At 68.0% G+C, this 107,897-nt stretch carries 111 protein-coding genes (1 of these 111 cut by a window edge); 45 read left to right on the top strand and 66 right to left on the bottom strand.

Annotated features, from left to right (window positions below; translation table 11 throughout):
* From AU197_RS25825 to AU197_RS25810, 4 genes are all read left to right on the top strand, one after another.
* The coding region (locus AU197_RS25825; RefSeq protein WP_064406751.1) for a DUF1003 domain-containing protein at positions 1-481 on the top strand (481 nt) is incomplete at its 5' end.
* Positions 482-555: 74 nt separating this feature from the next.
* Positions 556-2,049, top strand: a complete 1,494-nt coding sequence (locus tag AU197_RS25820) for a lytic transglycosylase domain-containing protein (protein ID WP_156434572.1) — start codon at positions 556-558, stop codon at positions 2,047-2,049.
* A gap of 34 nt (positions 2,050-2,083) precedes the next feature.
* On the top strand, positions 2,084-3,226 hold the full coding sequence (locus AU197_RS25815; protein ID WP_064406795.1) for an Mrp/NBP35 family ATP-binding protein: 1,143 nt from the start codon (positions 2,084-2,086) through the stop codon (positions 3,224-3,226).
* Positions 3,227-3,301: 75 nt separating this feature from the next.
* On the top strand, positions 3,302-3,925 hold the full coding sequence (locus AU197_RS25810; RefSeq protein ID WP_156434575.1) for a VldE C-terminal domain-containing protein: 624 nt from the start codon (positions 3,302-3,304) through the stop codon (positions 3,923-3,925).
* A gap of 13 nt (positions 3,926-3,938) precedes the next feature.
* On the opposite strand, the gene tatB is transcribed toward AU197_RS25810, so the two are convergent.
* From tatB to sigE, 4 genes are all read right to left on the bottom strand, one after another.
* Entirely contained in the window at positions 3,939-4,343 is a 405-nt protein-coding gene (gene tatB, locus AU197_RS25805; protein WP_064406750.1) for a Sec-independent protein translocase protein TatB, read from the bottom strand.
* A gap of 3 nt (positions 4,344-4,346) precedes the next feature.
* Positions 4,347-5,831, bottom strand: coding sequence for a serine protease HtrA (htrA, locus tag AU197_RS25800; protein ID WP_064406749.1), 1,485 nt, complete (start codon positions 5,829-5,831; stop codon positions 4,347-4,349).
* Between the two features lie 69 nt (positions 5,832-5,900).
* A complete protein-coding gene (gene rseA / locus AU197_RS25795) occupies positions 5,901-6,296 on the bottom strand; it encodes an anti-sigma E factor RseA (RefSeq protein ID WP_064406793.1) in 396 nt (131 codons plus the stop codon).
* Positions 6,297-6,372: 76 nt separating this feature from the next.
* The gene (sigE, locus tag AU197_RS25790; protein ID WP_064406748.1) at positions 6,373-7,161 is read right to left on the bottom strand and encodes an RNA polymerase sigma factor SigE; all 789 of its coding nucleotides are present in this window, start codon (positions 7,159-7,161) and stop codon (positions 6,373-6,375) included.
* A 176-nt stretch (positions 7,162-7,337) separates the two neighbouring features.
* On the opposite strand from sigE, the gene AU197_RS25785 reads away from it, so the two are divergent.
* From AU197_RS25785 to AU197_RS25760, 6 genes are all read left to right on the top strand, one after another.
* Positions 7,338-7,997: an O-methyltransferase gene (locus tag AU197_RS25785; RefSeq protein ID WP_064406747.1), complete on the top strand. Its 660-nt coding sequence runs from the start codon at positions 7,338-7,340 to the stop codon at positions 7,995-7,997.
* Between the two features lie 129 nt (positions 7,998-8,126).
* Positions 8,127-8,822, top strand: a complete 696-nt coding sequence (locus AU197_RS25780; RefSeq protein WP_064406746.1) for a TetR/AcrR family transcriptional regulator — start codon at positions 8,127-8,129, stop codon at positions 8,820-8,822.
* Positions 8,785-9,720, top strand: a complete 936-nt coding sequence (locus AU197_RS25775; RefSeq protein ID WP_064406792.1) for an ABC transporter ATP-binding protein — start codon at positions 8,785-8,787, stop codon at positions 9,718-9,720. Before AU197_RS25780 ends, AU197_RS25775 begins: the two co-directional genes overlap by 38 nt.
* Entirely contained in the window at positions 9,717-11,333 is a 1,617-nt protein-coding gene (locus AU197_RS25770) for an ABC transporter permease (RefSeq protein ID WP_064406745.1), read from the top strand. Before AU197_RS25775 ends, AU197_RS25770 begins: the two co-directional genes overlap by 4 nt.
* Positions 11,334-11,342: 9 nt before the next feature.
* Entirely contained in the window at positions 11,343-12,017 is a 675-nt protein-coding gene (locus tag AU197_RS25765) for a methyltransferase family protein (RefSeq protein ID WP_064406744.1), read from the top strand.
* A gap of 46 nt (positions 12,018-12,063) precedes the next feature.
* On the top strand, positions 12,064-12,651 hold the full coding sequence (locus AU197_RS25760; protein ID WP_064406743.1) for a DUF4126 domain-containing protein: 588 nt from the start codon (positions 12,064-12,066) through the stop codon (positions 12,649-12,651).
* Positions 12,652-12,662: 11 nt separating this feature from the next.
* Here AU197_RS25760 and AU197_RS25755 read toward each other — a convergent pair whose 3' ends face one another.
* Both AU197_RS25755 and glgC read right to left on the bottom strand, forming a co-directional pair.
* Positions 12,663-12,911, bottom strand: coding sequence for a hypothetical protein (locus AU197_RS25755; protein ID WP_064406742.1), 249 nt, complete (start codon positions 12,909-12,911; stop codon positions 12,663-12,665).
* A gap of 148 nt (positions 12,912-13,059) precedes the next feature.
* Positions 13,060-14,274, bottom strand: a complete 1,215-nt coding sequence (gene glgC / locus AU197_RS25750) for a glucose-1-phosphate adenylyltransferase (protein ID WP_064406741.1) — start codon at positions 14,272-14,274, stop codon at positions 13,060-13,062.
* Between the two features lie 133 nt (positions 14,275-14,407).
* Here glgC and glgA point away from each other — a divergent pair, with 133 nt between their 5' ends.
* Complete coding sequence (gene glgA / locus AU197_RS25745) at positions 14,408-15,577, top strand: glycogen synthase (protein ID WP_156434571.1); 1,170 nt, start codon at positions 14,408-14,410, stop codon at positions 15,575-15,577.
* 18 nt (positions 15,578-15,595) lie between these two features.
* Here the strand turns inward: glgA and AU197_RS26155 are convergent, their stop codons facing one another.
* The 7 genes from AU197_RS26155 to log all read right to left on the bottom strand — a co-directional run bounded on the left by AU197_RS26155 (position 15,596) and on the right by log (position 21,344).
* On the bottom strand, positions 15,596-15,763 hold the full coding sequence (locus tag AU197_RS26155; RefSeq protein ID WP_005059648.1) for a DUF3117 domain-containing protein: 168 nt from the start codon (positions 15,761-15,763) through the stop codon (positions 15,596-15,598).
* Between the two features lie 144 nt (positions 15,764-15,907).
* Positions 15,908-16,543, bottom strand: coding sequence for a DNA-3-methyladenine glycosylase I (locus AU197_RS25740; RefSeq protein WP_064406740.1), 636 nt, complete (start codon positions 16,541-16,543; stop codon positions 15,908-15,910).
* Positions 16,540-16,899, bottom strand: a complete 360-nt coding sequence (locus AU197_RS25735) for a DivIVA domain-containing protein (RefSeq protein WP_064406739.1) — start codon at positions 16,897-16,899, stop codon at positions 16,540-16,542. Before AU197_RS25735 ends, AU197_RS25740 begins: the two co-directional genes overlap by 4 nt.
* Positions 16,900-17,022: 123 nt before the next feature.
* Positions 17,023-17,973: a glucosyl-3-phosphoglycerate synthase gene (locus AU197_RS25730; protein ID WP_064406738.1), complete on the bottom strand. Its 951-nt coding sequence runs from the start codon at positions 17,971-17,973 to the stop codon at positions 17,023-17,025.
* Complete coding sequence (folP, locus tag AU197_RS25725; protein ID WP_064406737.1) at positions 17,970-18,794, bottom strand: dihydropteroate synthase; 825 nt, start codon at positions 18,792-18,794, stop codon at positions 17,970-17,972. The genes AU197_RS25730 and folP overlap by 4 nt, the downstream gene beginning before the upstream one ends.
* A gap of 143 nt (positions 18,795-18,937) precedes the next feature.
* Positions 18,938-20,719, bottom strand: coding sequence for a long-chain-acyl-CoA synthetase FadD6 (gene fadD6 / locus AU197_RS25720; protein ID WP_064406736.1), 1,782 nt, complete (start codon positions 20,717-20,719; stop codon positions 18,938-18,940).
* Positions 20,720-20,768: 49 nt separating this feature from the next.
* A complete protein-coding gene (gene log, locus AU197_RS25715) occupies positions 20,769-21,344 on the bottom strand; it encodes a cytokinin riboside 5'-monophosphate phosphoribohydrolase (RefSeq protein ID WP_082696854.1) in 576 nt (191 codons plus the stop codon).
* Positions 21,345-21,428: 84 nt separating this feature from the next.
* Between log and AU197_RS25710 the strand changes: the two genes are divergently transcribed.
* Both AU197_RS25710 and AU197_RS25705 read left to right on the top strand, forming a co-directional pair.
* Positions 21,429-23,522 (top strand): AAA family ATPase, encoded by a 2,094-nt coding sequence (locus AU197_RS25710; RefSeq protein WP_064406735.1) that lies wholly within the window; start codon positions 21,429-21,431, stop codon positions 23,520-23,522.
* Positions 23,523-23,569: 47 nt separating this feature from the next.
* Positions 23,570-24,358, top strand: coding sequence for an ESX-1 secretion-associated protein (locus tag AU197_RS25705; RefSeq protein WP_064406734.1), 789 nt, complete (start codon positions 23,570-23,572; stop codon positions 24,356-24,358).
* Positions 24,359-24,425: 67 nt separating this feature from the next.
* On the opposite strand, the gene AU197_RS25700 is transcribed toward AU197_RS25705, so the two are convergent.
* The 4 genes from AU197_RS25700 to dapE all read right to left on the bottom strand — a co-directional run bounded on the left by AU197_RS25700 (position 24,426) and on the right by dapE (position 29,152).
* Entirely contained in the window at positions 24,426-25,130 is a 705-nt protein-coding gene (locus AU197_RS25700) for a hypothetical protein (RefSeq protein WP_064406733.1), read from the bottom strand.
* 25 nt (positions 25,131-25,155) lie between these two features.
* A complete protein-coding gene (locus tag AU197_RS25695; protein WP_064406732.1) occupies positions 25,156-26,274 on the bottom strand; it encodes a hypothetical protein in 1,119 nt (372 codons plus the stop codon).
* A gap of 94 nt (positions 26,275-26,368) precedes the next feature.
* Positions 26,369-27,985, bottom strand: coding sequence for an ABC-F family ATP-binding cassette domain-containing protein (locus AU197_RS25690; protein ID WP_064406731.1), 1,617 nt, complete (start codon positions 27,983-27,985; stop codon positions 26,369-26,371).
* Positions 27,986-28,087: 102 nt separating this feature from the next.
* Positions 28,088-29,152 carry a succinyl-diaminopimelate desuccinylase gene (gene dapE / locus AU197_RS25685; protein WP_064406730.1) on the bottom strand — a complete coding sequence of 355 codons (1,065 nt, stop codon included), beginning with the start codon at positions 29,150-29,152 and terminating at the stop codon, positions 28,088-28,090.
* 24 nt (positions 29,153-29,176) lie between these two features.
* Between dapE and dapD the strand changes: the two genes are divergently transcribed.
* Positions 29,177-30,121, top strand: a complete 945-nt coding sequence (gene dapD / locus AU197_RS25680; RefSeq protein WP_064406729.1) for a 2,3,4,5-tetrahydropyridine-2,6-dicarboxylate N-succinyltransferase — start codon at positions 29,177-29,179, stop codon at positions 30,119-30,121.
* A 92-nt stretch (positions 30,122-30,213) separates the two neighbouring features.
* Here the strand turns inward: dapD and AU197_RS25675 are convergent, their stop codons facing one another.
* From AU197_RS25675 to AU197_RS25665, 3 genes are all read right to left on the bottom strand, one after another.
* A complete protein-coding gene (locus tag AU197_RS25675; RefSeq protein WP_231745189.1) occupies positions 30,214-30,759 on the bottom strand; it encodes a M15 family metallopeptidase in 546 nt (181 codons plus the stop codon).
* Between the two features lie 101 nt (positions 30,760-30,860).
* The gene (locus tag AU197_RS25670; protein ID WP_064406728.1) at positions 30,861-31,211 is read right to left on the bottom strand and encodes a VOC family protein; all 351 of its coding nucleotides are present in this window, start codon (positions 31,209-31,211) and stop codon (positions 30,861-30,863) included.
* Entirely contained in the window at positions 31,208-32,608 is a 1,401-nt protein-coding gene (locus AU197_RS25665) for an acyl-CoA synthetase (RefSeq protein WP_064406725.1), read from the bottom strand. Before AU197_RS25665 ends, AU197_RS25670 begins: the two co-directional genes overlap by 4 nt.
* A gap of 93 nt (positions 32,609-32,701) precedes the next feature.
* Here AU197_RS25665 and AU197_RS25660 point away from each other — a divergent pair, with 93 nt between their 5' ends.
* Positions 32,702-33,187, top strand: a complete 486-nt coding sequence (locus AU197_RS25660) for an NUDIX hydrolase (protein ID WP_082696852.1) — start codon at positions 32,702-32,704, stop codon at positions 33,185-33,187.
* A 309-nt stretch (positions 33,188-33,496) separates the two neighbouring features.
* Positions 33,497-34,033, top strand: coding sequence for an Rv2253 family sensor-like surface protein (locus AU197_RS25655; RefSeq protein ID WP_197415660.1), 537 nt, complete (start codon positions 33,497-33,499; stop codon positions 34,031-34,033).
* Here the strand turns inward: AU197_RS25655 and AU197_RS25650 are convergent.
* Positions 34,030-34,995: a proline dehydrogenase family protein gene (locus AU197_RS25650; RefSeq protein ID WP_064406719.1), complete on the bottom strand. Its 966-nt coding sequence runs from the start codon at positions 34,993-34,995 to the stop codon at positions 34,030-34,032. The genes AU197_RS25655 and AU197_RS25650 overlap by 4 nt on opposite strands.
* A complete protein-coding gene (gene pruA, locus AU197_RS25645; RefSeq protein ID WP_064406788.1) occupies positions 34,995-36,629 on the bottom strand; it encodes an L-glutamate gamma-semialdehyde dehydrogenase in 1,635 nt (544 codons plus the stop codon). Before pruA ends, AU197_RS25650 begins: the two co-directional genes overlap by 1 nt.
* A gap of 93 nt (positions 36,630-36,722) precedes the next feature.
* Here pruA and AU197_RS25640 point away from each other — a divergent pair, with 93 nt between their 5' ends.
* The gene (locus tag AU197_RS25640; protein ID WP_064406717.1) at positions 36,723-38,303 is read left to right on the top strand and encodes a PucR family transcriptional regulator; all 1,581 of its coding nucleotides are present in this window, start codon (positions 36,723-36,725) and stop codon (positions 38,301-38,303) included.
* Here the strand turns inward: AU197_RS25640 and dapC are convergent.
* Together dapC and fdxA are read right to left on the bottom strand one after the other, a co-directional pair.
* Positions 38,290-39,423: a succinyldiaminopimelate transaminase gene (gene dapC / locus AU197_RS25635; protein WP_064406715.1), complete on the bottom strand. Its 1,134-nt coding sequence runs from the start codon at positions 39,421-39,423 to the stop codon at positions 38,290-38,292. The two genes, AU197_RS25640 and dapC, sit on opposite strands and share 14 nt — an antisense overlap.
* 23 nt (positions 39,424-39,446) lie before the next feature.
* Positions 39,447-39,770, bottom strand: a complete 324-nt coding sequence (gene fdxA, locus AU197_RS25630; RefSeq protein ID WP_064348634.1) for a ferredoxin — start codon at positions 39,768-39,770, stop codon at positions 39,447-39,449.
* Positions 39,771-40,002: 232 nt separating this feature from the next.
* Between fdxA and AU197_RS25625 the strand changes: the two genes are divergently transcribed.
* Positions 40,003-40,692, top strand: coding sequence for a DUF1353 domain-containing protein (locus AU197_RS25625; RefSeq protein ID WP_156434570.1), 690 nt, complete (start codon positions 40,003-40,005; stop codon positions 40,690-40,692).
* A 4-nt stretch (positions 40,693-40,696) separates the two neighbouring features.
* On the opposite strand, the gene AU197_RS25620 is transcribed toward AU197_RS25625, so the two are convergent.
* Both AU197_RS25620 and AU197_RS25615 read right to left on the bottom strand, forming a co-directional pair.
* Positions 40,697-41,245: a YceI family protein gene (locus AU197_RS25620; protein ID WP_064406712.1), complete on the bottom strand. Its 549-nt coding sequence runs from the start codon at positions 41,243-41,245 to the stop codon at positions 40,697-40,699.
* A 170-nt stretch (positions 41,246-41,415) separates the two neighbouring features.
* Positions 41,416-43,995: a bifunctional FO biosynthesis protein CofGH gene (locus AU197_RS25615; RefSeq protein WP_064406710.1), complete on the bottom strand. Its 2,580-nt coding sequence runs from the start codon at positions 43,993-43,995 to the stop codon at positions 41,416-41,418.
* A 242-nt stretch (positions 43,996-44,237) separates the two neighbouring features.
* Between AU197_RS25615 and AU197_RS25610 the strand changes: the two genes are divergently transcribed.
* Complete coding sequence (locus AU197_RS25610) at positions 44,238-45,428, top strand: hypothetical protein (protein ID WP_064406708.1); 1,191 nt, start codon at positions 44,238-44,240, stop codon at positions 45,426-45,428.
* A 2-nt stretch (positions 45,429-45,430) separates the two neighbouring features.
* Here AU197_RS25610 and AU197_RS25605 read toward each other — a convergent pair whose 3' ends face one another.
* Entirely contained in the window at positions 45,431-45,817 is a 387-nt protein-coding gene (locus AU197_RS25605) for a hypothetical protein (protein WP_502687909.1), read from the bottom strand.
* A gap of 160 nt (positions 45,818-45,977) precedes the next feature.
* Positions 45,978-46,871, bottom strand: a complete 894-nt coding sequence (gene mshB / locus AU197_RS25600; protein WP_064406786.1) for an N-acetyl-1-D-myo-inositol-2-amino-2-deoxy-alpha-D-glucopyranoside deacetylase — start codon at positions 46,869-46,871, stop codon at positions 45,978-45,980.
* 39 nt (positions 46,872-46,910) lie between these two features.
* Between mshB and AU197_RS25595 the strand changes: the two genes are divergently transcribed.
* Complete coding sequence (locus AU197_RS25595; protein ID WP_064406785.1) at positions 46,911-48,137, top strand: chloride channel protein; 1,227 nt, start codon at positions 46,911-46,913, stop codon at positions 48,135-48,137.
* Positions 48,138-48,141: 4 nt separating this feature from the next.
* On the opposite strand, the gene AU197_RS25590 is transcribed toward AU197_RS25595, so the two are convergent.
* Together AU197_RS25590 and typA are read right to left on the bottom strand one after the other, a co-directional pair.
* On the bottom strand, positions 48,142-50,004 hold the full coding sequence (locus AU197_RS25590; protein ID WP_197415659.1) for an ABC transporter family substrate-binding protein: 1,863 nt from the start codon (positions 50,002-50,004) through the stop codon (positions 48,142-48,144).
* Positions 50,005-50,054: 50 nt separating this feature from the next.
* Positions 50,055-51,944, bottom strand: a complete 1,890-nt coding sequence (gene typA / locus AU197_RS25585) for a translational GTPase TypA (RefSeq protein WP_156434568.1) — start codon at positions 51,942-51,944, stop codon at positions 50,055-50,057.
* Between the two features lie 55 nt (positions 51,945-51,999).
* Between typA and AU197_RS26385 the strand changes: the two genes are divergently transcribed.
* Entirely contained in the window at positions 52,000-52,170 is a 171-nt protein-coding gene (locus AU197_RS26385; protein WP_156434567.1) for a hypothetical protein, read from the top strand.
* Positions 52,171-52,173: 3 nt separating this feature from the next.
* Here AU197_RS26385 and AU197_RS25580 read toward each other — a convergent pair whose 3' ends face one another.
* Complete coding sequence (locus AU197_RS25580; protein WP_064406782.1) at positions 52,174-53,253, bottom strand: hypothetical protein; 1,080 nt, start codon at positions 53,251-53,253, stop codon at positions 52,174-52,176.
* Positions 53,254-53,310: 57 nt separating this feature from the next.
* Positions 53,311-53,700 (bottom strand): (deoxy)nucleoside triphosphate pyrophosphohydrolase, encoded by a 390-nt coding sequence (locus tag AU197_RS25575; protein ID WP_064406781.1) that lies wholly within the window; start codon positions 53,698-53,700, stop codon positions 53,311-53,313.
* Positions 53,701-53,739: 39 nt separating this feature from the next.
* On the opposite strand from AU197_RS25575, the gene AU197_RS25570 reads away from it, so the two are divergent.
* Entirely contained in the window at positions 53,740-54,024 is a 285-nt protein-coding gene (locus AU197_RS25570; RefSeq protein ID WP_064406707.1) for a 4a-hydroxytetrahydrobiopterin dehydratase, read from the top strand.
* Here the strand turns inward: AU197_RS25570 and AU197_RS25565 are convergent.
* Complete coding sequence (locus AU197_RS25565; RefSeq protein ID WP_082696848.1) at positions 54,002-55,201, bottom strand: mannosyltransferase; 1,200 nt, start codon at positions 55,199-55,201, stop codon at positions 54,002-54,004. The two genes, AU197_RS25570 and AU197_RS25565, sit on opposite strands and share 23 nt — an antisense overlap.
* A 139-nt stretch (positions 55,202-55,340) precedes the next feature.
* On the opposite strand from AU197_RS25565, the gene AU197_RS25560 reads away from it, so the two are divergent.
* Both AU197_RS25560 and AU197_RS25555 read left to right on the top strand, forming a co-directional pair.
* Positions 55,341-55,913 carry a hypothetical protein gene (locus tag AU197_RS25560; RefSeq protein ID WP_064406703.1) on the top strand — a complete coding sequence of 191 codons (573 nt, stop codon included), beginning with the start codon at positions 55,341-55,343 and terminating at the stop codon, positions 55,911-55,913.
* Positions 55,914-55,979: 66 nt separating this feature from the next.
* Positions 55,980-56,972, top strand: coding sequence for an Rv1157c family protein (locus AU197_RS25555; RefSeq protein ID WP_064406701.1), 993 nt, complete (start codon positions 55,980-55,982; stop codon positions 56,970-56,972).
* Positions 56,973-57,054: 82 nt separating this feature from the next.
* Here AU197_RS25555 and AU197_RS26150 read toward each other — a convergent pair whose 3' ends face one another.
* Positions 57,055-57,201: a DUF1059 domain-containing protein gene (locus AU197_RS26150; protein WP_068150949.1), complete on the bottom strand. Its 147-nt coding sequence runs from the start codon at positions 57,199-57,201 to the stop codon at positions 57,055-57,057.
* A gap of 47 nt (positions 57,202-57,248) precedes the next feature.
* Here AU197_RS26150 and AU197_RS25550 point away from each other — a divergent pair, with 47 nt between their 5' ends.
* Positions 57,249-57,908 carry a nitroreductase family protein gene (locus tag AU197_RS25550; protein ID WP_064406700.1) on the top strand — a complete coding sequence of 220 codons (660 nt, stop codon included), beginning with the start codon at positions 57,249-57,251 and terminating at the stop codon, positions 57,906-57,908.
* A 94-nt stretch (positions 57,909-58,002) separates the two neighbouring features.
* The gene (locus AU197_RS25545) at positions 58,003-58,392 is read left to right on the top strand and encodes a recombinase family protein (protein WP_064406698.1); all 390 of its coding nucleotides are present in this window, start codon (positions 58,003-58,005) and stop codon (positions 58,390-58,392) included.
* A 21-nt stretch (positions 58,393-58,413) separates the two neighbouring features.
* Here the strand turns inward: AU197_RS25545 and AU197_RS25540 are convergent, their stop codons facing one another.
* Positions 58,414-58,992 (bottom strand): HhH-GPD-type base excision DNA repair protein, encoded by a 579-nt coding sequence (locus tag AU197_RS25540; protein ID WP_064406696.1) that lies wholly within the window; start codon positions 58,990-58,992, stop codon positions 58,414-58,416.
* A 26-nt stretch (positions 58,993-59,018) separates the two neighbouring features.
* On the opposite strand from AU197_RS25540, the gene AU197_RS25535 reads away from it, so the two are divergent.
* The 8 genes from AU197_RS25535 to AU197_RS25500 all read left to right on the top strand — a co-directional run bounded on the left by AU197_RS25535 (position 59,019) and on the right by AU197_RS25500 (position 67,946).
* A complete protein-coding gene (locus AU197_RS25535; protein ID WP_064406695.1) occupies positions 59,019-60,233 on the top strand; it encodes a sensor histidine kinase in 1,215 nt (404 codons plus the stop codon).
* A complete protein-coding gene (locus AU197_RS25530) occupies positions 60,230-60,991 on the top strand; it encodes a LytR/AlgR family response regulator transcription factor (protein ID WP_064406694.1) in 762 nt (253 codons plus the stop codon). Before AU197_RS25535 ends, AU197_RS25530 begins: the two co-directional genes overlap by 4 nt.
* Positions 60,984-61,358 (top strand): hypothetical protein, encoded by a 375-nt coding sequence (locus tag AU197_RS25525; RefSeq protein ID WP_064406691.1) that lies wholly within the window; start codon positions 60,984-60,986, stop codon positions 61,356-61,358. Before AU197_RS25530 ends, AU197_RS25525 begins: the two co-directional genes overlap by 8 nt.
* Positions 61,355-63,094 (top strand): sodium/solute symporter, encoded by a 1,740-nt coding sequence (locus AU197_RS25520; protein ID WP_064406690.1) that lies wholly within the window; start codon positions 61,355-61,357, stop codon positions 63,092-63,094. Before AU197_RS25525 ends, AU197_RS25520 begins: the two co-directional genes overlap by 4 nt.
* Positions 63,095-63,253: 159 nt before the next feature.
* Positions 63,254-63,604, top strand: a complete 351-nt coding sequence (locus AU197_RS25515; RefSeq protein WP_064406688.1) for a DUF485 domain-containing protein — start codon at positions 63,254-63,256, stop codon at positions 63,602-63,604.
* Positions 63,601-65,232 (top strand): monocarboxylic acid transporter, encoded by a 1,632-nt coding sequence (locus AU197_RS25510; protein ID WP_064406685.1) that lies wholly within the window; start codon positions 63,601-63,603, stop codon positions 65,230-65,232. Before AU197_RS25515 ends, AU197_RS25510 begins: the two co-directional genes overlap by 4 nt.
* A 15-nt stretch (positions 65,233-65,247) precedes the next feature.
* Positions 65,248-66,465, top strand: coding sequence for an MFS transporter (locus AU197_RS25505; RefSeq protein WP_286145572.1), 1,218 nt, complete (start codon positions 65,248-65,250; stop codon positions 66,463-66,465).
* Positions 66,466-66,554: 89 nt separating this feature from the next.
* Positions 66,555-67,946, top strand: coding sequence for an acyltransferase family protein (locus AU197_RS25500; protein WP_064406779.1), 1,392 nt, complete (start codon positions 66,555-66,557; stop codon positions 67,944-67,946).
* On the opposite strand, the gene AU197_RS26380 is transcribed toward AU197_RS25500, so the two are convergent.
* Together AU197_RS26380 and AU197_RS25495 are read right to left on the bottom strand one after the other, a co-directional pair.
* Positions 67,943-68,110 carry a DUF5302 domain-containing protein gene (locus tag AU197_RS26380; RefSeq protein ID WP_156434566.1) on the bottom strand — a complete coding sequence of 56 codons (168 nt, stop codon included), beginning with the start codon at positions 68,108-68,110 and terminating at the stop codon, positions 67,943-67,945. The genes AU197_RS25500 and AU197_RS26380 overlap by 4 nt on opposite strands.
* Before the next feature lie 40 nt (positions 68,111-68,150).
* On the bottom strand, positions 68,151-68,594 hold the full coding sequence (locus tag AU197_RS25495) for a PPOX class F420-dependent oxidoreductase (protein WP_064406683.1): 444 nt from the start codon (positions 68,592-68,594) through the stop codon (positions 68,151-68,153).
* A 31-nt stretch (positions 68,595-68,625) separates the two neighbouring features.
* Here AU197_RS25495 and AU197_RS25490 point away from each other — a divergent pair, with 31 nt between their 5' ends.
* Genes AU197_RS25490 through AU197_RS25480 form a run of 3 tightly spaced genes read left to right on the top strand, consistent with a single transcriptional unit; the run spans position 68,626 to position 70,849 of the window.
* Positions 68,626-69,462, top strand: coding sequence for a class I SAM-dependent methyltransferase (locus tag AU197_RS25490; protein WP_231745188.1), 837 nt, complete (start codon positions 68,626-68,628; stop codon positions 69,460-69,462).
* Positions 69,462-69,983 carry a DUF1697 domain-containing protein gene (locus AU197_RS25485; protein ID WP_064406680.1) on the top strand — a complete coding sequence of 174 codons (522 nt, stop codon included), beginning with the start codon at positions 69,462-69,464 and terminating at the stop codon, positions 69,981-69,983. Before AU197_RS25490 ends, AU197_RS25485 begins: the two co-directional genes overlap by 1 nt.
* 59 nt (positions 69,984-70,042) lie before the next feature.
* Positions 70,043-70,849: a class I SAM-dependent methyltransferase gene (locus AU197_RS25480; protein WP_064406778.1), complete on the top strand. Its 807-nt coding sequence runs from the start codon at positions 70,043-70,045 to the stop codon at positions 70,847-70,849.
* A gap of 24 nt (positions 70,850-70,873) precedes the next feature.
* On the opposite strand, the gene AU197_RS25475 is transcribed toward AU197_RS25480, so the two are convergent.
* Positions 70,874-71,239, bottom strand: a complete 366-nt coding sequence (locus tag AU197_RS25475) for an Rv1152 family transcriptional regulator (RefSeq protein WP_064406777.1) — start codon at positions 71,237-71,239, stop codon at positions 70,874-70,876.
* A gap of 36 nt (positions 71,240-71,275) precedes the next feature.
* On the opposite strand from AU197_RS25475, the gene AU197_RS25470 reads away from it, so the two are divergent.
* On the top strand, positions 71,276-71,989 hold the full coding sequence (locus tag AU197_RS25470) for an NAD-dependent deacylase (protein WP_064406678.1): 714 nt from the start codon (positions 71,276-71,278) through the stop codon (positions 71,987-71,989).
* Here the strand turns inward: AU197_RS25470 and AU197_RS25465 are convergent.
* From AU197_RS25465 to AU197_RS25455, 3 genes are read right to left on the bottom strand one after another with little or no spacing between them, the layout of a single operon-like run.
* Positions 71,986-72,621, bottom strand: coding sequence for a class I SAM-dependent methyltransferase (locus tag AU197_RS25465; RefSeq protein WP_064406676.1), 636 nt, complete (start codon positions 72,619-72,621; stop codon positions 71,986-71,988). The two genes, AU197_RS25470 and AU197_RS25465, sit on opposite strands and share 4 nt — an antisense overlap.
* Positions 72,602-73,282: a TetR/AcrR family transcriptional regulator gene (locus AU197_RS25460; RefSeq protein ID WP_064406675.1), complete on the bottom strand. Its 681-nt coding sequence runs from the start codon at positions 73,280-73,282 to the stop codon at positions 72,602-72,604. The genes AU197_RS25465 and AU197_RS25460 overlap by 20 nt, the downstream gene beginning before the upstream one ends.
* Complete coding sequence (locus tag AU197_RS25455; RefSeq protein WP_064406673.1) at positions 73,279-75,561, bottom strand: MMPL family transporter; 2,283 nt, start codon at positions 75,559-75,561, stop codon at positions 73,279-73,281. The genes AU197_RS25460 and AU197_RS25455 overlap by 4 nt, the downstream gene beginning before the upstream one ends.
* Before the next feature lie 152 nt (positions 75,562-75,713).
* Between AU197_RS25455 and AU197_RS25450 the strand changes: the two genes are divergently transcribed.
* Complete coding sequence (locus AU197_RS25450; RefSeq protein WP_064406671.1) at positions 75,714-76,256, top strand: DoxX family protein; 543 nt, start codon at positions 75,714-75,716, stop codon at positions 76,254-76,256.
* A gap of 118 nt (positions 76,257-76,374) precedes the next feature.
* A complete protein-coding gene (locus AU197_RS26800; RefSeq protein WP_090346444.1) occupies positions 76,375-76,506 on the top strand; it encodes a hypothetical protein in 132 nt (43 codons plus the stop codon).
* 112 nt (positions 76,507-76,618) lie between these two features.
* Here AU197_RS26800 and AU197_RS25445 read toward each other — a convergent pair whose 3' ends face one another.
* The 3 genes from AU197_RS25445 to AU197_RS25435 are packed head-to-tail and all read right to left on the bottom strand — an operon-like array spanning position 76,619 to position 79,518.
* Positions 76,619-77,617, bottom strand: coding sequence for an NAD(P)H-dependent flavin oxidoreductase (locus AU197_RS25445; protein ID WP_064406669.1), 999 nt, complete (start codon positions 77,615-77,617; stop codon positions 76,619-76,621).
* 37 nt (positions 77,618-77,654) lie between these two features.
* Positions 77,655-78,407: a 3-hydroxyacyl-CoA dehydrogenase gene (locus AU197_RS25440; protein WP_064397653.1), complete on the bottom strand. Its 753-nt coding sequence runs from the start codon at positions 78,405-78,407 to the stop codon at positions 77,655-77,657.
* Positions 78,408-78,426: 19 nt separating this feature from the next.
* Positions 78,427-79,518, bottom strand: a complete 1,092-nt coding sequence (locus AU197_RS25435) for a CaiB/BaiF CoA transferase family protein (protein ID WP_064406667.1) — start codon at positions 79,516-79,518, stop codon at positions 78,427-78,429.
* A gap of 87 nt (positions 79,519-79,605) precedes the next feature.
* Between AU197_RS25435 and AU197_RS25430 the strand changes: the two genes are divergently transcribed.
* Positions 79,606-80,424, top strand: coding sequence for an enoyl-CoA hydratase (locus AU197_RS25430; protein ID WP_064406665.1), 819 nt, complete (start codon positions 79,606-79,608; stop codon positions 80,422-80,424).
* Positions 80,425-80,601: 177 nt separating this feature from the next.
* Entirely contained in the window at positions 80,602-81,849 is a 1,248-nt protein-coding gene (gene tet(V) / locus AU197_RS25425) for a tetracycline efflux MFS transporter Tet(V) (RefSeq protein ID WP_197415661.1), read from the top strand.
* A 1-nt stretch (position 81,850) separates the two neighbouring features.
* Here the strand turns inward: tet(V) and AU197_RS25420 are convergent, their stop codons facing one another.
* Genes AU197_RS25420 through AU197_RS25410 form a run of 3 tightly spaced genes read right to left on the bottom strand, consistent with a single transcriptional unit; the run spans position 81,851 to position 84,278 of the window.
* On the bottom strand, positions 81,851-82,543 hold the full coding sequence (locus tag AU197_RS25420) for a CPBP family intramembrane glutamic endopeptidase (RefSeq protein ID WP_502687908.1): 693 nt from the start codon (positions 82,541-82,543) through the stop codon (positions 81,851-81,853).
* Positions 82,544-82,569: 26 nt separating this feature from the next.
* The gene (locus AU197_RS25415; RefSeq protein WP_064406658.1) at positions 82,570-83,718 is read right to left on the bottom strand and encodes an NAD(P)H-binding protein; all 1,149 of its coding nucleotides are present in this window, start codon (positions 83,716-83,718) and stop codon (positions 82,570-82,572) included.
* A gap of 35 nt (positions 83,719-83,753) precedes the next feature.
* Positions 83,754-84,278, bottom strand: a complete 525-nt coding sequence (locus AU197_RS25410; RefSeq protein ID WP_064406656.1) for a gamma carbonic anhydrase family protein — start codon at positions 84,276-84,278, stop codon at positions 83,754-83,756.
* Between the two features lie 172 nt (positions 84,279-84,450).
* On the opposite strand from AU197_RS25410, the gene AU197_RS25405 reads away from it, so the two are divergent.
* Complete coding sequence (locus AU197_RS25405; protein ID WP_064406654.1) at positions 84,451-85,206, top strand: fasciclin domain-containing protein; 756 nt, start codon at positions 84,451-84,453, stop codon at positions 85,204-85,206.
* A gap of 83 nt (positions 85,207-85,289) precedes the next feature.
* On the opposite strand, the gene AU197_RS25400 is transcribed toward AU197_RS25405, so the two are convergent.
* The 3 genes from AU197_RS25400 to AU197_RS25390 are packed head-to-tail and all read right to left on the bottom strand — an operon-like array spanning position 85,290 to position 88,387.
* Positions 85,290-86,432, bottom strand: a complete 1,143-nt coding sequence (locus AU197_RS25400; RefSeq protein ID WP_064346691.1) for an acyl-CoA dehydrogenase family protein — start codon at positions 86,430-86,432, stop codon at positions 85,290-85,292.
* Between the two features lie 4 nt (positions 86,433-86,436).
* The gene (locus tag AU197_RS25395; protein WP_156434565.1) at positions 86,437-87,222 is read right to left on the bottom strand and encodes a crotonase/enoyl-CoA hydratase family protein; all 786 of its coding nucleotides are present in this window, start codon (positions 87,220-87,222) and stop codon (positions 86,437-86,439) included.
* A gap of 19 nt (positions 87,223-87,241) precedes the next feature.
* The gene (locus AU197_RS25390; protein ID WP_064346688.1) at positions 87,242-88,387 is read right to left on the bottom strand and encodes a thiolase family protein; all 1,146 of its coding nucleotides are present in this window, start codon (positions 88,385-88,387) and stop codon (positions 87,242-87,244) included.
* A gap of 314 nt (positions 88,388-88,701) precedes the next feature.
* On the opposite strand from AU197_RS25390, the gene AU197_RS25385 reads away from it, so the two are divergent.
* Positions 88,702-89,493 carry a FadR/GntR family transcriptional regulator gene (locus AU197_RS25385; protein WP_064406650.1) on the top strand — a complete coding sequence of 264 codons (792 nt, stop codon included), beginning with the start codon at positions 88,702-88,704 and terminating at the stop codon, positions 89,491-89,493.
* Here the strand turns inward: AU197_RS25385 and AU197_RS25380 are convergent.
* From AU197_RS25380 to AU197_RS25305, 16 genes are all read right to left on the bottom strand, one after another.
* Positions 89,490-91,232: a DUF3556 domain-containing protein gene (locus AU197_RS25380; protein ID WP_064406647.1), complete on the bottom strand. Its 1,743-nt coding sequence runs from the start codon at positions 91,230-91,232 to the stop codon at positions 89,490-89,492. The genes AU197_RS25385 and AU197_RS25380 overlap by 4 nt on opposite strands.
* Before the next feature lie 135 nt (positions 91,233-91,367).
* Positions 91,368-91,889, bottom strand: a complete 522-nt coding sequence (locus AU197_RS25375) for a DoxX family protein (protein ID WP_064406646.1) — start codon at positions 91,887-91,889, stop codon at positions 91,368-91,370.
* Between the two features lie 116 nt (positions 91,890-92,005).
* Positions 92,006-93,421 (bottom strand): GH1 family beta-glucosidase, encoded by a 1,416-nt coding sequence (locus AU197_RS25370; protein WP_064406645.1) that lies wholly within the window; start codon positions 93,419-93,421, stop codon positions 92,006-92,008.
* Between the two features lie 195 nt (positions 93,422-93,616).
* The gene (locus tag AU197_RS25365) at positions 93,617-94,876 is read right to left on the bottom strand and encodes a WS/DGAT/MGAT family O-acyltransferase (protein WP_064406643.1); all 1,260 of its coding nucleotides are present in this window, start codon (positions 94,874-94,876) and stop codon (positions 93,617-93,619) included.
* A gap of 10 nt (positions 94,877-94,886) precedes the next feature.
* Positions 94,887-95,795: an alpha/beta fold hydrolase gene (locus AU197_RS25360; RefSeq protein ID WP_064406640.1), complete on the bottom strand. Its 909-nt coding sequence runs from the start codon at positions 95,793-95,795 to the stop codon at positions 94,887-94,889.
* A 6-nt stretch (positions 95,796-95,801) separates the two neighbouring features.
* Entirely contained in the window at positions 95,802-96,596 is a 795-nt protein-coding gene (locus AU197_RS25355; RefSeq protein ID WP_082696847.1) for an Rv1363c family protein, read from the bottom strand.
* Positions 96,593-97,285, bottom strand: a complete 693-nt coding sequence (locus AU197_RS25350) for an Rv1363c family protein (protein ID WP_064406639.1) — start codon at positions 97,283-97,285, stop codon at positions 96,593-96,595. The genes AU197_RS25355 and AU197_RS25350 overlap by 4 nt, the downstream gene beginning before the upstream one ends.
* 143 nt (positions 97,286-97,428) lie before the next feature.
* A complete protein-coding gene (locus AU197_RS25345; protein ID WP_064406637.1) occupies positions 97,429-98,928 on the bottom strand; it encodes an MCE family protein in 1,500 nt (499 codons plus the stop codon).
* A 1-nt stretch (position 98,929) separates the two neighbouring features.
* Positions 98,930-100,081 (bottom strand): MCE family protein, encoded by a 1,152-nt coding sequence (locus tag AU197_RS25340; RefSeq protein ID WP_156434574.1) that lies wholly within the window; start codon positions 100,079-100,081, stop codon positions 98,930-98,932.
* The gene (locus AU197_RS25335; protein WP_064406633.1) at positions 100,081-101,403 is read right to left on the bottom strand and encodes a virulence factor Mce family protein; all 1,323 of its coding nucleotides are present in this window, start codon (positions 101,401-101,403) and stop codon (positions 100,081-100,083) included. The genes AU197_RS25340 and AU197_RS25335 overlap by 1 nt, the downstream gene beginning before the upstream one ends.
* Complete coding sequence (locus tag AU197_RS25330) at positions 101,400-102,752, bottom strand: virulence factor Mce family protein (protein ID WP_064406775.1); 1,353 nt, start codon at positions 102,750-102,752, stop codon at positions 101,400-101,402. Before AU197_RS25330 ends, AU197_RS25335 begins: the two co-directional genes overlap by 4 nt.
* Positions 102,749-103,780: a virulence factor Mce family protein gene (locus tag AU197_RS25325; RefSeq protein ID WP_064406774.1), complete on the bottom strand. Its 1,032-nt coding sequence runs from the start codon at positions 103,778-103,780 to the stop codon at positions 102,749-102,751. Before AU197_RS25325 ends, AU197_RS25330 begins: the two co-directional genes overlap by 4 nt.
* 37 nt (positions 103,781-103,817) lie before the next feature.
* A complete protein-coding gene (locus AU197_RS25320) occupies positions 103,818-105,278 on the bottom strand; it encodes an MCE family protein (RefSeq protein ID WP_064406632.1) in 1,461 nt (486 codons plus the stop codon).
* 1 nt (position 105,279) lies between these two features.
* Positions 105,280-106,134 carry an ABC transporter permease gene (locus AU197_RS25315; RefSeq protein WP_064406630.1) on the bottom strand — a complete coding sequence of 285 codons (855 nt, stop codon included), beginning with the start codon at positions 106,132-106,134 and terminating at the stop codon, positions 105,280-105,282.
* Positions 106,131-106,898, bottom strand: a complete 768-nt coding sequence (locus tag AU197_RS25310; protein WP_064406628.1) for an MlaE family ABC transporter permease — start codon at positions 106,896-106,898, stop codon at positions 106,131-106,133. Before AU197_RS25310 ends, AU197_RS25315 begins: the two co-directional genes overlap by 4 nt.
* Positions 106,899-107,105: 207 nt before the next feature.
* The gene (locus AU197_RS25305) at positions 107,106-107,738 is read right to left on the bottom strand and encodes a TetR/AcrR family transcriptional regulator (RefSeq protein WP_231745187.1); all 633 of its coding nucleotides are present in this window, start codon (positions 107,736-107,738) and stop codon (positions 107,106-107,108) included.
* A 99-nt stretch (positions 107,739-107,837) separates the two neighbouring features.
* Between AU197_RS25305 and AU197_RS25300 the strand changes: the two genes are divergently transcribed.
* On the top strand, positions 107,838-107,897 hold the 5' portion of the coding sequence (locus tag AU197_RS25300; RefSeq protein WP_064406772.1) for an alpha/beta fold hydrolase. It continues 798 nt past the right edge of the window; 60 of the gene's 858 nt are visible here — the first part of the coding sequence; it begins with the start codon at positions 107,838-107,840; its stop codon lies off the right edge, out of view.

Below are 107,897 nucleotides of genomic sequence, written 5' to 3'. Positions count from 1 at the left end.
GGCGGTCGGGAACTTCAGCGAGAAGATCGCCCGGTTCCTGGGCACCGGCCGCTACCTGGCGTGGCAGACCATCCTGGTGGTCGTCTGGATCACCCTGAACCTGTTCGCGGTCGGACTGCGCTGGGACCCGTATCCGTTCATCCTGCTCAACCTGGCGTTCTCCACCCAAGCGGCCTACGCGGCGCCGTTGATCCTGCTGGCGCAGAACCGCCAGGAAAACCGGGACCGCGTCTCGCTGGACGAAGACCGCCGCCGCGCCCTGCAGACGAAGGCCGACACCGAATACCTGGCTCGTGAACTGGCCGCGCTGCGGTTGGCGATCGGCGAGGTGGTCACCCGCGACTACCTGCGCAGAGAGCTCGACGAGATGCGCGAAATGCTGGCCGCCCTGCAGCACGCGCCCGCCGAATCGGGCGACGACGAGCCGGGCCGCGGCGACCCGGGTGAGCGCCGGCAGAAGAAGTCGAGTGCAGGCAGCTAACGAATTGCTGTAACGCGGCGGTTATGTAGTAGGTATGGTGACTTGGTTCACAAGCGCAAACATAGGACGGTTGAGTGCACATAAGGGGAGGAGCCGCCGCCCTCAAGGCCGTGCGGCGCCAAACGGGCCGTCTGCGGCGAATCCCGGGCCCTCGAGTGCAGAAGCTGGCATCCGCCAACCGCATGCGCGCCGGCCTCGGCGTGGCCATCATCGCCCCGATCATCCTGGCCGGCAGCGTCGGCGCCTCGGCACCCTCTCCGCGTACGCCGACCTCGGATGCCGCGGTGACGCCGCTGGCCGCGGTCGAACCGTCACCGGGCGCGCGATCGGGCGCATCGGTGGTCGCCGTGACCAAGGAGCCGATGGCCTTCCACATCGCCGCCTCGACGGTATCGGCTCCCCCGCCCGCCGCGGTGGTGAATTCACCTGGGACACTGGGCATTCCGGGGATGGCACTGTCGGCGTACCGTAACGCCGAACGGATCATGGCGTCCGCGTACCCCGGTTGCGGCCTGAGCTGGAACCTGTTGGCCGGTATCGGACGCATCGAGTCGATGCACGCCAACGGAGGCGCGACCGACGCCCGCGGCACAGCGATCCGCCCCATCTTCGGGCCTGCGCTCGACGGCACGCTGCCCGGCAACGAGGTCATCGTGCAGAGCCGCGTGGCCGACCGCGTCACCTACGCCAGGGCCATGGGGCCGATGCAGTTCCTGCCCGGCACCTGGTCGCGGTACGCCTCCGACGGTGACGGCGACGGCAAGGCCGAGGTGCAGAACCTGTTCGACTCGTCGCTGGCCGCCGCCCGCTACCTGTGCAGCGGCAACCTAAACCTGCGCGACCCGAACCACGTGATGTCGGCGATCCTGCGTTACAACAACTCGGTGGCCTACGCGCGCAACGTGCTGGGCTGGGCCGCGGCCTACGCGACGGGCGTCGTCCCGATGGACCTGCCTCCGATCACCGGATCGGTCCCGACGCTGGAAGAAACCGTCGCCAACGTGCACCTCACCGATCTGAAGGAGTACCAGGGTCTCGGGCCGGGGTTGCCCCTCAACGCGCTGGGACTGCCCGCAGGCGATCCGTTGGCGTTGATGCCGCTGCTCGAGCGTGACGCGGTCGCCAGCCAGATGGGCAACATGCCGGGCTTCGCCCCTGGTCAGCGGCTCGGCCCGCTGCCGGGACCGGCGCCGCAGGCACCGGCGACCCCGCAGGCTCCGGTGACTCCGCCGCCATGGACACCGCCGTGGATGCAGCCGCAGCGGCCCGAGTGCGCGGTGTTCTGCATCGAGGACAACCCGGCGCCGCCGCTGCAGCCCGCACTCGGCGGACCTGCCGTCGCCAACCCGATGCTTCCGCCCGCTCCGGCACCGCTGGCGCCGCCCGCTCCGGTGGGAGCTCCGCAACCGGGACCCGCACCGATCGGCGCACCGGCTCCCGTCGGGGCACCGGGCCCGGCTCAAGCACCTGGCCCGGCTCAGGCTCCAGCACCCGTTCCGGCCGCCCAGCCAGGACCCGCGCCCGGACCTGCCGCCCAGCCGGGTCCGCCACCCGGACCCGTCGGTTAAGGACCGCCGTCGAGTCGGCCTAGACTCGACGGTGATGTCTCATTCACCCGCTGACCTGGAATCCGAGATCCGTCGCGCGCTGGCCAAGGTGATCGACCCCGAGCTGCGGCGGCCGATCACCGAGCTCGGCATGGTCAAGAACGTCACCGTCGAACCTGACGGGGCGGTCCACGTCGAGATCTACCTGACCACCGCCGCGTGCCCGAAGAAGACCGAGATCTCCGATCAGGTCAGCCGGGCCGTCGCCGACGTCCCCGGAACCGGCGCCGTCCGGGTCAGCCTCGACGTGATGAACGACGAGCAACGCACCGAACTGCGCAAGCAACTGCGCGGCGATTCGCGTGAGCCCGTCATCCCCTTCGCCCAGCCCGGTTCGCTGACCCGCGTCTACGCGGTGGCCTCCGGTAAGGGCGGCGTCGGCAAGTCCAGCGTCACCGTGAACCTCGCCGCGGCCATGGCCGCGCGCGGCGTATCGGTCGGAGTGCTCGACGCCGACATCTACGGGCACTCCGTTCCCCGCATGATGGGCATCACGGACCGGCCCACCCAGGTGGAGTCGATGATCGTTCCGCCGGTCGCCCACGACGTCCGGGTGATCTCCATCGCGATGTTCACCCAAGGCAACACCCCGGTGGTCTGGCGCGGTCCGATGCTGCACCGCGCGCTGCAGCAGTTCCTCGCCGACGTCTACTGGGGCGACCTCGATGTGCTGCTGCTCGACCTGCCGCCGGGCACCGGCGACGTCGCGATCTCGGTGGCCCAGCTGATCCCCGGCGCGGAGATCCTGGTGGTCACCACGCCCCAACTGGCCGCCGCCGAGGTGGCCGAGCGCGCAGGCGCGATCGCACTGCAGACCCGACAGCGCATCGTCGGCGTGGTGGAGAACATGGCCGGGCTGACGTTGCCGGACGGCACGACCATGCAGATCTTCGGCGAAGGCGGCGGCAAACAGGTCGCCGAGCGGTTGTCGCGTGCGATCGGCGCCGACGTGCCGTTGCTGGGCCAGGTGCCGCTGGACCCCGAGCTCGTGGCGGCAGGCGACTCCGGTGTCCCGCTGGTGCTCTCCGCACCGGACTCGGCGGCCGGTAAGGAATTGCGCAGCGTCGCCGACGCCCTTTCGAGCCGCAAGCGCGGACTGGCGGGCATGTCGCTGGGCCTGGACCCTGCCGGTCGATAACGGTCTCGTGTCCGAGGCCGAACTCCGTCACACCCTGTCCGACAAGGCGTTACAGTGCTGTTCGTGGGCAGGGCAATGTTAGCCAACGGGCGCGGCAAGTTGCTGGCGCTCGTCGCGTCCATCACGCTGTCGGTCGCCCTGTTCTACGCCCAGAGCGCCGAACCGCCCACCCAGCATGTCGACCCGCCACCGGTCGGTCAGCAGGATGTCCCTGCGGCCGCCCCGAAGGTCAAAACACCCACCGAAGCGGAGTTGCTCGCGGCCAGTGCTCCCGTTGCCACGGCGGCAACCCCGTTCGCGTTGCCCGCCGGTATCACGCCCGAAAACGGGTTGCAGGTCAACACGATTCGGGTGGCCCGGGCGATCAGCGTGTTGTTCCCCGAGGTCAAGACGATCGGTGGATACCGCCAAGACCCGCTGAGGTGGCATCCGAACGGTTTGGCGATCGACGTGATGATCCCGAATCACGGCAGCGAAGAGGGCATCGCGCTCGGCAACCAGATCGCCGGGATCGCCTTGGCCAATGCCGAACGTTGGGGTGTGATCCATGTGATCTGGCGGCAGGGGTTCTACCCGGGCGTCGGCGCTCCCAGTTGGACCGCGGACTACGGCAACGAGACCGCCAACCACTTCGACCACGTGCACATCGCCACCAACGGCGGCGGATACCCGACCGGCGACGAGCAATACTTCATCTGAGCCCGCGCGGCTCTCACGTGGCGTCGGTGTCGAACGGTGTCGTCGCGGGCGCCTGCGGTGATGCGGGTGGCGCCGACTGCGTAGGGGGTTCGGGCGAGCTGACCGGTTTGTCGGGCCGCTTGCGGTCGAAGTTTCCGGTGAAGATCGAGTCGTCGCCGTCGAGCAGGTGTTTGGTGAGCGCGGCGCGCGGCGTCATACCGCGCAGCTTGTTGAGCTCGCTCAGCGGCTCGCGCAGGTCGTCGAACTCAGGCCCGAGGTCTTCACGCAGTTGGCTGGTGGCCCCGCTGATGTAGTCGCGGGCCTGACGCAGCGCCCCCGTCGTCCACCGGATCGCACCGGGTAGCCGTTCGGGGCCCAGGATCACCAGACCGGCGATCACCAGGATCAGCATCTCGCCCCAGCCGACGTTGGCGAACATCGGCTACGTGGTGTCGGGACCCGGGTTGACGGTCAGCGTCACCCGCCGCCCGTCGCGCATCACCTCGATCGGTGCGTCCTGGCCGATCTTGAGCTGTCGGACGGCGACGACGAACTCGTCGGCGTCGGCCACGTTCCGGTCGCCGACCTTGACCACCACGTCGTTTTCCAGGATTCCCGCCTTCTCCGCGGGGCTGCCGGCCTTGACGTTGGCCACCTGCGCGCCCGAAGCGATGTCGTTGCTGACCGAGCGGGCGGTCAGGCCCAGCGTAGGATGGGCGATCTTGCCGTCGCGGATGAGCGAGTCGACGACGGTCTTGACCTCGTTGATCGGGATCGCGAACCCGAGCCCGCTGGCGCTGTCGGACAGCGACTTACCGGCGGTGTTGATGCCGATCACGTTGCCGTTCATGTCGATCAGGGGGCCGCCGGAGTTGCCGTGATTGATCGGCGCGTCGGTCTGCAGACCGTCGATGACGGTGTCGGTGTCCGAGCCGTCGCCCGACAGCGGCACCGGGCGGTGCAGCGCGCTGATGATGCCGGCGGTGACGGTGCTGCGCAGACCCAGCGGAGCGCCCGCGGCGATCACCTCGTCGCCGACACGCAACTTGTCCGAGTCGCCCATCTGCGCGACGGTCAGGTTGTCGACGTTGTCGACCTTCAGCACGGCCAGGTCGGTCTTGGGATCGCGGCCCACGAGGTTGGCGGGCACCTCTTTGCCATCGTTGAAGACGATTTTCATCTTGTACTTGCTCGGGTTGTTCGCGGCCTCGGAGATGACGTGATTGTTGGTGACGATGTAACCGCGACCGTCGATGACGACACCGGAGCCCTGCGACCCCTCCTGATCGCTGGTCGCCTCCACCGTGACCACCGAATCAGCAACTGCGGCAGCGACTTTGGCGATATGACCCTCCGGTGGCGGGCCGGCGTCGGTGGTGTTGAGCGTGACCTTCGACGTGGTGAACGCCTCGACCACCTCGGCGGTCTTGCGGCCTACCCACCCGCCTGCGAACCCGATCACCAACGCGATGATGGCCAACATCGCCAGCGCGACGTAGGAGACCCTGCCGCCGAACAGCACGTCGCGCACACCCAACTTGCCGGTCGGGACATTGTCCGGGGATCGCGGCGGCTCGTGGACGGCGGGTGCGCCCAGGGCGACCGGCGCCGAGGGATCCCGCCACGGGTCGGCGGCCAGGTCGGTGTCCTGATCCCGCTCGGCTTCCAGCGCGCCGGCGTCGGCGGGGTGGCGCTGTAGCGAGTCGCCGCCGGGATAGGGCTTGCCGAACGCCTCGGCCAACACCGGATCGGGCGCCTGGTTGGTCGGCGTGAACTCTCCTTGGTCGCGATACTTGTCGAGTCCCACGAACGAACCCTCGACACCGTCGGGCCTGCCGAACGCGCGCTGCGCCGCCGGATCGACGGGCGGCCGCGACACGGGGCGGGGTTCCAGGCGTTCACGCCCGGTCTGGTCGAGATTGGTCACCCGGTCATCACCCTCTGTGAAAGCGCCCGCGAATGCCGGCGCGGATCGCTGCTCGTCTTCGCATTTACCCTACCGGCGCTTGCGCCGAGCGCGCTGGGTGCTGTCAGCAAACTCTGACCGCTGCGTCTCGACGGGCGGCTCCGGCGGAGCATGGTGCGGGATCTCGGACAACAGGCCTAGAAGTGAGCTCGGCATGGCCACCGGGCGGGACTCCCGCAACGCCGCGCGCGCCTGCCGCTGGGCCTCGACCTCGGCCGCGCACTGCGGACACAGCGATAAATGGTGGGCAGCGCGAAGATGTGGGGTCAGCCGCAGTTCGCCGTCGACGAAGGCGGCGATGGCCTCCGTCGAGAGGTGTTCGGTGGAACCGAACTCCCGCGGCCCCACGGGCGCGTCGCTCTGGGAGGCGAACTGAGAGGGCAACCACGAGAAGGCCCGGCGGAACACGTGTCCCCGGTCGAGCATCGCCCAGCTCCTCTCACTGCGTGTCACGGCGTCCATTCGAATGTAGCGCGGAGCGCTGTGATCAAGCCCGCGAACGTCAGGCCGTTTTGGCCGCGTCGCCGGGGCGAGCCGATGTGGCGGTCTCGCTGTGGTTGGCCAGGTAGTCGCGAAGGGCCTGCCTCCCGCGGTGGATGCGGCTGCGAACGGTGCCGAGCTTGACGTCGAGCGTCGCACCGATCTCCTCGTAGGACAGCCCCTCGATGTCGCACAGCACGACGGCGGCGCGGAACTCCGGAGGCAACGAATCGAGTGCCGCCTGCAGATCAGGACCCAGCCGCGAGTCGTGGTAGATCTGCTCGGGGTTCGGATCGTCGGCCGGAACCCGGTCGTAGTCCTCGGGCAACGCCTCCATGCGGATGCGCCCGCGCCTGCGCACCATGTCGAGAAACAGGTTGGTGGTGATGCGGTGCAGCCAGCCCTCGAACGTGCCGGGCTGGTAGTTCTGCAGCGAGCGGAACACCCGGATGAACGTCTCCTGAGTGAGGTCCTCGGCGTCGTGCTGATTGCCCGAAAGCCGGTAGGCCAGCCGGTACACCCGGTCGGCGTGCTGGCGCACCAGCTCATCCCATGAAGGCATGGTGGATTTGTCGCCGGTGGCGTCGAACACCGCGGTGCCGGTCATTTCGTCGGAAGGCTCGACCCATTCGGTGTCCATGACCTGTTCGAGGTGGGACATCGAAGTCGGCGCCATCTTGATGGTGGTCGTCAGATCCTCCTGGTCACAGCCGCCATCACGGTGCGGCGGTTCGCTACTGCCCGCAACGCGCAGATCCGCACAGGTATTCCCTGGTTGGCCCCCTGGATGCCAGCGTCCGCCGTTTTCCATGGGAGATACCGTCTCCGACCGTTCCGTGCCTGGCATATGAGCAAACTGAACATTTCCTGAGAAAGCTTTTCTACCCATTTTTGACCTGCGCGAACCTGCTGAGAATTCGTGCGATCCGGTCGCCGGGAACGGGCGTGTCGCGATGCTGGCCCCCGCGGGTTGGCTACGCTGCGGGCATGGCCGGCACCGACGACGTCATCGGAGGGCGCAGCCGTGCCGAATCCATCGTGTCGCACGCCGAGCAGTCCATCTCCGAGGACGCCATCGTCGCCGCGGCCCGCGAGCGCGCGCTCGACATCGGCGCCGGTGCCGTCACTCCCGCGGTCGGCGCGCTGCTGTGCGTGTTGGCCAAGCTGACCTCCGCCAAAGCCGTCGTGGAGGTCGGCACGGGCGCCGGAGTGAGCGGGCTGTGGTTGCTGTCGGGTATGCGTGAGGACGGCGTGTTGACCACCATCGACGTCGAACCCGAGCACCAGCGCATCGCCAAGCAGGCGTTCAGCGAGGCCGGGATCGGCCCGGGACGGAGCCGGCTGATCAGCGGCCGCGCCCAGGAAGTGCTGACCCGCCTCGCCGACGAGTCCTACGACCTGGTGTTCGTCGACGCCGATCCGCTGGACCAGCCGCAGTTCGTCGCCGAAGGTGTCCGCTTGCTGCGCCCGGGCGGCGCGATCGTCCTGCACCGCGCGGCGCTTGGGGGTCGTGCCGGCGACGCCTCCGCCAACGACGCCGAGGTCGCGGCGGTGCGCGAAGCCGCGCGCCTGATCGCCGAGGACGAACGGCTCACTCCGGTGTTGATCCCCCTGGGCGACGGCCTGCTCGCCGCCGCGCGCGACTGAATTCCTCGCCGGTTCTCGCCGAGCCGGGCCCGAGCCGAAGGCTGGGTGACGCGGCATTTCTCGACGGTGTGACGGTTGGCCGCGGTGAGCTCTTGACCGCTAGCTGAACGCGCGTTTAGTGTATTGAACATGCGTTCAGCGGCGAATGATCTCACGGCCGTGGCGCGAATCCGCGACGCCGCGATCGAGCAGTGGGGCCAGCACGGGTTCAACGTCGGGCTGCGGACCATCGCCGAGGCGGCGGGAGTGTCCGCCGCGCTGGTCATCCACCATTTCGGCTCCAAGGAGGGGCTCCGCAAGGCCTGCGACACGCACGTCGCCGACGTGATCCGCGAAGGCAAGACCGAGTCGCTGCAGACGCACGACCCCGCCAAGTGGCTTGCGCAGATGGCCGAGATCGAGTCATACGCGCCGCTGATGGCCTATCTGGTACGCAGCTTGCAGTCGGGCAGCGAACTGGCCAAGGCGTTCTGGCAGCAGATGATCGACAACGCCGAGCAGTACCTCGAGGAGGGCGTGCGCTCCGGCCTGCTCAAGCCGAGCCGCGACCCCCGGGCCAGGGCCCGCTTCCTGTCGATGGCCAGCGGCGGTGGCTTCCTGCTGTATCTGCAATTGCATCCCTCCGCCGATCTCCGTGTGGCGCTTCACGATTACGGCGAAGACATGGTGTTGCCCGCACTCGAGTTGTACACCGAAGGCCTGATGGCCGACTCGACGATGTACGACGCGTTCCTCGAGCAGCGCAGGAAAGGCGTCCCGTTCAGCACACCCCGACCAGGAGATGGCGATGACGGCTCAGACAGCACAGCATCCGCGGCAGGTTGAGTTCGGCGAACCTGCCGTCGAAATCCACGGACTGACAAAATCATTCGGGCGTACCCGGGCGCTCGACGGGTTGGATCTGACGGTCGCACCCGGCCAGATCACCGGCTTCCTCGGACCGAACGGAGCGGGTAAGTCGACCACCATCCGCGTCCTGCTCGGGCTTTTGCGCGCGGACAACGGCACGGTGCGGCTGCTCGGCGGAGACCCGTGGCAGGACGCGGTGGCGCTGCACCGCCGGATCGCCTACGTACCGGGGGATGTCACGTTGTGGCCCAACCTGACCGGGCTGCAGGCGATCGATTTCTTGGCCCGCCTGCGCGGCAACGGTGTGGACACCGCCCGACGGGATCAGCTGATCGAGCGGTTCGACCTCGACCCGCACAAGAAGGCCCGCACCTACTCCAAGGGCAACAGGCAGAAGGTCGCCATCGTCGCCGCGTTCTCCACCGCCGCCGAGCTCTACATCCTCGACGAGCCGACCTCCGGTCTGGACCCGTTGATGGAGAGGGCGTTTCAACAGTGCGTCGGCGAGGTGGTTCAGCGCGGCGCCGCGGTGCTGTTGTCAAGCCATATCCTGGCCGAGGTCGAAAAGCTGTGTGACAGCGTCACCATCATCCGCGCCGGTCGCACCGTGCGGGCCGGCACCCTGACGGAGTTGCGGCATTTGATGCGCACAACCGTGACCGCGCGCACCCGCAGCGACGGGCGGCGTCTCGAGGATCAGCCCTTCGTCCACGATTTCACGGTCACCGACGGACACTACGTCTTCTCGGTCGACCGCAGCGACCTCGACCGCGCGATGGGCCTGCTGACCGAACTCGGGATCTTGGACCTGACCGTCAGCCCGGCATCGCTGGAAGACATGTTCCTGCGCGAATACCGGGGGGCGGAGCGATGACGACGGTGACGGCGCGTGCGTCCCGCACGCAACGACGCGGCCCGTCGACCGCATGGACAGGCACCGCAGCCCTGCTGCGCCTGGCTGTGCGCCGCGACCGGGTGCGGCTCGGAGTCTGGGTCGCCGTCCTGACGATGCTGATGGCCTACGCACCCGCCGCCCTGGAACTGGCCTACCCCGAAGAGGCACAACGGCTTACCCGAGTCGAACTGCTGAAGACGCCCGCGGGGATGATGATGGGCGGGCCGATGTTCGGCCGCAACGAGACCGACCTCGGCGCGATGATCGCGAACGAGATGATGCTGACGCTGATCGTCGCCGCGTCGATTCTCGCGATCCTCACCGTGATTCGCCATACCCGGGCCGAAGAGGAGAGCGGCGCAGCCGAGTTGGTGCTGTCGTCGGTGGTCGGCCGCTACTCGCGCACCGCCGCGGCACTTGTTCTGGTCGCCGCGGTCAACGCCGTACTCGCCGTGACGATGACGCTGGCGATGGTCGCGAGCGGCTTCGCGCTCACCGACACCGCGGCGATGTGTCTCGGCGTCACCGGGGTGGCAATGCTTTTCGGCTCCGTGGCCGCGGTGACCGCACAGTTGTGGCGCCAGGCGCGCACGGCATCCGGTGCGGCCATGGCGGTGCTCGCGGTCGCCGCGGTGGTCCGTGGAATCGGCGATGTGATCGACAACTCCGGCAGCCCGCTCAGTTGGTTCTCCCCGATCGCATGGGCCCAGCAGATGCGCGCGTTCGTCGACCTGCGGTGGTGGCCGTTCGCGCTGTTGGTCGCGCTCACCGTCGCCCTCATCGCATTGGCCGCGGCGCTGGAGGGCAGGCGCCAGTACGACGACGGTGTCATCCCGTCCTCCGGTGAGCATCCCGACGCCCGGCCCATCAACGGCGTCCTGGGCCTGCACCTGACGCTGCAGCGCGGTCAAACCGTCGGCTGGACCATCGGATTGTTCCTCGGCGGCCTGGCTTTCGGGTCGATGACCAAGTCCCTGCTCGACGCGGCCGAGACCAACGAGGTGATCCGGCTGATGATGGCCCAGCAGGGCGCCGACGGCGTGTACACGACGATGACGCAGTTCCTCGCGGCCGCGGCGAGCGCGTACGTCGTCGCCGCCGTGCTGCGGGTGTACGGCGACGAGGGCAACGGGCTCGGGGAAGCCGTGTTGGCCGGATCGGTGTCGCGGTGGCGATGGCTGACGACGGCCGTGATGTCGGCGGTGCTCGGTTCGGTGGTGCTGATGTTCGCCGCCGGTCTCGGTAACGGCGTGGGCGCGGGCATCTCCGTCGGCGAACCGGCGACCGTCCTGCGTCTGACGGCCGCCGGGCTGGCTTTCGTTCCCGCGCTGGCGGTGATGGCAGGTGTCGCGGCGCTCGCCGTCGCCGTGCAGCGGCCCGTGCTGGGTTGGCTGGCGGTCGCGTTCGTCGTCACCACGCTGTATCTCGGGCCGCTGCTGCGGTTGCCGCAGTGGCTGATCGACCTGTCGCCGATCGGGCGCACCACGGCGCCGATCGACTATCCGGTGACCACGCTCGTCGTCCTTGCCGTCGTCGCCGCCGCCCTGACCTGGGTGGCCGGCCACCTGTACCGCAGGCGCGACGCCCTCTGAGGTGGAGTCGTGAAAATCGCTCTGCAGGCTCTGGCTTCGGCCCTCTTCGGATTCGTTTTCTTCGCCACAGCGCTGTTCTGGCCGGCCGGGACGTTCGACTATTGGCAGGCGTGGGTTTTCATCGGCGTGTTCATCATCGGCACGATGGGGCCCAGCATTTACCTCGTGGTCAAGCGCCCCGACGCCCTGCGCCGCCGGATGAGAGCGGGGCCGTTCGCCGAGACCCGGCCGGTGCAAAGGGTCGTCATCACCGCGACCGTGCTGATGGTGGTCACTGTGCTGGTGATCAGCGCGCTCGACCATCGCTTCGGATGGTCGGCGGTGCCGACGGCGGTGGTGGTGCTCGGCGCCGTGCTCGTGTGGACCGGCCTGACGCTGTCGCAGTTCGTCATCATCCAGAACAGCTATGCCGCGGCCACGATCACCGTCGAGTCCGAACAGCCCCTGGTCTCGACGGGCCTGTACGGCGTGGTCCGCCACCCGATGTACGCCGGAACGCTGGTCATGATGATCGGCACTCCGCTCGCGCTGGGTTCCTACTGGGGGCTGGTCGCGATTCCACCCGCCGTGCTGCTGCTCGCGGTGCGCATCGCCGACGAGGAACAGATGCTGCGGCAGCAACTGGCGGGCTATCGCGAGTACATGCACAAGGTGCGCTTCCGGTTGGTGCCGCGCGTCTGGTGAGGCCGAGTCGCCCACCGACGCCGCGCGCCCAGCCGATAATGCGGATGTGGAACTGCTGACCGGCCTCGGCCTGGCGACCGCGGCGGGGCTCAACGCCTATATCCCGCTGCTGGCGCTCGGCCTGTTGTCGCGGTTCACCGACCTGGTCGCCCTGCCCGCAGGTTGGGCCTGGCTGGAGAACGGCTGGGTGATGGCGATCGTCGCGACGCTTCTGATCGTCGAGATCGTCGCCGACAAGGTGCCGGCGCTCGACAGCGTCAACGACACCATCCAGACGTTCGTCCGGCCGACCGCGGGCGGCATCGTGTTCGGTTCGGGAACCGCGGCACAGACGTCGGCGGTCACCGACCCTGGCGCGTTCGCCCAGTCCGGGCAGTGGATTCCGGTGGTGATCGGTGTCGTCGTCGCGTTGGTGGTGTCGCTGACCAAGTCGACGGTCCGCCCGGCAGCCAACGTCGCCACCGCCGGAGTGGCCGCACCGGTGCTGAGCACGGTCGAGGACGGGGTCAGCGTGGGGCTGGTCTTCGCCGCGATCCTGTTGCCCGTGCTGGTGCTGGTGGCCATCGTCGCCATGGCGTGGCTGGCGTTCCGGATCCTGCTGCGACGCCGCCGCCGCAACGCCGCACCAGGCTGACCCGGGGCGCGTTACGTGAGGGTGGTGACGTAATGCCCGCCGGAGTAGTAGTCGATGTTCAGCTTGCCGCTGGCATCCTTGTAGCCGCAGGTGGACACCGTCCCACTCTTGTTGTACGTCCCCCCGGCGGCCTTGCATTCGCTCTTGATCGTCTGGTCCGACAGCTTCTCCGCGTGTGCGGCCGGGGCGGTCGTGGTAATCAGTGCGCCGACCGCGACGGCGCCCGCGGCGATGGCGGCGGTGATGCTGTTGCGTCTCATCGTGTGCCTCCTGTGGTTGTGGCCTCGTCGGCCGGTGCTGGTTGAACCACCATGAGACACACGGGGTTGCGGCAAAACGGGGCGACCACCCACACCGTTCGAACCGTGGTCGGGACTTCCGGGCGGCCCGCGATTAGGGGATTGGGGGTTAGATCCAGACGCCCTTGCCGACCGCGACCACTCCTCCGGCGCTGATCGCGAACCGTTCGCGGTCCTTGTCGAGGTCGACGCCGACCATCTCACCCGGCCCGACGACCACGTTCTTGTCCAGGATCGCGTGGCGCACCACCGCGCCGCGACCGATACGGGCCCCGGGCATGATCACGCTGCCCTCGACGATCGCCCCGTCGTCGACGACGACGTTGGACGACAACACCGAATTGCGCACGGACGCAGCCGAGATGATGCTGCCGGCCCCGACGACCGACTCCTGCGCCGAGCCGCCGTTGACGAACTTCGCCGGCGCCAGCATCTCCGACTCCCCGCGGATCGGCCAGCGCTTGTTGTAGAGGTTGAACACCGGGTGCACCGACACCAGGTCCATGTGTGCGTCGTAGAACGCGTCGAGCGTTCCCACGTCGCGCCAGTAGCCGTGATCGCGTTCGGTGGCGCCGGGCACTTCGTTGTTGCTGAAGTCGTACACCGCGGCCATGCCGTCGTCGACCAGACGCGGGATGATGTCGCCGCCCATGTCGTGGTCTGAGTGGTCGTCGTCGGCGTCGGCGCGGATCGCGTCGATCAGCACCTTGGTGGTGAAGATGTAGTTGCCCATCGACACGAACGCCTCGTCGGGATTGTCCGGCGTGCCCGGCGGATCGGCGGGCTTCTCGACGAAGCTGCGGATGCGCCCGGACTCGTCGGCGTCGATGACCCCGAACGCGGTGGCCTCCGGGCGCGGCACCCGGATGCCCGCGACCGTCGCGCCTGCGCCGCTCTCGATGTGAAACTGGACCATCTGCTCGGGGTCCATGCGGTAGACGTGGTCGGCGCCGAACACGACGATGTAGTCGGGATCCTCGTCGTAGATGAGGTTCAGCGACTGGTAGATCGCGTCCGCGGAGCCGGTGTACCAGCGTGGGCCGAGCCGCTGCTGGGCCGGGACGGGCGTGATGTATTCGCCTGCCAGCCCCGACAACCGCCAGTTTTGGGAGATGTGGCGGTCAAGCGAGTGCGACTTGTATTGCGTCAGCACGCAAATCCGCAGATACCGCGCATTGACGAGGTTGGACAGCACGAAGTCGATCAGGCGGTAGGCGCCGCCGAAGGGAACGGCGGGCTTGGCTCGATCCGCGGTCAACGGGTAGAGCCGCTTGCCCTCCCCGCCGGCCAGGACGATGCCCAGCACGTGTGGCAGTTCCCTCATGCCTCAAACCTATCGGCCACTTCTGTCCTGGGCTACCCATTCCACTTCGAGTCAACGTCTCTGGCGCGGATCCGGCGATCCCGACGCTGCTCCCCTCCTGCGGCGGCTTGCGCCCGTAACTAGGGTCGAGACCATGCGGGTGGCGATGATGACTCGGGAATATCCACCCGAGGTCTACGGCGGGGCGGGGGTGCACGTCACCGAGTTGGTCGCTCAGCTGCGCCACCTGTGCGAGGTCGACGTGCACTGCATGGGCGCCCCGCGCGCCGACGCGATCGTCGCGCAACCCGACCCGGCGCTGCTGGGCGCCAACCCCGCGCTCTCGATGCTCTCGGCCGACCTCAACATGGTCAACGCCGCAGCACATGCCGAGGTGGTGCACTCGCACACCTGGTACACCGGGCTGGCCGGCCACCTCGCTGCGCTGCTCTACGGGGTGCCGCACGTGCTGACCGCGCACTCGCTGGAGCCGATGCGCCCGTGGAAGGCCGAACAGCTCGGCGGGGGTTACCGGGTGTCGTCGTGGGTGGAGAAGACGGCGGTGGAAGGGGCCGATGCGGTGATCGCGGTCAGCTCCGGTATGCGCGAGGACGTGCTGCGCACCTATCCCGCGTTGGACCCGAACCGGGTGCACGTGGTGCGCAACGGGATCGACACCGAGGTTTGGTATCCGGCAGACCCGGAGCCGGGCGAATCGGTGCTGGCCGAACTCGGCGTCGACTTGTCGCGGCCCATGGTGGCGTTCGTCGGCCGGATCACGCGGCAGAAGGGCGTCGCACATCTGATCGCCGCAGCGCACGACTTCGCCCCCGATGTGCAGGTCGTGCTGTGTGCTGGAGCGCCCGACACCCCCGAGATCGCCGCCGAAGTGACCGCGGCGGTTGAGCATCTGTCGCACGCGCGCGCCGGGGTCTTCTGGGTGCGCGAGATGCTACCCATCGTCAAGATTCGCGAAATACTTTCCGCTGCAACTGTTTTCGTATGTCCATCGGTGTACGAACCGCTGGGAATCGTGAACTTGGAGGCGATGGCGTGTGCGACGGCGGTGGTGGCGTCCGACGTCGGCGGCATTCCGGAGGTCGTGGCCGACGGGCACACCGGGCGGTTGGTGCACTACGACCCGCAGGACGCGGCGGCTTACGAGAGCCGGTTGGCTGCGACGGTCAACGAGCTGATCGCCGATCCCGAGAGGGCCCGCCGATACGGTGAGGCCGGGCGGCAGCGGTGCATTCAGGAGTTCTCCTGGGCCCATATCGCCGAGCAGACCCTGGAGATCTACCAGAAAGTGGGCAATCCGGCGTAGCCGGTCACACCTGAACGGTCAGCTCGTGACGTTCTTCAGTTCGTCCCCGAGCGCGGCGGCCTCATCAGGGGTCAGCTCGACGACGAGTCTCCCGCCGCCTTCCAGTGGTACCCGCATCACGATGCCACGCCCCTCCTTGGTTGCTTCCAGAGGACCGTCGCCGGTCCGGGGCTTCATCGCCGCCATCGAGTGCTCCCTCCAGATGAGCCGGCCCGCCCGCGGGCTCGGTCGGGACCGAGACTGCCCACTCGTTTGACATTCCCGGCACTGAAACTGCTCTGAACGCCTCTATTGTTCCCTATCGGCGCGGTTAGGTGTGCAAAGACCCGGCTAAGCACGCTTCTCGGGGGCCGCGTACGTCGCCGGTACCCAGCAGTCGGCGGTGTGATCGTCGACCATTCCGGTCGCCTGCATCAACGCGTAGGCGGTCGTGGGCCCCACGAAGCGGAAGCCCCGACGTTTCAGTTCCTTGGCCATCGCGGTCGACTCGGCGGTGACGGCCGGAACCTCCGCGAAGCTGGCGGGCCGCGGCCGGGGCGGGGGTGCGAACGACCACAACAGCTCGGCGAGATCGGTCCCCGCATCGCGCAGGTCGGCCACCGCGCGCGCGTTGGCGATGGTGGCCTCGATCTTCGCGCGGTTGCGCACGATTCCGGCATCGCTCATCAACCGCGTGATGTCGCGTTCGGTGTAGCGGGCGACCCGTTCGATGTCGAAACCGTCGAACGCGCGGCGGAAGTTCTCCCGCTTGCGCAGGATCACCAGCCACGACAGCCCGCTCTGGAACGCTTCGAGGCTCACCCGCTCGAACAGAGCGACCGAGTCGCGCAGCGGCCGCCCCCACTCGGTGTCGTGATAGTCGCGGTAGAGAACGAAATCAGCTGGAGCCAAACGGGATTCGTCGATCCAGGCGCACCGGACACGGCCGTCGGGTTCGACGGAAGGTTCCACGGTGGTGGCGGTCATGACTCGTCGCCACCGTCGGACTGCAGCGCGTGCGCACCACCCTCGACGGGCTCGTGGTCCTCGATGCCGTGCGTGGCCCGCAGGGTGGCCAGCTGACCGCGCAGCTGGTCGAGTTCCTGACCCAGCCGGTCGAGCACCCAGTCGACCTCGCTGGTCTTGTAGCCGCGCAGCGTCTGGGTGAACTTGACGGCGTCGACGTCGGCGCTCGTCACGCCGGAGGCGGGTAGGACCGTCGCGGTGGTCTCCCGCGGCAGCGGGGGCAGCGGTTCACCACGGCCGAACACCACGCTGCCCACGGCGAACAGCACCACGGCGATCAGCACCAGAACGACCAGATACAGCAGAATCAGGCTCACGGTTCGATATTGCCCCAGCGCCCCGACAGGTCGCTTCGTAGGTCCCGCCGAACGTGGGTTACCGACACGCCTTCCTCGAAAAAAATGTGCGGGTAACCCACGTTCGGCGTCGGGCGCCGGAAATCAACCGCGCGGGCGAAGCGTCACCATCGGGGGGCGGTCGGCCAGCGACACCGATGACGTCCGAGGCGTGTAGCCCTCGCCGTCGGCGAAGAACTGCGTCAGCCCCACACCGGAGTCCGGCACCCCGCACCGCGACAGCAGCGTCGCGATGACCTGTCGGCTCATGCTGGCCAGCTCGGTCAGCGGCCGGTTGCGGTGGGTGCGGACACCGAGGTTGACCTGAGCGATCCCGTCGAGGCCGAGGCGGTCGTAGGCGTCGATCAGCAGGCCGATCTCGACCCCGTAGCCCGGCGCGAACGGTACCGACGTCAACAGCTCCCGGGTGCCGGCATATTCACCGCCCAGCGGTTGCAGGATGCAACTGAGCTCCGGGCGCAGCGAGGTGAGAAGGGGCCGGGCCACCAGCTCGGTCACCCGCCCGCCACCGTTGGCGTCCTCGCTGCCGCTGACCTTCAGCGGCCTGCGGTAGAAGCCCTTGACCAGGTGGACGCCGTCGGTGGTCAGCAGCGGTCCGACCAGCTTGGGCACGAACATCGGGTCGGGGTCGATCAGGTCCGAGTCGACGAACACCACGACATCGCCGGTCGTGACGGCCAGCGAGCGCCACAGCACCTCACCCTTTCCGGGTTGCGGAGCCACCTCCGGCAGCGCCGCTTCTCGGCTGATCACCCGCGCCCCGGCGGCCAGGGCACGGATCTCGGTGTCGTCGGTCGAACCGGAGTCCAGCACGATCAGCTCGTCGACCAGCCCGCCGAGCAGCGGGGTGATGGTTTCGACGACGCTGCCGACCGTCTCTTCCTCGTTGAGGGCGGGCAACACGACCGAGACGGTGCGGCTGCCTTTGGCGGCCTCGAGTTCGGCGATCGTCCACGTCGGCCGGTTCCAGCTGTGGTCGCTGAGCCACCGCGCGGTGACGACGTCAGTGGCGGGAAGTTCGGGTGTGAGTGTCATGCCAGTCCCCTCACCGTGCGCGTCGGCGGCCGTCCGCCCTGGATCGACGCGACCATCTCCAGTACGCGCCGAGTCGGTCCGACCTCGTGCACCCGGAACATCGCGGCTCCGTCTGCGGCCGCCAAGGCGGTGGCTGCAAGGGTGCCCTCCAGGCGTTCGGTCAAACCCACACCCAGAGTCTCCCCGACGAAATCCTTGTTGCTCAGCGCCATCAGGACGGGCCATCCAGTGTTTACAAGCTCTTTCACATGGCGCAACAAACTAAGACCGTGGTGAGTGTTCTTGCCGAAATCGTGCGTCGGATCGATCAGCACGGCATCGCGCGCCACCCCCGCCGCTACCGCGCGTTCGGCCGCCGCGGTCACCTCGGCGATGACATCGTCGACGACACCGCGTTCGGTGATCCCGTAGTTGACGCGGAACGGCCTGGTCCGCGGTTGCGCGCCGCCGGTGTGCGAGCAGACCAGGCCCGCGCCGAACTCCGCGGCCACCTCCGGCAGCGCCGGATCGTGGCCCGCCCACGTGTCGTTGATCAGGTCGGCTCCCGCCGCGCACGCCTGTTTGGCGACCGCCGAGCGCCAGGTGTCGACGCTGATCAGCTGGTCAGGGTAGGTGGCGCGCAACCATTCGATGAACGGAACGACGCGCGCGATCTCCTCGTCGGTGTCGACGGTGTTGCCAGGGCCCGCCTTGACCCCGCCCACGTCGACGACGTCGGCGCCGTCCTCGATCACCCGGTGCGCGGCCGCCTTGGCGGCCTCGTCGGTGAACGCGGCGCCGCGGTCGTAGAAGGAGTCCGGGGTCCGGTTCACGATCGCCATGATCAGCGCTCGATCAGCGGCGACGGGCCGGCCCAGGAAGCGACCTGAGAAACGGCCCGGCTGCGTTTTCACCCTTCCAGGCTACGGCGGTGCGATTTGTGCGTGATTTCGTTCGGCCGGCGAACGTTTTCACTCACAAGTCGCTAGTTCTTGGGCTTCTTTCCGTCGGCGACCTCTTTGGGGTAGTCGTCGTAGAACTCGACGTAACCCTCATCGCGGCCGGAGAGCACGTAGATCGGATCGTCGATCTCCTCGACGTTGAAGCCCTCCTTGCGCAGGTCGACCTTCTGGCTCTTGAACGTCGACGTGTACGCGAGCTCCTCGACCACCCGCACGAACAACGGCACCGCATAGCCGGGCAACTTGTCGTATGCGGCCTTGGCCAGCGCCTTGCCGTCGAACTTCTCGCCGTCTTTGAGCTGGATCGCGGCCATGCCCGCGCGCCCGCCCGCGCCCTCGACCTCGACGCCGAACACCGTGCACTCCTCGACCTGCGGGTCGGCGGAGATCGCCGCCTCCACCTCGGTGGTGGCGACGTTCTCGCCCTTCCACCGGAAGGTGTCGCCGAGCCGGTCGGTGAACGACGCGTGCCCGAACCCCTGCGAGCGCATCAGGTCGCCGGTGTTGAACCACACGTCGTCGTCGCGGAAAGCGTTGCGCACCAGCTTCTTTTCCGTCTCTTCGCGATCGGTGTAGCCGTCGAACGGCTGGAAGTTGCTGACCTTGGACAGCAGCAGGCCCGGCTCCCCGGTGCGCACCTTCTTGACCCGGCCCTCGTCGTCGCGCAGCGGATCACCGGTCTCGGGGTCGTATTCGACGAACGCGACCGGCGACGGGCAGATGCCGGTGGACTGCGGGATGTTGAAGACGTTGACGAAGGCGGTGTTGCCCTCGCTGGCGCCGTAGAACTCGCACACCCGCTCGATGCCGAACCGCTTGGTGAAGTCGTTCCAGATCGCCGGGCGCAGCCCGTTGCCACAGATGACCCGGACCTTGTGTTTGCGGTCGGTGTCCTTGGCGGGCTGGCTGAGCAGATACGAGCAGATCTCGCCGATGTAGACGAACGCGGTCGCGTCGTAGCGGATCACCTCGTCCCAGAATTTGGACGCCGAGAACTGCTTGCCGATCGCCAGCGTCGCGCCGGAGTTCAGCACCGACGACAGCGCGACCGTCAGCGCGTTGTTGTGGTACAGCGGCAGGCAGCAGTAGAGCGTGTCCTTGCTGGTCAGCCGCATTCCGAGGCCGCCGAACCCGGCGAGTGCCCGCAGCCAGCGGTAGTGGGTCATCACGCTGGCCTTCGGCATGCCGGTGGTGCCGGACGTGAAGATGTAGAAGGCGTCGTCCTTGGCGAGCACGGCCGCGGTGGTCGGAGGGTTGCCGGTGGGCGCCGACGAGGCCAGGCGTTTGAGGTCATCGATGGTGAGCAAGCCGTCGGTGTCGGCGCCGGACTCGGTGATCGGCTCGACGAAATCGGTGTCGGCCACGACGGCCTTGGCCTGCAGCAGCCCGAAGCTGTGCTTGAGGACGTCGCCTCGCTGGTTGTAGTTGAGCATGCCGGCGACCGCGCCGCATTTGACCGAGGCCAGCATCAGCAGCACCGGCTCCGGGGAGTTGCGCAACATGATGCCGACGACATCGCCGTGGCCGACGCCGCGGGCAGCCAGAATCGCCGCGTACCGGTTGACGGTCTCGTTGGCCTCGCGATAGGTGATCTGCTCGTCACCGAACCGGAGGAACACCTTGTCGCCGTAGCGCGCGGCGCGGTCCTGGAACACCTTGCCGATCGAGGTCTTGGCCGAGGGCCGGGCACCGAAACCGGTGACGACGCCGCGCAGGATCGTCGGCAGATCCACGATCAGGCCCGGCGCGCGGGCCGCGATGTCCAATAACCCAACGCTGCGGCGAGTCCCCGACTTCTCGGTCATGCGCCTTCGTCCCTCCCTGTTCGTTTGTCGCACACCCTAGTGACCATGCTCATGGCGGTGGCGCACACGCCCTCATGGCCGACTCGACGTCGATGACGACGACCAGTCGATCCAGCGCCCCCTGCGCGACGTACCCGCTGTCGCGCAAGCCGTGCAGCCAAGCCAACAGCCCGTCGTAGTGCCCGAAGGGGTCGAGCAGCACGACCGGTTTGTCATGCATACCCAAATAGCCCGCTGTCCAGGCTTCGAAGAACTCTTCGAGCGTGCCGATGCCTCCGGGCAGCGCGATGAACGCGTCCGCACGCCCCTCCATCACCTCCTTGCGTTGGCGCATGGTGTCGGTGACGACGAGTTCGTCGGCGTCGACGTCGGCGACCTCGCGATGCACCAGCGCCTTCGGGATGACACCCACGGTGTGGCCCCCGCGTGACCTGGCCGCCGTCGCCAGCGCGCCCATCGCCGAGACGTTTCCGCCGCCGGAGACCAGACTCCAGCCCCGTTCGGCGATCGCGACCCCGACCTGCTCGGCCAGCTCGATGAGTTCGGGGTGCATCGGGCCCGATGCACAGTAGACACACACCGCCCACTGATGACGGGACTCGCGCGCGCTGGGTTCTGCGGACACGAGCACAACCTAGCCGCACGACGAGCAAGCGGCCCCCGGCCGCGTTCAGGAGTGCGGCGATCGTTTTGGCCATAGACTCCGGCGGTGCCGATTGAGTGGGTCACCTCGCCGCCCGGACCGGCACTCGAATCGATCGAAGCCGGTCTGCAGAAGCGGTCCGGCGCCGTCCTGATCGGTCCGGCCGGCGTGGGTAAGACGACGCTGGCGCGAGCGGCTGCCGACCGGCTCGCCGGGACCTACCACCGCGTCGACTGGGTCACCGCCACCGCGCCGATGGCCGCGGTCCCGTTCGCGGCGGTCAGCCGGCTCATCGACGTCGCCGACACCGGTAAGACCGCGGACGTCCTGCGCAGCGCGCGCGAGACTCTGGGCGACGGTCGCCTGCTGGTGGTGGACGACGCTCACCTGCTGGATCCGTTGTCGGCGGCGCTGATCTACCAGCTCGCCGTCAGCGGCGGCGCCGCGCTGATCGTGACGGTGGCGCCGGCCGGGGTGATGGCCGACGGTGTCTCGGCGTTGTGGGACGACGGGCTCGTCGAGCGCATCGACCTCGAGCCGCCGGGTCACGACGACCGCCGGGTGGCCGCTTCGGTCGGCGAATTCCTCGCCGCCCTGCCGGCCGCCGTCTATCGCGTGCTGGAGTACCTGGCCGTCGACGACCCGCTGGCACTCGACGAGCTCGAAGCTCTGGTGGGCGCGGAATCGGTCGAGGCCGCAGCGGCGGCGGGCGCCGTCGTACTCGGCGACGGTTGGGTGCAGCCGGCGCACCCGCTGTTCGCCGACTCGGTGCGCGAGGCGTTGGGAGGCCCGGAGCTGCGCAGGCTGCGCGGTGAACTCGTCGACCGGCTGGCCGGGCGGCCCGGCCGGGGCGCCGTCGACAGGTTGCGCCGCGCGGTGCTGGCGCTGGACAGCGACAGTCCGCAGGGGCCCGCCGAGCTGTCCGCGGCGGCCGCGGAGGCCTTGCGCCTCGGCGACCTGGTGCTCAGCGAACGGCTCGGCCGCGCCGCGCTGCAGGTCGCGCCCGCCGATCTCCCCACGCGGCTGACGCTGGCCTACGCCCTGGCGTGGCAGGGCCGAGGCCGCGACGCTGACGCTGTCCTCGACGGCGTTGACGGCACTGCGCTGTCGGAGACCGAGTTGATGGCGTGGGCGCTGCCGCGGGCGGCCAACCAGTTCTGGATGCTGTCCGAGCCCGAGCGCGCCACGGCGTTCCTGCGGGCGACGCGCAATCGGGTGTCGTCGCCGGCCGCGCGCATCACGCTCGATGCGTTGTCGGCGACGTTCGCGATGAACGCCGGGAGCGTGTCTCGGGCGATGGAGGTGGCCGCCGATGTACTGGCGTCCCCGGAGGCCGACGACACCGCGGTCGGATGGGCGGCGGCGGCCGCGGCGTTGAGTTCGGCGCGAACGGGCCGGTTCGCCGATGTCGATGCGTTGGCCGAGCGGGCGATGGCCGCGGGCCATCCGGGGCTTTTGCGGTTCACCAGCGGGTTCGGTCAGACGACGGCGTTGGTGATGGCGGGCGAACTGGACCGGGCCCAGCAGCTGGCCCAGCGGCTCACCGACTTCGCGCAACTGCAGCAACCGGGACGCGCGATCGGTGAGGTGCTGGTGGCCGATGTGTTGATCGCCAAGGGTGAGCTCGAGGAGGCGGTACGCCTGCTGCGCCGTGCGGCCGCCGCGCTGGCCCCGACCGGCTATTCGTGGGGCCCGTTGGCGTGGATGCTGCTGGCCCAGGCGCTCGGCCAGCTCGGCGCAGGCGTTGAGGCGGGAAAGGCGTTGGCGCGTGCGGAGTCTCGGCACGGGTTGAAGTCGATGCTGTTCGCCCCGGAGTTGGCACTGGCTCGGGCGTGGACGATGTGGGCGCGCCGCGACGAGCACGGTGCGGTCGCCGCGGCCCGTGAGGCGGTGCGGAGTGCGGAGCGCGGTGGACAGACGGCCGTCGCGCTGCGGTCGCTGGTGGACGCGGTGCGGCTCGGCGACATGCGGGCGGTCGACGCGATCGAACGGATGAGCGCCCAATGCGACTGCATGGCAGGGAGATTGGCGATGACTCACGGTCGTGCGCTCACCGCGCGGGATGCCGCCGCGCTGGGAGAGGCATCGCAGGGGTATGCGGCGTGCGGATGGCACGGCGCCGCCGCGGACGCCGCCGCCCAAGGTGAAGCCCACCGCTGAAAATTCGTGTCAGTGCCGGTGCCGCCGCGGCCCTAGGCTCGGGGGGTATGAGCCAATTGTTCGCGCAGACAGACGGGTTGCGGTCATTCGCCTCTATCCATGACCGGATCGCGACGGATCTGTCGCAGGTGCTCGGCGCCGGCGCACCGGAGGCAACGGGGGTGCAGACCAGCCTCGGCCAGATAGCGGCCGGGGTGGGCGCCGCGCTGTCGAGTGCGCTCGAGGCCCGGCTGGGCACCGTGCAGACCACCGTCGACGCGGGCGCGACGATCTCCGAACTGCTGCTCAAGGCCGCGCAGATGTACGAGCAGGGTGACCACGACGGGGCCGAGAAGTTGCGTGCGGCCGCCGAAGCGCTTGACGGCCAACGGGATAACCCGGGGGTCACGGGCGCCCCGGCAGACAGCGCCGGCGTCGGCGGTGCGGTTGGCGGCGCGACGCCGGCGAACGGCGCCGTAGGCCCGCCCGGCGGCGATCAGATGGTCGGCCAGATGCTCGGTCAGGTCGGACAGCAGGTCGGTCAGCTGGTCGGCTCGATGACGGCGCCGCTGCTGGGTCTTGCCCAAGGGCTGCAACAGGTTCCGCAGATGATCGCGCAAGGCGTTCAGCAGGCCGGCCGCCCAGACGAGACCCTTGCACGCGAGGACGGCGGTGACGAGGCCGAACGTACCGGTGAACGAACCGAGAAAGACGCCGAGAAACCGTCCGAGCCGGGTCGTGCCGAACCGAAAGCCCAAGCCGCACAGAGCGGTTCGACGGGCGCAGGTCGCTCTCCCGAGACGCCGACGGGTGCGGAGCCGCCCCGGCCCGCGCAGACACGTCCTCAGGTCGGGTAGCCACCGAGTACTACACCGAGGGTCGCTGGTCGAGCGCGATCACAACTCTGGACGCACTAACCGGAAGCTACAGGTTGCGGGCCACGTCGTCGTCGTGCCGGGACTCCGGCGGCGCGACGGGCACCGGGCCCGCGCCCGATTCGCCGCCCTGCGATCCGGAGGCGCTTTCCCAGGGGCGGTCGTCGGCGCGGTGCAACGGCTTGCGGTCTTCACGGTCGTCGGCCTCGCCGGTCTGGGTCCCGGCATCGTCGCGAGGCTGCGGCGCCGCCGGTGCGGCGGCACCTGCGCTGTGCGCCGCCGGCCCGGCCGTCGCGGCGGCGCCACCGTTCGGTGCCGCACCCCCGCCGCCCGCACCGGTGGCGGACGGGCCGCCCGGCGACTGTGCGCCCTGCATGGCCTGTTGCATGAGCGAGCCGAACATTCCGGTCTGCCCCCCGAGGGCTTGGGCGGGCGCCCCCGCCATCTGCCCCATCTGACCGGCCTGCTGCCCCACCTGCCCGAGCATCCCGACGATCTGGCCGACCGACTGCGAGCCGGCGTCATCGGAGTTCTCATAGGCGGCCTGCGCGGCGCCGACCTTGCCCGAGAACGTGTTCTCCTTGGCCGACAGCGCGGCGACGTTCGCGGTCAGCTGGGCGGCCAAGGTAGGCAGCACCCCCGAAATGGTGGCGCTCATCGCGTCCTGTCCCGCCGGGATCATCGGTATCTCGGGCAGCTTGACCGCCGCCGCGTTCCAGCTGATGCCGTCGGGCTTTCTCAGTGGGCTACTCATGCACGCTCCTCGTCACCAGTCGCCGTCACCAGTCGTCATCGTCGTCATCGTCCAAGTCGTGCTCCAGCGGCGCGGGCACGGCCAACCCCGGTGCGGTGCCCCCGCTGACACCGCGCTGGCCCATCATCGGGGCCATTCCGCCCATGCCGCCGCCCGCGGCCATCGGGGCGGCCCCGCCGACCGCCGCGGCACCCGCGGTCGCGCCTTCCGGCGCGGGTGCGGTGCTGACCGCCCTGCTGCCGACGAGGTTAGCCATCTGCGGCGTCTGCAGTGGCGCACCGCCAGAACCCGGCAGCGACGCCGCCCGGACCATGCCGGCGCCGCCGCCGGCACCCGATCCGCCGGCGAGCGGATGGTTGGAGAACGACGAGAACGGCAGTCCCGCGGCGCCCAGAGCGTCGGCCTTACCGCCCTGCCCGAACATCGACGTCAGCTGCTGCAGCGGCTGCGAGAGCTGCTGGCCCAGCTGCTGGGGCACAGCCATCAGCGACTGGCCGATCTGCATCGGCAGCTGTGCGGCCATGGCTCCCATCTGACCGGCCATCTGCATGGCCTGTTGCGAGCCGTCACCGGCCTGCTTTGCGGCTTCCTCCCCGCTGTCTTGCGCCTCCTTGGCGCCGGGCACGGGTGGGACGCCGAAAAGCGGAATGCTCGGCGGCACGCCGAGGGTGTTGGCGAGTTCGGTGGTGTTGGTCGTGACGTTGGCGATGTTCTGCGACAACCCCATCTTGATCCGGCTCTGCACCAGCTCCTGGGCGTTGGGAAACGGCATCGCCGCGATGCCCTCACACTCGTGCTGGACCTCCTGGGCGATCGTGTTCGCCAGCATCTTGGTCTTCACCACGGTGGCCTCCATCGCGCGCAGCTTGGCCGCGATCGCGGCGGCCTGCGCCGCGTTGGCCTCATGCCCGCCGATGATGGTGGTGGCCTCCCCCGCGGCGGCGACCGCGCCGACGCCCTCCCAGGAATCGGACAGCTGCATCAGCTGGCCCTGCTGTTCAGGAACGACGTTGCCGCTGATCGTGGACGCCAACGCCTCGTATGACGCCGCCGCTGCGGCCAACGTCTCCTCGTCGACGTTCGGCCAGCCCGGGCCGGTCACGGTCTGACCTCCGTACGGGCTGGAATCGGGCGCGATGCCCATGGCGCGACCCCCTTGACGACACGCTACGGGTCCCAAACTTACCGTGCCCCGGACAGCCGCCGATGCGCCAATTTTCGAGCCGCGCGACGCCCGATCAGGGAGTCCCCGCCTGCTCGAGGCCGCCGCCGGACAGCCGAAGGCAGCGCTGCACGCCGATGTCGGCGAGGAAACGCTCGTCGTGGCTGACGACGATGACCGCACCTCGGTACGCGTTCAGCGCGGCCTGAAGCTGCGCGGCGCTGAGCAGGTCGAGGTTGTTGGTGGGTTCGTCGAGCAGCAACAACTCGGGTGCCGGTTCGGCGAAGAGCACGCAGGCCAGCGTCGCGCGTAACCGCTCACCGCCGGACAGCGCACCCACCGGCAGCTGGATCCGGTCGCCCTGGAAGAGAAACTGCGCCAGCAGGTGCATGCGGCGGGTGTGAGTAAGGTCCGGCGCGCACGCGGCGAGGTTCTCGGCGACCGTGCGGTGCGGATCGAGCAGGTCGAGCCGTTGCGACAGATACGCCACGCGGCCGTCACTGCGCCGAACCGTGCCGGCGTCCGGCGCCAGCTCTCCGGCGATGATGCGCAGCAGCGTCGTCTTACCCGCCCCGTTCGGCCCGGTCAGCGCGATACGCTCGGGCCCGCGCACCGACAGGTCGACGTCGGCCAGAAGCAGCCGGTCACCGGACGAGACGCGTAACCCGTTGGCAGTGAGCACATCCCGACCGGCGGGCACGTCGGTGTCGGGCAGGTCGAGTACAAGCGCGTCGTCGTCACGCACCGCCCGCTCCGCGGCGTCCAAGCGGGCTCGGGCAGCCCCGACCCGTGCGGCGTTGACTCCGTCGATTCGGCCCGCGGACTCCTGCGCTCGCCGCTTCCGAGCGCCCGCAACGATTTTCGGCAACCCCGCGTCCTCGAGGTTGCGGGACGCCGTGCCTGCCCGCCGCGCCGCGCGCTCACGGGCCTGCTGCATTTCGCGTTTCTCGCGCTTGAGCAGCTGTTGCGCGGTGCGAACATTGTTCTCGGCGACGCGCTGCTCGAGACTCACGGCCTCGGAGTACATCGTGAAATTGCCACCGTAGGAGCGGATCTCGCCGCGGTGCAGTTCGGCGATCCGGTCCATCCGGTCGAGCAGCAGCCGGTCGTGGCTGACCACCAGCAGGCAGCCCGCGAAGTCGTCGAGCGCATCGTAGAGCCGGTGACGCGCGTCGATGTCGAGGTTGTTCGTCGGCTCGTCGAGCAGCAGTACGTCGGGCCGGTCCAGCAGCTGACCGGCGATGCCGATGCTGACGATCTCCCCACCCGACAGCGTGCCGAGCCGACGGTCGAGCGCGATGTGGCCCAGTCCGAGCCGATCCAGTTGCGCCCGCGTGCGCTCCTCGACGTCCCAGTCGTCGCCGATCGTGGTGAAGACGTCGGCATCGAGGTTGCCGACGGTCAGCGCGTCGAGCGCTTCGATGACCGATGCCACGCCAAGCAGCTCGGCAACTGTGTGATGAGCGACGTACGGCAATGTCTGGGGCAGGTATCCGAGCGTGCCGCCGACGGTGACCGAACCCGACGTCGGCGTCAGCTCACCGGCGATGAGTCTGAGCAGTGCGCTCTTTCCGGCGCCGTTGGGGGCGACCAGACCGGTCCGGCCCTCGCCGACGGTGAAGGACAACTCGTCGAACAGCGGTGTGTCGTCGGGCCACACGAAAGACAACTGGGAACAAACGATGGAGGACATGTGAGTGATCGCCTCGTGTCTCGCACGATAAAAGGGGACGGCCGGATCCGGGCGGTACCCGGAGACGTCGTCAACTCACATGTCTTCAGGGTAGGTGCGCGGTCAAGCGGTTAAATACCGACGCAGCACATCGGTCACGGCCGTGATGTCGGCGACTTCGACGTGCTCGTCGACACGGTGCGCGAGGTTCGGATCACCGGGGCCGTAGTTGACCGCGGGAACGCCGAGAGCGGCGAAGCGCGACACGTCGGTCCATCCGTACTTGGCCCGGACCTGCCCGCCCGCGGCAGCCACCAGCGCGGCCGCGGCGGGCTTGGTCAGCCCCGGCAGCGCGCCGGCCGCTGCATCGGTCAGCTCGATCTCGACGTCGAGGCCGTCGAACACCTGTCGCACGTGGTTCAGCGCCTCGTCCACGCTGCGGTCGGGAGCGAACCGGAAGTTCACCGACACCGAGGCCGCATCGGGGATGACGTTGCCCGCGATACCGCCGTCGATGCGCACGGCGGACAGTCCTTCGCGGTAGGTGCAGCCGTCGATCTCCACGCTGCGGGCCCGATACGACGACAACCGGTCCAGCACCGGTCCGATCTTGTGAATCGCGTTGTCTCCCAACCATGACCGCGCCGAGTGGGCGCGCGTACCGCTCGCGCTGATCACGACGCGCAGCGTGCCCTGGCAGCCGGCCTCGATGTAGCCGCCGGAGGGTTCGCCGAGGATCGCGACGTCGGCTCGCAGCCAGTCGGGCAGTTCGGCTTGGATGCGCTTCAGTCCGTTGGCCGACGCCTCGATCTCCTCGCAGTCGTACATCACCAGCGTGATGTCGTGCGTCGGCTCGGCGACGGTGGCGGCCAGGTGCAGGAATACCGCGTCGCCGGACTTCATGTCCGACGTGCCGCAGCCGTGCAGCACTCCGTCGACGAGCCGGCTCGGCAGGTTGTCGGCGACGGGCACGGTGTCGAGGTGGCCGGCGAGCAGCACCCGGGACGGTAACCCCAGATGGGTGCGGGCCAGCACCGCGTCGGCGTTGCGGATCACCTCGAGGGAGGTCTGCTCACGCAGCGCGGCCTCGACCTCGTCGGCGATGCGCCTCTCGCGGCGCGACTCGCTGGGGATGTCCACCAGCGCGGCGGTCAGCGCGATCGGATCACCGTGCAAATCGAGGCCCACACGGCTGACGTTAGTCTCTAGTACGTGACTTCTGCTGCAGGTATAGGGCTGGCGACGATCGCCGCCGACGGATCCGTCCTCGACACCTGGTTCCCGGCACCCGAACTCGGAGCAGACGGCCCGTCGGGCACGGTGCGGCTGTCGGTGGCGGAGGTGCCCGAGGAGTTGGGCGTGCTGACCGGGCGCGACGACGATCGCGGGGTCGACGTCGTGGCGGTCCGGACGGTGATCTCGTCGCTGGAGGACAAGGCCGCCGATGCCTACGACGGCTATCTACGGTTGCACCTGCTCTCGCACCGGCTCGTCGCGCCGCACGGCCTGAACGCCGACGGCCTCTTCGGCGTGCTGACCAACGTCGTGTGGACCAACCACGGCCCGTGCGCGGTCGCCGGTTTCGAGACGGTGCGGGCGCGTCTGCGCGCACGCGGGCCGGTGGCCGTCTACGGCGTCGACAAGTTCCCGCGGATGGTCGACTACGTGCTGCCGACCGGTGTGCGCATCGCCGACGCCGACCGGGTCCGACTCGGCGCGCACCTGGCCGAGGGCACGACCGTCATGCATGAGGGTTTCGTCAACTTCAACGCCGGCACGCTGGGCAGTTCGATGGTCGAGGGCCGGATCTCGGCGGGCGTGGTCGTCGACGACGGGACGGATCTCGGCGGTGGCGCATCGATCATGGGGACGCTCTCGGGCGGCGGCAAGGAAGTGATCTCGGTGGGCAAGCGGTGTCTGCTGGGCGCCAACGCGGGGATCGGAATCTCACTGGGCGACGACTGTGTGGTCGAGGCGGGTTTGTACGTCACGGCGGGCACCAAGGTGCAGACCGCCGACGGGAAGACCGTTAAGGCACGCGAGCTGTCGGGCGCCGACAATCTTCTGTTCCGGCGCAATTCGCTGTCGGGCGCCGTCGAGGTGGTCAAGCGCGACGGCACCGGCATCACGCTGAACGAGGCGCTGCACCAGAACTGAAGTACTTTTCTCTGGCGCGAGCGTGCGGGTCTGCACAAGACACGCCGCGCAAATACAGCAGTTCGCGCACGCTCGATCGCGCGCGAGCGTGCTCAATCCGCCGCGGCGTTGGGCTTGAGCGGAGGACAACGCCCGTCGACGACGGCCAACTCGAAGTGCCAGATTTCGTTGGCGTAGATCTGGCACAGCCCAAACCTGCGACCGTTGGCGATGAGCCACTTGTCCGCCTCGACGGGCCCGATGTCGACGGCTTCGCCCGTCACGTGCTTCGACTTATCCGGTGACGCGACGAATTCGCGTGCCGCTTGGACACTTCCGTACCGGACGACACCGTCGTCGAAGAGCCGCTCCTGAAAGCCCTTCGATCGCCAGCCGGACGTGATGCGCATCTTTATGCCGTCGTCCTCGGCGCTGCGCGCCGCCTTCTGAACCGCCTCGCGCAGCGCGGGGTCGAGCCACTCCACGATCGGGTGCTCGGTGTCGAACGGGCTGACCGTCCGACCGTCGGGCAGCCAGCCGCCGACGGTGTCCTGTGCGGCCGGTCCGATGCTCAACGGTTCCTGGCCGACGCCGGGCAGCGAGGGTGGCGGCGGCGGCGGTGCGCCACATGCGGCGATTGCGCACACTGAAGCCGCCACGAGGGTGCACAAGATGTTGAGATTTCGCGGCGTGTCGGGTGCAGACGCGCACGCTCGCGCCACAAGAGCGAGAGCGGGGGCGGGGGCGGGGGCGGGGACGGTCAATCTTCTGCGGCCAGGATGCAGAATTCGTTGCCCTCCGGATCGGCCAGCACGACCCAGGTCTCGTCGCCCTGGCCGATGTCGACGTGCCGCGCGCCGAGGCCGACGACGCGCTCCACCTCGGCCTGCTGATCGTCGGGCCGGAAGTCGAAGTGGATGCGGTTCTTGACGACCTTGTCGTCGGGCACCGCGAGGAACAGCCAGTTCGGGCCCGCGCCCGGCGGTGCGTGCAGCACGACGTCGCCGTCGTCGTCGACGTCGTGGGCCCAGCCCAGCACCTGTGACCACCACCGGCCCAGCGCGGAGGCATCGTGGGCGTCGATGCAGATCTCGTCGAACTCGAGTGTCACCGTGCCAACTCCTTCTTGAGCACCTTGCCCATCGCGTTGCGCGGCAGCGCGTCCACCAACCGCACCTCGCGAGGCCGCTTGTGTATCGAAAGCTGTTGGGCCACATACTCGATGAGCTCGTCGGGGGTGGCGTCACCGACGACGAACGCGACGATGCGCTGGCCGAGGTCCTCGTCGGGTACACCGACCACCGCGACTTCCCGCACGCCGGGGTGGCCGAGCAACACCGCCTCGATCTCGCCGGCACCCACCCGGAAACCTCCGGTCTTGATCAGGTCGACCGATTCGCGTCCGACGATGCGATGCATGCCGTCGGCGTCGATCACCGCGACGTCGCCCGTGCGATACCAGCCGTCGGCACCGAGCACCTCGGCGGTCGCATCGGGACGGTTGAGGTAACCGTCGAACAGCGTCTCACCCCGAACATGAAGCTGCCCAATGGTTTCGCCGTCGTGCGGCACCGCGGCGCCGTGCTCGTCGACCAGCCGCGTCTCGATACCGGCCAGCGGCAGGCCCACCCAGCCGGGTCTGCGCTCACCGTCGGCGCGGGTGCTGATCGTGATCAACGACTCCGTCGCGCCGTAGCGTTCGATGGGCCGGTGCCCAGTCCTGTTCTCCAACGCGTCGAACACCGGCACCGGCAGCGGGGCGCTGCCCGACACCAGCAGCCGCGCCGATGCCAGCGCTTCGGCCGATTCCGCGTCGTCGGCCACCCGCGACCACACCGTCGGAACCCCGAAGTACAGCGTCCCGCCGGCCGCCGCGTATGCCTGCGGACGCGGTTTGCCGGTGTGCACGAACCGATTTCCGATGCGCAAGGAACCCAGCAGACCGAGGACCAACCCGTGCACGTGATACAGCGGCAGCCCGTGCACCAGGATGTCATCGGGCGTCCACTGCCAGGCTTCGGCGAGCGCGTCGATGTCGGCGGCGATCGCGCGGCGGCTGACGACGACGCCCTTGGGCGGGCCGGTCGTGCCGGAGGTGTAGATGATCAGCGCCGCCGACTCGGCGGGCGGTTCGGCGTAGCGGTGCCACGAGCGCGCGTGCAGCCGCACCGGAACGTGCGGCAGACCCTCGGCCTCGGCCGGCTTCTCCCCCAACCAGGCCTGTGCGCCAGAGTCCGTCAGGATGTGCCTGCGTTCGGCGGCGCCGACGTCGGCGGGCACCGGGACGACGGGCACACCGGCGATCAGGCAACCCGTCACCGCCAGCACGGTCTGAACGGTCGGGGTGGCCAGCACGGCGACCCGCTGCGCACCGGCGACGCGCTCGGCCACCGACGTCGCCGCGCCCACGAGATCGCTGCGCGACAACTGCGCCCCGTCGATGCGGACGGCGTCCTCGATGTCGGCACCACCGGAGACCGCGGCGGGGTTCAGCGAAGCCAGCAGCATAAGCAGCGAGGTTACCCATATCGGCTCGGCGATACTGAGCGCGTGACTCACATCGAACGGCTGGCCTCGCGCGAGGTCTACCGGAACAACTGGATGGCGCTGCGTGAGGACGACATCCGCCGGCCCGACGGCAGCGACGGCATCTACGCGGTCGTGGACAAGCCGACGTACGCCCTGGTGATCGCGCGCGACGGCGACCGGTTTCGGCTGGTCGAGCAGTTCCGTTATCCGCTGGGTCTACGGCGCTGGGAGTTTCCGCAGGGCACCGCACCGGATCAGACCGAGCTCGCCCCCGCCGACCTCGCAGCGCGCGAACTGCGCGAGGAGACGGGTCTGCGCGCGTCGGAACTGGTGCGCCTGGGCCTGCTGGACGTGGCGCCGGGAATGAGCAGCCAGCGCGGCTGGGTCTTCCTGGCGACCGGCATCACCGAGGGCGAGCACGACCGTGAGCACGAGGAACAGGACATGCACAGCGAATGGTTCACCCGCGCCGAGGTCGAGCAGATGATGCGCGACGGGGTGATCACCGACGCACAGTCGATCGCGGCCTGGGCCCTGCTGGAGCTGTCAGGACGCTAGCGGTTGCGGCGCCAATCGACTTCGAACCTCGAGGCCTCCTGGTTCGTATAACAAGTAGCAGCGATCGGAGGAGGTGACAGGATGACCGCAATCTACGGGATGATGGCGATGATGCCGTTGGTGTTCGGCGGCGCCGGCTACTTCCTCGTGTCCTCCGCCGGGTGCGGCGAGGGTTGGAACCGCCCGCGGCGGTGACCGACGGACAATCGGCGCGACCCGCGCATCGAGACCAATCCGTGACGGTGTCGTAGCCTTCGGCAAACCGTGTCGCGAGGGGTTGGCCGGATTCGGCTCAGTACTGTTCAAGATATGTCAGTCCATGCCCTGAGCAGTACGCTGTTGGGGCTGACATGTGCTGCAGCCGCGAGCCTTTCGATGGTGCCGACGGCCGCTGCAGCGAACCCCGCGTGGAACGGTCGCTACGAGATCGTCACCTACGCGTCGGACAAGATGGGCACCAGCGTCGCCGCCGCGCAACCCGAACCCGACTTCAGCGCGCAGTACGTCCTGGCGACCGACTGCTCGACGGGGTTGTGCGTGGCCACCGTCGTGTCGGGTCCCGCGCCGAGCAATCCCACCATCCCGCAACCGGTCCGCTACACCTGGGACGGAGCGCGGTGGCAGTACGCCTACAACTGGCAGTGGGAGTGCTTCCGCGGCGACGGGGTTCCCAGCGAGTACGCGCCGGCCCGGTCGCGCGTGTTCTACGCTCCGGACATCGACGGACAGCTGTTCGGGACCTGGCAGACCGAGATCCTCGGCGGGGCATGCCGTGGCACGGTCGTGATGCCCGTCGCCGCCCGCCCCGTCAGCTCGCCCGGTATCCCGGTCGGTGTGGCACTCTAAGCGCCGCGACGTTGGGCCAGCGCCCGCACGAAGAACCTCAGGTTGGCGGGCCGTTCGGCGAGCCTGCGCACGAAGTAGCCGTACCACTGGCTGCCGTACGGCACGTACACCCGCACGTGGTTGCCCGCATCGGCCAGCCTGCGCTGCTCGCCATCGCGGATGCCGTACAGCATCTGGTACTCGAAATCGTCTCGGCCGCGGTGGCTCTCGGCGGCCAGCTCAGGTACGGCCGCGATGACCACCGGATCGTGCGAGGCCACCATCGGGTAGCCGTCCCCCGCCATCAGCACCCGAAGGCAGCGCAGGTAGGAGTCCGTGACGTCGTCGCGGTCGCGGTACGCCACGGACGCCGGTTCGTCGTAAGCGCCTTTGCACAGCCGGATTCGCGCCTTCGACGCGGCGAACTCCTGACAGTCGGCGTGGGTGCGTTTGAGATAGGCCTGCAACACCGTTCCAAGCCAGCCGAACTCGGTCCGCAGTTCGCGCACGATCGACAGCGTCGAATCGGTGGTGGTGTGATCCTCGGCATCCACCGTCACCCACACCCCGATTCGCTTCGCCCGCTCGCAGATGGTGTGGGCGTTCTCCAGCGCGATCTTCTCCCCGTCGCGGGGCAGCGCTTGGCCCAACGCCGACAACTTCAGCGAGACCTCGAGCGGTCGCACGATTCCCGTTCCCTCTGCACGCCGCGCCATCCCGTCCAGCAGCGTCAGATAAGCGTCGACGTTCTCGGTCGCGGTGTCGGCATCGGTCACGTCTTCGCCCAGATGGTCGATCGACACGAGACGGCCCGAATCGCGTAACCGCACAACGGCGTCGAGCGCATCGTCCACCGTCTCCCCCGGTACGAACCGGTGCACGACATCCCGAGTCACCGGGAGCCGCTCGGCGGTCCTCCGCAGATGGTCCCGTCGGCCCGCGGCCAGGATCGCCGGCCGCGCAACGCGCTCGAAGATCCCCATCACTGCCCCATGTGCGGGTAGGTGTGGTCCGTCGGCGGCACGAGGGTCTCCTTGATGGACCGCGCCGACGTCCACCGCAGCAGGTTCAGCGCCGATCCGGCCTTGTCGTTTGTGCCCGAGGCTCGCGACCCGCCGAAAGGCTGCTGCCCGACGACGGCGCCGGTCGGCTTGTCGTTGACGTAGAAGTTGCCCGCGGCATGGCGCAGTCGTCGCTGGGCCTGCAGCACCGCCGAACGATCGTCGGCGATGACCGCACCGGTCAGCGCGTACTTGGTCCCGGTGTCGACAACGTCGAGGATGCGGTCGTAGTCGTCGTCGCGGTACACGTGGATCGCCAGGATGGGCCCGAAATACTCACGGCAGAAAGCCTCGTCGGTCGGGTCGTCGGACAGCAGCACGGTCGGGCGGACGAAATAGCCCTCCGTATCGTCGTATTCGCCTCCGACGGCGATGGTCACGTGGGCGGTCTTGGCCCTCTCGATGGCCTTGACGTTCTTGGCGAACGCCCGGTCGTCGATCAGGGCGCCACCGAAGTTCGTCAGGTCGGTCACGTCGCCGTAGCGCAATTCCTCTGTCGCCGAGAGAAAATCGTCGCCCATCCGCTGCCACACCGAGCGCGCGATGAACGCCCGCGACGCCGCCGAGCACTTCTGGCCCTGGTAATCGAACGCGCCGCGGATCAGCGCGGTGCGCAGCACGTCGGGTTGCGCGCTGGCGTGCGCCACGACGAAGTCCTTACCGCCGGTCTCCCCTACCAGGCGCGGATAGCCGTCATAGCGGTCGATGTTGGCGCCCACCTCGCGCCACAGATGCTGGAACGTCGTGGTCGACCCGGTGAAGTGAATGCCCGCGAGCCGCGGATCCGACAGCGCCACCTCCGAAACCGCGACACCGTCGCCGGTGAGCATGTTGATCACGCCGGGCGGCAGGCCGGCCTGTTCCAGCAACTGCATCGTGAGATGGGCCGCAAAGGTCTGGGTGGGCGAGGGCTTCCAGATCACGGTGTTGCCCATCAGCGCGGGGGCCGTCGGCAGGTTGCCCGCGATCGCGGTGAAGTTGAACGGCGTGATCGCGTAGACGAACCCGTCGAGCGGCCGGTAGTCGGTGCGATTCCACACACCGCGCACACTGATCGGTTGTTGCTCGAGGATCTTTCGCGCGAACGAGACGTTGAACCGCCAGAAGTCGATGAGCTCGCAGGCCGCGTCGATCTCGGCCTGATACGCCGTCTTGGACTGACCGAGCATGGTGGCGGCGCAGAGCTTCTCGCGCCATGGTCCCGCGAGCAGGTCGGCCGCCCGCAGGAACACCGCGGCCCGTTCGTCGAACGGGGTCGCTTCCCACTGCGCCTTGGCGGCCATCGCGGCCTCGATGGCCGCCACGGTGTCGGCATGGGTGGCGTTGGTGAGCGTGCCCAGCCGCCCAGAAGGATCGGTGTGACGGTGTGGCTGCACCACGTCGATCCGTTCCCCGTCACCCATGCGATGCCGGCCGCCGATGACGTGCGGCAGGTCGACAGCGTCGGCGGCGACGGTGCTCAGTGCTTCGACGAGTCGGGTGCGTTCACCCGAGCCCGGCGCGTAGTCGTGGACCGGTTCGTTGGCAGGCAGCGGCACATCGCTGATGGCATCCATGACGAAATGATGCTCGGCCACGACACGTGATCCGATGGCCGATCCGACAACACCGTCGGCGATCTATAGTCGGGTCAGACAAAGGGGCATGCGATGGAGCCACGGTCCGGGCTGGGGTTGGGTCAGCTGCTGCTCGCGCTGGACCGCACCATGGTGACGCTGGTCGAGGCGCCGCGCGGCCTGGATATGCCTGTCGCGTCGGTCGCGCTGGTCGACGCCGACGACGTTCGGCTGGGGTTGGCCGTCGGCCCCGGCTCGGCGGATCTGTTCTTCCTGCTCGGCGTCGACGACGTGGAGGCGGTGGGCTGGCTCGAACGTCAGTTCGCGGGCACCGGCCAAGTGCCCGCGGCGATATTCGTCAAGGAACCGTCGCCTGCCGCGGTCGAGCGGGCGGTCGCGCTGGGCACCGCGGTGGTGGCCGTCGAACCCCAGGCCCGCTGGGAGTCCCTGTACAAGTTGGTGAATCACGCCTTCGATCATCACGGCGACCGGGGCGACCCGCACCACGATCCGGGCACCGACTTGTTCGGCCTCGCCCAGTCGATCGCGGACCGCACCCGCGGCATGATCAGCATCGAGGACGAGGACTCCCACGTACTGGCCTATTCGGCCTCCAGTGACGAGGCCGACGAACTGCGCCGGTTGACCATCCTCGGGCGCGCCGGCCCGCCCGAGCACCTGGCCTGGCTGGCGCAGTGGGGCATCTTCGACGCCCTGCGTTCGGGCACCGACGTCGTACGCGTCGCCCAACGACCCGAGCTGGGGCTGCGCCCGCGCCTGGCGGTCGGCATCCACCTCCCCGATGCGAAGGCCGGCCGGTTCGCCGGAACCATTTGGCTGCAACAGGGTTCGGCTCCGCTGACCGACGACGTCGAGGACGTGCTGCGGGGCGGCGCGGTATTGGCGGCCAGGATCATGTCGCGGCTCTCCGCCTCGCCGTCCACACACACCCGACAAATACAAGAACTGCTCGGCCTGTCGGGGGACGCCGCCGATGTCGCCACCCTCGCACGGGAGCTCGGCATCCCGGCCGACGGTCGGGGTGCCCTCATCGGGTTCCTCGACCCGGAGGGCACCACCGCGACCAGCGTGATCGCGTTGAGCGCCAGCGCGTTTCGTCCCGATGCCCAGATCACATCGAGCAGTGGGCGGGTCTATGTCCTGCTGCCGAAGATCGGTGGGCCCTCAGCGGTGATGTCCTGGGTGCGCGGTGTGGTCGCGACGCTCGACCGCGAACTGGGGCTGTCGCTGCGGGCGGTCGTCGCCGCCCCGCTCGCCGGGCTGTCGGCCGCGGCGAACGCGCGCGCCGAGGTGGACCGGGTCTTCGACAGCGCGCAGCGTCATCCCGGAGCGATCGGACGTGTCGCGTCGCTCGACGACGCGCGCACCACCGTGCTCCTCGACGAGATCGTCTCGCGGGTCGGACAGCGACTCGTCGACCCCCGGATACGTCAACTGCGCGAACAGGATCCGGTGCTCGCCGAAACACTCGGGGCCTACCTCGACGCGTTCGGCGACATCGCCGCGGTCGCCCAGCAAATGCACGTGCATCCGAACACGGTGCGCTACCGCATCCGCCGCATCGAGAAGCTGGTGGCGACGTCGCTGAACGATCCCGACGATCGATTGGTGCTCGCGCTCGGCTTGCGCGCGACAGAACCTAGCCGGCTGTGAGGCGTTGTGCCGCAGCCGAGATACGTTCGTCGGTCGCGGTCAGCGCGATCCGCACGTGTTTGGTCCCGCGGGCGCCGTAGAACTCCCCGGGGGCGACGAGGATGCCGCGCTGCGCGAGCCAGGCGGCGGTGTCACGGCACGGTTCGCCCCGCGTCGCCCACAGATACAACCCGGCCTCGGAGTCTTCGACGGTCAACCCGGCCGAACGCACGGCGGGAAGCAGGATCTCGCGCCGTTTTTCGTAGCGGGCCCGCTGCTCGCGTTCGTGTTCGTCGTCGTCGAGCGCGGCGACCATCGCGCCCTGCACCGGCGTGGGCACCATCATTCCGGCGTGCTTGCGAACGGCCAGCAGCTCCGAGACGACCCCCGGGTCTCCGGCGACGAAGCCGGCCCGATACCCGGCCAGCGACGAAGTCTTCGACAGCGAATGCACGGCCAGCAGCCCGGTGTGGTCTCCGTCGCAGACCGACGGATGCAGCACCGACACCGGTTGGGCATCCCAGCCCAACCCGAGGTAGCACTCGTCGGAGGCGACCAGGACCCCGCGTTCGCGCGCCCAGCCGACCACCTTGCGCAGGTGGTCGACGCCGAGCACCTTGCCCGTCGGGTTGCTCGGCGAATTCAGGTACACCAGAGCGGGGGTCTGCGGGCCGAGCTGTGTCAGGGAATCGGCCCGCACGATCCGCGCACCCGCCAGCCGCGCGCCCACGTCGTACGTCGGGTACGCCAGCTCGGGCGCGACGACGGCGTCGTCGGGACCCAGCCCCAACAACGTCGGCAACCACGCGATGAGCTCTTTGCTTCCGATCACCGGCAGCACGGCATCGGGCGCAAGGCCCGTAATGCCGTATCGCCGAGCCAGCGCGTTCGTGGCCGCTTCGCGCAGGGCGGGGGTGCCTGCGGTGGTCGGATAGCCGGGCGAGGCGCTCGCCGCCGTCAGCGCTTCGCGGATGACCGGCGCCACCGGGTCCACCGGGGTGCCGACGGACAGGTCGACGATGCCGTCAGGGTGCGCGCGGGCCAACGCGGTCACCTCGGCCAGGGTGTCCCAGGGGAACGCCGGCAGCGACGCGCTACGGGGCTGTCGCGGCTCTCGGCCGCGCTGCGCGGTCGGGTGCACACTGTGCCCTGCGTGAGCCGTTATCAGTCCTCACCTTGCGGCGGCATGCTCTTGACCGGCTCCGGGTCGTTGTCGGTCTGACCCACCTTCGACGCGCCGCCGGGCGAACCCAGTTCGTTGAAGAAGTCGGCGTTGATCTGTGTGTAGCTGCTCCACTGATCGGGCACGTCGTCTTCGTAGTAGATGGCCTCGACGGGGCAAACCGGCTCGCAGGCACCGCAGTCCACGCACTCATCCGGGTGGATGTAGAGCATCCGAGCGCCCTCGTAGATGCAGTCGACTGGGCATTCCTCGATACACGCCTTGTCTTTGACGTCGACACAGGGTTCGGCAATGACGTACGTCACCGTGTTCTCCTCAAGGTCTCCTCGATCTCCTGTCCGGTGGGCTGCCGTACGGGATGGGCATCCAAGCTCAGCCGCAAGTATCCGTGGTCGATACTTGGACGGTCGTCTCAGTGTGCCCTAACTTTCACGCCGCCCCTTGTTAGGGGTTGCGCGTGGTTACTGATACTAAACGTCGCACATACAGCTGCCTAGCAGACACCCCTTACTGCCCACCCACCTGTGACGACGGTGCGTGTTTGTTGCCGACACGCCGCCGTTCAGCAGCCTTTTGCGCACGCTCGCTGCGGCTCGAACTTGCTATACCTGCGAGATGGAACGTTGTGTCCCGCCGGCCGACAAGACGGCCGTCCTCCATGTCCGACAACTGACGGCGCCGGAACTCGACGCTGTACGCGCCGCCAAGCGGGTCTTCAAGGAGAGTGCGTGGGACGAATGGCGCACCACGCAGCCGCTCGGCTTCGAGGGGCCGAACCAGCAGTTCGAGGTCCACGCCGATTTCGCGACCGATCTGGTGTCGGTGCCGGGCGTGGTCGCCTGGTTCGTGCCCCGCGCCGGGCGGTATGCCCGTGCGGCCGTCCTGCACGACTATCTGTGGCGCTTTCCCGAACGCACGGGGTGCGACCGCCGAACCGCCGACTATCGCTTTCGCCTGCAGATGCAGCGCGACGGCGTGAGCCTACTGAGGCGCTGGATCATCTGGGCGGCGGTGCGGCTGTCCGCGATCCTGCAGGGCAAAGGAGGCGCCGGATGGTGGCAGGACGTGCCGGGCGCAGTACTTCTGGTGCTGCTCGTCGCGGCGCCGATCGTCGTTCTGCCCGCTCTCGCGATCCTGGTCTCGACGGTGGTGTTCTGGCTTCTCGAATCGGCCATCGCGGCGGTGGTACCCGACGAGGCACCACCTCCGCTACAGCTCAAGACCTGACGGGTCAGGCCTGCTTGACGGCCTCGATTTCGAGGGTGATGGTGACCTTGTCGCCGACGACGGCACCGCCGGTCTCGAGGGGCATGTCGATGTCGATGCCGAAGTCTCTGCGGTTCAGCACAACTGAGGCTTCGAAGCCCGCGACCTCGCCCTGTCCCATGCCGGGGTTGACGCCGCTGAACTCGACTTCCAGGGTGATCGGTTTGGTGACGCCCTTGAGTGTGAAGTCGCCATCGACGAGATAGGTGTCGCCGTTGGGCCGCACACCGGTCGAGGTAAAGGTGGCGATCGGATGCTTCGCGGTGTCGAAGAAGTCGCCCGACTTGAGGTGGCCGTCGCGTTGCTCGTTGCGGGTGTTGACGGAGTCGACCTTGATTTCGGCGGTGACCGAGGGGGTGCCGTCCTCGGCGACGGTGATCGCGCCGTTGACGTCGTCGAACGTGCCGCGCACCTTGCTCACCATCATGTGGCGTACGGAGAACCCGACGGTCGAGTGCACGGGGTCGATGGCCCAGGTGCCGACGGAAAGAGGGCTCTTGACGGCTGTGGTCATATTCGTTGCTCCTTCGTTTTGATTGGCCTACACGAGTAGAAGCGGACTACAGTCCGGTCTTATTCCCCGAGGCCCCTCACCGGCCGCGAGCGACCGCCAAATGCCACGGAAACGCGGCGTGTCCGTGTGCAAACGCGGTCGCTCGCGGCCTGGAAAGGTGAGGGAGGAGGCTAGGCGGCGAGGGGGGCGTACGTCGTGGAACGCTGGCGCGCCGGGCGCCCGATGCCCTCGGCGATCGCGACGAGTTCCTCGACGGTCTTGTAGGAGCCGAACTCCGAACCGGCCATCCGCGAGATGGTCTCCTCCATCAGCGTGCCGCCGAGGTCGTTGGCCCCGCCGGTGAGCATCACCTGGGTGCGCTCGACGCCGAGTTTGACCCAGCTGGTCTGGATGTTGGAGATCCGGCCGTGCAGCATGATGCGCGCGAGCGCGTGCACAGCGCGGTTGTCGCGATGTGTCGGCCCCGGCCGCGCACCACCGGCCAAATACAGGGGCGAGCTCTGATGCACGAACGGCAGCGGCACGAACTCGGTGAAACCGCCCGTGCGGTCCTGGATCTCGCGCAACACCCGTAGGTGGCCGACCCAGTGTCGCGGCTGGTCGACGTGGCCGTACATCATCGTCGAACTGGACCGCAGCCCGACCTCGTGGGCGGTCGTCACGACCTCGATCCACATCGACGTCGGCAGCTTGCCCTTCGTCAGCACCCAGCGCACTTCGTCGTCGAGGATCTCGGCCGCGGTGCCCGGGATGCTGCCCAATCCCGCCTCGCGCAACGAGGTCAGCCATTCCCGAATCGACAGGCCGCTGCGGGTGACGCCGTTGGCGATCTCCATCGGCGAGAACGCGTGTACGTGCATCGACGGCACCCGCTTGCGCACCGCGCGCACCAGATCGGCGTAGCCGGTGACGGGCAGTTCGGGGTCGATACCGCCCTGCATGCACACCTCGGTCGCACCCGCGACGTGCGCCTCCCACGCCCGGTCGGCGACCTCGTCGACCGACAGCGAGTACGCGTCGGCGTCGCCTTTACGCTGCGCGAAGGCACAGAACCGGCAGCCGGTGTAGCAGATGTTGGTGAAGTTGATGTTGCGGTTGACGACGAACGTGACGTCCTCACCGACCGCGTCACGACGCAGCGAATCGGCAAGCGCGGCAACGGCGTCCAGAGCGGGACCGTCGGCGCACGCCAACGCCAGGTACTCGTCGTCAGACAACCCGGCCGGATCGCGTTCGGCGGCGCGCAACGCCGCCAGCACATCGGTGTCGATGCGTTCGGGCGCCCTGGCCGCGAGCTCGGAGATCTTCTCGCGGATCGACTCCCAGTCACCGAACGCGCTGTCGAGGTCGCTGCGGGTCTCGGTGAGCCGGCCCGCGGCGTCGATAGCCGAGTGAAGGTCGGTGCGGCCCAACGACTCCGACGCCTCGTCGGGCTCCTGCCACGGCCGGCCGGTCGGGTTGACGTCCAGCGCCAAACCGGTGTCGGGGTCGGCCAGCGCGTCGACGTGTCCGCGCACCCGCGGGTCGATCCACGCCGCACCCGCCTGCACGTACTGCGGCTGCGCGGTGAGCCGTTGCACCAGGTCGTAGCCGGCGTCGGCGGTCACGGCGGCCAGCTCGTCGAGCGCCGGCCACGGACGTTCGGGGTTGACGTGGTCGGGGGTCAGCGGCGAGACGCCACCCCAGTCGTCGACCCCGGCGCCGACGAGGGCCAGACACTCGTTGCGCGACACCAGGTTCGGCGGCGCCTGGACCCGCATCTTGGGTCCCAGCACCAGCCGGGTCACCGCGATCGTCGCCAGGAAATCCTCGAATTCCGCATCGGGTGACGAGGCCATCGCGGTGTGGTCCTTGGCCCGGAAGTTCTGCACGATCACTTCCTGAACGTGCCCGAACTCCTTGTGCGACCGGCGAATCGCATGAATGGTCTCGGCCCGCTCGACAAGCGTCTCCCCGATCCCGACCAGCAGGCCCGTGGTGAACGGAATCGACAGCCGGCCGGCGTCGGCCAGCGTCCGCAGCCGGACCTCCGGGTCCTTGTCCGGGCTCCCGTAATGGGCGGCACCACGCGTCTCATACAGCCGCCGCGACGTGGTCTCGAGCATCATGCCCATCGACGGCGCTACCGGTTTGAGCCGCGACAGCTCCGACCAACTCATCACGCCCGGATTCAGGTGCGGCAGCAGCCCGGTCTCCTCGAGGACGCGGATCGCCATCGCGCGCACATAGTCCAGCGTCGAGTCGTACCCCCGCTCGTCGAGCCATTGACGGGCCTCGTCCCACCGCGCCTCGGGGCGGTCGCCGAGCGTGAACAACGCTTCCTTACAACCCAATTGCGCACCGCGCCGCGCGACGTCGAGGATCTCGTCGGGCTCCATGTACATGCCTTTGCCCTGTGCACGCAGCAGGCCCGGGACGGTGACGAACGTGCAGTAGTGGCAGGTGTCGCGGCACAGATGCGTGACGGGGATGAACACTTTGCGCGAGTAGCTGACCGGAAGGCGCCCCGAGGGCCCGCGCCGGCCGGCCGCTTCGAGTCCCGCGTCGCGCACCCGGGACGCGCTGGTGCACAGATCGGCGAGGTCATCCCCGCGGGCGGTCATCGCGATCGCGGCTTCGTCGACGTTGAGGGCCACCCCGTCGCGCGCGCGGCGCAGCACCCGCCGGAGAGCCGCCGGACTGGGCTGATCGGGTTTCGGTGGTATCACCGGGTCGGGCAGATCGGCGCCGTGCTGGGGGTTCAGAGCCACTCCCGTATAACCCCGCGCTCGTTGAGGATCATCCGCGCGTCTCACTTCCTGAAACATCGGCGCCTGACATATCGGCAACAGTAGTCCGGACGGTGGCGTCGGCGGCACGCTGCCATCGGATCGGTGAACCGCAGCAAACTCGCGCCGTCATTCGGTTACGCGCGAGCAAATATCGGCGTAGTTTGCTGAGGGTCGGGGCTTTGGAGGACTACGTGAAGCGCTCTGCATACTCAATCTTGACGATGGCAGTGATCATCCTGGCGGTGAGCGCTGTGGTGATCGCCCCGGTACGCCCTGCCCCGCCGCCGGAACCAACTCCCACCGTCCGACTGGTGGCGTTGGCGCAAACCACGACCTCGACGGTGCGAACCGGGCCCTCAGTTCCCGATCTCGAGCTGCCCGAGTTGCTGGTCTGGTGGCTCGAGAGAATCGTCGTCCCGCCGAGCGCCCGCGCCCCGTTCCCTTCCCCGAACTTCCCGAACGTCGTCGGCGGCAATTCGATCGACAGCGCGATCAAGAACGTCTACAACGCGATCGAACCGTGGGTGGAATGGGGCTTCGACGTGGCCGCATACGCCGTCGGCTGGATCCCCTACGTCGGCTGGCTCGCCCCGCAGATCGAGATCTTCTACAACTTCGGCGAACGCATCGTGCAAAGCATCACGTTCAACATCGCCGACTGGCTCGGCGGGAACATCAGCTTCTGGGACGGGCTGGTCCGCGTCGCCGTCGACACCATCAATTCGTTCATCTTCCTCGCCAACGACCAGCTTGCTTTCTGGCTCCCGCCGCTGCCGCCGATCCCGCCCATCGGCCCGTTCGCGGCCGAGGCCGCCGAAGCCGGGATCCAGCTCTCCGCGCTCGACGAAACGAACCTCCCCGAAGCCAAGGTGGACCAGGAAGACGAACTGGACGACGGTGTCAAGGACTTCGACGAGACGCTCACCCAGCGTCAGGGGATCGTCCAACAGGGCGTCAGCGAATTCGAGGGTGAGGTCGGCGGCGAACTCTCCGATGTCGACGGGGCGCAGCTCGAACAGGTGCCGGGGACCGAAAAGCTCGAGGGCGAGCCCAACGCCGACGGACTCACCGAGGGCGCCGAACCCGAACTCAATGGCGGGCCCGAACTCGAACTCGACGGTGAGAAGGAGTTGACGACCACCACCACGACGGACACCAGGGCCACCACGACAACCGTTCAGGCACAAGGTGAGATCCGCGCGTCGGCGATCGCCACACCGATCGGCACGACGAATCCGCAGACGACCGACGGCTCAGTTGCCCTGGATGCGAAGGATGACCTCGAGGCCGCCGCACCCCAGCCGCCATCGGCACAGGCGCCGTCGCCGAACGCGGCCGGGGACCTGGACCCGCAGGACGGTACGGACCAGAACTCCGCCGAGGCCACCGGGTCGGCGGCCGGGACGACGTAACGTCAGGTCTGCTTCACCGCCGCCCGCAGGACCGCCGCGGGCGGCAGCGTGCCGAGCACGAGGAGCAGCAAGGCCGCGTACTCCATGACGCCGGCCCCGCCGAAGATCAGGTCGTCTCCCGGACCGCCCAGCGTCATCAGCGCGACCGTCAACAGCCAGGTCCACAGCGGAACGGCCGCGACCCGCGGCGACGACGTCCAGTGCAACGCGGCCCACACCAGCGCGGCGTTGACCAGGCCGGCGATCAGCGCGCTGATCGGAAATGGAATGGATCCGAGGCGGAGCGGAAGGAACATGGCCGAAGCGATGGCGCACAGCACCCCATCGATGGCCAGCAGCGTCAGGACCGCCACGCGTCGAGGCGCGGCGGCGAAGGTGCGTGAGTTCAGGTCGGGATGCTGTCCAGCATGCCGGTGAGGGAACCGATCACCCACTGCAGGCTGTCGAACCGGTCCTGCCAGTGCTGCAGGTTGGGATCGAGGTCTGGATCCATGTGCCGTCCCTTCTCGCGCCGCCGACTGCGGGCGAGCTTACTCCCTCTTTGTGCCGCTATTGAAGGTCCAGTCCGGCCAGGAGGTCGGTTTCCCAGCCTCGGCTGTCGCGTTCACCGGCCGTTCCGGCGGCCAGGATGTAGTGCTCGGCGGCGCCGATCGGCAGCGCGATGTTGTTGGACAGCGCGAACGAGCGACCGTTCGGGGCGACGCTGATCTGCGTGGCGTGCGCGCGCATCGCCGCCACCTTGGCGCTCAACTGCCCGGGATCGTCGATCACCGCGTCGATCTCGTCGTCGGGGTAGCCGAACGGGACCTCGTCCACGGTCACCCGGGTCCACTGTGCGGGTGCGTCGTCGATCGCGGCCAGCGCTTCGGCGATCGCGGTCGTGGAGATCACCGCCCAGTAGACCTTCGGCACGGTCCACGGCTGGTCTGCGAACTCCGTCCCTCCCGCGGCCGCCACGGCGGCCATCGTCACCTCGTGCGTGTGGATGTGGTCGGGATGGCCGTAGCCGCCCCGGGGGTCGTAGGTGACGACGACGTGGGGGCGCAGGTCGCGGATGATCTCGACCAGCGCACCGACCGACTCGGCGGGATCGGCGTCGATGAACCTCTGGTGGTGACGCCGCGGTGTGCCCGCCATCCCCGAGTCGCGCCAGCGCCCGGCCCCGCCGAGGTACTCCGGTTCGTCGATGCCCAGAGCGTTGAGGGCGGTGGTCAGCTCGCCGATGCGATACCCGCCGAGCTGATCGGCCTCGTCCACGGCCAGGTGCGCCCACCGCTCGCCGATCACCTCACCCTCTTCGCCGAGCGTGCACGTCACGACGCGCACCTGCGCTCCGCGGGCGACGTAGTGGGCGATCGTGGCGCCGGTGGTCAGCGTCTCGTCGTCGGGATGGGCGTGGACGAACAACAGCCGCCCGCGGGGGCCAACAGCATCGCGTTCCATTCGCACCAGCTTGCCTGCCGGCTGGCATACATTCACGTGGTGTCCCGGCGCACCGTGGAGTTCGGTTGCGCGATCGTCATCATCGGCCTGCTCGCCGGCGTCGCGGGTGCGGCCACGACGCTGCTGCTGCACGGCGTCGAACACCTCACGTACCACTACTCGTTCGGCACCCTGCTCACCGGTGTCGGCGGGAGCAGTCCCATCCGGCGCGCCGCAGGCCCGATGGTCGGCGGGGCGCTGGCCGGTTGCGGGTGGTGGCTGCTGCGGCGGCGCACCGAGATCCCGTCGCTGTCCTCGGCGATCAGCGAGCCTCGGCGACTGCCCCGCGTGCCGTTGTGCATAGACGCGGCACTTCAGGTGTTGCTCGTCGGGTCGGGCGCATCGCTGGGGCGCGAGAGTGCTCCGCGTCAGATCGCCGCTGCGCTCGGCGATTTCGGGACGACGCGGCTGGCCCTGACCGCCCGTGATCGCGAGATCCTGCTCGCCTGCGCCGCGGGCGCAGGGCTGGGCGCGGTGTACAGCGTGCCGGTGGGCGGCGCCCTGTTCACGGCGAGCATCCTGCTCAGAACCTGGCATCCGCGCGCGGTCGGCGCGGCGTTGATCACGTCGAGCCTGGCGGTCGCGGTGGCAGCGCCGGTCACGCACCTCGAGCACGCGTTGACGTGGCCCGATTTCGAGTTGTCGCCGCTGTTCGTGTTTCTGGCGGTGGCGATCTCGCCGCTGGCCGCCGCCGTCGGCTTGGCGTTCGACCGCGCGATGACCGCTGCCCGTCCGCGGATCCAGGTGCGCTCATGGGTGCTCATCCCCGCCGTGGCCGCGGCCGGCTTGCTGACCGGCGTGTGTTCGATCTGGTGGCCCGAACTGCCGGGCAACGGCAGGAGCATCCTCACGGTCAGCGTCAACAGTGGGCTCACCCTCGGTGCGGCCGCCATGATCCTGTTGCTGAAGCCGCTGCTGACGGCGGTGTTCCTGCGCGCAGGCGCGGTCGGCGGCCTGATCACTCCCGCGTTGGCGACGGGTGCGGCCGCCGGGTCGCTCGTCGCGCTCGCGCTGAACCAGTGGGCGGGCACGGACATCCCCGTCTCGGCGTTGTCGCTGACGTGCGCGGCAGGTGTCCTGGCCATCACCCAGCGGGCGCCGGCGTTCGCCGCGTTGTTCGTATGGGAGCTGGCGCATCCGCCCTATTGGCTGCTGGTGGTGTTCGCGATCGCGGCGTTCGCGGCGCACGGCCTGCGCGGGCTGCGCGACAAGCGGCTCGCTGGTTGAGCCGCTACTGCTTGGTCTTCACCCATTGGCCGGCGTCGCCGACGATGCCGACGGGCACCGCGCCGGACAGGCTGACGTTCTGCACGCTGGGCCCGGACGCCACGATCGTGGTGTCCTGCAGGATCGGCAGCACCGTCGCCATGTTCCACAGGCGCGGTTCGACGGCCGTGATGACGTCGGCGATGTCTTCGCTGCCGTCCAGCGCGGCGTCGATCTTCGGCTGAATGCTGCGATCACAGATCCCGGTGATGTTGCTCGGCGCCTGGACCAGTTCGTCGGGTTCGGGGTCGGGCTCAGGGCTCGGTGTGGTCGCGGTGGGTGTGGGCCGCGTCGTGCTCGGGGTCGGGGTGGCGGGCGCGGTCGCCCGGGGCCCGGGCTGGACGGTCGCCACCGGCGTCGCCTCCAGCGCCCGGCAGCCGTAGCGCGACGCGAGCGCCGTGCTCAGATCGCCGCCCGCCTGATTCCAGCCGACCACCGCGTCGACCCGGTTGTTGGGCAGGGCTTCGTCGTACAGCGCCACGGGGTCGAGCGCGGACACCGATGCCGCGATGCCGACATTGCGCAGTTGGTCGGCCGCGGTGTTGGCCACGGCCACCGACGTCGGATCGTTGGCGGCCACCCCGATCACCAACGTCAACGGCTCACCGTCCTTGGCGATGCGGCCGCGGTCGCCGTCCGGCGGCGGGTTTCCGGGTGTGGGCGGCGCACTGGTCAGGACCGGTTCCACCTCGTACCCCGCGTCGGCCAGCAATCCGAGGGCGTCCTCCTTGGCCATCGCGGGCGGCGCGGTGGGGGTGTAACCCGGATCCGATGGTGAGCGCACCTGAGCCTGCGCCAACGTCACCGTGTTGTCGTCGCCCGCGCCCACAGCGGCGAGCAGGTCGACGTCGAGCAACCCGAGGATCGCCTTGCGCACTTGTGAGTCGCGCAACGCGGGCTGCTGGGCCCGCAGACTCAACCGCATCACGCGCGGCGTGACGATCCGCGCCGTGCGCACGTCGGGGATCGCCGAGAGTTGGGCGAACACGGCCGATCCGCCGTGCACCTGGGCGACCTGCGTGTCGCCGTTGCGGATCGAATCGGCCAGCGCCGCCGAGTCACCGCCCCGCCGGAACAACACCTGATCGGGCTTCGCCGGAGGGCCCCAGTAGCGGTCGTTGCGGGCCAGCAGGATCTCGTCGCGCTGGGGGTCGATGTTCTCGACGCGGAACTGACCGCCCGTGACCGGTAGGGCCCGCGCCAGGCCCGCGGCGAATCCGCCCGGGACGTCCTTGACGATGTGGGCCGGCAGGATGTCGTTGAACAACTCGCGCCACGCCGGATACGGCTGCGAGAACGTCACGACCGCGGTCTTGCCGCCTTCGACCGACTGCACGCCGGTGATCAGGTCGTAGCCCGCGGGGTCCACGACCCCGGGTTGGCTGACCATCTGCTGCCACAGGTACCAGTAGTCGTCGGCGGCGATCGGCGCGTTGTCGGTCCACGACGCCTCGGGGCGGATCTTGTAGGTGACGGTGAACGGGTCTTGGCTCGTCACCTCTGCCGAGTCCAACAGCGTGGTGTCGAGTTCCCAGCGCGACCCGGTCGGGGTTTTCGGATCGGCGATGGGCCGAAAGGAACTGGGCAGCACCAGCGAGCTGATCGCCGCGTTGACGGGCGACTGGTCGGACACCAGATGCGGATTGAAACCCGGGCCGATCCAGTCGATCGCCATGATGATCTGCGTCGCCTTCAACGGAGGAGGCGGCGGCTGCTGCATTGTGTCGGTGCTCTGCGGCGCGGGCGGTGGGCTGACGGTGCAGGCGGCCAGCAGTGTCACCATCGCGGACAACGTGGCGATGACGCGTCGGGGGCCGGGCACGACCAACAGGGTATCGGGCGGTTTTGCCTCGCCCGCCCGATCGGCGGGCGTCGCTTTCAGCCCCGGGCCTTCGCGCGGGCCTTGGCCCTGGCGCGCAAGCTCGCGTTCAGCTCCACCTTGCGCACGCGGACGACCTCGGGCGTGACCTCGACGCATTCGTCCTCGGCGCAGAACTCCATGGCCTGTTCCAGGGTCAGTTCCAGCGGCCGGGCCAGGGTCTCGATGACGTCGGCCGTCGAGCTGCGCATGTTGGTGAGCTTCTTTTCCCGGGTGACGTTGACGTCGAGATCCTCCGCGCGCGGGTTGATGCCGACGACCTGGCCTTCGTAGGTGTCCTGGCCGGGCTCGACGAAGAACTGGCCCCGGTCGGCGAGCTGGATCATCGCGAACGGCGTGATCTGACCGCTGCGGTCCGACACCAACGAGCCGCTGTGCCGGGCGCGGATCTCCCCCGCCCACGGTCGGTAGCCGTCGAAGACCGCGTTGGCGATGCCGGTGCCGCGGGTGATCGTCAGGAAGTCGGTGCGGAAACCGATGAGTCCGCGGCTCGGCACGACGAAGTCCATCCGCACCCAGCCCGCGGCGTGATTGGTCATGTCTTCCATGCGGCCCTTGCGAGCCGCCATCAGCTGTGTGATCGCGCCGACGAACTCCTCGGGACAGTCGATGGTCATCGCCTCGTACGGCTCGTGCAGTTTCCCGTCGATGGTGCGGGTGACCACCTGCGGCTTGCCGACCGTCAGCTCGAAACCCTCGCGGCGCATCTGCTCGACGAGCACGGCCAGCGCCAGCTCGCCGCGGCCCTGCACCTCCCACGCGTCCGGCCTGCCGATGTCGACGACTTTGATCGACACGTTGCCGACCAGTTCGGAGTCCAGCCGGTTGCGCACCATCCGCGCGGTGAGCTTGTGGCCCGACACCTTGCCCGCCAGAGGCGACGTGTTGGTGCCGATGGTGACGGAGATGGCCGGCTCGTCGACCGTGATGCGCGGCAGCGCGTGCGCGTGGTCCGGATCGGCGAGGGTGTCGCCGATCATGATCTCGGGCATGCCCGCGACGGCGACGATGTCGCCGGCGATGGCCTGGTCGGTGGGGTTGCGTTCGACGCCGACGGTCGCCAGCAGTTCGGTGATCTTGGCGTTGGTGACCACCGGTACGCCGTCGACCTCGCGCATCCAGGCGACCTGCTGGCCTTTGCGCAGCTTGCCGTTGTAGATGCGGACGAGCGCCAGACGCCCCAGGAACGCCGAGGCGTCGAGGTTGGTGACCAGGGCCTGCAGCGGGGCTTCGGGGTCGCCGGTGGGCGGCGGGATGTGCTCCATGAGGACGTCGAACAGCGGGTCGAGGTTGGTGCCGTCCGGGTTCTCGCCGTTGGCGGGTTCGGTGGTGCTGGCGATGCCGGCCCGGCCGGACGCGTACAGCGTCGGCAGACCGAGCGCCTCCTCGGCGGCCTTCTGCGCCTCCTCGTCGAGGTCGGACGCCACGTCGAGCAGCAGGTCGTGGCTGTCGGAGACGACCTCGCTGATCCGGGCGTCCGGCCGGTCGGTCTTGTTGACGACGAGGATGACCGGCAGGTGGGCGGCCAGCGCTTTGCGCAGGACGAAGCGGGTCTGTGGGAGCGGCCCCTCGGACGCGTCGACCAGCAGCAACACACCGTCGACCATGGACAGCCCGCGTTCGACCTCGCCGCCGAAGTCGGCGTGTCCGGGGGTGTCGATCACATTGATGACGGTCACGCTGCCGTCGCCGTGATGGCGGTGCACGGCGGTGTTCTTGGCGAGGATCGTGATGCCTTTTTCCCGCTCCAGGTCACCGGAGTCCATGATGCGCTCGGTGGCGTCGTCTCCGCGGTGGGTGAGCGCGCCCGACTGCCGCAGCATGGCGTCGACCAGGGTGGTCTTCCCATGGTCGACGTGTGCCACGATGGCGACGTTTCTAAAATCCACTTCGAGATTGTCGCAGCGCAGTCGGCCAATCACGAAAACGAGAGATGCCCGTCACGTGAAGCCCAATAAGCTCGCCGACCTCAAACCGAAGAAGAAGTGCTGCCGCAGCCAGCCGCGCTGCAAGCGTTGCCCGGTCGTCGTTCACCAGGTGCGCAAGGCAGAGCGCAACGGCATTCGAGGCAAGGATCTGGTGAAGGTCCACAAGCGCGCCCGCCGACGGAAATAGCGTCTACGGGTACGACAGCAGCACCATCACCCGGCCGCCGGGTGGCGGGACGGGGAAATCGCTTTCGTCGAAGCCGTAGTACTCGCGCTGCGTTTCGGTGATCTCGTCGGTCACCCGGCCCTGGGTGTGAATAGCGTTGTCCCGCATGCCCTTCATGACACCGACGAAGTCGGGCACCGACAGCGACTCGGCCAGCAGCAGCGCTTCCCCGCCGGACGAAAGTTCAACCAGCACACCGGCTCCCGCGAAGTTGTTGCCGCCGCGGCCGGTCCCTCGCGGCGCCCAGTAGACCGGTTCACCGGTCACGTCGCCTGCCACCCGCCGGTACTGCCCGATCGCGTCGGCGCTGTCCGCCGCGGTCACCACGGGCAACTTGTCGATGGTGCGCAGTTCATCCCACCACATGTACGCGAGCGGAATCGCGACGATCGCATACACCATCACGATCAGCATGAGCAGCGGTTTCCACGCCATCTCCCAACCGAGCTTGCGCTCCGAGACCCCCTGCGCCGCAGCATGTTCGGTGACTTCGGCCCGACCGAAGCGGAAGACGTACCAACTGAGCACTCTCGCCAGCGCCATCAGCGCCAACACGATGAGCCCGACGATGCCCGCGACGCGCCAGTAGAAGGTGCTGTCGCCGTGGTTGATCGTCATGAGAACCATGACGGCCGGGATGGGCGCGGTCAGAAGAAGCAAGAGTGAATACGACGGATGACTTGTCAGGTACTGGTATTCGACGCGCCACGCGCGGTTGCCGCCGAACACGGTGACGTCGCCGACGTCGGCGCGCACCATCGGTGTCCACGACCCCTGCTTCACCCGGGGTTTGACGAGGCTGCGAAAGAAGAAGAACCCACAGACCATCGACACCACCAGCGCACCCCAGAACACGCCCGGCATCGCCTCGCCGGTGCCCGGTACGCCGAACGCACCGCGGATGTCGATGATCTTGGCGATGAAGAAGGTCAGCGGGAGAGCGAAGAAGAATTCGACGAGCCACATCTGCACGAGTTGCGGGATGCGCGAACCGATCCGGTCAAAGGCGAGCACTCCTCGCCAGATGAACCGCAGTACGGGCATGAACGGCAAGACTATGTGGACAGGGGCCGTCGGGCGGCCGATCTCGGGAGATCCGGGCTAAGCGCCGAGCGCCCCTTTCAGGGCGGGCAGCCATGCTCGGTCGGCGGGCACCCACGCCAGCGCCTCGAGTTCGCCGACGCCGATCCAGCGCAGCGCGCGGTGGTCGTTGGGGTGCAGGGCGCCGCCGGTGTGCGTGACGCGGTAGGCGCGCAGGATCATGGTCGGGCCGAGTGCGACGTCCTCGCCCAGGCGCTCTCCCACGTCCACCACGACGCCCAGTTCCTCGTGCAATTCGCGAGCCAGCGCGGCTTCCTCCGTCTCACCGGCGGACACCTTGCCGCCGGGCAGTTCCCACAGGCCCGCCAGTTCGGGTGGCCGGTCGCGCTGCGCGACAAGCAGCGAGGCCTCTGTGATCAGAGCACCGGCGACGACGATCTGGTTCGACATCTGGTTCGACACTGCGGCTGACGGTATACGGTCGAAGCCATGGCTGTGTTAACGGACGAACAAGTGGACGCCGCACTGCCCGAGCTGCCCGGCTGGGAGCGAGCCGACGGCGCCCTGCGACGCTCCATCAAGTTCCCCGCGTTTCTCGACGGCATCGACGCGGTGCGCCGGGTCGGCGAGCACGCGGAGTCCAAGGATCATCATCCCGATATCGACATCCGCTGGCGGACAGTGACTTTCGTGTTGGTGACGCATTCCGAGGGTGGTATCACCGACAAGGACCTCGAAATGGCTAAGGACATCAACGGCATCGTCGGCCAGTAGAGGCGATCCAGGCCAACGTCGCCAGCGTGGCGACGATGTAGATCAAGCCCGCCCACGCCAGATACCACGGTCGCGGGATCACCCAGATCGTCGGCTGGGCGAAGCTCAGCAACCACGGCACCCCGATCGCCGTCAACGCGAGCCAGCCCCAGCCCAGCACCCGCGCGCCCCGCCGGGTGCTCAGCGGTCCGTGCAGCAGCCAGATCATCAGCGGGATCAGCCACACCCAGTGATGTGTCCACGAGATCGGCGACAGCAGCAGGCCGAACAACTGCACCACCACGATCGCACCCAGCCGGTCCGAAGCCCCGCCGATCGCACGCCACGCCAGGACCGCCAGCACCGCGGTCACCGCAATGCCCGCGACCACCGCGGGCCCGTATCCCGCATCGTGTCCGAGGATGCGCGATATGCCGCCGCGCCACGACTGGTTGAACGACGTGCCCACCGGGCCGACACGGTCGGCGTCGCCGAGCAGTTCGGTGAAGTAGCGGCGGGTCTCGTCGCCGACCACCAATGCCGAAAACCCCACGGTGGCAAGGAACACGACGGCGGAGAACACCACCGCACCCCATCGCCGCGCACCGAGGAAGTACAGCCCGGTCACCGCGGGCGTGAGCTTCAACCCGGCCGCGAGCCCGACCAGCAGGCCGGACAACCACCACCGCGTGCTGTACACCGCGTAGAGGACCGCCAGCACGAGCACCACGTTGATCTGCCCGTAGTCGAAGGTGCTGCGGAGCGGTTCGAGCCAGATGCCGACCGCCGTCCACAGCATCGCGACCCGCCGGCCGCCGGAACCCAGGAGTCGCTGGCTGATGCGCACCACGCCGTAGAGCGCGGCGATGATCCCGAGCTGCCAGAACAACGCGACGAGGCCGAACGGCAGCAGGTGAAGCGGATAGAACACGACCGCGGCGAAGGGCGGATAGGTGAACGGCAGCGGGAAGTCGGGCGTCTGCTCGGCGTAGACGTAGTCATAGAGCGCCCCGGGTTGGTCCAGCGTGCCGGCACCGCCGACGTAGACGTGCAGGTCGACGAAGTTCGCGCCGTTGGGCACCAGATAGGTCCACGCCAGTCGCGCCGCGATGCTGATCACCAACAGCACTGGCGCCGCAGCGGCCAGTCGGGCGGCCGTCCGCGACGTTGACGGGGCGGCGCTTGTCGAGGTGTCTATCTGCCCGACTCTATCGGCCGGTCACCGAAACCCCTCGCTTGCGTAACGGTTGAGTCACCGTCACACGTGTCACTTGAGCCACACCAGTAACTCCGTAGCTTCGGCCGAAGGCGTGCCGACACAACCGATTGGGAGAACCATGCACAGCACCGGAAAACTGTTCGCGACCACCATGATCGCCGCTGCGGGAGCGGTCTCGGCCGCGCTGGCGCTGAGCGCCACCGCCGCCGCCCAGCCCGCGGCGCCGGCACCGGCCCCCAGCGTGCCGGGCCTGCCGCTGATCCAGCAGCTGGCGTCCAACCCGGCCGCCGCGACGCAGCTCATGCAGGGCGTCACGTCGCTGCTGAACACCGCTTCGACCCCGGCCGCCCCGGCCGCGACGCCTCCGTCGGCGACGGCGACGGTCACCTTGCCGCAGCCGCCGTCGTCGTTGCCCGGCATGCCCGCAGCACCGGCGGCACCCGCCGCCACACCTGCGACCGCACCGGCCAACCCGGCCAACCTGCTGTCCAACCTGCCGACCGGGCTGGCCTCGCTGCTGCCTGAGGGCACGCCGCTGACCGGCCTCCTGCCCGCCGCGGCACAGGCGGCCACGCCGTCGGCCGCAGCACCGGCCGCCGCCGCCCCGGCCGCCGCAGCACCGGCCGCTGCGCCGGCACTTCCCGGCGCGGGTATGGCGCCGCTGCTGGTGCCGCTGTCGGCTCTTCCGTGATCCACGGGGCGGCGCCGAATCACGCACTGGCAGACACGACCACTACCACCACGTTCTGAGGGAGCCATGTCAGCTCGAAAGATGTTCGCCACCGCCGCCCTCGCGATCGGCTCATCGGCCACGCTGCTCGTCAGCGGCGTGACCGGTGTGGCCGGCGCCGAACCCGCGCCCCCGGCGCCGATCGACGGGCTGCAGGCGCCCGGCTTGACGGCGGTCCAGGGCATCAGCCCGGCGATCCAGCAGGCCGCCGCGGATCCCACGAATGCCGCGTCGACGCTGATGGCTGCGGCCGCGGTGTTCGCCGGTGACGCGGTCGCCCCCACCGAGTCGCGCAACGTGGCGTCGGCGGTCAACCAGTTCGTCGCCCACAACCCCGCACCCGGTGCGGTGCCGGGCGAGCAGGCGCACCTGCCGGCCGGGATCAACCCGGCTCACGCTGTCGGACCCGTACCGGAAGCAGCGCCGACACCGGAGGCACCTCCGGCCCCGGCGGCTGCACCGGTGGCTGTCGCCGCAGCGCCGGCGCCCGAGGCCGCACCGGCTCCGGCACCCGCGCCTGCTCCCGAGGCCGTACCGGCTCCGGCGCCGGCGCCCGCACCCGAGGGCGCACCGGCTCCTGCCGCCGCAACCGGACCCGGCTTCGGCCCGGACGCCCCGCCGACGCAGGACTTCATGTACCCGTCGATCAGCAACGGCTGCCTCGGCGACGGTGGAAACGTGCTGGCCACGGCGATTTCGGTGGCCGGACCCGCGAAGATCCCGACGCCGGGCCCCGGCCCGGGCCAGACCGCCTACGTGTTCACCGCGGTCGGCACGCCGGGTCCGGCAGCCGAGCAGAAGTTGCCGCTCAACGTCACCTGGGTCAACCTGACGACCGGCAAGTCAGGCAGCGCCACGCTGAAGCCGCGTCCGGATATCAACCCCGAGGGGCCGACCACCCTGACCGCGATCGCCGACACCGGCTCGGGCAGCATTCTGTCGACGATCTTCGGACAGGTCACGACCACCGAACGGCAGTGCCAGTTCATGCCGACGATCGGCTCGACGGTCGTTCCGTAGGGTCTCCCCACACCCCGCGAGCGACCGTGTTTGCGCCGCGACACGGCACGGCGGGGCGTGCAAACGCGGTCCCTCGTAGAGATCAGTAGGCCATGAAGAGGATCGCGTCCCGGTCGTAATCGCGGCCGGGATGCGCCTCGGAGAGGTGCGCCTGAGCCTTCTCGACCAGGTCCTCCTCGTCCTTACCGACGATCGCTTCGCCACACGGGCAGTTCAGGTGCGTCTTCATATCCCCACCTTCGCATAGGTCGCCACCGACAGGCCCAAGATATAGCCATGGATCTCTACGACGTCATGCGCACGACGTCCGCGGTGCGCGAGTACACCGGCGACGCGCTGCCCGACGACGTCCTCGAGCGCATTCTCGACAATGCCCGTTTCGCGCCGAGCGGCGGCAACCGCCAGGGCAACCGGGTCGTGGTCGTGCGCGATCCGGCGACACGCGAGTCGCTCATCGAATGCGCGATACCCGGCGCCAAGCGCTACATCGCGCAGCTGCGTAACGGTGAAAGCCCGTGGAATCCGTTGGCTCCCTGCGGGGTTGACGAGCAGACGATCGCGAAGGTGGAGGTGCCCAGCCAGTCACCGCTGCGCACCGCCGAGGTGGTGCTCGTGGTCTGTGTCGATCTGGGCGTCGTGGCCGCGTTCGACCAGCACCTCGACCGTGTCGGCCTCATCGCGGGGGCGTCGGTGTACCCGTTCGTCTGGAACATCCTGCTGGCCGCCCGCAACGAGGGGTACGGCGGCGTGCTCACCACGGCCGCCGTCGCCGAAGAGCCGCGAGTTCGTGAACTGCTGGGCATCCCGGACAACTACGCGGTCGCCGCCCTGGTGCCGCTCGGCAAGCCGGTCCGCCAACTGACCAAGTTGACCCGCAGGCCGGTCGCCGAAATCGCGTTCCGGGAACGCTTCGACGGCGAGCCGTTCGGCGCATGACCCCTGTCGAGGTCCGGTAACGGTTCGGTCGGCAACCAGACTCGATATGGCGTAGTCGATTCCGATCGCCGGGGTCTCATGCGATCTTGAGAACGTGACCTGCACGCTGGGCTACGCCACAGCAAGCGCCGCCGAGCAGGGCCTCGAGGGTCAGCTCGCGGCGCTCAACGCTGCAGGCGTCGATCCCCGCCGGGTGTTCACCGACCGGCTGTCGGAATCCGCCGACCGCATCGGCGCGGGACTGCACGCCATGCTCAGCTACGCCCGCTCCGGCGACACCGTCGTCGTTGAGGCGCTCGACCGGCTCGGCCGCACCGGCACCGAGGTCACCCGCACCATCGCCGAACTCTGCGAACGCGGCCTTCGCCTGCGCACGCTCAAAGAAGGCCTCGACACCGGGACCGCCACCGGCCGCGTCGTCGCCGGGGTCATCAAGACGTTGGCCCGCCTGGATTCCGAGGATTCCGCGGCCGCCGCCCCGTAGCGGCTCTGCTTAGAGATTCGCTCAGGCCTTCGCGGTCTTGGCGGCTGCCTTCGCCTGCTTTTTGAACGACCGCACCTTCTCCAACGAACCCGCGTCCACCACGTCGGCCACCGACCGGTATGAGCCGGGCTTGCCGTAGTCGCCGGCGGCCTTGCGCCAGCCTTCCGGGGTCACCCCGTACTGCTTGCCGAGCAACGCCAAAAAGATCTTCGCCTTCTGCTCACCGAACCCGGGCAGCGCCTTGAGCCGGCGCAGCACCTCGGCGCCGTCCGGATCGCCCTCGGTCCACAGCGCGGCCGCATCACCGCCGTAACGGTCGACGATCAACTGGGCCAGCGCCTGTACCCGTTTGGCCATCGAACCCGGAAAGCGATGAATGGCAGGAGTTTTCGAACACAACTCGACGAACTTCCCGGGATCGTAGTCGGCGATCTCGCGGACATCGAAGCCACCGAGGCGGTCGGCGATCTTCTTCGGACCTGCGAACGCCGCCTCCATCGGGTACTGCTGATCGAGCAACATCCCGGTCAGCAGTGCGAACGGATTGGATTCCAGCAGCGCGTCGGCCGCCGGATCTTGGACAAGCTGCAGTTTCGCCACGTCGCCAGTTTAAGGTGGCCCCAATCATGTCGGGCGAGCTCGCACTGGTTCTGGCAGCGGTGCTGATCCTGGCCGCGGTGGGCGCCGCGGTCATCGCCGTGCGCACCCGGCGGGTGGTGGCCACCCCCACCGAGCGAGCGGTCCACACCGCACTGCACACCGCGTCGCTGGCCGCCAGGGCCCTGCGCCAGGGGCTGAACACCGAGTCCGCGAAGACCGCCGCACCGTTCCTTCGCGGGTTGACCGGTACCGAAGGCGTGGCAATGTTCGGCGGCGACGGCCGCCCGCTGGCCCACGACCCACTCGACACGCCGTTGTGGTCGGTGGACGTGCGCGACGCCTGCGAACGCGCGGCCGCGGAGTCCATCTCCGGCGAGCGCCGTGTACTCACCAACGCCAAGGCGTCGGCCGTCGTCGCCCAACCGCTGTTCACCGAGGGCAGCGAGGTGGTCGGCGTGCTCGTCGTGGTCACCACCCGCTCCCCCGCGCCCGGCTTGCTCGGTGCAGTCGGGGAGGTCGCGCGCTACGCCGCCAGCCAGATCGAGCTCGCCGAGCTCGACGCCTCCCGCGCGCGCCTCGACCGCGCCGAAGTCCTTGCGCTGCGCGCGCAGATCAGCCCGCACTTCATCTACAACGCCCTCAACACGATCGCCTCGTTCGTGCGCACCGACCCCGACCGCGCCCGCGAGCTGATCCTCGAATTCGCCGACTTCACCCGCTATTCGTTCCGGGCCGCCGGGCAGTACACCACGCTGTCGGACGAACTGCGCAACATCGACCGCTACCTCACGCTGGAGCGGGCCCGTTTCGGCGATGCGCTGAAAGTGAAACTGCAAGTGGCGCCGGAGGTGCTCAACGTCGTGGTGCCGTTTCTGGCCCTTCAGCCACTGGTGGAGAACGCGGTGCGCCACGGGTTCGCCGGTCGCAAGGGTGGCGAGATCGAGATCATCGCCCGCGACGAGGGTTCGGACTGTGTGATCACCGTGGAGGATGACGGCGTTGGGATGGATCCGGACGCGCTGCGAGCCGGCCCCGGTGACGCCCTCGCCGATGGTTCACCCTCTGCCAACGGCCATTCCGCGCACGTCGGGTTGACCAATGTCGACCATCGGCTGCGGGCCGCGTTCGGCAACGATTACGGTCTGGTGGTCGAGACGGCGATCGACGCCGGCACGCGGGTAGTGATGCGTGTGCCCAAGTTCCGGTCAGGCGTGCGGGCCAGCGGAGGAGCGTTCGGGTGAGCAGGTTGTCCGTCCTTGCGGTCGACGACGAGGCACCCGCCCTCGACGAGCTGGTGTATCTGCTCAATCGGCACACCGACATCGGCGACGTCCTGGCGTGCAGCGAGGCCACGTCGGCGCTGCGCGAACTCAACCGCAGACCGTTCGACGCGATCTTCCTCGACATCAACATGCCCGGGTTGTCCGGCATCGAGTTGGCCGGTGTGCTGTCGAACTTTTCGCATCGGCCCGCCGTCGTGTTCGTCACCGCACACGACGACAGGGCGGTGGCCGCCTTCGACGTCGGCGCACTGGATTACCTGCTCAAGCCGATCCGGCAGGAACGCCTCGACGAGGCCGTGCGCCGCGTGCTTGCCGCGCGCACGGCCGAACCCGCCAGTGCCCGCGACGACGACGTGATTCCCGCCGAACTCGGCGGCGTCACCCACCTGGTCCCGCGCGACACCATCAGCTGGGTGGAGGCCGAGGGCGACTACGCCCGCCTGCATTCCGCCTCAGGCTCGCACCTGGTGAGGATTCCGCTGAGCACCCTCGAAACCCGCTGGCGCGAGAAGGGTTTCCAGCGTGTGCATCGGTCCTACCTTGTCTCGTTGCGGATGGTCACCGGGCTGCGCACCAGCGACGGTGCGGTGCTGGTGCGGCTACGGGCCAACGGCGCCTCACCCGCGGTCGAACTTCCAGTGAGCCGGCGTCAGGCACGCGAACTGCGCAACCGTGTCGTGCGCGATCCGATGCGCAACCTTCGGCCCGATGACTGAGCCCACCCGCCCGCAGCGCCAACGCGTCGTCCTCGGGCAACGGCGCGGCGCCCGCATGGTCCGCACCAGGGTCGAGGTGCAGGAGCAGACGCTCGTCGGTGACGCGCTGGTGCGCGGGCTGGTCCGCGCCCAACTCGGCCTCGCGTTGCGGCTCGCCGCCGTGGTGGTGGTTGTCGTCGTCGCAATCCCGTTGCTGAACACCGCTTTTCCTGAGCTCGCGGCGCTGACGGTCGTCGGGGTTCGGCTCAACTGGCTGGTGCTGGGGGCGTTGGTCTATCCGCTGCTCTACGGTGTGGGCAGGCTGTTCGTTCGCCTCGCCGAACAGGCTGAGCGCGACTTCGTCGGCGTCGTGGAGAGCGAACCGTGACCGGGTCCCCGTTGACGGCCGCCGCATTGCTCGCCGCAGCGGTGGCGACGGTCGCGATCGGCTTCTACGGCGTACGGTTGTCACGCACGACTTCCGACTTTCTGGTGGCATCGCGCACCGTGGGCTCACAGTGGAACGCCGCGGCCATCTCGGGCGAATACCTCTCGGCGGCATCGTTTCTCGGCGTGGCCGGGCTGATTGCGAAATACGGCGCCGACGCGCTGTGGTATCCCGTCGGCTTCACCGCCGGTTACCTGGGACTGCTGTTGTTCGTCGCGGCGCCGCTACGCCGTTCCGGCGCCTACACCGTGCCCGACTTCGCCGAATTCCGCCTCGGTTCTGCGCGGCTGCGCAAGACCGCCATGCTGGTCGTGGTCGTCATCTGCGTGTTCTACCTCGTCCCGCAATATCAGGGTGCCGGACTGGCATTGAAAACACTTCTGGGTGTTCCGGTCTGGATCGGTCCCCTGGTCGTCGGCGGCATCGTCATCGCCAACGTGGTCGCCGGTGGCATGCGGTCGATCACGTTCGTGCAGGCCTTCCAGTACTGGCTCAAGCTGACCGCGGTCGCGATACCCGCCTTGGCGTTGCTCGGGTTGTTCGCCACCGACCGCGGCGAACTCGGTGGCCCGCTTCCTCCGACGGTGTCCCAGCCCACCGCCGTCGCCATCGAGACCGACGTCGTGGTACAGGTCGAGCGGCCGGCCGGAATCACGGTCACCGGCACCCTGGACGGTGAACCCGTTGACGCACAACCGATCCTGTCGGCGGGAGAGCACACTCTCGGCGCCGGGACGACGCTGACGCTGGCGGCGGGCTCGGCCACCCCGGTGGTCGCAGGCGCGCCGAGCACCGGCACCGACTGGATCGCCTCGGGCGGCGGACTCGGCGGCGGCCATCCGCTCTACCAGGTGCTGTCGATCATCATCGCAACGTTCCTCGGCACAATGGGTCTGCCGCACGTGCTGGTGCGCTTCTACACCAACCCCGACGGCCGCGCGGCGCGTCGCACCGCGTTGGCGGTCATCGCCCTGCTGTCGTTCTTCTATCTGTTCCCGACGCTGCTCGGGGCGTTCGCCCGCCTCTACGTACCGCAACTGTTGATCACCGGAAATGCCGACGCCGCAGTGCTGTTGGCCCCCGGATCGGCGATCGGCGACCCCGCCGGGCAGGTGCTCGCCGCGTTGGTCGCCGCCGGCGCCATCGCCGCCTTCCTCGCGACGTCGTCCGGCCTGCTGGTCAGCATCGCCGGGGCGTTGTCCACCGACGTGTTGCGCGGTCGGGTGCGAGATTTCCGGATCGCGGCGGTCGTCGGCGGGTTGATCCCCATCCCGCTCTCGTTGGCGACCACGGGTGGCCTGGAGTTGTCCCGCAGCGTCGGGTTGGCGTTCGCGGTCGCCGCGTCGACGCTGTGCCCGCTGCTGGTGCTCGGCATCTGGTGGCGCGGGTTGACGGCCGTCGGCGCCGTCTGCGGGCTGGTGGTCGGCGGGATTCTCTCCGGCTCGGCCGTCACGCTCGCGGTGATCGGCGCCGTCGACGAGACCGCGCTGGGCGGTTGGCCGGCGGTGATGATCGGGTATCCCGCCGCGGTCAGCGTGCCCGTCGCCTTCGCGACGATGATCCTGGCCAGTCGCCTAAGCCGCGGCTCGACCCCCGCGGACGTCGCGCAGATTTTCGCCCGCATGCACGTGCCCGAGCGGCTCGGTATGGGCGTCGAGCGCCTTCCCCGGGCCTGATTCCGCTTCACCGCTCAACGTTGTCGATCGACCGCTCACCGCACCGGTGCTCGGTTTCGCCGTGTCAGGCGCGTCTGCCCTGGGTATGTGAGCCACATCTCATCTAACTTCGGCACCCGAGTCACCTGAGCCGTTCACACCGACGTCGAGGAGCACACGATGCCCCAACTTGACCTGCCGCATCGGGATACGCCGATCAGCGGCGAGGAATACCGGACCGTACAAGCGAGCCCGGAGTTCCAAGAGCTGCGGTCGCGGCTGCGCCGCTTCGTCTTTCCGATGAGCGCGCTGTTTCTCATCTGGTACGCCGCCTATGTGATTCTGGGCGCCTTCGCCCACGAGTTCATGGCGATCAAAGTGTGGGGTGACATCAACGTCGGCCTGTTGATCGGCATCGGCCAGTTCGTCTCCACGTTCGTGATCACCGGCCTCTACGTGCGCTTCGCCAACCGCGAACTCGACCCGCGGGCCGAGGCCATCCGCACCAAGCTCGAAGGCGGTGCGGCATGAGCACCCTGCTGGCCGCCGACCCGACCGTCGGCAATCCCGCCGCCAACATCGGCATCTTCGGGCTGTTCGTCGCGGTGACGCTGTACATCGTGATCCGCGCGAGCAAGAGAAACGCCACCGCCGCCGAATTCTTCACGGCCGGTCGGTCGTTCACCGGTCCGCAGAACGGCATCGCGATCTCCGGTGACTATTTGTCCGCCGCCAGCTTCCTCGGCATCGCGGGCGCGATCGCGGTTTACGGCTATGACGGCTTCCTGTACTCCATCGGCTTCCTGGTGGCCTGGCTGGTCGCGCTGCTGCTGGTCGCCGAATTGCTGCGCAACGCAGGGAAATTCACGATGGCCGACGTGCTGAGCTTCCGGCTCAAGCAGCGCCCGGTGCGGCTCGCCGCGGCCACCACCACGCTGACCGTCTGCCTGTTCTATCTGCTGGCGCAGATGGCAGGCGCAGGGGGACTCGTCGCGCTGCTGCTCAACGTCACAAGTGATTTCGGCCAGGCCGTCGTCATCGCCGTCGTCGGGGTATTGATGATCGTCTACGTGCTGATCGGCGGCATGAAGGGCACCACGTGGGTGCAGATCATCAAGGCCGTGCTGCTGATCGGTGGCGCCGCGTTGATGACGGCGTGGGTTTTCGCCAAGTTCGGTGCGAACTTCTCCGGAATCCTCGGCGCGGCCCAGTCCGCCGTGTCGGGTTCCTCCAACGAGGCCGTCGCCGCCCGCGATGTCCTGGCGCCCGGCGCGCAGTACGGCGCCTCGTTGACCTCGCAGATCAACTTCATCTCGTTGGCGCTGGCGCTGGTGCTGGGCACCGCGGGCCTGCCGCACGTGCTGATGCGGTTCTACACCGTGCCGACCGCCAAGGAGGCACGCCGTTCGGTGGTGTGGGCGATCGCGCTCATCGGCGCGTTCTACCTGTTCACCCTCGCGCTCGGTTACGGCGCCGCGGCACTCGTCGGGCCCGACACCATCCTGGCCGCTCCCGGTGGGCAGAACTCGGCGGCACCGCTTTTGGCGTTCGAATTGGGCGGGGTCATCCTGCTTGGCATCATCTCGGCGGTCGCGTTCGCGACGATCCTCGCCGTCGTCGCCGGCCTGACCATCACGGCGGCAACGTCGTTCGCGCACGACATCTACGCCAGCGTGCTCAAGAGCGACCGGGTCAGCGAGAGCGAGCAGGTGCGGGTTTCGCGGATCACGGTCGTGGTGCTGGGTGTCTTCGCGATCGGCCTGGGTGTCCTTGCCGCCGAGCAGAACATCGCGTTCCTGGTCGCGCTCGCGTTCGCGGTCGCCGCCGCGGCCAACCTGCCGACCATCCTGTACTCGCTGTACTGGCCGCGCTTCAACACCCGCGGCGCCTTGTGGAGCATGTACGGCGGCCTGATCTCGACCATCGTGTTGATCGTGTTCTCCCCCGCCGTGTCGGGATCGAAGACCGCGATGCTGCCCAGCGTCGACTTCGCCTGGTTCCCGCTGGCCAACCCCGGCATCGTGTCGATCCCGCTGGCCTTCCTGCTCGGCATCATCGGCACGCTGAGCTCACCCGACCGCGGAGATCCGGACATCAACGCCGAGTTCGAGGTGCGCTCGCTGACCGGCGTGGGTGCCGAGAAGGCCGTCACACATTGAGGTCAACCCCGCGACGTGTCTGAGGCTCTGACCCGCGCGGGCACGCGCACAGCGTTCCCGCTGCTGGCGTACGCGTTCGCCGCGATCATGCTCGGCACCACGATGCCGACGCCGATGTACGCGCTCTACGGCGAGCAGATGCAGTTCTCGGTGGTGACGACCACCATCGTGTACGCGGCCTATGCGGGCGGTGTGCTGTTCGCGCTGCTGGCCTTCGGACGGTGGTCCGATGCGATCGGCAGACGTCCGCTGCTGCTCGGCGGCGTGGTCGCGGCGCTGATCAGTGCCGGGGTGTTCCTGGTCGCGGACTCGGTGCCGCTGCTGGTTGTCGGCCGCGTCTTCTCCGGACTGTCCGCGGGCGTCTTCACCGGGACGGCCACCGCCGCGGTCATCGAAGCCGCACCGCCGCACTGGCGCGGCAGGGCCGCCGCGGTCGCGACCGTCGCGAACATCGGCGGGCTGGGGGCCGGTCCGATGGTGGCCGGTGTGCTCGTCGAGTACGCGCCCAAGCCACTGCACCTGAGCTTCATCGTGCACATCGCGCTGGCCGCGCTGGCGGGTGCGGCGGTGCTGTTGGTGCCGGAGACCTCGCCGCGGTCCGGACGCATCGCGCTGCAGCGTCTGGCGGTGCCGCCCGAGGTGCGTTCGGTGTTCATCCTCGCGGCGATCGCGGGGTTCGCCGGATTCGCCGTCACAGGCCTGTTCGCCGCCGTGGCGCCGTCCTTCGTGACCGAGGTCGTCGGCATCGACAATCAGGCCGTCGCCGGGCTCATCGCCGGTTCGATCTTCGCCGCGTCCGCCCTGACGCAGATCGCCACCAACTCCATGCAGCCGCAGCGGGCACTCGCCATCGGCTGCGCGATCCTGGTCGCCGGGATGGCTCTTCTCGCAGTCGCACTTCAACTCTCGTCGCTGATCGGGCTCCTCGCGGCCGCCGTGGTGTCGGGTGCGGGTCAGGGTATGAGTTTCAGCCGCGGCCTGGCCGCGATCTCCGAACGCAGCCCGGCCGACCGTCGCGCGGAGGTCAACTCGACCTACTTCGTCATCGGCTACGTGGCCATCTCGCTGCCGGTCGTCGGCGAGGGATTGGCGGCCCAGCAATGGGGATTGCGCACGGCGGGCGTCAGTTTCGCCGTGGCGGTCGCGGTTCTGTCAGGCATCTGCCTGGTGGCGATCCTGCTGCGCGAAGCAAGGGTGGCGCGGGAAACGCGCACGGCGGCGTCCGGGGCGTAATCATCTGAGCGACGGCGCAGATGCGCTACCGCACCTTTGAGTGCTTCTACTCATGCGCGACGCCGGCGCCTGCCCCGACGATCAATCACATGACGATGTTTCCGACCCCAGCCGACATCGAAGCGGCAACCCCGGTGTCCCGTGACCGTGCGATCGACGCCATCCGCATCGTGTCGTTGCTCGGGGTGGTGATCGGCCATACCGTGATGGCCACCAGCACGCTGCGCGACGACGTGTTCATCTGGAGCAACCTGCTCACCGCATCACCCGTTCTTCAGGCGCTCACCTGGGTGTTTCAGATCATGCCGCTGTTCTTCTTCGCGGGCGTGGCCGCCTGCGTGGAAAGTTGGAAGCCCGACAGCAGTTGGGGCAACTGGCTGCTGCGCCGCTGCACCCGACTCTACCGACCGGTGTTCTATTACCTCGCCTTCTGGGCCGTCGCGCTGCTCGCTCTGCGACTTGTGCTGCCCGAACACGTCTACGAACCGGTCGCCGGAATCTCGATCCAGCTGTTGTGGTTCCTGGGCGCCTACGTGTTGGTGCTCGCCGCGGTGCCGGCGTTGGCGCGCATCAGAACTCCCGGCCGAATGGTGGCCGCAGTCGCCGCCGCCTACGGGTTCATAGCCGTCGTAGACGCGGTGCGGATCAACGTCGAGGGCTGGGCCGCGCTGGGGTACCTCAATCTGGCCGTGTGGCTGATACCGGGCATGCTCGCCGTCGGCTATCGACGTGCACTGCTGAGCGCACGCGTGGCGGTCACCCTGGGCACCGCGATGCTGGCGGTCAACCTGGCCCTGGTGATGTTCGGGCCCTACGAGCTGAGCCTGGTCGGCATCGAAAGCCAGCAGCTCAAGAACATGACGCCGCCGTCGCTACTACTGGCGGGCCACGCAATCATGATGTGCGCCTTCGCAATTGCTGCCATGCCGGCGATCGCTCGGTGGGCGCGGCGGCCGCGGGTGTGGTGGCTGACCGCGATCGGCAACACCGGTGCCATGACTCTTTACCTGTGGCACATGCCCGCGCTGCTGATGATGCACCTGGCGTTCGACTACCTGGGCTACCCGCGGTTCGACCCAGCCGCCCCGAGCTTCATCGCCCTGTCGGTTCTGCAGGTGCTGATCATGGTCACGCTGGTTGCACTCTTGTTCGTCACGCTACGCCCACTGGAGAACGACCCGCTCCCGTTGTGGGACGGCGGATTCCTCGCCGCACCCGGTGTGCGCAGCGCGACAGTCGGTGTCCTGCTCTGCACGGCGGGCGCAGCCACCCTGGCCTCGATTGGTTGGGGATTGAAGGATCAGGGCCTGCTGTGCGTGGCGGTGATGTTGACGGCGCTTGTCGTCGCCCGTGGCCTGGCATCCGATGCCAAACTCCTCAGCGCGGCTCGTACCTCGCCGCTAGATCGTCGTCCGGCAACACTTGACGGCCAAACTCCTCAGCGCGGCTCGTACCTCGCCGCTAGATCGTCGTCCGGCTAGCCACTCTTGCGACGGAATTCCCTGCGATGCTCGACCGGGCCGTGCGCGCGCGGTTGTTTGGCTCCGCCGTCCTTGTGATCGCCCCCGCCCGCCGACTGGGCCTTCTTGCGCTCCAGCGCCTCCCGGAACCTGCGCTTGGTGTCGTCTTCCGGTGTCTCAGCCATGACGGCAGCCTAGCCCGTGGGCACGCGGCCGTCGCCTGCTTTATCGCTTGCCCGGCGGCATGCCATAGACGTGGCTGATCGGCAGCGTCATCACCACCCGGCGGTCGTCGACCATCGCGCGTCGGTAGTCGTCCCAGTCGGGATGTTCGCCGGCGATGTTGCGGTACAACGCGATCAGCGCCGCCACGGTGTCGTCGTCTGGCGACGCCGCCGGCGGGGTGAGTGTCGCGTCGCCCTCGGCGACCGCGTAGGACCAGCCGTCGTCCGAGCTGACGTGAAGCGATGCGCGCGGGTCCCGGCGCAGGTTGCGGGTCTTGGCCCGCGGCTCGGTGATCGACACCTGGATCGTCAACGCGCGCGAGTCGAAGTAGTACGACACGTTCGACAGTTGCGGGCGACCGTCGCGTTTGATGGTTGCCAGGACGCCCAGCGAGTTTCCGCCGATCAGGGCGAGCAGTTTGTCGTCGAACACGTGGCGTCCCATGCTCTCGAGCCTACGTCTCTACCATCGAGATGTGACCGTTCCCATCTCCCGGATCGACGGCAACGTGCTCGAAGGCGTATCCGCCACCGCGCTGTGGACGCTGTACTTCCGCGCCAGCGAGGCCAAGCGATCCGACGGGGTGCTCCGTGACCCGTGGGCGGTCACGCTGTTCGACGCCATCGACTACGACTACGACAAGTTCGGCAGGCCCAACCAGTCGCACGCCGTCCGCGCTCTGGCTTTCGACGCCGCCACTCGCGAGTACCTGACCACGCATCCGAAGGCTTCGGTGGTTGCGCTCGCCGAAGGCCTGCAGACCAGCTTCTGGCGACTGCAGCGGCAGGGTGTCGCCAACGAATTGACCTGGTACTCAGTTGATCTCCCACCCATTGTGGCACTACGGGAGAAGCTGTTGCCGCACGACGACCGCATCATCGCGCTGGCGCAGTCGGCGTTGGACCGCAGCTGGATGGACCACATCGACGCATCCAACGGTGTGTTCATCACCACCGAGGGCCTGCTGATGTATTTGGACCCCGACGATGCGCTCGGTCTGATCCGCGACTGCGCGGCCCGCTTTCCCGGGGGCCGGATGATGTTCGACTCCGTGCCGCCCTGGTTCAGTCGGCGCACTGTGCGCGGCAAACTGAAGCTGTCCGACCGATACGTCACACCACCCATGCCCTTCGCGCTGACCCCCGACGACGCTGTCGCGCTGGCCGGGCGCATTCCCGGTGTGCGCGCGGCCCACGACCTCGCCATGGTGCCGGGGCGTGGGCCATACAAGCTGCTGGCCTCGCCGATGTGGGACCGCGTCGGATTCCTGCGCAGGGGCCGCCCCAGCCACACCCTGCTGGAGTTCGGCTGATGACGCGCTACGCGGCCTTCCTGCGTGGGGTCAACGTCGGTGGCGTCAACCTCAAGATGGCCGACGTCGCGAAGGCCTTCGAGGGAGCAGGTTTCCGTTCGGTACGAACAATTCTCGCCACCGGCAACGTTCTGTTCGACAGCGGGTCGGGAGTCGACGCGGTGCGGAAGAAGGCTGAGAAGGCCTTGCGCGACACCTTCGGGTACGACGCCTGGGTGCTGGCCTACCCGATCGACACCGTCGCGGCGATCTCGCGCGCCTACCCCTTCGAGCGCGAGGTTGCCGACCACCACTCCTATGTCACATTCGTGACCGACGAACAGGTGCTCGACGAGCTCGCCGGCCTGGCCGAAGAGGCCTTGTCCGGGGAGAAGATCGAGCGCGGCGAGGGTGTCATCTACTGGCAGGTGCCCAAGGCTGCAACGCTCGACAGCACCATCGGCAAGACCATGGGCAAGAAGCGGTACAAATCGTCGACTACCACCAGGAACCTGCGCACGCTCGACAAAGTCCTGCGCTAGGTAGATTCGAGCAGGTGAGTCCCGAACCGAACGCTTCCTCCGCCAAGGCCGACGCCACCATGCTGACCGGTGTCTCCGAGACCGCGTTGATGACACTGAACGTGCGGGCCACCGAGGCCCGCCGACCGGACGGACTGATCGAGGACCCCATGGCGATCCAGCTCGCCGACTCCATCGACTTCGACTTCTCCAAATTCGGCCTGTCGCGCCGCCAGGACATGGCAGTGCGCGCCCTCGCGTTCGACCGCGAGGCGCGGCGATACCTCGGCGATCATCCTCGCGCCACGGTGGTGGCGCTCGCCGAGGGACTCCAGACCAGCTTCTACCGGATCGATGCCGCCGACGTGGGACACGAATTCTGTTGGCTCACCGTCGATCTCCCACCGATCATCGAACTGCGCAAGCGGCTGCTGCCCGCATCGGATCGGGTGCGCATGCTGGCCCAGTCGGCGCTGGACTACAGCTGGATGGATCACGTCGACACCGCACACGGCGTGTTCATCACCGCCGAGGGGCTGCTGATGTACCTACAGCCCGAGGACGCACTCGGCCTGATCGGCGAGTGCGCGGCTCGCTTCCCCGGCGGCCGGATGCTGTTCGAGCTGCCACCGGCGTGGTTCGCCCGGTTGATCAGCCGGGGCCTGCTGCGCCCCTCGTTCAGCTACCGCGTCCCGCCCATGCCGTTTCACATGACGCCCGCGCAGGTCGCCAACCTCGTCAACGAGATCCCCGGGATCCGCGCGGTGCACGACATCGCGCTGCCGCCGGGGCGCGGCAAGGTGCTCAACGCGCTGATGTGGGGGGCTCAGCGCCTGCCCTGGTTCGATTCCGTGCGCCCGGTCTTCACTTTGCTCGAGTTCGGCTGAGCCGAACGGCTCGTTCCGCGCCGCCTACCCGAACGCCGCATCCACATAGCGCAGCGCATCGTCCTTACCCATGCCGAGCGCCTTGGCCGCCGACACGAACGTGTTCGCCGCCGTCGCCATCGCTCCGTCCACGGGATCGGCATGCGCGACGAATGTGCCGAAGCGGCCGCGGGTTTCGAGGACCCCCGCCGACTCCAACTCGCGGTAGGCACGCGCCACGGTGTTCACTGCGAGGCCAAGCCGGCCCGCCAACTCGCGCACCGTCGGCAATCGCGTTCCCGGCGGGAGTCTGCCGTCGCGCACTCCGTCGATGATCTGCGTTCTGAGCTGGTCGAACAAGGCCCCCGACGAGCTATGGTCGATGCGCACCCAATCCCCCAACTCGGCCACGTGCTCAGTATCGCCCACAGCGGCTAGTTTGGTCATGTGCAGGTAACGGTCCTCAGCGGTGCGGGCATCTCGGCCGAAAGCGGGGTGCCGACGTTCCGCGATGCCGAAACCGGGTTGTGGGCGAAGGTGGACCCCTATGAAATCTCCAGCTCGGAGGGGTGGCGGGCACACCCGGAGAAGGTGTGGGCGTGGTACCTGTGGCGCCACTACATGATGAGCGCGGTGCAGCCCAACGACGGTCACCGGGCGGTCGCCGCCTGGCAGGACTACGCCGACGTGCACGTCGTCACCCAGAACGTCGACGACCTGCATGAGCGAGCGGGCAGCAAGAAGGTCTACCACGTGCACGGGAGCCTCTTCGAGTTCCGCTGCGACCGCTGCCACCAGACGTATTCCGGTGAGCTACCGGCCATGCCCGAACCGGTGGAGACCGTCGACCCGCCGCTGTGCGCGTGTGGTGGGCTCATCAGGCCCAACGTGGTCTGGTTCGGCGAGGCGCTGCCCGAGGACGCGTGGCAACGGTCGGTTGAGGCGGTCAGCGGCGCCGACCTGGTCATCGTCGTCGGCACTTCCTCGATCGTCTATCCCGCGGCCGGCCTGCCCGAGATCGCGCTCGCCAACGGCATCCCGGTCATCGAGGTCAACCCGGAACGCACACCGCTGTCCGACTCCGCGACGGCGTCCGTGCGCGAGTCGGCGGCCAGCGCACTGCCGAACCTGCTGCAGCGGCTCCCGGCCCTCCTCGGTTAGGGCCTCACCGCGCGGCCGATCGCGAACTCGGCGACCGGCAGCGGCACCCACCTCGGCATCGTCCATTCCCGCCGGGCACCCTCGATCTCGAACCCCGCGCCCACGATGCTCTGTTCGGTGCGGCGGTGGGTGTGGCAGTTTCCGAGCAGCCGCGGCCACACCGTCGCGTCGGCGATCCTCTGCAACCGTCCGCGACCGCCGTCGCTGGCGATGTGCTCGAGATAGCGGAGCTCACCGCCCGGGCGCATCAATGAAAGTAGCTGGCGCAGCACGGTATCCGGATCGTCGATCGAACAGAGCACCAGCGAGCAGACGACCGCGTCGAACGGCTCGCTGCCTGCAGCCACGAAGCGCTCGACCGTGTCGGTGCTGACGGTGACCGGCACGCGGGCGCCGACCGCGGCCCGCTGGGCCTGTTCGGCGAGACGACGTTCGGGCTCGACGGCCACCACCTCGCGCACGGTGGCGGGGTAGAACTCGAAGTTCGTTCCGGTGCCCGCACCGACCTCCAGAACCCGTCCCGACAAGCCTGCGAGGTTCTCGCGCCGAAGTTGTCGGATGGCGTCGGTCTCGTGGGTGGACATCACCGTCCACAACCGAGCGAAGAACGGGTTATCGACCGTGTCCGGCATGGAGCATTCCCTTCAACTGAGCGACGGTTTCCGGTGGTGGCGCGTCGAGGTCCACCGCACCCCGGGTGATCTGACCGAGACACACGGCCGTCAGGACCCGGTCGGCGAAGTCCTCGACATCCCCCCACGGTAGGTACGGCTTGGAGATCAGCATCGCGGCCACCCCGTGCGCGACGGTCATCAACTCCAGCGCCGTCGCGGTCGAGTCGCCCGGCGGATAGGTGCCCTCCGCCATCAGCCCCTCGACCGCGGTGCGCAGATGCACGAATGCCGAGCTGTTCAACGCGATGTCCACGTCGCTGCCCGGCCGGCTTTCCCCCATCGTCGCAATGCGGTACAGCTCAGGGGTTTTCATCGCGAACCGGACGTACGCCAATCCTTGCGCACGCAGCACCTCGACCGTCGACGGCTGCCCGGCCGCCACACCTTGCATCTCTTCGTCGAGTTTCTCGAAGTACCGTGCGCACACCGCGTCGAGCAGCGCGTCCTTGTCGGCGAAGTGCAGGTAGATCGACGGCGGGGTCACCCCGACCCGCTGCGCCACCGACCGGATGGAAACCTCTTTTGCGTTGCCCGACTCGAGCAGCAGGTCGGTGGTCGCGTCGAGGATCTCCTCGCGCAACTGCTCACCGGAACCCCGCGGAGCGCGTCGCCGTTTCATCGCGTACCCGCCGGTTCGACCGAGTCTTCACCCGGGGTGTGCGACGGTTCGGCAGACTCGCGCAGGCCGATGCGTTCGTGCAGCCTCGCCAACGGCTTGGGCGCCCACCAGTTCCACCGTCCGAGCAGATGCATGAACGCCGGCACCAAGCCCATCCGCACCAGCGTCGCGTCGGCCAGCACCGCCAGCGTCAACCCGACGCCGAACATCCGCATGAACGACACCTCGGCCGCGATCAGCGCGGCGAACGATATCGACATCAACAGCGCCGCCGCCGTCACCACACGGCCGGTCCTGGCCAGGCCGAGCGCCACGCTCTCGTCGTTGCGGGCCCGCGCCGACATCGACGGGTCGCTGCCCGACTGCAACCAGAACTCGCGGATGCGCGAGACCAAGAACACCTCGTAATCCATCGACAGCCCGAACGCGATGCAGAACAACAGCACCGGCATGTTCGCCACCAAGGTCCCGGTCGGCGTGGTGCCCAGCGCGCCGAGATGGCCTTCCTGGAAGATCCACACCAGCGCACCGAATGCGGCCGTCAACGATAAGACGTTGAGTATCAACGCCTTCACCGGCAGCACCACGCTCCCGGTGAGCAGGAAGAGCAGCACGAACGTGATGGCCCCGATCACCCCGAGCACCAGCGGCAGACGCGACGTGATGGCCGAGGCACTGTCCCGGTTCACCTGCGCCGTGCCGGTCAGCAGCACCGGGACATCGCCGGGAGTGCCCACCGCCTCCAGCCGGTCCAGTTGTGCTTCGGAGGCATCGCTGAACAGCGGCGCCTCACTGGCCACCGTGAGGAAGGCGCTGCCGTCCTTGACGCCGGTCGCGCCCGACGGTGGACCGACCGACCTGCCGTCGACGAACGTGCCACCGGGCGCGGACACCGACGACACGTCGGCGACCTGCGAGAGGTCGGCGGCGTAGCGGTCCACCATCGCCGGCGTGAGATCTCGGATGTCCGGGATGACGACAGTGACGTTGCGGGCCGAGTCGACGGCGAAGTTGTTGCGTAAGTCGTCGCCGACCTGGCGCGCCGACGCGGACACAGGCAGCACCCGCTCGTCCGGGAACCCCCACCGCGCGTTGAGGAACGGCGCACCGAGTACCAGCAGCAGCGTGACGATCGCCAGCCCGATCGGAAGTGCCCGGCGCATCACGACTTTCGTGCAGCGGTACCAGAATGTCTGCTCGACGGGTTTGCGAACCGGCTCCGGCCTGCCGAGAAGCCGGCGACCCAACCGCCGCACATCGAGCGCGTCCAACCGCTCGCCGAGCAGCACGATCGCCGCGGGCGCCACGACCACCGCGGCGACGGCCGCGAACGTCACCACCGCGATTCCGGCATAGGCGAACGATTTCAGGAAGTACATCGGGAACAACACCATCGCGACCATCGACAGCGCGACCGTCATCGCCGAGAACAAGACCGTGCGCCCGGCGGTCGCCATCGTGCGTACCAACGCCGATTCGGGTTCCGCCCCGTCGGCGATCTCGTCGCGGTACCTGCTGATGATCAGCAGCGTGTAATCGATTGCGAGCGCCAGACCCATTGCGACCGTGAGGTTCAGCGCGAAGATCGAGACGTCGGTGACGTAGGTGACGCCGCGCAGCACGGCCATCGAGCCGAGGATCGCGAACCCACCGATCGCCAACGGCAGCGCGGCGGCGAGCAGGCCGCCGAACACCCACACCAGCGCCACGAAGCACAGCGGGATCGCGATCGCCTCCATCTTCAGGAGGTCTTTTTCGCTCTGCCCGTTGATCTGCACGTAGATCATCGCCTCGCCGCCGGCGCGCACGGTGACGCCGTCGCGGTCGTGCACGAGTCGCTCGGTGAGTTCCTTCGCATGCTTCTGCGCGCCGCTCTCGCCGCCGGTGATACCGGCGACGATCAGCCCGGTCTTGCCGTCCTCGCTGACGAGCGCGGGCGCGGCGGTCGGCGGTGCGCTCCACAGCGAGGTCACCCCGACAACGGAAGGTGAGGCCCGCAGTTCGGCGGCAAGCTGCTCACCGACGGCACGTGCACTGGGGCTCTGCGCGCCCTCGTCGGAGTGCACGCTGAGGATCAGCTCCATGTCGCCCTGCCCGAACGTGTCGACCAGGAGCTGGGTGGCCTTCGCCGACTCCGACGTCGGATCCTGGAAGCCGCCGGCCGACAGGTGCTTGGCGACGGGGATGCCGAAGATCGCGCACGCGACCATCACCAGAACCGCTATCGCGATGATGCGCCGAGGCGCCGCTATGGCCAGGTGTGCGATCCGTTGCAGCACTCGACGTCCTTTCGGCCTGGACTAACGTCGATAACTTAACAACGGTAACTCAGCGCCGTCAACGCCCCTTCCGTACACACGAGTCACGGACCCACGGCGTTCATTGCGATTCTCCGCGATGAGTTACGGCAGTCCTGGTAGTCGTAATCGACATGACCACGACGGACGCGGCGACCGCCGCCACCACCACACGCGACACCGCGACGGACATCGGCCTGCTCATCCTGAGAATCGGTATCGGCGCGGCCATTCTTCAGGCGGGCCTCATCAAGGCCTTCGATTTCGGCGCCACCGTCGGTTTCATGGACTCCGCCGGTTGGCGGTTACCCGGACTGGCCGCGTTCATGGTCACGGCGGCCGAGACGCTCGGTGGCCTGGGCCTCATCTTGGGTGCGGTCACGCCGCTGGCGGCGTGCGCGGTGGTCGCAGCGATGGTCGACGCGTGGGCCGTCAACGTGTCGCAGTCGGCGTTCTGGTCCGAACCGTTCAACGCGCCGTTCCTGATCGGCGTCGGCGCCGCAGCGCTGCTGTTCCTCGGGGCCGGCGCCTACTCGCTCGACGCCAGGGTGTTGGGCCGGATGTCGTGGGGACGGCGCGTCGCCGTCGGCCTGCTGGTCGTGGCGTTCGCCGCCGCGATCCTGACCTGGGTGGCGCTGCTCGGCACGAACCCCATCCACTTCACCGCCGGGGCCTAGCCGGTCAGCAAATCGCTACTGGCCAGTAGCCCGCGACCCTACTTGGCGGTAAGAATTGCCACAGTATTCCGAATCGTGACTCAAAGATTCCTTAGAGGTAACACTTACTGTCGAGTACATGTGGATCGACGACACCAGTGCCGATGTCATCAAGGTCGACTTCGAGGCGCTCTACCACGGTGATGTCCTGGTAGAAGGCGACACCTCGGAGCAGCTCGACGACGAGCACACCCTGCGCACCGCCGTCTGACCGAACGCGCGCCGAGGGGTCGCGCATTCGTTCCGACGGTTCGGCCTCGAGCGCCCGAGCCGGTTCTGTTGCTGCCTGCTGTTGAACCCGCCCGCTAAATCGATTCCCGTCCCTAAGCCACGTTCTCTTCTTCGTCGTCGGCGATCATGTCGCTGAGCCGGCCGCTGATGATCTCCTCGGCCTCGTCGACGATGCGCGCGACCAGATCCCCGCAGGTCGGGATGTCGTTGATCAGCCCCATCGCGGTGCCCACGCTCCAGATGCCGGCGTCGAGGTCGCCGACCTCGTAGACCTTCACGCCGCGCGAGCCGGCGACCAGGTCCTTGACGTCCTCGAACTGACCGCCGCGGTTCAGGATCTCCACAACCTCACGCGACACCGCGTTGCTGGCCACGCGGGCCGTGTTGCGCAGCGGCCGGAAGATCAGCTCGGTGTCGAGTTCGCTGCCCGCGACGATCGCTTCCTTGACGTTCTGGTGGATCGCCGATTCCACGGTGCACATGAACCGCGAACCCATGTTGATGCCGTCGGCGCCCAGCGCCAGCGCGGCCACCAGGCCGCGCGCGTCGGCGAATCCGCCGGAGGCGATCATCGGGATGTCGATCTTGGCCGACGCCGCCGGGATCAGCACCAGGCCCGGGATGTCGTCCTCGCCGGGGTGGCCCGCGCACTCGAACCCGTCGATGCTGATGCCGTCGACGCCGAGGCTCTGCGCCTTGACCGCATGCCGCACCGAGGTGCACTTGTGCAGCACCTTGATCCCGTTCTCGTGGAACATCGGCAGATGGGGCGCCGGGTTCGACCCCGCGGTCTCGACGATCTTGATGCCCGAGTCGACGATCACCTGCCGGTACTCGTCATAGGGCGGCGGGTTGATCGTCGGCAGGATCGTCAGGTTGACGCCGAACGGCTTGTCGGTCAGATCGCGGCACTTGGCGATCTCCTTGGCCAGATCGGCCGGCGTCGGCTGCGTCAACGCGGTGATGAAGCCGAGCGCACCCGCATTCGCCACGGCCGCAACGAGTTCCGCGCGGCCGACCCACTGCATCCCACCCTGCACGATGGGATGCTCGATCCCGAACGTCTCGGTGAACTTCGTCCTGATGGCCATCGTGTCTACCTCGGTCCTTTTCTCTTCGCGCAAGCGCTCATCGGGGGGCCATCCGGATCGCGCCGTCCAGGCGGATCACTTCACCGTTGAGCATGGGGTTCTCGACGATGTGCACGGCCAGCGCGCCATACTCGTCGGGGTCGCCGAGGCGCGCCGGATGCGGCACCTGCTTGCCCAGAGACTGCTGCGCCTCCTCCGGCAGCGAACCCAGCAGCGGGGTCTTGAACAGACCCGGCGCGATGGTGACGACGCGGATGAACTCACGCGACAGGTCCCGGGCGATCGGCAGGGTCATGCCGACCACGCCGCCCTTGGATGCGGAGTAGGCGGCCTGCCCGATCTGGCCCTCGAACGCGGCTACCGACGCGGTGTTGATGATGACGCCGCGCTCGCCGTTGATCGGTTCGGTCTTGGCGATCCTCTCGGCGGCCAGCCGCAGCACGTTGAACGTGCCGATCAGGTTGACCTCGATGACCTTCTTGAAGCCGTCGAGCGGGAACGGCCCGTCCTTGCTCAGCGTCTTGATCGCGTTGCCGATGCCCGCGCAGTTGACGTTGATGCGCAGCGGGCCCATCTTCTCGGCCGCATCCAGCGCCGCGCTGACCGCGTCCGGATCGGTCACGTTGGTCTCGACGAACTGGGCGCGGTCACCGAGTTCTTTGACCGCCTCTTCGCCCTTGAGGTCGATGACGACCACCGATGCGCCCCTGTCGAGCAGGCGTTTGGTGGTGGCCAGGCCGAGGCCCGATGCGCCACCGGTGACGACGGCTACGGCGTCCTTGATCTCCACTTTGAGGGTGTTCCTTTCTCTAGGCCCAGTCTCGTAAGACGGCTTCGGTGTCGGCTCCGGCTTGGCCGGGTGGTGTCGGTGCCGGCGGCGCACTTCGGGAGAACCGCGGCGCGGGCATCGGTTGCAGGTGCTCACCGTCGCGATAGAAGGTGTTGCGCTGGGTGACGTGCGGTTCGGACTCGACCTCGCTGAACGACAGCACCGGCGTCACGCAGGCGTCGCTCTCGGCGAACACCTTGGCCCAGTGGTCGCGGTCCTTGCTCGCGATGACCTCGGACAGCTTGGCACGCAGCTCCGGCCAGCGGCTCGCATCGTTCTGATCGGGCAGGTCGGCGTTCTCCAGACCCAGGCCCTTGAGGAACTCCGCGTAGAACTGCGGCTCGATGCACCCGACCGCGATGTAACGGCCGTCGGCGCACGTATAGGTGTCGTAGTACGGCGCCCCACCGTCGAGGATGTTGACCCCGCGCTGATCGGTCCACAGTCCGTCCTGCAGGAAGCCCCAGATCATCTGCGCCAGCACGCTCGACCCGTCGATCATCGCCGCGTCGACCACCTGACCCTTGCCTGACGTCTGGCGTTCCCACAGCGCCGACAGGATGCCGACGAGCAGGAACATCGAGCCTCCGCCGAAGTCACCGGTCAGGTTCAGCGGGGGAACCGGCCGTTCGCCCGCGCGACCGATCGAGTGCAGCACACCGTTGAGCGAGATGTAGTTGATGTCGTGGCCGGCCTGCAGGCGCCGCGGCCCGGTCTGACCCCAACCGGTCATGCGTCCGTAGATCAGCCGTTCGTTGACCTTCGCGCAGTCCTCCGGGCCGAGGCCGAGCCGTTCGGTGACACCGGGGCGCAGCCCCTCGATCAGCACGTCGGCCTTGGCGACCAGGCGCAACACCAGCTCGCGGCCTTCATCGCTCTTCAGGTCGGCCGCGACGGAGCGGCGGTTGCGCAGAGCGGCCTCGCGCTTGCTGGTGGGGATCCCGCCGAGCTTGCCCGGCCTCTCGATGCGGACGACGTCCGCGCCGAGATCACCGAGGATCATCGCCGCGTGCGGGCCGGGTCCGATGCTCGCGAGTTCGATCACCCGCAGCCCGTGCAGAGGTCCCGCCATGCTTACCGCCCTTCGTTGGACAATCGCTTCCGGATCGCCGACATAGCTTACTTGTATAACCAAGTCGTGCGGTTCTAGGGTGCAGCCATGACAACCCTCGATTCGGGCGCACCCACATATACCGGTATCGACACTCTGACGGTCGACCTCGCCGACGGTGTGCTTTCGGTGACGCTGAATCGACCCGACAGCCTCAACTCGCTGAACCGAGAGATGCTGGCCGGTATCGCCGACACCCTCACGACGGCGGCCACCGATCGGCGGGTCAAAGTCGTGCGGCTCGGCGGCGCGGGCCGTGGCTTCTGCTCGGGGGCGGGCATCGGCGGCGATGACCAGGCGCAGAAGGAGGTCGACGGCCCGGCCTCGGTGCTGGACGCCGCCAATAACGCGGTCCGCGCGATCGTCAACCTCCCTCAGCCCGTGGTCGCGGCGGTGCACGGTGCGGCGGCCGGCGTCGGCGTCTCGCTGGCACTGGCCTCAGATGTCGTATTGGCTTCGGACAACGCCTATTTCATGCTGGCGTTCACCAAGATCGGGCTGATGCCCGACGGCGGCGCCTCGGCACTGGTGGCCGCTGCGGTCGGACGCACCCGCGCCGCCCGGATGGCGCTGCTGGCCGAAAAGGTCTCGGCGCGTGAGGCTTTCGACTGGGGTCTGGCCGCCGCGGTCTATCCGGCTGACGAGTTCGACGCCGAGGTCGACAAGGTGCTCGACAAACTGAAAAACGGTCCCGCGGTCGCGCTGCGCAAGACCAAGCACGCGATCAACGCAGCCACTCTGACCGAGTTCGAACCCGCATTGGGACGCGAACGCGAGGGCCAGCTGAAGCTGCTGACCTCGCCGGACTTCATCGAGGGCATCACCGCGTTCCAGCAGCGCCGCCAGGCCAACTTCTCCGACTTCTAGGGCACGTCCTGCGCCGAGTGTGGGGCACGTCCTGCGCCGAGTGTGGGGTCGTCACACGCTCGGCGCGCAGAATGCGTGCGGGTAACCCACGTTCGGCGCAGAGAAAATCGGTGGACTCGACGCCGACGCGTCGGCAACCATCGACAGGTGAGTACGCAATTTGAGATCCAACAGCCGGTGCGCGACGCCGGACGTTGGCGCGTGCTCGCACCGTTTTCCAATCGTGAGTACCGCCTGCTGATTGCGGCGGTGACGCTGTCGATCTTCGCCGACGGCATGTTCGCCGTGGTGTTGGCCATGCAGGTCATCGAGCTGAACAACGACCCCGTTTCGCTGTCGATCGTGACGACCTGTTTCGGCGGCGCACTCGTCGCATTCGTGTTGGTCGGCGGGATCGCCGCCGACAGATTCCCGCAGCGGGCGATCATCATCGCGGTCGAGGCGGTCAACGTGCTCGCCTCGACGGCCATCGCGGCGCTGGGAATCATTGGTGCACTGCAGATCTGGCATCTGGCGGTGGGCGCGGCGGCCCTGGGTGCGGCGGCGGCGTTCTTCTTCCCCGCCTACAGCGCCATCCTTCCCCGGATCCTGCCGCCCGAGCAGCTGCTCGCGGCCAACGGTGTCGAGGGCGTGGTGCGCCCGGTGTTCCAGCGCGCGATCGGCCCGGCCGCCGCCGGAGTGATTGTCGGCGCGACGTTCCCCGCACTGGGCGCGGTGGCGGTGGCCGCCTTGTTCGCCGTCGGGCTGGTACTGCTGGTCGTGACCCGGCCCTCGCTCAAACCTAATGCGGCACAGGCCAGCACGCATGTGCTGCGTGATCTCCGCGACGGCTTCGTGTTCGTCCTCGGCACGCCGTGGCTGTTGTGGACGCTGTTGTTCGCCAGCATCTTCGTGCTGGTCGTGCTGGGACCGATCGAGGTGCTGCTGCCGTTCATCGCCAAGGACCGCTTCGCCGACGGCGCACGGATGTACGGCTTCATCCTCGCGTTCTTCGGGTTGGGCAGCGCACTGGGAGCATTGACGGTGTCGTCGGGTCGCATGCCGCGCCGGTACCTGTCGGTGATGATGGCGATGTGGAGTCTCGGCGCCATCCCCCTGGTCGTGTTCGGCTTCACCTCATCGTTCGCGGTGATGGCCGTCGCGACGTTCGTTATCGGGTTCACCGACGGCACGGGAATGGTCATCTGGGGCACCCTGCTGCAGCGACGGGTGCCGACCGCGATGCTGGGCCGCGTGTCGAGCCTGGACTTCTTCGTCTCGCTGGCGTTCATGCCGGTGTCGTTCGCGATCGTCGGACCGTTGTCGAAAGTCGTTTCGATACAGACGATTTTTCTCATCGCGGGCATCGTGCCCGTGCTGGTGGCAGCGGTCGCGGTGTGGGCGGCAGGCATGCGCCGCGACGAGTTGGCCCACCCGCTGCGCTGAGTCAGACGCCGAAGATCGGCGGCAGCGCGAGCACCATCACCAGGCCCCAGAAGAAATGGGTCAGCATCGGTGCGAGTATGCCGCCGGTCGCCCGGCGCTCGAACGCGCAGATCGTGCCCAGGATGATCGCAGCGAAGCCGAGCATCGGATTACCGGTGGTGGCTGCGGTCGCGATGACGTAGAAGACCGTCGAGATCAGTATCGGTTTCATCGTGCCCAAGGCCGTGTAGAGCGCGCCGCGGAAGAACATCTCCTCGGCCAGCCCGTTGATCACGGTGATGAACGTCACCAAGACCAAAGGTCCGTAGTCGGCGTATTCCAGTACGCGAGTGATGTATTCGCGCACACCGGGAATCTCGCGCGCGATCAGGCCGCCGATGACGAACACCGCGCCCAGCACCAATCCCACCGCGGTGCCGGTGATCACGGGCCGTTGATTGCGACCGCGGAAGCGGATGCATCCCATGTGCAGCGGGCCGGACAGGAACGCGCCCAGCGCCCACACCCCGGCCAGGGCCAACGTCAGCCAGTAGAACGACGAGTCGCCCGGCGGCCGGGTCAGCGAATATCCGAGCAGCGCGGCGCCGATGACGAGCACGACCGCGACGACGATGCGCCTGCGTCGGATGACGCTTGGCGGTTCGTGATGCGGGACGGGGCACGCGCCGACGATCTCGCGGATCTCCCGAAGCAGCCCGGGGCGGGCCTGGGTTTTTTCCGTCACGTCGAACCGACCTTAGGGACGAAATGCAGCACTGTGTCCACCCCCGTGCGCACGGCCCCGGCGACGGGTCCGGGAACGCCGCCGATCAGCCCGAGCGCGGGCCGGGCGATCGACGGTGTGACCGCGCCTGCGACCTGTTGCAGACGCAGGGTGTCTCCACCCGCCCATTCGGGGTCGGTGTCGGCGAGGTGGTGCGGGTCGGTGAGCTCGTCGACGGGTCGACGCCGACGGCTCGCCAGCGCCCGGGTGATCGCCTCCTCGACGCCGATGAGCCCGGCGGGCGGGTCCGGCACGAACTCGCGCAGCCGGGTGTCGGAAGCGATCATCGGATGGTCCAGCGACTGCACGAGGTCCGCCGCTAGTCCGCCCGGCACCGGCAGTACCGCCGCCGTCACCCACGAGACGAGGCCGGTGTCGATGCCGTTGACCGGGAGTTCGGCCCTCCACTTGCCGGCGATACGCGCATACGTGCGCAGCAACTCGGCGTAGGACGTGGTTTCGGGGCCGGTGATGTCGTAGGCGCCGGCGGGCACACGCTCGCTGTCTGCGGCGGCGACGAGGTAGTGCAGCACATCGCAGATCGAGATCGGGTCGATCGGGTTCGCCGACCACGACGGCATCGGGATGACCAGGAACCGATCGCCCACGTAGCGCAGCATCTCGAACGACGTCGACCCCGCACCGATGATGATGGCCGCGCCCAGCCACACCACATCCGGCCCATCGTCGACGTGCAACGCCTCGGCCACCTCGGCGCGGCTCGCGAGGTGTTCGGAGAGTTCGTCACCGTCGGGCACGAACCCGCCGAGGTACACGATGCGGCGCACACCGGCGTCCTTGGCCGCGGTCGCCACGTTGGCCGCCGCGCGGTTGTCCGCCTCGCGGAAATCGGGCTGTCCGATGCCGTGCACGAGGTAGTAGACGACGTCGATGGGGCCGGCATCGGCGAACGCCGACCGTGCCGAGGCTTCGTCGTGGGCGTCCAACGCGACGGCGTCGACGCGGTCCCGCCAACCGAAATCGGCCAGCCGATCGGGATTTCGGCTGGCGGCGACCACCTCGTGGCCCTCGGTGAGCAGCTCGGTGACGACCCTGGAGCCGACGTATCCGGTCGCGCCGGTCACCAGAGTGCGAACACGTTTCACGGTAGGGCCTGTACCCGGATCGGACCCAGGAGAATCTAGGCCTTCGCGTCGCGGTGCAGATCGATCAGGTGCTGGTACACCTGCGCGTTGTACCGGTTGTGGTTGACCTCGGCGTCACTGAGGTCTCGGCGCACCTTGGCCGGGACCCCGGCGACCAGAGTCCGCGGCGGCACCACGAAACCCTGTGGCACGACCGCGCCCGCGGCGATCAGCGCGCCCTGGCCCACCGTCGCGCCGTTGAGGATGACCGCCCCCATGCCGATCAGCGCCCCGTCCTCGATGACGCACCCGTGCAGTACGGCGTTGTGCCCCACGCTGACCTCATCGCCGATGCAGACCGGGAACTCCGGGTCGACGTGGACGGTCACCCCGTCTTGGATGTTGGTGCCGAAGCCGATCTCGATGGGCTCGGCCTCGGCCCGCAGCGTGGCGCCGTACCAGACGCTGGCCCGCGCCGCGAGCGTCACCTGGCCGATCAGGCTCGCGGTGGGCGCCGCCCACGCTTCGGCATGCAGCGACGGCGTGCGACCACGAATGGAAACGATCAGCGGCTCAGGCATGCGGCTCATCGTATGCATCGGCGTTTCACCGCCTTTCGGGGCGCTATGTGGGCAGATTGACAAAGCCCAGGTCAGACGGTCTGTCGCGGCCGTTTGGCGAGGTGGCGACTTTGGCAGTCGCGCAGCACTGCCTTTAACATGCGTGTCGACCTGTCTAGCTGAGGAGCCGTAAGTGAAGACTCGCACCAGCAAAGCCCTTGGTGCCACCGCCGGTATCGCCGCGATCGCCTTTTCGGTGCCGCTGGCCGTGACCGCCTACGCCGATCCGCCCGCGCCCGAGCAGCCGGCCGAGCCGACCACCACGGCGACGGTCGAGATCCCGAACCCCGAGGGGAAGGGCTGTGACGCCTTCAAGGAGGCGGTGCCCGACTGGAAGGCGCTGAACAACCTCCCCGTGGGCCAGGCTCTGCAAGCCATCCCGGACGCCAGCACCTTCTACTCCGCGATCTCGGGCGGCTTCAATCCGGCCGTGAACGTGGTGCCCGTGCTGGAGAACGGCCCGTACGTGGTCTTCGCGCCGACGAACGAGGCGTTCGCCGCACTTGCACCCGCGCAGCTGGACGCGTTGAAGGCCAACCCCGCCGCGTTGACGGACTTCGACTATTACCACGTGTTCCTCGGGCTGCTGGGGCCCAAGGACGTCAAGGGGCAGCGGCCCACCCAGCAGGGTGCGGAGATCAAGGTGACCGGTGAGAACGCCGACGTCACGATCAACGACACCGCCAAGGTGGTCTGCGGCGGCATTCAGGCTGCGAACGCCCGGATCTACCTGATCGACGCGGTGCTCGATCCGGCCAACGCGCCCGAGGCCGTCACGCCGTCCGCGACGTCGACCAGCGAGACGACCACCACCCAGACGACGACCGAGACCACCGAGCCGGCCCCGCCGGCGGAGCCGACGCCGGCTGCCGACGCTCCGATCGGCTGATCTCACCCGGACACGCAAAAGCCCCCGAAACTCCGTTGTTTCGGGGGCTTTGGCGTGGGGGTGGCAGCTAGACGCCACGCCGGCTAGACACCCAGGTCGCGGCCGATGATCTCCTTCATGATCTCGGTGGTGCCACCGAAGATCGTCTGGATGCGCCCGTCGACGTAGGCGCGCGCGACGCGGTACTCCATCATGTAGCCGTATCCGCCGTGCAGCTGCACGCACTGGTCGACGACCTTCTTGGCGACCTCGGTGGCCCACCACTTGGCCTTGGCCGCCTCGACCGCGGTCAGCTCACCGTCGACCACACCCTGCAGGCAGCGGTCGATGTAGTTCTCGGTGACCTCCAGCTCGGTCTCCATCTCGGCGAGCAGGAAGCGATTGTGCTGGAAGCTGCCGATCGGCTGGCCGAAAGCCTTGCGGTCCTTGGCATATTGCAGCGTCTCGTCGAAGACTCCGCGGGCCCCGGCGATGGCCGAGATCGCGATGCCCAACCGCTCCGAGGGCAGGTTGGTCATCAGGTGGTAGAAGCCGCGACCCTCCTTGCCGAGCAGGTTCGCATTCGGCACCCGCACATTCTCGAAGTGCAGCTCGGAGGTGTCCTGCGAGTGCAGCCCCATCTTGTCGAGCTTGCGGCCCCGCGTGAAACCCTCCATGTCGCGCTCCACCACGAACAACGAGAAGCCCTTGTGGCCGGCCTCGGGATCGGTGCGCGCGACGACCACACACAGGTCACAGTTGATGCCCGACGAGATGAATGTCTTGGAGCCGTTGATGATCCAGTCGTCACCGTCGCGCACCGCGGACGTGCGGATGCCCGCCAGATCGCTACCGGCACCCGGCTCCGTCATCGCAATCGCGATGATCAGCTCGCCGCTGGTGATGCCCGGCAGCCAGCGCTTCTTCTGCTCGTCGTTGGCCAGCTCCTTGAAGTACGGGCCGACCACGTCGTTGTGCAGGCTCAGCGCCGGTCCGTGCACGCCGGACCTGGCGATCTCCTCGTCGATGATCGCGTTGAACCGGAAGTCATCGGACCCGCCGCCGCCGTACTCCTCGGGCATGTTGAACCCGATCAGGCCGTACTTGCCCGCCGCCGTGAACGCAGACCGGTCGACGATGCGCTCGGTCTCCCACTTCTCCTGGTTGGGTACGAGCTCGCGCTCGATGTACTCCCGGACGGTCTCCCGGAACGCCTCGTGCTCGGCGTCGTAGATGGTTCTTTTCACTTGCTTACTTGGCCTTCCAAATAGGCTGGCGCTTCTCGGCGAATGCCAGCGGTCCTTCCTTGGCGTCCTCTGAGCGGAGCACCGTCGAGATCTCACGCATGGTTCTCGACCATCCGCCTTCGTCACCGGTGATGACGCCGTCGTCGACGCCCATCGCCACGCGCTTGCTCGCCCACACCGCAAGCGGCGCATTGCAGGTGATGCGTTCGGCGAGCTCGAGCGCGGCCTCGACCGCGGTGCCGTCCGGCACCACCCGGTTGATCAGTCCCCACTTCAGGGCGTCGGCCGACGACATGGGCTCGCCGGTGAACAGCAGCTCCATCGCGACCTTGCGCGGCAGGTGGTCGACGATGCGAAACACCCCGCCCGCGGCGGCGATGAGGCCCCGCTTCACTTCGGGCAGACCGAATTTCGCGCGCTCCTCGGCGATCACCAGATCACTGGCCAGCGCCAGTTCGGTTCCTCCGCCCAGCGCGGTGCCGTTGACCGCGGCGATGGTCGGCTTGTCGATGTAGTGCCGTACGTAACCGGCGAAGCCCCACTCGGCGTGGTCCGGGTGGAACAGGCTCTCGCGCCGCGAGATGGCCTTGAGATCGGCCCCCGCACAGAAGGATTCACCGGCACCGGTGATCACCACCGCGCGCACCTCGGCGTCGTCCTGGGCCTGCTGCAGCGCATCGCCGACCGCGGTGCTGACCGCGCTGTTGACGGCGTTGCGCGCTTCGGGGCGGTTGATCGTGATGAGCATGACGTTCCCGCGGCGCTCGGTCAGCGCCGCGGGCGTCGTCATGGCTTCGGACACAAGCAACTCACAGCAGCTCGAGAATGGTGGCGTTGGCCTGCCCGCCACCCTCACACATGGTCTGCAGGCCGTACTTGATGCCGTTGTCGCGCATGTGGTACAGCAGCGTCGTCATGATGCGCGCTCCCGAGCCACCGAGCGGGTGGCCCAGCGCGATCGCACCGCCGTTCGGGTTCAGCTTCTTCTCGTCGGCGCCGATGTCCTTGAGCCACGCCATCGGGACCGGCGCGAACGCCTCGTTGACCTCGAATGCCCCGATGTCGTCGACGGACAGGCCGGAGCGCTTGAGCGCCTTCTGGGTGGCCGGGATCGGCGCGGTCAGCATGATCACCGGATCGGCGCCGGCCAGCACCGCGGTGTGCACGCGGGCCAGCGGCTTGAGGCCCAGTTCCTTGGCTTTCTCCGCCGACATGAACAGCAGCGCCGCCGAACCGTCGGAGATCTGCGACGAGTTGCCGGCGTGGATCACGCCGTCCTCGCGGAAGGCCGGCTTGAGTTGGCCCATCTTCTCCAGCGTGGTGCCGCGACGGATACCTTCGTCCTTCAGAACGGTGTTGCCCTCGTCGTCTTTGATGCCGACGATCTGATCGTCGAACGCACCCGCATCCTGTGCGGCGGCGGCCTTTTCGTGCGAGTCGAGCGAGAACTGGTCGAGATCGGTGCGGCTGAAGCCCCACTGCTCGGCGATCATCTCGGCGCCGATGCCCTGGTTCGGAGTCTGCTTGTAGCGGTTCTTGAAGTTCGCCGAGTACGGGTTGCCGCCGTTGGCCAGCGAGGCGCCCATCGGGGTGCGCGACATCGACTCGACACCGCCCGCGACGACGACGTCGTAGTGGCCGGCCACCACACCGGCGGCGGCGAAGTGCACCGACTGCTGGCTCGAACCGCACTGGCGGTCGACGGTGACGCCCGGGACGGTCTCCGGCCATCCGGCCGTCAGCAGGGCCGTGCGACCGATGTCGAGGGCCTGCTCACCGGCCTGCATGACGCAACCCCAGATGACGTCGTCGACGAGCGCGGGGTCGACGCCGGCGCGCTGCACCAGACCGTTGAGAACCTGCGCGGACAACTCAGCCGGATGCACACCGGAAAGTCCTCCGTTGCGCTTGCCGACGGGCGACCGTACTGCCTCGACGATGACGGCTTCAGCCATGACACTTCTCCTTCGAAGTCCGAGGATTCACCCGCATACGCGCGGGTCCACCCCCGAACGTAAACGAACAAGGTTTACTAGGTCAACCTACTGGTTGGTGGGCGTGGTGGGGTGGCAGACCGCCGGTCGGTTCCAGCGATTGCCGCGAACGTAGCGGACGTTCGCCCTGCCTGGTCATTCGGGATACGGTTCTGGTCCGTCCCGCCCCGAGCCCGACGGTGGCATCGCCAGTTGCTTTGCCCGGAGTAACCGATACACATGGTTTACTGAGTTGTACAGCTGGCCGCTCGGTCAGCCACAACGTGGGAGTGGGAGTGGCTCGAAGTACACCGTTGGCGCCGATGATCGGCCCGGACGGCGTCGGCGCCGGAACGACGGTGCGGTCACCGAAGACGGCCGAACTCGTCGCCGGCACGCTGCGCCGCATGGTGGTCGACGGTCAGCTCAAGGACGGCGACTTCCTCCCCAACGAAGCCGAGCTGATGGCCCACTTCGGGGTGAGCAGGCCGACCTTGCGGGAGGCGGTCCGTGTCCTGGAGTCCGAACGCCTCGTCGAGGTGCGGCGCGGTTCGCGCACCGGCGCCCGCGTTCGCGTGCCCGGCCCCGAGATCGTCGCCCGCCCCGCCGGACTACTGCTCGAGTTGTCCGGCGCGACGATCGCCGACCTGATGACGGCGCGCGCCGGGATCGAGCCGATGGCGGTGCGGCTGCTGGCCGAGTCCGGTTCGGCCGATGCGTTCGCTGAGCTCGACAGCCTGCTCGAAGAACACGTGCCCTCCGGTTGGCAGAACGACACCCTGGCAGAGACGACGGGCGACTTCCACAGGCGCGTCGTCGAGCTGTCGGGCAACGCGACGCTGTCCATCATCGCCGGCATGCTGCACGAGATCACGGTGCGCCACAACACATTCCTGTTCAAGGAGCGTCGGCCGGTGTCGCGGGCCGACTTCGACAAGTTGATGCGTTCGTACCGGAAATTGATGCAGCTGTTGAGATCCGGCGACGGCGCAGCCGCCGAAGCGCACTGGCGCAAGCACCTCGACACCGCTCGGGATCTGCTCCTGCAGGGACTCGAGGACGTCAAGGTCCGCGACGTCATGGGCTAGGGAGCGTCGGCGCTGTCCTTCTGCCAGGTGACGTGGACCGGGACCGTGTCGTCCCACGGTTGGCGTGTCACCATGTCGGCGACGCGGATGTAGCCCCGTTCGAACTCCCCTGTCGCCGCGTCGACCAACCGGTATTCCTGACGCTGCTTGTGGATCGGCTGCCCGTCGATCAGCACGACGATGACCTCACCCGGTTCGAAATTGCAGCGTTTCTGCAGGGCCTCGATGAGCTGTTCGTTGTGCATATGGCCGTCGCCGAAGTTCCAGCCGATGGCGGTGCTGCAGATGCGCTCGCCGTCGGTCAGCACATAGTCGTCCTCGTTGTGGCCGGCCATCGCACGGTGCGCGAGTGTGAACATCGCGCGGCCGTGAGTGTTGAACGCGCGGAACGCATATCCCATGTAGAGATACATCTGGGCGGTCTCCGGGCTGCCGTAGTACCGCTCCATCTGCGCCTGCGGCATGCTCGCGATCGAGACGACGTTCTCCTCGATCTTCGCCGAGGCCGACGGTTTCACACACCACAACCCGGTGTCCCAGTTGCCCGCGTAGTAGCGCATGCCCGGCAGGAACGACACCTTGCGCGGAAACAGGTTGCCCATCACCACGGTGCCGGCGACGACAACGAAAAGCACAATCGGCCACGGGCTCTGCAGATCACCGAGGCCGATCCCGGGGTGTCCGACGAACAGCGCCAGGACCGAGAACATCATGAAGACGTTCCACTCCAGGGGCACTCCCATCGGGATCGAGGACAGGATGCCGAAGTGGAACACCAGCATCACGAACGCGGCGATGTAGGTCGGCCAACCGCCGGGAGAGAAGAACAGCACCAGCGGGACCAAACCCTCGACGGCGGTGCTGAAATGCGCCAGCCACCGTGATGCCCGGCCGGGCCGCAGATCGTCCGGAAAGCGTTCGAAGAACCTGCGTTTGATCCATTTGGGGCGGAACACCGGGTTGTTGCTCATCATCGTGGAGATGACGAACGGGAAGTGCTTGTTGAGTTTCGATGTCGCAGCGCCGAGCCAGATCGTCAGGCACACGAGTTTGGCGGCGATGATGATGTCGGGCCCGGCGAACAGGAAGCAAACCGCCAGCGAGGCGTACACCTCGCCGCGGGCGGCCAGGAAGATCACCTTGTCGCGCAGCCCGAGCACGGCGAGAACGCCGAGGATGGCGGCGATCTGCCACACCGGCAGCACGCCGACGTCGGTGCCGAGTTCGGGTATCGGTCCGGTGCCGTCGGAGAACAGCGCCACGATCAGCAACACGAGGAGCACGCCGTAGAGCAGCGCATCGAACGGTGTGCGGGTGTCGCCTTTGGTCAGCGGGATGCGGGTCGGCCACGGTGGAAGCCGAATCGTGTTGGGTCGCAACCAGTACAGGATCGATCCCATCGGCGGGAAGAACCGGTTGTTGAGTGGTCCGAAACCGCAGCCGAGACCGACGACCTCGAACAGCATCGTGTACAGCACGACCTTCTCGAACACGATCGGCTCGTGGTACCAGGAGCCGACGTTGGTGAACCCGTCGATACCCGTGGTGGTGAGCACCACCAGCCATGCGCCGAGGATGTAGAGCAGGATCTTGACGACATAGAACAGGTGCAGAACCACCGGCGTGCCGAACCCCACCTCGGCCCAGTGCCGGGCCATCGGCACGATCTTCTCCGCGCGGCTGCCCTTACTCCACTCCTCGTAATCGACGACAGGCGCGTCCTGCTTCAAGAACCCCATGGGAACACAGACTAGAACGTGTTCTAGCTATACGGCTCCAGATGCTCACGTCCGCTTCGCGAAAACTACAACAGGGTCGCGATCGCCGAGGTTTCACGACCCTGGTGTGCGGTTCGCGAACTGCGCGGGCTCTGGTCAGGCGTCGGTCTTGGCCGGCGGCCGGTAGAAGATCGCCAGCTGCCCGATGCCGCCGAGCAGGCCCAGACCCAGCGAGATGACCAGACCCCACCAGCCGTGCAGCAGGTCGTAGAAGCTCGTCGAGCTGAACAGCAGATGGTCGAGGCTGAGCTTGCCCGCTCCGATCGTCGCGATGCCGACGGCTGCGGCGGCCAGCACGAGGTTGTACTCCCAGCCTTCCTTGACGATGAAGAAGCCGTTGGGCCGGTGCACGGTCCACGCCGCGACGAGCATGAGCGCCACGAAACCTGCCGCGGGTATCGGGGTCAGCAGTCCGACCGCGAGACCGATGCCGGCCGCCATCTCCGTCGTCGCGGCGACTCGGGCATGGAACTTGCCCGGCTTCATCCCCATGCTGTCGAACCACCCGGCAGTACCGCTGAGGCCTCCGGGCCCGAAGAACTTGTTGTAGCCGTGGGCGGCCATGGTCAGACCCAGGACCACCCGCAGGATCAGCACGCCGACGTCGTAAGCAGTCATGCAACAAAATCTAGGCCATGTGTTAAGTCGCTGCCCAGCCCCCTCGCCCAACCGGATCGGCCGGCTGTCCGAAGAAGCGCAGCTGTGGTGATTGCGCCAACGCCGCACGAGGCGATTCACACGACCGCATTGTGTCGCGCCACCTCTCGGAACCAATTCGCGCTGAGCTTGGGTGATCGCCTCTGAGTCGCAAGGTCGACCCGATAGAGCCCGAACCTTGGCTTCATGCCCGCGCCCCACTCGAGGTTGTCGAGCAGGCTCCAGTGAAAGTAGCCGCGAACCGGCACACCGTCGGCCGTCGCCCGCTGCAGTTCGGTGAGAAAAGCCCGGAGCCATACGACGCGGCCCGTGTCGAATCCTTCGGCGTCCTCCTCAGCGGTCGTCGGCATGCCGTTCTCGGTGATGAAGATTTCCTTGGCGTTCCATACGTCGACCAGGAGGCGCGTCCCCCAGTACATCGATTCGGGGCTGAGCATCAACGCGACCTCTGAGTTCGGGTACTGGGCGCGGGCATGCATCGGCTGATACGACCGCGCCGGGGGAGGCACCATGAAGCTTCCCGCGACCACTTCGTACCCGGGCTCCGAGTCGGATGCCTGGACAAAGGCATGGACCATATAGATGTTGGTGCCGATGAAATCGACCGGGCTGCTGATGATCTGCAGGTCCTCGGAGGTGAACTTCGGCGCGTCCGCGCCGTGCTGCGCGAGGAACGCATCGGTGTAACAGCCTTCCATCATCACGGTCATGTAGCCCGCGTTGAGCTCCCGCAATGCGGCCGCCGCGGCCGAGATGTTCTCTGCGGTCTCAATGATGGGAGCGGTGCCGACGAGCTGTTCCGCGGGCCCGACCTTGGTCGCCGGGCGGGCCTGAGCCCGAATGGACCGGACGGCCAGGCCGTGGCCGAGCACGGCATGGTGACGAATTTGGTTGACCTGACCCGGCGGCAGCTGCAAGCCCGGAGCGAGCATGCCCCTGCCGTGTCCCAGCTCCACGAAGCTGGAGAACTCGTTGATGGTAAAGAAGTGCCGCACCCGGTCGCTGAGCTGCGCCGCGACGTAGCCGGCGTAATCGCCGAACGCCTCAGCCGTGTCGCGCGACTGCCATCCGCCCTTGTCCTGCAGCGCCTGTGGCAAATCCCAGTGGTAAAGCGTCGCGAACGGCTCGATGTCATTGGCGAGCAGCTCGTCAACGAGACGACGATAGAAGTCCAGACCCTTCGAATTCGGCTGGCCAACCCCGTCGGGGAAGATGCGGGGCCACGAGATGGAGAACCGGTATGCCGTCGCCCCGATCGCCTTCATCAGCTGGACGTCTTCCTGGTACCGGTGATAGTGATCGACGGCCACGTCGCCGGTGGAGCCGTCCCTGATCTTGCCGGCGTGACCAAAGGTGTCCCAGATAGACGGACCTTTGCCATCTTCGTCCCAGGCGCCTTCGATCTGGAAGGCCGCCGTAGCCGTGCCCCAGAAGAACTCGTCCGGGAATCGACGGCCGGCCGACGCCGATGAATTTGTTGGTGTCCCAGGCATCACGTGCCTCCTCGCCGATGCGATCTCGGGGTTTTCCTCGTCGCTTCACCTCTCCGCGGTGCGAGCCCTACTGGTAATGGTCGCGGGATTCTGGCCGCGGCGCGGCCGAACGGCCGGTAAGGAATGGTCAGATGCTGGCCGCGTGGGTGTCGCTGACCCTCGCCGAAATACCGCCCCGCTTCGCCGACCGATACCTCATCGATCCAACGCCGCTGCCAGTCTCTCGATGTAGGAGTCGATGTCGCCGATCGCGGACTCGGCTGCATGCACGCTGACGGCGATGGCGTCTCCGATGCCGTGTACGCCGTGCGTCACGCCCATCATCGGCGACAGCCCTGGAAATCCAGCGGTGAATACCACCGGTGAGTTCCCGAAGCGTAGGTCGGCGGGACCGCGGTTCACACTGGAGACGACGGTGTTTCCCGTGACCGTCGGGGAGCGCAGTGTCGGGTCGAATCTTCCTACGCCATAGCGCAGTAACCAGGCAGGCACCGCGGCGGACGCTCGACCGGCCGCAGCCATCGCCGGATGGCCGGCCCGATGCCGCCGTTGCTCGAGGTCGTCGACGATGCGCAAGGTTCGCGCATCGAACGGCAGATCCGGGTACAGGCCGACACCTACGTTGCCGAAATGGTTGTGCGCGTGCCGGTCTCCCGCTTTCGCCATAGGCACTTCGGCGCCCAGCAGCGACGGGTCGTCACCGAACTCGCGCAGGTGCCCGGCCAACGCCTCGGACACCGCGGCAAGTACACCGACCGTCACCGTCGGCCCCGGCATCGCTGCGCGCCGCATGACCACCGTCCGAATGCTGCGCAATCCTTGCGGTCGCGCATTGCTGCGCAACGCCGGACGTGGATCCGCCGGTGGCGGAACCGATCCGGCCGACGTATCTCGCACCAGCCCGCGGTGGGCCCGCGCAGCCGCATAGCCGCGCCATGGCAACCTTACGCCCGAAAATAGCTCTGGCGCCGGAATATTCGGCACGATCTCCGGTCTTCCGAACAACCATGCCGCCAGCGCCGACGACCGTACACCGTCCCCGAGCGCGTGCGTCAGTTGCACCACCGCAACCGTGCCCTGTCCCACTGCGGGAACGTTCTCGACCCGCGGGAAGATGTGGAGCCGCCACGTCATAGCCCGCGGATCGAGTTGGTCCGAGCTCAACACCCCGGCCACGATCGCCAGACAGTCCGCCCAACTGTTTCCCGCGGCGTGCATGACGAACTGGTTCGCTGAGACGTCCGCGGCCACCCACTGCGGATACGTCAGCCGATTGCCGTCACGCACCCGCAGGCGCAACTCGGTGCAACCGCGCGCCCGGTCGCGGACTCGCGCGACGGCCAACGGGATATCGGCAACGGCCCCCGCGAAACCGTAGAGCAGAAACTGATCGCTGGGGATCTTCGCCGACATCAAGTACGTCTGCGCATCCACCGCAGCCAGTCGCCGCCCCATGTCCCCCAGACTAGGCGCGCGCAGCGCCGACGAAGTCGACGATGTGGCGCGCGACGGCTTCGGGCTGTTCCAGTTGCAGGAAGTGACCGGCCCGCGCGACGGTGGCGACCTCACTGCCCTCGGGCAGAACCCGCTGAACCCATCGGGCGTAATCGGCTGAGGCGCAACCATCGTCGGTGCCGTGCAGGTACAGCGTCGGCAGCTGCGGCGCCGACAGCCAATGCCGGTGCAGTTCGGCGTATTGCGCGGGTGGCTTGCTGTTGCGCACAGTGGCCCGGTAGTAGCCGAGCGCGGCGCGCCAATTCTCGGGCGCGCCGATCGCGTCGAGGACGTGGGCGACGTCCTCGGTGGCGTCGTAACCCGGCGACCATTGGCGCCACAGGCGGGGCACCACCCACGACGCGGATCTCTCGGGCAGGCCGGGCAATTGGAAGTACATGATGTACCAGCTGCGGAGCAACTGCCGGGGCAACTGCGCGGCGAGCCGGCCCGCATCCGGCGTCCGGCCAAGGGGTCGGAACGCGGCGGCAAGCGGTACCGACATGATGACGGCCTTCGAGAAGGGACTGTCCGGCATCGCGGCGAGCCCGGCGCCGGCGATCGCTCCCCAGTCATGCCCGATGAGCACATCGCGGCCGGTCGGCCCGGCCGCGTCGAGCACCCTCAGCGCGTCGTCCATCAGCGCGCCGACGTGGTAGCTGCCGTCCGATGCCGTCGACGACGGTGCGTAGCCTCGCATGAACGGCGCCACCACCCGCCATCCCGCATCGACCAGTCTCGGTGCGACGCTGCGCCATCCGTGCGCAGTGTCGGGAAAACCGTGCAGGCACAACGCGATCGGCGCGCCGACGGCGCCCCAGCTGAGCGCGCGCAGCCGCACACCCGGCGCATCGACATCGATGAGTTCGGGTTCGGCCACTACGGCCTACACCGGGTCGAACTTCGAGATGAGCCAGCGGCCGTCGATCTTCTCCAACGTCACCCGCACGCTCGAGGCGGTATCCGTCGGAGCGTCCTGGCCCATGACGACGGTCTGGTTGACGAACACCAACACCACGGCCTCGTCGGGGCCGGCCGACACGGATGCGGCCGCCGGCACCGAAGCCACCGCAGAAATCTGCTTCTGCTGCGCGCCGGGGATCACCACGTCGTTGATGAGCCCGGTGTAGGACTCCTCGAAGTCGCCGGTCAACAGGGAGCGAGCATCGTTGAGCTGCTGTTCGACGGTGTCCGGCTTGTACGACAGCATCGCCACCGTGCTGTCCTTGGCGACCTGGACCGACTCGGCGCGCGCCGCGTCCGCGTTGCGCACGGAGTTGTCCACCCACTTCAGGTAGCCCGCTGCACCCGCCAGCAGCAGGGCGAGGGCGGGCAGCACACCGAACGCGAAGACGCGGGCCCAGTTGATGCCTCGCCCGCCGGTGGGCTCTGCCGGCGCGGGCGAGGTCGTCTCGGCGGGCTCCGAAGCCCCCGCTGATTCGGTCGTCTCGGCGGGCTCCGAGGTCTTCGCCGACTCGGAGGTCGCTGCCGATTCGGAGGTCGTGGCGAATGCGGTGCTCTCCGCGGATGCGGTGCTCTCCGCCGGGGCGGCCGTCGTCGTCTCGGCCGTCGATTCCGTCAACTCGACCGCCTCGGATGCCGGCGTCGCGGCCTTCTCGGCGGACTCGTCGGTGGCGTCGTTGTCTCGTTTGCGCCGCGGAAGCCGATGTCTATTACTCACGGTACGAACTCCACATTCGAGATCTTGGCCTCGTCCTCGCCGGTCTTCTGCACCGAAATCCTCATCCGCCAAGACCGCGGCGCCTGCTCGGGTGCCCCCGCGTTCGTCGTGTTGACGGTCACCGCCACCAGCACCTTGGCCTCGTCGTCGTTCAACGACTCGATTCCGGCCTCGGCGATCTCGCCTTCCGACTTCGACTGTGCCTGCTTGACGACCTCGACGAACGGTTGCGCACGGGCCTGGAAGTCGTCGTAGAACGTTCCGGTCGACGAGTCCAGGACGCGTTGCACATCCTGCTCGGCGTGCTCGTGGCTGATCGTCGTGAGGTTCAGCGCGCCCTGCCGCCCGACCTGCAGGAAGAGGTTGCGCAGATCGTCGGCCTGCCGCGACTCGTACGCCCGGTACCCGAGCCACCCGGTCAGCGCCGCCAGGGCCACCACGACCAAGAGGCCGACGATCGTCGCCAGCCGAACGTGCGACATCGGCGCCTTGGGCGGAGCGGGTTCGGCGCCGCCGTCGGCGGCGTCGGCGGCGTCGTAATCCTCGACGGCCTCGGCATCCCCTGCCGTCTCGGGGGTCTCTGTCGCCGAAGCAGCCGGTGTCGTCTCGGCGGGTGTCGCCTCGGCAGGCGTCGTGGACTCGGGACCTTCGGCCGCGGCGTCCTTGCCGGGTGTGGTCTCGTCTGCCATCTAGGTTCCTCTGCGGCCCATGGGCCAGGTCGGGGTCGGGTAGACAGGTCGGCTACAACTTACGTGTCCGACACCATAGCGTCGGAACCTGCCCACGAAACGGCACCACATCCGTGCCGGCTCAGATACCGCAACGATCAGCGTCAGCTCCCCGGCGGGACGAGCATCGACTGCCACGGCCGCTCCCCCGCCGCACCATTGGCCAGGTTGGACTGGGTGTACACCTTGCCGTCCGGCCCGACGTATTCACCGGACGCGGGGTCGTACTCGGCGGCCGCGACGGGCAGCGGCGGCGTACCCGGCGGAGGCGGCGTGATGGCGACGGGCACATCCGGGGGCACATGCGGGATGGGCTGCCCGGACAGCGTCGCGTTCGGATCGCCCTTCCAGTTGTAGCCGTCGTTGAGCGGCACGTACTGCTCGTCGCTCTCGCACATCTGCCACGTCGGAGCCCGCTTGCCCGGCACGGTGACACACGGCAGGTTGCGGGCGCCGCGGACGTTGAACGGCGCGTCCTGCGGCGTCCGGCAGTACAGATCGCCCACCGGCCGGTCGGGGTAGTCCTCGAAGACCGGAACGCGCTGCTGCTGCGCGGGCAGGAACCCCGTCGTACACGGCGGCGGCAGATTCTGCGGCGGCAGCGGCAGCGGCGCGGGCAACGCGGGCAGGATCGCGTTGAGGTTGAAGATCAGCGAATCCCCCATGTAGTCCTGCTTGGTATTTCGCTTGTGCACACCCACGGCCTGGGTGACGGCGGTGCCCTGCGGCAACAACACCAGCAGCTGCTCGAGGCTCGGCTGATAGGCGAGCGCGACCTCTCCGATGCTGACCAGATTGGCCAGCACGATCGGCAGGGTCGGCTGCAGCCGTTCGAACAGGGCGCGCACCTCGTCGGCGGCCCCCGGCCCCTTGGCCAGGATTCCCGAGACCGCCGGATCCTGGCTCTGCACTTGACCGCTGATGCTCGCCAGGTTCGCCGCCCACGCCTGAATGGAGCCGGCGGTTTCGGTCTGGGTGTCAAGTATCGGCTTGGACTGATCGATCAGCGTGAGCAGCGGGTCGAGGTTCTTGCGGGCGTCGATGGCCAGCGTGGCGCTGCCCTGGACCAGCCGGCGCAGCTCGGGACCGAGCCCGCCCACTGCGGTATAGGCCTCGTCGACGACGGTCCTCAAGTTCTCCTGGGGGATCGCCTGCAGGCCCCGGGCCGTGTCGTCGAGCACCGTATTGATGTCCGCTGGAACCCTGGCGCGGTCCACCGGGATCACATCGCCGTCCCTCAACTCCGGACCCTCGCCGCTGCGCGGAAGCAACTGGACGAACTGCTCGCCGACGGCGGACACGCTGTGCACCTCGGCTTCGAGGTCGGCCGGGATCCCGACGTCGGAGTCCAGCGACAGCACCGCCTCGACTCCCCTGTCCGTGAGACCCACGCTTTTCACCTCACCGACCTGCACACCGCGGTAGGTGACGTTGCTCCTCGGATACAGCCCGCCGGTCTCCGGCAATTCAAGGGTGACGCGGTACTGGCCGACACCCAGGAGGCTGGGCAGGCGCATGTAACCGAAGACCATGATCCCCAACGCGAGGATCGCGATGGCGGAGAAGATGGCCATCTGAATGAGGATCTGTCGGGTCATTCGCATGCTACGGCCCCTGATCCCAGCGATACGGAGCGACCAACGGGTTGCCCCCCGGTGGCGGTACGTGGTGGTTGCACGGGCTGGGGAACTGGCCGATGGTGCGTCCCCACTGCAACTCCAACCAGGTCAGGTTGCACTCGAACCGTGTCCCGGTGAAAAAGGCCGAATCGATTCTGCTCAACGTCAGGTCGACGACCAACGTCAGGTTCGCGTAGTCCCCGCGCATCCAATTGAGCAACGTCTCCTTCGGGAACGGGAAAGTCGGCAAGAAGCTCAGCGCGCGGGTCAACGCGGGACCTGCGTCGGCCAACTCCTCGAGCACCACGCCGAGGTCCTTGAGCTCTTGCACCAGAGCGTCTTTGGTCTGGTTGACCGAGTCGGCGGCCAGCGCGCTGAACCTGCCCAGCTGGGTCAGCACCTCGGCCAGGTTCTGGCGCTGATCCCTCAGCACGGCCAGCGCATCGGGAATGGTCCGTAATGCCTTGTCCACCACCGGCTTCTGCTCGGCGATCTGGCCCATCAGGCTGTTCAGGCTCTCGGTGGCCTCGATGATGTCCTGCTTCTGGTCATCGAGGTGTCCGATCGCGATGTCCAATTGCTCGATGAGACTGCGCAGGTCATTCTCGCGGCCGGTGAACGCGACGCTCAGCGCCTCGGTGATGTCGTAGATATTGCCGATTCCACCGCCGTTGAGCAGCAGCGCAACTGCGGCGAGCGCCTGCTCGGTACTCGGATAGGCGCTCGACGACTCGAGCGGAATCAGCGAACCTTCTTTGAGCTTGCCCGCCGGCGGCGCGTCGGTCGGCGGGGCCAACTCGATGTGCAACGACCCCAACAGGCTTGTCAACCCGAGTTTGGCCGTCGCATTCGCGGGCAGTTCGACGTCACCGTTGAGTTCCATCGTCACCAGCGCATGCCAACCCTGACGCTCGATCTTGCGCACCGTGCCGACGTTCACATCGGCCACCCGGACACGGGAATTGGGCTCGATGTTGTCGACGTCGGGCATCTGCGCCTGAATCGTGAACGCACCCGGACCGGTGCCCTCGACGCCCGGCAACGGAAGCGAGTTCAGCCCCTGCCAGTCCGAACATCCCGACAGCAGCATCGCCGACACCGCCACTATCGCCACTCGGCGAAAAAGCCTGCGCCGCATCATGGCCCGACCCCCTGGGGCACCATCATCCCGTGCAGACCGTCGGCCGGGTTCGTCGAGACCGGCGCCTCAGCCGCCAACGGCGGGCCTGCCGGAGCAGGTGGCGCCGCCTGCGCCGACGGCGGCGGGGCCGCGGGCGCAACAGGTTGCGGCGGAATGTAGTCCGGCCGCAACCAGTCCTCGCTGTAGGTCAGCTCATTGGGCCGCGTCGTGGCACCGGAGAAGACGTTCTGCATGATGGGCAGGAAGTTGTACTGGCGGTTCTTCAGGATCGGCGCCATGTACTGCACGCACAGCTTGGCCGACTGCTCGGCATTCAGCCGGGACGCGGCCTGAATTCCGCCGCACAGGAACGAAATCGGGTTGGCGAAGTTGTTGAGCATCGGCAAGCTGCTCACCGCACCCTGAGCGGGCTGCCAGATATTGACGTAGTTCTGCAACGTGTTGGGCGCCACGTGCAGGAACTGCTTGACCTCAGCGAGGCTGTCGGTCAACGCCTGGGTCACCCCGGCCAACTTGTCGGACGTGGTGCCCAGCGCTTCGCGGTTGTCGGCGACGAACGTCTGGACTTCCCCGACGACGTTGTTGAGGTCGCGCAGCGCGTCGGCGACTTCGTTGGGATCGTTGGCGAGCAGTCCGGTCACGGACGCGAGGTTCTGGTTGAGCTGACGCATCACGTCGGTGCTGTCCTGCAGCGCCGAGACCAGGATCGCCAAATTCTTGACCGTGGAGAAGATGTCGGTGCTGTGATCGCCCAGGGCTGTCACGGCCTGCGACAGCTTGATGACGGTGTCGCGGATGTTGGAGCCCTCGCCACGCAGGTTGTCGGCAGTGGTGTTGATGACCGATCCCAAAGGGCTCACGTCCCCCGGTTCGGTCGGCTGCAGCGTCTCGGCGAGCTTCTGCAATTGTTGGCGGACCTCGTCCCACTCCACCGGGACGGCGGTGCGCGACTGCGGGATCACCGCGTCGTCGCCCATCACCGGTCCGCCGGTGTAGGGCGGGGTCAGCTGGATCGCGCGCGCGGTCACCAACGTCGGTGACAGGATCGCGGCCTTGGCGTCTGCCGGCACCTTGTGCTTGCTGTCGTACCAGAACGAGATCTTGACCCGGTCGGGCTGGGGTTCGATGGACTCGATCTTGCCCACGGGAACGCCGACGATGTTGACGTCGTCACCGGGATAGATGCCGTTGGCGTTGTCGAAGTAGGCGACGACGTGTGTGCGGTTGATCGCTCCGGTGTTGCGCAACAACACGATCGCGCCCGCGGCGAGTATCACGACCAAGGCAACGGCCAGCATGTTGCGCGCGCCGCGGGTCATCGTCCGGCCTCCGCGGGTGAGAGGTGGGCCTGCCCGCCGGGAGCGGGCACCGCGACCGGAGACGGCGTCGGGTCAGCGGTCGACTGCAGAGCCGGCGGCGCCTCGGCGGGGGGGCCGGGCGGCGGCCCGCCGGGCGGCGGCGCCGGCAACGGCTCGCGGTAGGGATAGCAGCCGGGACCCGGCAACGGCAGCCCGGGCGGTCCGCACGCCTGATCGCCGGGATTGCCGGTGATGGCGTCGGGGACCGTCAGCCGTGGTTCGCCGCCTTGACCTGTGCGCGGGAACGGCACCGGCAGCGCCGGCGTTCCCGGCTGACCGACCTGCGGGTCGCTCAGCTCGGACGGCAGCTTCACATTCGGATCCAGGCCGAGATCGGAGAACGCGGCATCGATGAACGGCTGCAGGAATTGGCCCGGCAGCAAGTTTGCGACGTAGTTCTTGAAGAACGGGCCGCCAGACACCGATTCGCCCAGCGACATCACGTAGTCGGTCAGCAACGACAGCGACTTCTGCAGGCGTTCCTTGCGATTGTCGATGATCGTCAGCACGCCGTTGAGCTTGTCCAGGGCGGGTCGCAGGGTTTCGCGGTTCTCGCCGATGAAACCCTGCAGCTGCCCGCTGAGCGCCGAGATGTTGCCCGAGACCTGATCCAGTGCGGCGCTCTGGTTCTCCAGCTCGGCCAGCAGCGCGTTGGTGTTGTTGACCAGGCTCACGATCTGGTTGCTGCGTTCGGCCAGCACCGTGGTGGCCTTGTCGGCGTTGTCGAGCAGACCACGCAACTGCGCGTCGCGTTCGTTCAGCGTGTCCGAGAACCGGGCCACACCCTCGATCGCGACACGCAGCTCGGGCGGGGTGTCGGAGAAGGTCTCCGACAACACCCTCAGCGAGTCCGACAACTGGTCGGTGTTCAAACCGCTGATCGCCGTGGCCAATTCGCCCAGCGCATCGGGCAGCTCGTAGGGCGACGTCGTGCGGTCGAGGGGGATCGTGCCCTCCTGTCGGCCGTCACCGCGGGAGGTGACTTCGAGGATCTTCGTGCCCAGCAGGCCCTCGGTCTTGATCGCCGCCTCGGTGCGATCGCCCAGCCGAATGTCACTGTCGACGGTGAACGTCACCAGGGCGCGCGGTCCGTCCAACTCGATGGACTTGACCCGGCCGACCTCGAACCCCGAAACACGCACGGCCTTACCGGCTTGCAGCCCGCCGACCTCGGCGAAGTAGGCCGAGTATTCGCTGCCCTGCAGGAACGGCAGCCGATCGTAGTTCAGCGACCCCAGCACGATGCCGATCGTCAGCGCCAGCCCGATGGCGCCGATGACGGTTTGATTCCGTTCCGAGAAGGACCTCATCGCGGCGCACACCTCCCGGTGGACTGCCCGGCGACTTTCACATACACCGGCTGGCCGCCCTTGCCGTTGAGTTTGAGCACGATGTCACAGAGATAGAAGTTGAAGAAGTCGCCGTAAAGCCCTTGCCGAGCAAGCGCTTGATGGGCGTCGGGCAGGGTGTTGAGTAGGTTGTCGAAGTATTCGTGGTCGGCGACCACGATTCCCGCGGCGCGGTCCGTTTCCTGGATCGCCTTGGTGAACGGTGGCCGAGCCTGGTCCAGGAGGTCCGCGACGGTTCCGGCTGCTTCGTTGGTGTACGCCAGCCCGTTGCTGATGTCTTGTTTGCGCTCGGCCAGCGTCGCGACCAGTTGGCTGAGCGCGTCGACCGCCTTGGCGAACTGGTCGTTCTGGTCACCGAGCGATCCCAGCACCACGTTGAGGTTGACGATCACGTCCCCGATCAGCCGGTCGCGGTCCGCCAAAGTCGTTGTCAGCGCCGCGGTCTGCGACAGGAACGAGTTGATGGTCGCGCCCTGACCCTGCAGCGCTTGGATCAGCTGACTCGACAGCGCGTTGACCTGGTCCGGATCGAGCGCACGGAACAACGGCCGGAAGCCGCCGATCAGCGCGTCGAGGTCGAGCGCGGGAGATGTGCGGGCGAACGGAATCGTGCCGCCGGGTTCGAGCTTCTTGACCCCGCCGACGCCCTCCTCCAGTGCCAGGTAACGACCGCCGATGAGATCGTCGTATCGGATGACGGCCCTGCTGCCCTCGGTCAGCACCACCGACTGGTCCGCGTTGAACTCCACCCGCGCTGTGGTATCGGGTTGGATGGCAACCTTTTCCACGCTGCCGACCTCGACGCCGGCGATGCGCACGAAGTCGCCGTTCTCTAGACCGGTGACATTGGTGAACTCGGCGACATAGCTGTTGGTGGCCTCCCCGAAGCGCATCTCGCCGAAGACCGCGAACAGTCCGAACACGCCGAGCAGGCACACAGCCAGGAACACGGCGAGACGCACCGCGTCCCGTCGAACCCTGGCGTTCATGCTGGACATGGCGTGTCACCTCTCATGGCGTCGTGGGTCATCCGAACGGAGGGCCCGGTCGTGCGGGAGTCGGCAGGGGCGTCGGTCGCAGGGGCGTGGGCTGCACCTGGGCGGGCGAATGGACGATGAAAGGTTCCGAACCCGGTGTGGGGCCGGGATCTCGCGGTGCCATCGGCGGCGGGGCGGCCGGGAGGCCCGGCCACAGTGGGGTGCCGTCGTCGGCGTACAGGTCCGCGCCGTAAGCCGGGGCGCCCGGGTACGGGATCGGGCCTATCGCGGGTCCGCCGAACAGGTTGCGGACGCTTGGCGGTTCGGGCACGGCGCGGGTGGTCGGCAGATAGTTGGCGTACCCGGGGAAGCCGATGCCGGGGTTGGGGCGCCAGTCGATTCCGGTGCCGAACCCGGTGTTGGTGACGAGGTTGCGCACCGGCCAGTTCTGCGCGACGTCGGGCAGCGAGCCGCAGCTGGGCTTGCCGCCCGGCCCGCCCTTGGCGCCGACGATCGGCAGGTGATTGGGGTACCGGTAGGGGTCGTCGCCGACGCCTAGGGCGACGTCCAGTACGAGCGTCCGCCCGTTACCGCCCGGCGCGTCGTACCCGCCGGTGTCCAGCAGGGTCTTCGCGCCGGTCAGCAGGCAGGTGTACTCCGGGCTGTACTTGTACAGCAGGTTCGTCGTCGGCTCGAGGACGTTGATGGCCTTGATCAGGTTCGCCTGGTTCGGTGCGAGCAGGTTGATTCCGCTGTTGGAGAGTCCGATGGTGGCCAGCAGCAGCGCGTCCAGTTGGCTGGCCTGGCCGGTGATCGTGGTGCTTGTGGTGCTGAGCGCGTCGAGGGTGCTCAGGATGTCTTGTGCCGCAGCGCTGTACGTGTCGTTGAAATCCCGCAGCGCGCGCAGGTCGGCGGTGATCGTCTCGTTGCGTGGATTGAGCTCGAGCAGAACCTGATTCGCGTCGGTGGTGGCCTGCCCGATCAGCTCGCCCTGACCCCGGACACCCTCGGCGAGCGCGTACAACGTGCTGTTGAGTTTGGCCGGGTCGACCTGCTCGAGCACGTCGACGACGTTCTGAAAGACCGTGTTGGCTTCGACGGTGACGTTGCGCGACTGGATCACCTGACCGGCGGCCAGTCGCTGTGAACTGGGATCACTCGGATAGATCAGATCGACGAATTTGGCGCCGAACACCGTCGTCGCCCGGATCTGCGCCTCGACGTTCGACGGGATGAACTGGATCTTGTCCTTGTCGATCTCCAGCTTCAACGCCACCGGTTGGCTGCCGCCCTGAATTGCGGAGACCCGCCCGACCTGCACGCCGCGCAACTTGACCTTGGCGTCGGTTTCCATCACCAGACCCGAGCGGTCGGATGTCAGGGTGACCGTCTCGGTCTTGCGGAAGGCGCCGACGAACAGGGCATACGTCAACCAGATCGCGGCGGCGACGATCACCACGAGGATCAACGTCCACCACGCGGGATGCAGGCCTTCGTCTTCGACGTCCATATCAGCCGGCCAGGTTGAAGTTGCCGGATTGACCGTAGACAGCGAGCGAGAGCATCACCAGCACGAAGGCCGAGACGATGAGCGATGTGCGCACCGCCCGCCCGACGGCCTCACCGACGCCCGCGGGCCCGCCTCGCGCGGTGTAGCCGTAATAGGTGTGCACCAGCATGATCATCACCGACAGCGCGATGGTTTGACCGAACGACCACATCAGGTCCGTGGGGTTGAGGAACGTCCTGAAGTAGTGGTCGTACACACCCGTGGACTGACCGTAGATCACGGTGGTGCCGAAGCGCGCCGCCCAGAACGCGGCAATCACGCCGACGCAGTACAGCGGGATCACCACCAGGAAACCGGCGACCACCCGCGTCGAGGCGAGGTAGGCGATGCTTCGGATGCCCATCACTTCCAGCGCATCGACCTCCTCGTTGATCCGCATGGCGCCGAGTTGTGCGGTGGCGCCCGCGCCGATGGTGGCCGACAACGCGACCGCCGTGGTGGCCGGCGCGATCAGCCGGACATTGAAGAACGCCGAGGCGAAACCGGTCAGCGCCTCGACACCGATCTCGGAGAAGTCGGTGTAGCCCTGCACCGCCACCAAAGCGCCGGTCGTCACGGTGAGGAAGCCGACGATCGCCACCGTGCCGCCGATGATGATGAGTGCCCCCGCGCCAAGGCCCATTTGGGCGATGATCCGGATCAACTCGACCTGGTAATGGACGACGGTGTAGCGGATCGAGCTCAGGGTGCGACCAAAGAACTTGGCTTGCATCCCGACGCGGTTCCACGGATCGGCGACGCTCTTGAACCGGGCTTTGAGCCAGGGGAACTGGGAATGCGGCCTCGAAACAGTCACATCGTCACCTTCACCGCCACTGCGGTCGCGACGATGTTGATCGCGAACAGCGCCATGAACGTGAAGACCACGGTCTCGTTGACGGCGTTGCCGACGCCCGCCGGGCCTCCGCCCACGGAAATGCCCTTGTAGCAAGCGATCATGCCTGCGGACAAACCGAACAGCGCGGCCTTGAGCAACGCGATGATGACGTCGGTGGTCCCGATGAGCAACGTGAGACCCGCGGCGAACGCGCCCGGTGAGACGTTCTGAATGTAGACCACGAAGAAATACGCGCCGGCCAGCCCCACGAGGATCACCGTCGCGGACAACGCAAGTGACACCAAGGTCGCGGCCAACACCCTTGGAACGACCAGCGCCTGAATGGGATTCACGCCCATCACCCGCAGCGCATCGAGTTCTTCTCGGATGGTGCGCGCGCCGAGGTCGGCGCACATGGCGGTGGCGCCCGCGCCGGCGACAACCAGCACCGTCACGATCGGCCCGATCTGGCGCACGGTTCCGAGCGCGGCGCCCGTACCGGAGAAGTCGGCGGCGCCGAACTCCACCAACAGGATGTTGAACGTGAAGGTGAGCAACACCGTATACGGAATGGTCAGCATCAGTGTCGGCAGTATCGACACGCGTGCGACAAACCACGCCTGAGAGATGAACTCACGCCACGCGAAAGGTGGCCTGAACATCCACACGAAAGTGTCCAGCGCCATGGAGTAGAAGCCGCCGAAGGCGCGCACGGGCTTGGCAATTGCATTGACAGCGACCATCAGTCGGCTCTCATCCGCGCGCTCCGCACTGCCATCTGCACTGCCATATAGCCCGCCGACCTTCCCTGACACCAACAACCCGCGCCCGTGATGGCTGTGGCGCACAGGGTACACACGGCCGGACGTCCGGGAACCGTATATCGGGAATTTGCGGATGGGCAAACGCCGACGTCGGTCAGGTGCGTTTGCGCACTACGCATCCACTGGCTAACTTTCGCGCACGGACTTTTCGAGTTCGCCGATGTACTGCCTGGCGCCCAGGGCTCGCAGCGCGAAGTCGAGCACGCGGGCCTTGGCCAGCCGCAGACCCTCATGGTCGTCGAAGGTCTGGCAGATCAGCACACGGCTGATGATCGCGTTGATGGCGACCGCGTCCTGCTCGGGATCGGCCAGCGGGAACGCACCGGCGTCGCGGCCGCGCCGCAAGATCTCCACCAGTGAGCGCTCGCGGTCGGCGTGGGCCTTCTCGCGCGTCTCGCGATAGCCTCTTGCGGCGCGGACCTCGTCGGAATCGATGACGGTGAAGTGCATCCGCATCTCCTCGTCGTGGATCAGCCCGAACATCGCCTCGATCCAGGCTTCGAGCTGCTCGGCGGGCGCCCCGGACTTCTCCTCGAGGACGCGGTCGAGCCGCCGCGCCAACGCGTCGGTCTCCTCGCGCAGCATGGCCAGGAACAACTCGTCCTTCGATTGGAAATGCCGGTAGAAGGCGCGCGTAGAGACTTCCGCCCGCTGCAGAATCGCAGCGACCGGGACGGGGCCCGTGTGCGGTTGCGACAAACAGTCGTAAGCAGCCTCGATGATGCGCTCCCGGTCACGGGCGGCAAACTCGTGCTGCACGAGCGCAAAGTATATTGACGCCCTCATCAAGGACACCGGGATCGACGGAAATTCCCGGTGGGTAACGTGAGCCACCGGGGCGAGCCGGAGAGGACGGCCGTGAACGCGACTGACAGCGAACCGCAAACCGTGAAGTTCCGCGGGTCGGAGGACATCACC

It is taken from the genome of Mycobacterium sp. IS-1590 (genome assembly GCF_001500025.1).
Lineage (GTDB): Bacteria > Actinomycetota > Actinomycetes > Mycobacteriales > Mycobacteriaceae > Mycobacterium.
The sequence above is the reverse complement of the archived record's forward strand: the minus strand, read 5'-3'. Positions and strand labels throughout refer to the sequence as shown.

Excerpts from the sequence above, each read along its gene's own strand:
- AU197_RS25370 (WP_064406645.1), bottom strand. The coding sequence starts at position 93,421 with ATGCCTGGGACACCAACAAATTCATCGGCGTCGGCCGGCCGTCGATTC.
- AU197_RS26800 (WP_090346444.1), top strand. The coding sequence starts at position 76,375 with ATGTGGATCGACGACACCAGTGCCGATGTCATCAAGGTCGACTTCGAG.
- AU197_RS25550 (WP_064406700.1), top strand. The coding sequence starts at position 57,249 with ATGGATCTCTACGACGTCATGCGCACGACGTCCGCGGTGCGCGAGTAC.
- tatB (WP_064406750.1), bottom strand. The coding sequence starts at position 4,343 with ATGTTCGCCAACGTCGGCTGGGGCGAGATGCTGATCCTGGTGATCGCC.
- AU197_RS25335 (WP_064406633.1), bottom strand. The coding sequence starts at position 101,403 with ATGACCCGCGGCGCGCGCAACATGCTGGCCGTTGCCTTGGTCGTGATA.
- AU197_RS25525 (WP_064406691.1), top strand. The coding sequence starts at position 60,984 with ATGACTGAGCCCACCCGCCCGCAGCGCCAACGCGTCGTCCTCGGGCAA.
- AU197_RS25730 (WP_064406738.1), bottom strand. The coding sequence starts at position 17,973 with ATGACACTCACACCCGAACTTCCCGCCACTGACGTCGTCACCGCGCGG.
- AU197_RS25775 (WP_064406792.1), top strand. The coding sequence starts at position 8,785 with ATGACGGCTCAGACAGCACAGCATCCGCGGCAGGTTGAGTTCGGCGAA.
- AU197_RS25390 (WP_064346688.1), bottom strand. The coding sequence starts at position 88,387 with ATGGCTGAAGCCGTCATCGTCGAGGCAGTACGGTCGCCCGTCGGCAAG.
- AU197_RS26380 (WP_156434566.1), bottom strand. The coding sequence starts at position 68,110 with ATGGCTGAGACACCGGAAGACGACACCAAGCGCAGGTTCCGGGAGGCG.
- AU197_RS25610 (WP_064406708.1), top strand. The coding sequence starts at position 44,238 with ATGGCAGTGATCATCCTGGCGGTGAGCGCTGTGGTGATCGCCCCGGTA.
- AU197_RS25410 (WP_064406656.1), bottom strand. The coding sequence starts at position 84,278 with ATGCCTGAGCCGCTGATCGTTTCCATTCGTGGTCGCACGCCGTCGCTG.
- AU197_RS25740 (WP_064406740.1), bottom strand. The coding sequence starts at position 16,543 with ATGACCGCCACCACCGTGGAACCTTCCGTCGAACCCGACGGCCGTGTC.
- AU197_RS25310 (WP_064406628.1), bottom strand. The coding sequence starts at position 106,898 with ATGGTCGCTGTCAATGCAATTGCCAAGCCCGTGCGCGCCTTCGGCGGC.
- AU197_RS25450 (WP_064406671.1), top strand. The coding sequence starts at position 75,714 with ATGACCACGACGGACGCGGCGACCGCCGCCACCACCACACGCGACACC.
- AU197_RS25575 (WP_064406781.1), bottom strand. The coding sequence starts at position 53,700 with ATGTCGAACCAGATCGTCGTCGCCGGTGCTCTGATCACAGAGGCCTCG.
- AU197_RS25515 (WP_064406688.1), top strand. The coding sequence starts at position 63,254 with ATGCCCCAACTTGACCTGCCGCATCGGGATACGCCGATCAGCGGCGAG.
- sigE (WP_064406748.1), bottom strand. The coding sequence starts at position 7,161 with ATGGAAAACGGCGGACGCTGGCATCCAGGGGGCCAACCAGGGAATACC.
- AU197_RS25445 (WP_064406669.1), bottom strand. The coding sequence starts at position 77,617 with ATGGCCATCAGGACGAAGTTCACCGAGACGTTCGGGATCGAGCATCCC.
- AU197_RS25500 (WP_064406779.1), top strand. The coding sequence starts at position 66,555 with ATGACGATGTTTCCGACCCCAGCCGACATCGAAGCGGCAACCCCGGTG.
- AU197_RS25395 (WP_156434565.1), bottom strand. The coding sequence starts at position 87,222 with ATGACGACGCCCGCGGCGCTGACCGAGCGCCGCGGGAACGTCATGCTC.
- AU197_RS25650 (WP_064406719.1), bottom strand. The coding sequence starts at position 34,995 with ATGGGGATCTTCGAGCGCGTTGCGCGGCCGGCGATCCTGGCCGCGGGC.
- fadD6 (WP_064406736.1), bottom strand. The coding sequence starts at position 20,719 with ATGACCGAGAAGTCGGGGACTCGCCGCAGCGTTGGGTTATTGGACATC.
- AU197_RS25535 (WP_064406695.1), top strand. The coding sequence starts at position 59,019 with ATGTCGGGCGAGCTCGCACTGGTTCTGGCAGCGGTGCTGATCCTGGCC.
- AU197_RS25350 (WP_064406639.1), bottom strand. The coding sequence starts at position 97,285 with ATGGCAGACGAGACCACACCCGGCAAGGACGCCGCGGCCGAAGGTCCC.
- AU197_RS25325 (WP_064406774.1), bottom strand. The coding sequence starts at position 103,780 with ATGAACGCCAGGGTTCGACGGGACGCGGTGCGTCTCGCCGTGTTCCTG.
- AU197_RS25465 (WP_064406676.1), bottom strand. The coding sequence starts at position 72,621 with ATGCCGGACACGGTCGATAACCCGTTCTTCGCTCGGTTGTGGACGGTG.
- folP (WP_064406737.1), bottom strand. The coding sequence starts at position 18,794 with ATGGCGATCGTGAACCGGACCCCGGACTCCTTCTACGACCGCGGCGCC.
- AU197_RS25460 (WP_064406675.1), bottom strand. The coding sequence starts at position 73,282 with ATGAAACGGCGACGCGCTCCGCGGGGTTCCGGTGAGCAGTTGCGCGAG.
- AU197_RS25695 (WP_064406732.1), bottom strand. The coding sequence starts at position 26,274 with ATGGGCATCGCGCCCGATTCCAGCCCGTACGGAGGTCAGACCGTGACC.
- AU197_RS25660 (WP_082696852.1), top strand. The coding sequence starts at position 32,702 with ATGGCGCTGCGTGAGGACGACATCCGCCGGCCCGACGGCAGCGACGGC.
- rseA (WP_064406793.1), bottom strand. The coding sequence starts at position 6,296 with ATGCTCGACCGGGGACACGTGTTCCGCCGGGCCTTCTCGTGGTTGCCC.
- AU197_RS25815 (WP_064406795.1), top strand. The coding sequence starts at position 2,084 with ATGTCTCATTCACCCGCTGACCTGGAATCCGAGATCCGTCGCGCGCTG.
- AU197_RS25485 (WP_064406680.1), top strand. The coding sequence starts at position 69,462 with ATGACGCGCTACGCGGCCTTCCTGCGTGGGGTCAACGTCGGTGGCGTC.
- AU197_RS25810 (WP_156434575.1), top strand. The coding sequence starts at position 3,302 with ATGTTAGCCAACGGGCGCGGCAAGTTGCTGGCGCTCGTCGCGTCCATC.
- AU197_RS25755 (WP_064406742.1), bottom strand. The coding sequence starts at position 12,911 with ATGAGACGCAACAGCATCACCGCCGCCATCGCCGCGGGCGCCGTCGCG.
- AU197_RS25770 (WP_064406745.1), top strand. The coding sequence starts at position 9,717 with ATGACGACGGTGACGGCGCGTGCGTCCCGCACGCAACGACGCGGCCCG.
- AU197_RS25655 (WP_197415660.1), top strand. The coding sequence starts at position 33,497 with ATGTCAGTCCATGCCCTGAGCAGTACGCTGTTGGGGCTGACATGTGCT.
- AU197_RS25560 (WP_064406703.1), top strand. The coding sequence starts at position 55,341 with ATGCACAGCACCGGAAAACTGTTCGCGACCACCATGATCGCCGCTGCG.
- AU197_RS25480 (WP_064406778.1), top strand. The coding sequence starts at position 70,043 with ATGCTGACCGGTGTCTCCGAGACCGCGTTGATGACACTGAACGTGCGG.
- AU197_RS26155 (WP_005059648.1), bottom strand. The coding sequence starts at position 15,763 with ATGGCGGCGATGAAGCCCCGGACCGGCGACGGTCCTCTGGAAGCAACC.
- AU197_RS25705 (WP_064406734.1), top strand. The coding sequence starts at position 23,570 with ATGAGCCAATTGTTCGCGCAGACAGACGGGTTGCGGTCATTCGCCTCT.
- AU197_RS25580 (WP_064406782.1), bottom strand. The coding sequence starts at position 53,253 with ATGCCCGTACTGCGGTTCATCTGGCGAGGAGTGCTCGCCTTTGACCGG.
- AU197_RS25620 (WP_064406712.1), bottom strand. The coding sequence starts at position 41,245 with ATGACCACAGCCGTCAAGAGCCCTCTTTCCGTCGGCACCTGGGCCATC.
- glgA (WP_156434571.1), top strand. The coding sequence starts at position 14,408 with ATGCGGGTGGCGATGATGACTCGGGAATATCCACCCGAGGTCTACGGC.
- AU197_RS25690 (WP_064406731.1), bottom strand. The coding sequence starts at position 27,985 with ATGTCCTCCATCGTTTGTTCCCAGTTGTCTTTCGTGTGGCCCGACGAC.
- AU197_RS25570 (WP_064406707.1), top strand. The coding sequence starts at position 53,740 with ATGGCTGTGTTAACGGACGAACAAGTGGACGCCGCACTGCCCGAGCTG.
- AU197_RS25330 (WP_064406775.1), bottom strand. The coding sequence starts at position 102,752 with ATGAGGTCCTTCTCGGAACGGAATCAAACCGTCATCGGCGCCATCGGG.
- AU197_RS25785 (WP_064406747.1), top strand. The coding sequence starts at position 7,338 with ATGGCCGGCACCGACGACGTCATCGGAGGGCGCAGCCGTGCCGAATCC.
- AU197_RS25700 (WP_064406733.1), bottom strand. The coding sequence starts at position 25,130 with ATGAGTAGCCCACTGAGAAAGCCCGACGGCATCAGCTGGAACGCGGCG.
- AU197_RS25510 (WP_064406685.1), top strand. The coding sequence starts at position 63,601 with ATGAGCACCCTGCTGGCCGCCGACCCGACCGTCGGCAATCCCGCCGCC.
- AU197_RS25365 (WP_064406643.1), bottom strand. The coding sequence starts at position 94,876 with ATGGGGCGGCGACTGGCTGCGGTGGATGCGCAGACGTACTTGATGTCG.
- AU197_RS25640 (WP_064406717.1), top strand. The coding sequence starts at position 36,723 with ATGGAGCCACGGTCCGGGCTGGGGTTGGGTCAGCTGCTGCTCGCGCTG.
- AU197_RS25375 (WP_064406646.1), bottom strand. The coding sequence starts at position 91,889 with ATGACTGCTTACGACGTCGGCGTGCTGATCCTGCGGGTGGTCCTGGGT.
- AU197_RS25430 (WP_064406665.1), top strand. The coding sequence starts at position 79,606 with ATGACAACCCTCGATTCGGGCGCACCCACATATACCGGTATCGACACT.
- mshB (WP_064406786.1), bottom strand. The coding sequence starts at position 46,871 with ATGGAACGCGATGCTGTTGGCCCCCGCGGGCGGCTGTTGTTCGTCCAC.
- AU197_RS25495 (WP_064406683.1), bottom strand. The coding sequence starts at position 68,594 with ATGGGACGCCACGTGTTCGACGACAAACTGCTCGCCCTGATCGGCGGA.
- AU197_RS25320 (WP_064406632.1), bottom strand. The coding sequence starts at position 105,278 with ATGGACGTCGAAGACGAAGGCCTGCATCCCGCGTGGTGGACGTTGATC.
- AU197_RS25380 (WP_064406647.1), bottom strand. The coding sequence starts at position 91,232 with ATGGGGTTCTTGAAGCAGGACGCGCCTGTCGTCGATTACGAGGAGTGG.
- AU197_RS26150 (WP_068150949.1), bottom strand. The coding sequence starts at position 57,201 with ATGAAGACGCACCTGAACTGCCCGTGTGGCGAAGCGATCGTCGGTAAG.
- AU197_RS25345 (WP_064406637.1), bottom strand. The coding sequence starts at position 98,928 with ATGCGAATGACCCGACAGATCCTCATTCAGATGGCCATCTTCTCCGCC.
- AU197_RS25780 (WP_064406746.1), top strand. The coding sequence starts at position 8,127 with ATGCGTTCAGCGGCGAATGATCTCACGGCCGTGGCGCGAATCCGCGAC.
- AU197_RS25435 (WP_064406667.1), bottom strand. The coding sequence starts at position 79,518 with ATGGCGGGACCTCTGCACGGGCTGCGGGTGATCGAACTCGCGAGCATC.
- AU197_RS25340 (WP_156434574.1), bottom strand. The coding sequence starts at position 100,081 with ATGCGGCGCAGGCTTTTTCGCCGAGTGGCGATAGTGGCGGTGTCGGCG.
- glgC (WP_064406741.1), bottom strand. The coding sequence starts at position 14,274 with ATGAGGGAACTGCCACACGTGCTGGGCATCGTCCTGGCCGGCGGGGAG.
- pruA (WP_064406788.1), bottom strand. The coding sequence starts at position 36,629 with ATGGATGCCATCAGCGATGTGCCGCTGCCTGCCAACGAACCGGTCCAC.
- AU197_RS25665 (WP_064406725.1), bottom strand. The coding sequence starts at position 32,608 with ATGCTGCTGGCTTCGCTGAACCCCGCCGCGGTCTCCGGTGGTGCCGAC.
- AU197_RS25555 (WP_064406701.1), top strand. The coding sequence starts at position 55,980 with ATGTCAGCTCGAAAGATGTTCGCCACCGCCGCCCTCGCGATCGGCTCA.